Consider the following 114,653-nt stretch of genomic DNA (forward strand, 5'->3'; position numbering starts at 1 on the left):
CACACCAGCGAATGCACGCCCAGACGTGGCTTCCAGTGGAACTTGACGAGAGAAGTCTCGCCCGCGTCGTTGATGAGCCGGAAGGTGTGGACGCCGAAGCCCTCCATCATCCGGTACGAGCGCGGAATACCGCGGTCGGACATGTTCCACATCGTGTGCGCGGTGGCCTCGGTGTGGAGCGAGACGAAGTCCCAGAACGTATCGTGCGCGCTCTGTGCCTGCGGAATCTCCCTGTCGGGGTGCGGCTTTCCGGCGTGGATGACATCCGGGAACTTGATGGCGTCCTGGATGAAGAACACGGGAATGTTGTTACCGACCAGGTCGAAAGTGCCCTCGTCGGTGTAGAACTTGGTCGCGAATCCACGCGTGTCGCGAACGGCGTCCGCCGAACCTCTCGAACCGAGGACGGTCGAGAACCGCACGAAGACAGGAGTTTCCGCGCCCTTCTTCAGGAAGCCGGCCTTGGTGACGGTGGTCGCTGCACCGTTGGCGCGGAACACTCCATGGGCGGCGGCGCCGCGTGCATGGACTACCCGCTCGGGAATGCGTTCGTGGTCGAAATGGGTGATCTTTTCGCGGAAGTGATGGTCCTGCAGAAGAACAGGTCCACGTGCCCCTGCCTTGAGGGAATGATCGGTATCGGTGAGACGCGCGCCCTGCGCGGTGGTGAGGAACGCGCCGCTCTGGGCGCGGGCACCGTCGATGTCGACCTTGTTGCCCGTTGCGGTCACGCCCGCCGGCTGCTGCTGGTCGGGCTTCGCCTCGGGAGTGTCAACCGGTGTCGTGGGTTCTGTGAGCTGTGGCTCGATGGACGCGGGTGCGCCCGGAACCTTAGGGGGTTGCCCTGCCATATCGAAAACTCCGATCGGTAAGTGCGCCTTGGACTCTACGAGTACCCGAACAACCCCGTGACAAACCGATTCGGCGCGGTCTCAATCCTGGGGGGTCCCCTGGGTCTCACCGAGCATCTTCTGTATCTCCGCTTCCGTGCGTGTCTTGCCTAGTCCGGCCGCCGACAGCACGCCGGAACCGTTCTCCACTTCGAGCACGGCGAGAAGGATGTGCTCGCTCCCCACGTAGTTGTGCCCGAGGCGCAGAGCCTCCCGGAACGTCAGCTCGAGTATCTTCCGGACCTGTGCGTCGTACGGGATCAGTTCGGGCAGCGGCTCACTCGACGGGGCAGGCAGGGCGCTTGCGATCGAAGTGCGCAGCGCCTCGAGATCGGCCCCCTGGGCAACGAGCGCCTGCGCAGCGAACGAGTCTGTGTCGGTGAGGAGACCGAGAGCGAGGTGCGCCGGGGCGATCTCGGGGTTGCCCGCGGCCCGGGCTGCGTTCATCGACGCCATGACGACGTTCTTGGCACGGGGCGTGAATCGGGAGAACCCCTGCTCGGGATCCAGGTCGTTCTCTCGCTTCGGAACGAATCGCTTCTGGGCGGCCTGTTTGGACACGCCCATGCTGGCGCCGATCTCGGACCACGACGCACCCGAACGTCGCGCCTGGTCGACGAAGTGGCCGATGAGGTGATCCGCGATGTCGCCCAGGTGATCTGCGGCGATCACGGCGTCGGAGAGTTGGTCGAGGACGTCGGGATGGACTTGCTTGATTCCTTCGATGAGGTCGTCGAGCCGAATGGGATGGGTCGGTCGTAGGAGTTCCATGCGTCAACGCTAGGTTGACGATCCGGGCTCGTCAACCCCTGGTTGACGACCGTTCCGGCTCAGGTAGCGGGGCTCAGGCGCCGCCCTCCGGTTATCGTCGAGTGCATGACGCGACGAGTGAGTGTGTGGGGCGGCGGGTTCTGGCTGAGCGGAAAGACCCGGGAGGCTGCGCTCGACGCGGCCCGTGAACTCGACGATCTGGGCTACGAGCGACTGTGGACGTCGGGTGGATTCGGCGAGGGCGTTCCGCCCGTGTACGGCGAAGTCCTGAATGCGACGACGCGCCTCGGCGTCGCGAGCGGCATCGTCAGCATCTGGCATGCGGAACCGGCCGACGTTGCCGCGACCGTCGCGCGCTTCGAGGAGGAACACCCGGGCCGGTTCCTGCTCGGCGTGGGCACCAGCCATGCTCCCGTCGTCGACGCGAAGGCTGCGCACACCTACACCAAGCCGTACAGCCACATGGTCGAGTACCTCGACGCGCTCGACGCCGCCCAGCCGCCGGTTCCCGCCGAGCGCCGTGTCCTCGCGGCCCTCGGCCCGCGCATGCTCGCCCTGTCGGCGGCACGAGCGGCCGGCGCTCATCCGTACTTCGTTCCTGCCGAACACACCGCACAGGCACGCGAAATCCTCGGAGCCGGTCCGTTGCTCGCCCCGGAGGTCGCCGTCGTGCTCGAGAGCGACGAGGACACCGCTCGTGGCATCGCGCGCGAATACATGCGCGGCTACCTGTCACTGCCGAACTATTCGAACAACCTGCTGCGTCTGGGGTACACCGAGGACGACGTGGCCGGCGGAGGCAGCCACCGGCTGATGGACGCGCTGATTCCGTGGGGCGATCTCGACCGCGTCGTCGCCGGCATCGACAAGCATTACCGCGCGGGCGCCGACGAAGTGGCCATCCAGGTGCTGACCGCCGATCCCAACGCGTTCCCGGCCGCCGACTACCGCGAACTGGCAGCGGCACTCATCAGCTGAACGCCGTCCCGCGGAGCGTCAGTCCGTGCGCTCGAATCGGTCCGGGAGCCGGAGGTAGAGACGGTCGACGAGCGGAAGCAGCGCAACGGTGATGCCCGTGACGACGAGCACACCCAGCGCGAAACCCGAGAGCACGTCGTGCACGTAGTGCACGCCGCCGGCGACCCGGGAGAATCCCAGCAGCACCGCCACGGGCGCAACGAACCAGATGATGCGCGGGACGGCCAGAACGCAGGCGGTCGCCAGCGACGCGGCGATCACCGAGTGGTTCGACGGCCACGACCAGTCGCCCACTTCGGGGCACTCCAGGACGGTCGTCACGTCGAATGCCCGGCACGGCCGGGGCTCGGTGATGACGAGTTTGACGAGCTCACTCGTCAGGTACGCCACCACGGCTCCTGCGCCACCGGCCACCATGATCCGGAGCGCGCGGCGGTCGCGCAGCCAGGACCGCACCGCCAGCACCGCAAACGTCGCGACCAGTACCAGCGGCCCCTTCTCCGCGACCACACCCGCCAACTCCGCCAGCGGCGACGCCCCGATGGTGCGGGCGATTGCGGTGTACAACTCCTCGTGCAGAGGGACAGCCGCCAGTGCGAGGACAGCCAGGACGACGGCGGTGAGCATCGCACGCCGGAGCGTCGCCCGGGACAAGCGCGTACGAACGGCGGGTGAAGCCTCGGCGAAACTCATGGGCACGACGCTATCGCGGCCCTGCACCGAGGCGTAGACCGGCAGGCGACCGCGATGCCGTGGCCCGACCGATCGCTACTCGGCCGTTTCCAGGGAGTCCTCCTCCGCGTAGTGCGCGAGAAGTTCTTTTTCGCCGTCGCGCTTCGGGTACACGAAGAACACCAGCAGAGCTCCGAGGACCACGATCACGATCGCTGCGGCGTACGCACGATCGTCACCGTCGAGAAAGGCGGTGCGGGCCGCGGACATGATCTGCTCCGCATATTGCGGGTTGCTCTCCGCGACATGCACAGCACCGGCAAACGACTTCTCGAGGGCTGCCTGCGTTTGCTCGCTGACGGACTGAGCGTCCGGTGCGCTTGCGATCGTCGCCGCCCACGAAGCGGTGTAGCCGGCGGTCAGGAGTCCACCGAGAGTCGACTGCATGATGGCACCACCCAGGTCCCGCTGCAGATCCGAGGTACCCGACGCCATTCCGGCCCGTGAGACCGGAACCGAACTCGTGAGCGAGTGGGAGGCGGGTGTCCCTGCGAGGCCGATGCCCGCACCGATCAACATGAATACGAGGGCGATCGACCAGTAGCGGGCGTTCTCGTCCCACAGCACCAGCGCCAGGACCAACGCGAGCGCAATCGGCACGTATCCCGACAACAACGTGAACCGCGAACCGTACGCCTCCACGAGTTTCGCGGACTGCGGCGCCACCAGCACCATCACCGCTGCGGCCGGCAAGGCAGCCGATCCCGCCGCCAGCGTCGAATAGCCGAGAACGTTCTGCAGATACTGCTGGCTGACGTACATCGATCCCATCAGCGATCCGAACACGATGATGCCCGCCACCGCCGCGACCCAGAAGATTCGGCGGCGCGCGACCCGCAGGTCGAACAGCGGGTTCGGCGCCCGAAGCTGGCGGATGACGAACACGGCCCCGGCTGCCAGTGCGATCACACCCGCGGAGACGGCGGTGGTCTGCATACCGCTCACCGGCGCGAAGGTGATGCCGAGAACGAGCGACCCCACCATCACGACAGACACGACCCCGCCGAGGTGGTCGACCGGAGCGGTGGACTCGTTGACGTGCCTCGGGACGAACACGATTGTCAGGAGGAGGGCCGCCACCGCCAGCGGAATCGTCACCAGGAATACCGATCCCCAGTAGAACCACTCGAGCAGTGCTCCTGCCACGAGCGGACCGAGCGACGTGAGACCACCGCCGATGGCGGACCACAATGCGATCGCCCGGGTCCGCGCCGCACCCGACCACAACGCGGTGATCAAGGCCAGCGTCGTCGGGAAGGCCAGCCCGGCGGATACGCCACCGAGCACCCGCGCCAGAAACAACACCTCGGTGTTCGGTGCCAGACCGGCGAGCAGCGAGATCGGCACCGACAACGTCATACCCAGCACCAGCATCGTTTTTCGGCCGTAGCGGTCGCCGACCGCACCGAGATAGAGCACCGACCCCGCCAAACCCAGCGAGTATCCGACCGCGATGAGGTTCAGGTCGGTCTGGCTGGTGTCGAATGCTTTCCCGATGTCGGGCAGGGCCACATTGGCGACGGCGAGATTGAGATTCGCGACCGCCGCGACGAGGATGAGCGTTCCCAGCACCAGTGGCGCTCGGGCGGGCTTATCCGTCGTGGATGGGAGCACGAGAAACAGTGTGCGTCCTGCGACTCCGCATGCGCGCTTTGTTCGGCGAAGTGGCCCGTCCACGCCGAAAACTGCCCCGGAGAGTCACCGGGAACGAACGATTTTGTGCGCCAACGGTTTGATCCTGACAAAACGGGTATAACCACCTCGGCAAAGAAGCAGTATGGGCTAGTCAATCTCTCTACCGAAGTCTCAAGGAAGGACCCGCGCGATGCTCGGACTCGGAATCCTCGGCTGGATCATCATCGGTGGTTTGGCCGGTTGGATCGGCAGTAAGTTCATGGGCACTGACGCCCAGCAGGGCATTCTCCTCAACGTTGTTGTCGGTGTGATCGGCGGCCTGATCGGCGGCTTCCTCCTGAAGCTGTTCGGTGTCGATGTCGAAGGCGGTGGGCTGATCTTCAGCTTCCTGACCTGCCTCCTCGGCGCAGTGATCCTGCTGTTCCTCGTCAAGGCTGTTACCGGTCGTCGCGGCGGCGTCCGCCGCTAAGACTCCGGGCTGTCCCGCGAGGCGACGGCGACGACGCCGTACCCCGAGCGACACACAGCTCAGGCCTACGAAGATGCCGGACCCCACGGGTCCGGCATTTTCGTTCGTTCTGCCACACCCCGACGTCGTTTCGTGGCCTGCCGGCTCGGGTATTTCCGAAGACATGAGTATCGAAGACGGACCCGGCGACACCCTCAGCCCGAGCGAGGGTCTCGACGCGGACGAAGTACGCAACGACGACGGCGACGAAGTTGTCGATCCGCCCGAAGGATGGAGCGAAGCCGACAAATTCGGCACCACACAGCGCGAAGAGCAGGAAGGCGAATCGCTCGACCAGCGGCTTGCCGAAGAAGAACCCGACATCGAGCCCGAAACACCGCCGGAGGTACCGGTCGCGGTGATGCCGGACGACGAACTCACCGAGGACCTCGTGGACGAGGTCATCGATGAAGATGCGGATGAGGACGACGGCACCGTCAAACATGCGGAAGTAGTCGACGGGGTCATAGTCGAGGATTCCCGCGTGGACCGCGGCCAGATCGACGGTAGCCCCGAAGACGGCGAGTCGATCTTCCCCATCGTCGAGTAACAAAGGCGCAGATGCTCCGCGTCCCCGGCGGGCGCGGGGCATAGCCCTGCAGCCTCGCGGGGCCTTACGTGCAGGACCGTGACCGAGCGGTCGGACACCGAGCGGTCGGACTCAGCCGGACGATTCCGCTTATTCTGCGTCGACAGCCTTCTCGAGGGGAATCGGATGATCGTCGATGCGGCCGCAGCAGGGGGTATCGCCCTCATCGAGCTCGGCATGGTGCTCACCCCCGGGCCGAACATGGTCTACCTGACGTCCCGCGCGATCGGACAGGGCCGACGCGCCGGCCTGGTGTCGTTGGCGGGCACGGGGGTGGGATTCCTCTGCTATCTGCTGATGGCAGTTGCCGGTCTGTCTGTCGTGTTCGGCGCGGTCCCTGCGGCGTTCACCGTGCTGAAACTGGCCGGCGCTGCGTATCTCGTATACCTGGCCTGGGGAATGATCCGCCTCGGCGGACGTGGCCTGTTCTCCCCTCGCGAACTGGATCCGGTAAGCGATCGCCGGCTCTTCGGGATGGGCCTTCTGACCAACCTGCTCAACCCGAAGATCGCATTGATGTACGCCGCGCTGCTCCCCCAGTTCGTGTCTCCGGAATCGGGCCCGGTGTGGCTGCAACTCCTCCAACTCGGCGCGGTCCAGATCGTGATCGCAGTCGCTGTCAACGGGATGATCGTGCTCGGAGCGGCGAAGATCGCGGGTTTCCTGTTCGCCCGGCCGCGCGTGATGCTCGCCCAGCGATGGGCTGCCGGGACACTTTTGGCGGGTTTCGCAGTGAAGACTGCGCTCGGCAAAGGACCTGCGCCCGCCTGAGACTGCGCCGCCGCAGCCGGTAACGGGGGAGAACCGTCGATACTCACGAATTCGAACCCATCGCAGCCTCGCTCACATACTATCGGTTTGAATACGACGATATATCAATCCTACGGTTTGTTTTCGTTTCCGCGGAGTAGGCCTGCGGATACGTGCCTCGGCTCACTACCTTGAAGAAACCGGATCCACATCGGCCGGAAGGAAACGCTGATGTCCGATACTCCGAATCCAGGCAACACCGGATCACCCGGCCCCGGCTATTACCGCGACCCATCGGGAGTGATGCGCTGGTGGGACGGAGCCCGGTGGACCGATAGCGTCCAGAACAGCGGTCCGTCCCCGTCTGCGCCCCAGCCACCACCCTCTCGGCCGCCGGAGAAGTCGCACACGCTGCGCAATGTCCTGCTCGCGCTGATCGCGGTGTTCGTGCTGGCAATCGGCGGGTGCGTCGCTCTCCTGGCGTTTGCGGGAAACGAGGTCAACGAGGCGATCGAGTCAGCAGAGGTGGACGACGCTGCTCCGGGCGGCCCCGACAACCCGCTGACGATTGCCGAGGGGCAACCGTTCGAGGTCTCCGGATTTCAATATGCGCCCGGATGGTCCGTTACCCAGGACACGCTCGGTAACGCACAGGTGGAGGGTCTTCGAGTCACGAACGCGCGGGACGAGACGGACAGCGCGATCGTAGAAATCAAGTTCATGAACGGAAGCGAAGTGGTGGCGCTGGTCAACTGCACGACGGAACAGATTCAGGTGGGGCAAACCACGTCCCTGAACTGCTTTGGTGCCGACGACTTTCCGGCGACGTACGACCGGATCACCATCAACGACGCCTTCTGATCGGGTTCCTGCGGTCGGCGAGCTCAGGACACACCTCGTCGGCATCGACCAGCCACTGGATGGTGTGTGCCTCGAGGACCGACTCGGGATGTGCGCGAGGGAGATCCACCTGTGGCGAGCGGAAGACCGGCTACGCCGAACTCGGCGATGAACGGATCGCCTGGATGCCAGACGATCCCGTGCCGATCACGGACCCTGCGATGAACTCACGCTATGGCGGGGTGACCCGCGTGGTCAGCGCACAGGAGCGCTGCTGCGTCCGTGCTTTCGTCCGCTCAACTCGGCATCGAGCGTCGCTTGCGCCGCGCGCATCTGCTCGGCGTACACCGGGTCTTGCATTCGCTGCCACATCACGTCCTCGGGTACGTCCTCGACGTGGCATGTCACCCACCAGATGTTTCCGAACGGATCCTTGATGCGTCCCCCTCGCTGACCGAACGCGCTGTCGCTCAGCTCTGTGACCACCTCGGCCCCGGCGGCGACCGACTTGGCGAACGTCTCGTCCGCATCCGGAACGAACACACGCAGCAGACTCGGCATGGTCGGCCACTCCGGGCGGCGGTCGAAGGCCAGGACCACTGTGTCACCGACCCGGATCTCTCCGTGCCCGATCGACCCGTCCTCGGTCTCGACCCGGGCGAGTTCCTCGCCGTCGAAGGCCCGCGCGACGAAGTCCAGGAAAGCGCGGGTGTCGTCGGTGACCACCCAAGGGGCGACGCTCGTGTAGCCGGCCGGGGCGGAGTTGCGTTGTTCGGACATGGGCGGTTCCCCCTCGACGCTGTTTCCCTGCGGTCGTGGGCAACGCTATGTACGAAAGAGGTCGGATTCGGTCCTCGATGCTGCGGTTTCGGAATCTGCGATCCGAAAGACTGCGCGAGGACCAGGAACGTCAGGACATCGCAGCGTGGGTCGGCAGTCGTCGAGAGACCGGGGTCACCGGGGGCGCAGCCCGCGAGATGCCGATACACGCACTCCGCGGCCCTTTCCGAACGAAAAACGAGGCCCCGATCTCTTTCGAGTTCGTGACCTCGTTCGTGTGCAGTTCGTTGGAACTGCTCCTGGTGGGCGAAGGGGGACTTGAACCCCCACGTCCCGAAGGACACTGGCACCTGAAGCCAGCGCGTCTGCCATTCCGCCACTCGCCCGAGCAACGCAGAAAACAGTAACACAGCTCCTAATCAAACAACGATTCGCCTGGTCAGGGCGAAAACGGAGCCTCACGGGACCCCGGCGCACTACCGATCGGAACACGCAGGGGGTGCCACCCGGTCCAAACGTGGAAAAAGTGGATACCATGCAGTTGCACGATCTGCATCACGACACGCGGAGACCTGAAAGGGGGTCGCAATGGGCATCGCCCAACGATTCGAACGCAAGCTTCAGTCCGCTATCGGCGACGCTTTCGCCCGCGTGTTCGGCGGCGGCGTGGTTCCTCAGGAAGTCGAAGCTGCGCTGCAGCAAGAGGCGACCGACGGCGTCCAGCAGCTCGATCGAGGCCATACCCTGGCCCCGAACAAATACGTGATCACCATCAGCGAATCCGATCATGAGGCCCTCGCTGCCGACCGGGACTTGACTGTCAAGGCCTTCGCGCGTCACCTTGATGACTTCATCCGTGAACAGGGATGGCAGACGTACGGTGACATCCAGGTCGTCTTCGAGTCGTCGTCGGCACTGCACACAGGGCAGTTCCGGACTCGCGGCTCGGTTGATCCAGATGTGGGGCGCTCAGCGGCGCGCGCCCCGGCTCCGCGGAACCCGCAGATCCGCCCAACAGTGACACCCGAACCAGGAGTTGGCCCCATGACGCAGAACCCCGGCTACGAACCGAGCCGTGACCCCGCCGAGGCGGAACCGCAGTACGCACGCAACGGTCACGCGCACGTCGGCCAGGATCAGCGTTACGCACAGGGCTACAACAACGGCGCGGGCTACGCAGGTAGCCAGGCCTACAGCGACCCGCAGCAGGGCGGTTACGACAACCAGCCCCAGGGTGGCTACGGCGACCCGGCCCAGGGCGGATACGACCAGCAGGCCTACAGCGATCAGAACTACGATCCGCAGGGCTACCAGCAAGGCTATTCCCAGCAAGGCGGCTACGACCAGCCTGCCGGTTACGACCAGCAGGGCGGGTACGACCAGCCTGCCGGTTACGACCAGCAGGCCTACGGCGCGCAGCCCCAGGCATACAGCCAGGACTACGGCCGCGACGGCGCTCAGCAGTACGGGCAGCCCGGCTACGACGATCGTTACCAGGCTCCGCAGCCGCAGGGCGGCGGATACGACCAGGGCTACGCCGACCAGGGTTACCAGGCTCAGCCGTACGGCCAGCAGGGCTACGCCGAGCCGGCATACGACCAGGGCTACGCGGCAGCAGAGCCGGCGTACGACCAGGGTTACGCGGGAGGTGGCTACCAGTCCCCCGCCGCCGGTCGTGTGCTGACGGCCACCCTGCAGCTCGAAGACGGCAGCGGCCGGTACTACCAGCTCCGTGAGGGCAGCAACATCATCGGTCGCGGGCAGGACGCACAGTTCCGTCTCCCCGACACGGGTGTCTCGCGTCGTCACATCGACATCCGCTGGGACGGCCAGGTCGCGATGCTTTCCGATCTCGGATCCACGAACGGCACCACCGTCAACGGCGCGTCCATCCAGGACTGGCAGCTGGCCGACGGCGATATCGTCCGGGCGGGCCACTCGGAAATCCTTGTGCGCATTCTCTGAGCTGCGGATATCCAGGGCCTACGGGGTCCGTCGACACCGTCCGACGCGTGTACTGCGCGTCGGACGCTGTATCGAGTCGGCCGTGTCCGTATTGTGAGTGACCGCAGCGCACCGGACGGCATATGCCGGTCGACCGAGCCGAAGGAGGATGAGCCGTGCAGGGGTTGATTCTGCAACTGACCCGGGCGGGTTTCCTCCTCCTGTTGTGGTTGTTCGTGTGGTCCGTGCTGCGCAGTCTGCGGTCGGACATCTACGCGGGAACTGCTCGACCGTTGCCTCGGTATTCGCCGAAGCAGTCGATGCTCCCGTCGCTGGGCCGCAACAAGACCGCCAAATATCTCGTGGTGACCCACGGTGCGCTCGCAGGCACCCGGATCACCCTGGGCACCCAGCCCGTCCTCATCGGCCGCGCCGACGACTCGACGCTGGTGCTGACCGACGACTACGCCTCGACCCGGCACGCCCGGTTGTCGCCGCGGGGATCCGACTGGTACGTCGAAGACCTCGGGTCGACCAACGGCACGTATCTGGATCGTGCGAAAGTCACCACCGCTGTCCGCGTCCCTCTCGGTACGCCTGTCCGAGTGGGTAAAACCGTGATCGAGCTCCGCCCGTGACCCTTGTATTGCGTTATGCCGCCCGCAGCGACCGCGGCCTCGTCCGATCGAACAACGAGGACTCCGTCTACGCCGGCGCACGTCTGCTCGCGCTTGCCGACGGTATGGGCGGGCATGCGGCCGGTGAGGTCGCCTCCCAGCTGATGATCGCCGCGCTCGCGCATCTCGACGACGACGAGCCCGGTGGTGACCTCCTCGGAAAGCTCGATTCCGCGGTCCGTGAAGGCAACGCCTCTATCGCCGATCAGGTGGACGAGGAACCCGAACTCGACGGGATGGGCACCACCCTCACGGCCATCCTGTTCGCCGGAAGCAAGCTCGGACTCGCGCACATCGGCGACTCCCGCGCCTATCTGCTGCGCGACGACCAGCTCACCCAGATCACCCGTGACGACACGTTCGTGCAGTCGCTGGTGGACGAGGGTCGTATCACTGCCGAGCAGGCCCACACCCATCCCCAGCGTTCGCTCATCATGCGCGCCCTGACCGGCGCCGAGGTCGAGCCGACGCTGACCGTCCGCGAAGCGCGGGCCGGCGACCGCTACCTGATCTGCTCGGACGGCCTGTCGGATGTCGTGAGCGACGAGACGATCGCCAACACGATGCGCGAGGGCACCCACGACGAGTGCGCCGACCGGCTCATCGAACTGGCGTTGCGCAGCGGTGGCCCCGACAACGTCACCGTGGTCGTCGCCGACGTGATCGACCTCGACTACGGGCAGAGCAAGCCGATTGTCGCCGGCGCCGCGTCGGGCGACAACGACGAGGACACTCCCCCTCCGAACACCGCTGCCGGACGCGCCGCCGCGATGCGCCCGCCGCGCGCCGCTCCGAAGCGTGTGATCGTCCAGGCGCCCGAGACGCCCCCGAAGAAGCGCAGCCGGCTGTGGTGGCCCGTCGTCATCCTCGCGCTGGTCGCGCTCCTCGCGGTCGGCTTGGTCGTCGGCCGCCAACTCGTCCGCAACAACTACTACGTGGGCGACAACAGCGGAGCGGTGACCGTCCTGCGCGGCCTGCCCGGAAACGTCTTCGGGTATTCGCTGCAGGAAGCCGCCCTCGTCGGATGCCTCACCGACGACGGCACGCTGACCCTCACCGCACCCGGTGATGCGCGGTGCCGGGTCATGCTCGTCGACGATCTGTGGCCTGCCGCGCGTGAACAGGTTCGCGCGGGCTTGCCGTCGGGCTCGCTCGAGGACACGAGCGCTCAGATGGAACGTCTCGCCGAGATGGATCTGCTGCCCGTGTGCTCCGTCGAGGAAACACCCCCGACCGAACCCACTCCGGCACCGCCGGCGACTCCGGCACCCGGAACGGACGGCACTGCCGCACCCGGCGTTCCTCCCGCCGAAGCTTCTGCGCCGGCACCACCGGCACCCGGGGTCGACGGTCAGCCGCTCCCCGCGCCCGAGACGACCGCGCCCGAGGTACCGGCGGCACCTCCTGCGCCGCCCCAGATACCCGGCCAGAACTGCAGGGTGGGCGCCTGATGTCGGTGACCCATGGCGCGGGGGCCTTCCCAAGTCCCCCGGGTGGCTTCGCTCCGGCACCGGTTCAGTCGACAGGTCGTAATACCGAACTTCTCCTGATCCTGGGTGCCATCGGCATCACCACGGTGTCGCTGATACTCGTCGAGGCGAGCCTCGAGCAGACGATCACCCCGGATCTCCTGAAGTACGGCGTGACGTACGCGGCGCTGTTCCTCGTCGCGCATCTCGCCGTGCGCCGGTTCGCCAAGTACGCCGATCCGTTCCTGCTGCCGATCGTGGCGTTGCTCAACGGACTGGGCCTGGTGCTCATCCACCGGCTCGACCTCGCCGACCAGGAGAACGCCCGCTACATGGGGGTGGAAGCGCCGTCACCCGATGCCACCCAGCAGGTGCTGTGGACCGCGCTCGGAATCGTGCTGTTCATCGCGGTCCTCGTGTTCCTGCACGACTACCGTCTGCTCGCGCGGTACAGCTACACCCTCGGCCTGATCGGACTGGTCGCGCTCGCGATTCCGGCGCTGCTGCCGTCCCGGTTCTCCGAGGTCAACGGCGCGAAGATCTGGATCAAGCTGCCCGGATTCAGCATTCAGCCGGGTGAGTTCGCCAAGATCCTGCTGATCATCTTCTTCGCGTCGGTGCTCGTCGCGAAACGCGATCTGTTCACCACCGCCGGCAAGCATTTCCTCGGCATGGACTTCCCCCGGGCTCGTGATCTCGGCCCGATCCTCGCGGCCTGGGTTCTCTCCATCGGTGTGATGGTGTTCGAGAAGGACCTCGGTACGTCGCTGCTGCTGTTCACCACCGTTCTCGTGATGCTGTACATCGCGACCGAACGCGTCGGCTGGCTGGTGATCGGCTTCTCGCTGCTCGCGGTCGGGTTCTATTTCGCGTACCAGATGTTCGGCCACGTCCGGGTGCGTGTCGAGACGTGGCTCGACCCGTTCGCCGATTACAACAACACCGGCTACCAGATCTCCCAGTCGCTGTTCGGTCTCGCGACCGGCGGTGTCGCGGGTACCGGTCTCGGAAGCGGACGGCCGATCCAGGTGCCGTTCGCGAAAACGGACTTCATCGTCGCCACCATCGGTGAGGAACTCGGTCTCATCGGGCTCGCCGCCATCCTGCTGTTGTTCCTGATTCTGGTCATCCGGGGCCTTCGCACCGCCCTGGCGATCCGCGACAGCTTCGGCAAGCTCCTCGCCGCCGGCCTGTCGTTCACCCTGGCGGTCCAGCTCTTCGTGGTGGTCGGAGGCGTGACGAAGTTGATCCCCCTGACGGGCCTGACCACACCGTTCGTGTCGTACGGCGGTTCGTCTCTGCTCGCCAACTATCTACTCCTGGCACTGCTGATGAAGATCTCCCATGCTGCCCGCGAGCCTGTGGTTCCGCGGAAGAAGGCCACGCCGATCGCGGACGCGCCGACGGAAATGTTGGGGCGCGAATGAACGGTCCGCTTCGTAAGGTCGCGATGGCGGTGATGTTCATGGTCGTCGCTCTTCTCGCCAACGCCACGTATGTGCAGGTCATCAAGGCCGATGACCTGCGCACCGATCCGCGCAACTCCCGCGTGCTGATCGACGAGTACTCCCGTCAGCGCGGTCAGATCGCCGCGGCCGGGCAGGCGCTTGCCGTCTCGATCCCGACCGACAGCCGCTACAAGTACCTGCGTGAATATCCGGCGCCGCCGAATCAGCCCATGAGCCCGCTCGCCTACGCGCCTGTCACCGGCTTCTACTCGATGCAGTACGGCAGCACCGGACTCGAGCGCTCCGAGGATGCGCTGCTCAACGGGTCCGACAACCTGCTGTTCGGTCAGCGATTGTTCGATCTGGTCTCCGGGCGCAATCCCCGTGGCGGCAACGTCGTCACGACGATCGACCCCGTCATGCAGCAGGTCGCGTACGACGAACTGACGAGCAGGGGCTACACCGGTTCGGTCGTCGCGATCGAACCCAGCACGGGCCGGATCCTGACCATGGTGAGCACGCCCAGTTACAACCCCAACCGGCTCTCCGGACACGACGGGGCGGCGACGTCGGCGGCGTGGGACGAACTCAACGCCGATCCCGACAAGCCGATGCTCAACCGCGCGATCTCGCAGACCTATCCGCCGGGTTCGACCTTCAAGGTCGTCGTCACGGCCGCGGCCCTCGAGTCCGGCGTCACCCCGGACACCCAGCTCACCGCTGCCCCGAACATCACCCTGCCCGACACGGCGACCACCCTCGAGAACTACGGTGGTGCCGCGTGCGGTGGCGCACCTACGGTGACGCTGCGTGAGGCGTTCGCACGCTCGTGCAATACCGCCTTCGTCGAAATGGGCATCGCCACCGGGCGGGAAGCCCTCGTCGACCAGGCCGAAGCGCTGGGAATCGACGAAAACATGGAAGTGCCACTGCCGGTCGCGCCCAGCACCATCGGGCCCATCCCGGACGGGGCCGCTCTGGGCCAGACGAGCATCGGGCAGCGCGACGTTGCGCTCACCCCGCTCGAGAACGCGTCGATCGCCGCGACCATCGCCAACGGTGGTGTCCGGATGGAGCCGTATCTGGTCGAGCGTCTGCAGGGTCCCGATCTCGCGGTACTCGAGGAGACCACACCGGAGTCCCTGGGCCAGGCCATTGCGCCGGAGGTCGCCGCGACCCTCACCGACCTGATGGTGGGTGCCGAGGACTTCGCCGGAGGCCAGGGCATCCCCGGTGTGAAGATCGCGTCGAAGACCGGGACCGCGGAGCACGGCAGCGATCCTCGCAACACCCCGCCGCACACGTGGTACATCGCGTTTGCGCCGGCGCAGCAACCCACTATCGCCATCGCGGTGATCGTGGAGGACGGTGGCGACCGTGCACTCGCCGCGACCGGCGGCTCAGTGGCCGCGCCCATCGGACGAGCCGTGATCTCGGCCGGGTTACAGGGAGGCTGACATGGCTTTGAGCAACGGCGCCATGATCGCCGACAGATATCGACTCCAGCGCCTCATCGCGACCGGCGGCATGGGACAGGTGTGGGAGGGACTCGACACCCGGCTCGACCGGCGCGTCGCGGTCAAGGTGCTCAAGGCCGAACTCTCGGGCGACGAGGACTTCCTCGCGCGCTTCCGGTTCGAGGCGCGCACCACCGCACAGCTGAACCACCCGGGCATCGCCGGGGTGTTCGACTACGGCGAGACCACCGACACCGAAGGCCAGTCCATCGCCTACCTGGTGATGGAACTGGTCCACGGCGAACCGCTCAACGCGGTGCTTTCGCGGGTGGGCCGGCTTTCGCTTCCCCACGCCCTGGACATGCTCGAGCAGACCGGGCGTGCGCTGCAGGCCGCGCACAATGCCGGTGTCGTGCACCGCGACGTCAAGCCCGGGAACATCCTCATCACGCCCACGGGGCAGGTGAAGATCACGGACTTCGGCATCGCGAAGGCCGTCGACGCGTCTCCGGTCACCCGCACCGGCATGGTGATGGGAACCGCCCAGTACATCGCCCCGGAGCAGGCTCTCGGGCAGGAGGCGACCTCCGCGAGTGACGTGTACTCGCTGGGCATCGTCGGCTACGAGGTGCTGTCGGGTCGCCGCCCGTTCCTCGGCGACAGCGTGGTGACGGTCGCGATGAAGCACGTCCAGGAGACACCGGCTCCGCTGCCGAACGATCTCCCGGCCGAGGTGCGCGAACTCATCAGCATTGCGATCTCGAAGGACCCGCTCCAGCGCTATTCCAACGGCGGCGAGTTCGCGAACGCGGTGGCCGCGGTGCGCTCGGGCCGGGCTGCGCCTCCGCCCGGCAACGTGCCGCCGGTGACCAGCGCGAATCGCGTCCTGCCGCCCGGGGTTCCGGGCACCTCGGCGCCGACTGCCGCCACGCGCGCGCTCGATCCGAATCAGTACTACTCCCCGACCGCCTACACCCAGCCGCAGACCGGTGCGCTGCCCCCGACAGCGGGACAGCCGCCCGTCTCGGGACCGCCGACGACGGGTGGGCCGGCCGGCGACGGTGACGGCGGCAAACGCGGGCCGAGCCCGACTGCGTTGGCGTGGGCCGCGGGTGCGGCGATCCTGCTCGCCCTGGTGACGCTGGGGATCGTCTTGTTCGGCGGGGACGACGAGGGAACGCGAACACCCGGACCGTCGCCGACGACCCAGATCACGACGACCCGTCCCTCGACGACCACGACGACGCGGCCCCCTCGGACCACCACGATCACCCAGGAAACCGTGCCTGCCCCGGCCCCGGTCGAGACACCGACTTTCGACGCACCCACCACGACCGTCCCGCCGACCACCACGGTGCCGCCGACGACGGATGCTCCCACCACGACCGTCCCCACAACCACGAACGCGACAACCACACCCACCACGACCACGGTGACGGCGCCGGACGCCGGCGAGACCGACGGTGAGGCGGACGGAGACGCAGACGGCGGGGACCCAGATCCCGAAGCCAGCAACGGTACGAACAACGCACCGCCGGACACCCAAGGAACGTCATGACCACACCGCGCAAGCTCTCCTCTCGGTACGAGCTGGGTGAGATCCTCGGCTTCGGCGGCATGTCCGAGGTACACCTCGCGCGGGACACACGGCTCGGCCGGGACGTGGCGATCAAGGTTCTGCGTGCGGATCTCGCGCGCGATCCCACGTTCTATCTGCGTTTCCGTCGCGAAGCACAGAACGCCGCGGCGCTCAATCATCCCGCGATTGTCGCGGTCTACGACACCGGCGAGGCCGAGACCGATGCCGGGCCGCTGCCCTACATCGTCATGGAGTACGTCGAGGGCGACACCCTGCGCGACATCGTTCGCCGCGACGGCCCGATGGCACCCAAGCGCGCGATGGAGGTCATCGCCGACGTCTGCGCAGCGCTGGACTTCAGCCACCGCAACATGATCGTGCACCGGGACGTCAAGCCCGCGAACGTCATGATCAACAAGGCCGGGGCCGTGAAGGTCATGGACTTCGGCATCGCCCGTGCGTTGTCGGACGCCGCCAGCCCCATGACGCAGACCGCCGCCGTGATCGGTACGGCCCAGTACCTGTCGCCCGAGCAGGCGCGCGGCGAGCAGGTCGACGCGCGGTCGGACGTGTATTCCGTCGGCTGCGTGCTGTTCGAAATCCTCACCGGCGAACCGCCGTTCAAGGGCGACTCTCCCGTGGCGGTCGCATACCAGCACGTCCGGGAGGATCCGCCGCTGCCGTCGTCGGTGAATCCGTCGATTCCGCACGAGCTCGACTCGGTGATCCTGAAGGCGATGGCGAAGAATCCCGCCAACCGCTACCAGTCCGCAGCCGAGATGCGCAGCGACCTGATCCGGGTACTCAACGGTCAGCGACCCAGCGCTCCGATGGTGATGACCGACGAGGACCGCACCACCCTGCTCGACTCCGCGGATACGAATCCGGGACGGCACGCGCGAGTGGCGCCGGCCGCCCCGGCGGGTGCTGCGGGGAGCAGTGATTCCGGTGGAGGCGGCGGGTCGGTCACCAAGCGCGTGCTCCTCGGTCTCGTCGCGCTGGTGGTCGTGGGCATCGTGGGTGTGTTCCTGTGGTCGCTCGGTCCCGGTTCGACCGCCGCACAGGTGGCGGTCCCCGATGTCCGGAACCTGACCTCGGATGTGGCGGAGAACCAGCTGCAGGACGCCGGTTTCCGGGTGTCGATCCAGCAGAAGAACGATCCGGTGGTGGCACGTGGCAACGTCATCAACACCCGGCCCGTCTCGGGTACGCAGGTCGAAGAGGGATCGACCGTGACACTCGAGGTGTCGAGCGGGCCGGAGCAGGTGCAGATCCCCCGCCTCACCGGAATGTCACAGCAGCGGGCCGCGCAGGAGCTCGCCGCCGTGGGTCTGCGTCTCGGCTCGGACGTGCAGCGAGCGCCGTCGGACGCCGACGATGTGGATCTCGTGGTCGGACAGAGCCCGGCCGCGGGCGCGAGCATCGAGCGTGACGGCGAAGTCACCATCACGCTGGGAAGCGGACCGGAACAGGTTCGGGTGCCCAACGTGGTCGGTCAGGCCACCGCCGTGGCCACCGGCAACATCGAAGGTGCCGGCTTCGAGGTCGTCGTCGAGCAGGTCGACTCGAGCGAGCCGGACGGCACTGTGGTGTCGACGAGCCCCGCGGGCGGCGCGTCCGCAGCACAAGGGTCGACGGTGACGATCAAGGTCTCCAACGGTGACCGCGTCGAGATGCCGGTGGTCACCAACCGCTCGGTGTCGGAGGCGCTGTCGGCGCTGCGGAGCGCCGGGTGGACCGGCTCCGCGTCGGATCTCGTGCAGACTCGTGAAGCCACGCTGTCCCCGGACCTGGTGGGCACCGTGATCACCCAGGCGCAACCTCCGGGCTCGGAGATTTCCAAGACCCAGACGATCACGATCGGTGTGGGAGTTCTCGGTATCCGCTGATCGCTCCCGCCTGACGACGAAGGTCCCGGACATCATGTCCGGGACCTTCGTCGTAGTGCGTGCGGGTCAGGCAGCGCCACCGTCGAGCGCGCGTGCCATTTCGGCCTCCAGCTGCGCGACGAGAGTCTCCTCCGGCGCCTCGCCGCACATCCCGAGCCAGTTCGCGAGCATCCGGTGACCACCTTGGGTGAGCACGGACTCGGGGTGGAACTGCACGCCGTGGATCGGCAACTCGGAGTGGCGCAACGCCATGATGACGCCGCTCTCGGTGTGACCGGTCGCCTCGAGCTCGGCTGGCATGGTTTCGGGAAGGACGGTCAGCGAGTGGTAGCGCGTGGCGGTGAAGGGACTGGGCAGGCCCGCGAGAACACCGGTGTCGTTGTGCCGCACGACGCTGGTCTTGCCGTGCAGCAGTTCAGGGGCCCGGTCGACCGTCGCGCCGAAGGCGACCCCGATCGACTGGTGTCCCAGACATACGCCGAGCAGCGGAGTGCTCGTGTCGGCGCACGCCTTGACGAGGTCGATGCTCACGCCCGCACGCTCGGGGGTGCCCGGTCCCGGGCTCAGCAGCACACCGTCGAAGTCCTGGGCGACACGGGCCAGGGCGCCGGGCGCGGTGAGCCGGTCGTCGTCGTTGCGCCACACGTCGGCCGTCGTGCCGAGCTGCCCGAGATACTGGACCAGATTGAAGACGAAGCTGTCGTAGTTGTCGACGACCAGGATGCGCATGCCACGAGAGTACCCACAGGTCAGCGGGCGGGCGCGCCCCCGGTATAGGCGGGAACGGACTTGTCGTCACCCGCGGTCTGCGTGTAGCCCAGCCCGTAGCGGGTCGCGTACTGCTTGTACAGCCGGATACCCGGTTCGGCCCCGAGGGCAGCCTCGAGACGCGACCGGTCGCCGAGGGCGGTGATGACGTAGGGCGGGGAATACGTGCGGCCGTGGAGCAGCAGAGTGTTGCCGATACAGCGCGGCGCCGACGTCGCGACGATCCGCTGGTCCTGCATCGAGATGGCCTCGGCGCCGCCGGCCCACATCGCATTGAGCACGCTCTGGACGTCCTGCTGGTGCACCACGAGGTCGTCCGGCGACGCACCGGACGGATACTTACCGTCGGCGTCGCGCGACGCATCGGTGAGGGTCACCGTGATCCCCGGTCCGCGCAGAGCCGTCTGCCCCGCCGGATCCGCGACGGCGGAAAGTTCGTCGAGCACGGACGCGACGTCGCCGTCGGTCGCGGCGACGCGGGCCTGCACCTGCGCGACCTGCTGGGCGAGGTCGTCACGGGTGGTCGCGAGGTCGTCGGTTCCGGATTGTGCGGCCCGGACCAGATCGGACAGGCGCGGCGAGTCACCGACGCGGAGTTCGTTGCCGTCGGAGACGCCGCGGGTGGTACCGATCAACAGACCGCCCACGAGGCACACGGCCAGGGTCGCGGAACCCCAGGCCACTCGACGCGGCCGCCACTCGGACACCTCACCCCTCCGTTCCGGCCTTACGTTAGCGTGAACAGGACAGCGTTAGCGTATACAGCACAGGTAGCTGCCCAACTTACTCCGCTCGTCCGGCACGGGCGGAGTCGCAAGAACGAGGACACGATGCCCAAGTCGAAGGTACGTAAGAAGGACGACAGCGCGGCCCCCAGGACGGTGAGCCGCACACCGGTGAAGGTGAAAGCTGCGCCGTCGAGCACCCTCTACGTGTCGGTGATGCTCGGCCTCATGATCATCGGTTTGCTGTGGCTGGTGGTGTATTACCTGGCCGCAGAACAGATTTCGTGGATGAATTCGCTGGGTGCCTACAACTTCCTCATCGGATTCGGGTTCATGGTGGCCGGGCTCGTCATGACGATGAGATGGCGCTGAAATCGCGCCTCGTTCTGTGGATTACATCTTTGTTATTCATCCCCACCTGGGGATAACCCTGTGTACAAAGCGATGTGAGGGCTGACGTGAGCGCCGAGAACACACCACGGTGGTCCACTCCGCCCGGCGCCGTCGTGGCCCTTGCTGCCGGAGGCGTCGCGCTCGCGGTGGCGGCTGCGACGGCGGTCGATGCGGCCGGACGTGTCCTCGTGGGGGTCGCGGCCGCACTGGTGCTCGCATTCGCTGCCTCCGCCTGGCGCCAGCGTCCCCGCCTCGAGGTTCTACCCGAATCCTCGGGACTCGCCGTGACCCGGCTGACGGGACGACGCGAGTACCCGGCCGCGGCGCTGCACCGCGTGCGACTCGTGGAGTATCCCCGCATGGGCAGGCGGGTGCCCATGCTGGAAATCGACACTATTGATCCTCGCGACGGCTCCGAGAGCCTGATGATCTTCGGTCGCTGGGATCTGGGAGCCGACCCCCGCGAGGTGCACGAAGCACTCGGCGCGCGGGGGCTGGCACCCGATCACAAGCCCAGCTGAGCCCGTAAGCGAAGAACCGCGACCACGACCACCGCCACGACGAGGATGGCGACCGCACCGAGTGCGACCCATCCCGTGCGAGTCGCCCGCGCGCGATCGTTGCCCGCACGGAGCGATTGCGGCCCGTACAGCAGTGCCGCGGTGGCGGCCGCACCTGCCACCAGCCCGCCGAGATGTCCCCACAGGGAGATCCCCGGGATCGTGATGCTGATGACCACATTCAGCGCGACGACCGCCAGCACCGGAGCGGGACTGCGGCGGAGCCTCATGAGGATCACCGCTTGGGCGCCGAGCAATCCGAAGACCGCACCGGACGCGCCGGCCGTGACGGCCCCCGTCTGCAGGAGCATCACCGCGGCGGAACCGCCGAGGATCGAGATCACGTACACCGACAGGTAACGGGCGCGGCCGAGAACCAACTCGGTGTCGCGGCCGATGATCCAGAGCGCGAACATGTTGATCGCGAGATGCATCAGGCCGAAGTGCAGGAATCCGCTGCCGATAATCCGGATGTAGTCACCGTTGGCGGCGATCGCCGGCGGCCACAGAGCCCAGTCGAGAAACAGCGGTGACGACCGCTCGTTGTTCATCACGCTGCCGGACTGTGCGGCCGTGACGAGGAAGACCAGGACGTTCAGCGCGATGAGCGTGTACGTCACGATCGGGGTCGTCTTCGCCGAACGTGCGGGCGCACCCGCGATGGTCCGGGCCTGCGGGGTGGACCGGGCGGCCTCGGCGACACAGTCCACGCAGTGCTGGCCGACCGCGGCCGGACGCAGGCACTCGGGACAGTACGGACGCCCGCATCGAGTGCAGGTGAGCAGAGTGGGGCGATCGGGGTGGCGGACGCACCTCGGCTGGGGCTGCCGGCCACCACCCTCGGCCGCAGGACCCCAGCCGGGGTTCGTCATGGCACTTCTCTCAGGAGATGGTGATGCTGTTGATGACGACCTCGTCGACCGGACGGTCGGCGCGATCGGTGCTGGTCGTGGCGATCTCGTCGACGACCTTCTTCGAGTCGGCGTCCACGACCTCACCGAAGATCGTGTGGCGACGGTTGAGGTGCGGCGTCGGGCCGACGGTGATGAAGAACTGCGAGCCGTTGGTGCCCGGGCCCGCGTTTGCCATGGCGAGCAGGTAGCCGCGGTCGAACTGCAGTTCGGGGTGGAACTCGTCACCGAACTGGTAGCCCGGGCCGCCGCGACCGGTGCCGGTGGGGTCGCCGCCCTGGATCATGAAGCCGTCGATCACGCGGTGGAACACCGAACCGTCGTAGAACGGTCCGCTGGACTCGCCCTTCGCGTTCGCGGACTTGTATTCCTTGGTGCCGGTGGCGAGTCCGACGAAGTTTTCCACGGTCTTCGGGGCATGGTTGCCGAAGAGCGCGATCACGATGTCTCCGCGGTTGGTGTGGAGGGTGGCGGTTGCTGTCTGATTCGGTGACGTCATTCCCCTATGGTGCCATTCCTGGCTTCGGGGCCTACGCGGTCCTTCCCCTGTCGGCACCGCACGACAGACGGGAACACGTGCTGCGGTATGGAAGAGTGGGACGTATGACGAAGGTGAGCGACTCCAGCACCCGCAGCGGTTCCCTCCCCGACCTCGTATATCCCCTGGCACAGACGGGAAGCCTGAGCGACGCCCTGCATGTCGCCGGCGAGGGCGCGGTCACCCTGGCGCAGGGATCCGCGGCGGCAGGCCTCGTGCTCTCCCGCCAAGGGCTGGAACTGACGAAAAATGCCGTCGAGCGGGTCCAGGACGCCCGCCGGGAGAAGGCCGCGCTCGCCGCCGCACCTCGTCGGCGCACAGCGCCCCGCCCGGGACGCAAGGCACTCGTCACGACGGGCGCGCTCGCCGCGGTCGTGCTCGGCGCACTCGCGTTGTACCGGAGTCGGCGGCCGGCGCACCCGCCGATCGCGCCGGAACCCCCGCGCGTACGTCCGGCGGCAGGTGACACGACTCCCGCCACCGACTGATCCTGCCGCGAGCGCATCTCGAACGAGTGAGCGCTCGGAGACCCGCACTCGTGCGGGGCCCGGCTCACCGGTGGGCGGGCATCCCCGGGACAGGGGGCATCCCCGGGACAATGGGATCCGGCACGGCGGGCGAGTCGGCCGGCATGCCACCGTATTCGCGTTCGGCGCTGCGTATCTCGTGATCGACGATGCGGCACGAGACGAAGTACAGAAGCACGACGAGTGCGAGAAGAACGGGTACGGACGCAAGTAGGGCCATGGTCGCCTCCAGTTCGATCCGAAGATCGACGAGGGTTGACGGGCGGACGCGTCGGCGGTGACTACTCGAGAGTAGGCCTGTATCGCGCACCCGGCATCTCGAGACACCGCAGCCCCGGGTGATCTGTTTCACACCTCCGGTGCACGTCCTGCGATTACTCACCGGTATCGGTCCGTCCAATCCTGTGACGTGCGACACAGAAGGGTGAATACTCGCCGGTAGGCAAGCCCTTCTGGAGGCAGACATGGCAGAAACGCGCGTCACCGAACAGCAAGCCCGTGAGGTCGCCGAAGAAGCACGAGAAGCGGACTGGACGAAACCGTCGTTCGCCAAACACCTCTTCCTCGGCAGGTTCACCCTCGATCTCGTCCATCCCTTCCCCCGTCCCACACCCGACGAAGACGCCCGCACCGAAAAATTCCTCACCTCGCTGCGGAACTTGTGCCGGGACATGAGCGGCCCGACCATCGAGCGCGAGGCACGCATTCCCGACGACTACATCCGCGGGTTGGCGGAACTCGGGTGCTTCGGCATGAAGATCCCCGAGGAGTACGGCGGCCTGGGCCTGTCGCAGGTCGCCTACAACCGGGCTCTGATGCTCGTCGCGTGCGTACACCCCAGCCTGGGAGCGTTGCTCTCGGCCCACCAGTCGATCGGTGTACCCGAACCGCTGAAACTGGCGGGCACCCCGGAGCAGAAGAAGCGGTTCCTGCCGCGCTGCGCGCGCGGCGCGATCTCGGCGTTCCTGCTGACCGAACCGGATGTCGGTTCCGACCCCGCACGACTCGCCACGAGTGCGGTTCCGGTCGAGGACGGCCGGGCGTACGAACTCGACGGCGTGAAACTGTGGACGACCAACGGTGTGGTCGCCGAGTTGCTCGTGGTCATGGCGCGGGTCCCCAAGAGCGACGGGCATCGCGGCGGTATCTCCGCGTTCGTCGTCGAAGCCGATTCGCCCGGCATCACCGTCGAACGCCGCAACTCCTTCATGGGCCTGCGAGGCATCGAGAACGGCCTGACCCGCATGAACAAGGTGCGCGTTCCCGCCGAGAACCTCGTCGGACGCGAAGGCGACGGCCTCAAGATCGCCCTCACGACACTCAACGCCGGACGGCTTGCCATCCCGGCGATGTGCGCCGGAGCCGGCAAGTGGGCGCTCAAGATCGCCCGCGAGTGGTCGGAAGCCCGGGTGCAGTGGGGCAAAGCACTCGGCGAACACGAGGCGGTGGCCGCCAAGATCTCGTTCATCGCGGCGACCTCCTACGCACTCGAGTCCGTGGTCGAACTGTCCGGCCAGATGAACGACGAGGAGCGCAACGACATTCGCATCGAGGCCGCGCTCGCGAAGTTGTGGGCCAGCGAGATGGGCTGCGCCATCGCCGACGAGTTGATCCAGATCCGCGGGGGCCGCGGCTACGAGACAGCCGAGTCGCTCGCCGCACGCGGTGAGAGAGCCGTGCCCGCAGAACAACTCGTCCGGGACCTGCGCATCAACCGCATCTTCGAGGGCTCGAGCGAGATCATGCGGCTACTGGTGGCCCGAGAGGCAGTCGACGCACATCTCCGTGCCGCCGGCGACCTGATCGACCCGAAGGCGTCTCTCGAGACCAAGGCGCGCGCCGCGGCGAAGGCGAGCGGCTTCTACGCCAAGTGGCTGCCCTCGCTGGTGGCAGGAAAGGGCCGCCTTCCCGGAGCTTTCACCGAATTCGGCATCCTCGCACCACATCTCCGGTTCGTCGAACGTAGCTCGCGCAAACTCGCCAGGTCGACGTTCTACGGCATGGCCCGGTGGCAGGGCGGTCTCGAGAAGCGTCAGAACTTCCTCGGCCGCATCGTCGACATCGGTGCCGAACTGTTCGCCATGTCGGCCAGTTGTGTGCGCGCCGAACGTCAACGCGCCGACGGCCATCCGGGTGCCGATGCCGCATACGAACTCGCCGACGCCTTCTGCCGGCAGTCCCGGCTACGGGTAGAGGCGCTGTTCGACGGATTGTGGAGCAACACCGACGATTCCGACCGGAAGCTCACCCGCGGTGTCCTCGACGGTCGCTACAGCTGGCTCGAGAACGGCATCCTGGATGCGAGTGAAGGAACAGGCCCGTGGATCGCGGAATGGACACCGGGCCCGTCCACGGAAGAGAACGTGGCTCGCCGGATCATCGACACCAGAAACGTCGTGTAGGCGCAGAACCACAACGGCCCGCCCTCGTGACGAGGGCGGGCCGTTGCGTTCGGGGTCGCGTCAGAAGGCGCCGCAGTTGGACGGCGCGGGTGCGTCACGCAGACGCGCGTCGAGGTACTGGACCGCGTTGGGCAGTCCCGTGAGCAGCGGTACAGCGTGGTTGATCACGAAGCCCGGCAGGATCGGCGGCGTGAGGTTCGCGTCGAACTGGACGGTGGCGCCGTTGTCGCACCAGTCCAGCGCGAGCTGGCGACCCTGCCCGTAGGGAACCGTGTCGTCCTGCGTGCCGTGCTGGAGAAGCACCGGGATCTGCGGGGTCAGGCGGCCGATGCGCTGCTCGTCGATCGCTTTCTGGACCTGGGGAAGCCGGCCGACCACCACGTCGAGAGGTTCACCGGTGCGCGTGAAGTCTTCGGTCCGCTGGAACGCAACAGTGGCAACGGTTTCCGGAACACACTGGTTCGCCACCGCGGCGAGCATGGCGCGGCCGCGGTCGTTGATCTCGGCCTCGACCTCGGAGCGAATCTCCGGGTATGCCTCGATCAGCCCGTTGATCGTGTAGCCCACGGCGCCGGTGAGGAGCGTGCCGTCGATCTGCTTCAGCGTGGCCAAGAGATCGGCGGGAGGCGCACCGACGTAGGCGCCCTTGAGGTTCAGTTCCGGGGCGTACGTGGGAGCGAGTTCGGCTGCGGCCCCGCTCGCACCGCCACCCTGGGAGTATCCGTACAGCCCGACGGGACTGTCGGGGGTAAGGCTCGTTCCGGGAAGATTCAGCGCCGCCCGGACCGAATCCAGCACCGCGTAGGCCTCGGCAGCCCTGTTCACGTATGTGTGGTGCCCGGGAGTCCCGAGTCCGTCGTAGTCCGTCACCACCACCGCGATGCCCTGGAGCAGCAACGCATTGATCGACAGCAATTCGTACTCGGTGAACAGATCGAGCGGCGGGTTGTACTGCACCAGCGCACCGAGATTGCGCGACGGAGCGCACTGGTCGCCCTGTCCGTGCGTGCCGACCGCCACCGCGACGAGAGGGCGAGGTCCCTCACCGTTCCACACGGTCGACGGCTCGAGGTACGTGCCGCTCACCGCATTGGGTGCGCCCTTCGCATTGTTCGAGCGGTACAGCAACCGCGTCCCCTGCGCGGGGAACACACCGTCCCCGGTCGGAACCCGGATGGCAAGATCGGACGGTTCGCTCCGGAGGATGTCTCCCGGGCTTCCCCCCTGCTCCAGCGCGGGCGGCGTGTAGAAGTCGCCCTCGGCGTGTGCCGTCGCCGGCGCCGCCAGAAGTCCCCCCACGAGCGCTGCGGATGTCAACGCCGCTGCCGCCCACTTCCGGGTCCTGCTCGTTCCCATATTTCCTCCACCACATCCCGGACCTAGGCGTGCCTTCGGTCACATGGTACGGACTGTAACACGTACATTACCGACCGGTAAGGCGATGCTCGGGCGCAGGACACGAGGTGAGACGGCCCCGGAAACCCGGTCGCGGAAGCTCGGTGCGTGCTCGGTTTGCACCCGCAGGAAGGGATGACAGTTGCGCGACGACCGGTATGTGGTATGTCCTGATCATGACGATCGGGGTCGCGGCGCGGCACAACCACACGGAGTGGTGCCGGTAGCAAGATGGACCCGGATCGACAGACGAGGGGAGAGTCATGGCAATCGGGGTGGGGCTCCGAATCGGAAGGGTCGTGTCCACAGCGGTGGTCGCGTCCAACGAACCCGGCACTCCCGACCCGGTGGTCATCGCCCGCGACACCGTTCTCCATATCGGCCGGGACGACTCGACCTTTCTCGGTGGCTCCGCGCGGGCCGACGACGAGGTCCGGACGCTCAGCGGTTTCCTCTCCCGCGTAGGTGACCCCGCAGGACTCTCGGCGAGCGACGGGCGCGTCTACCGCGCGGAGGACGCCATGGCGACGGCCATCCACTGCCTGCTCACCGAGTGCCATCCCCTGCCGACGTTCGGCGGTATGGACAGGGACAGCGACCCCGGATACACCGCCACCTACCCCTCCCACTGGGACCCCGCGACCGTCGCAACCCTCCGATCCGCGCTCGACTTCGCCGATCTCCGGCACGTCGATCTGGTGTCGGACGCGCAGGCTGCGGCCACCTGGTATGCCTCCGAGATCTCGGAAACGCCCGGTCAGCTCGTCGGGGTTTATCACGTCGACGACGTGGGTTCGACTGTGACGCTGGTGCGCTCGGGTGTCCCCGTCGGCAAGGCATTCCGGGTTCCCGTCAAGAACGCACCGTCACCCGCAGCCCAACTCGCGTCGGCACTCGGTTCGTTCGGATGGTTGTCGGACAATCTCGACGCCGTGGTCGTCATGGGTGACGGACTCGTCGCGCGTGATCGCTCGCATATCCAGGAGATCGCCAACAGCCTCGCGACCAAGCTGATGGTGCGTAGTCTCGTCGGACCGGGGCCCGAGCAGACCGCGGCGCTCGGCGCGGCGATTCTCGCCGCTGGTTTCACTCCGGCGCGCGAGACGAAGAAGACCCGGATCGGTCTGCCGCCCTCCTACGATGAAACGGACGTGCTCACCGGTGGCCTCGCACGTCTGAAAGCCATCGAGGATCTGTACGAGACGGAGAACTCCGCCGCTGCGGTCGCGGTGACGGTAGAACCGGACACCGCAACCCGCCAACCTCCCCAGCCGGTGCGAAGCCAGGCCGACACCGTGCGGATAGCCGCTGCCGTGCTGCTGGCGGTGCTGGTCGTGGTCGTCGCCGCCGCGGTCCTGATCTGAACCCGCGCGGAATCCCGATCACGGTCGGGATCTAGCGAGGACTTCCGTCTCCCCCGTCGGCGATCGACGCCAGTTCGGCCGCGTCCTCCGCACCGAACTTCTCCTCGAGCGATTCCGGTGAGTAATCGAGATCGATCTCCTCCACCGGGCGACCGCGAGCAGATTCGATGGCGCCTAGACGCCGCTCGGCCCGGTCGGCGGCGTAGGAGACGAATTCGTCGGGATCCAGCCCGTACGGCTGCTCGTCGAACTGATCGTTGACCCACCCGATCATGCCGAGTGCCATCGGAAGCAACTCGTTCATACGCTGTTGCACCACAGCCCAATTCGAGTCGTCTGCCGCGACGTGCCGCCGGCAGGTGAAGGTGCCCCACGCCATGTGCCGGCGCTCGTCGTCACCGATACGCCGGACCAGTTCCTGCATTCCGGGAAGGATGCCGCGCGTCGTGCAGACCTTCTGCCACGCGTAGTAACCGGTGAGCGCGAGGCTCCCCTCGATCACATGGTTGTAGGTGACGCTCGCGCGTACCTGGTTGGCCGGCGACGGATCGGACTCGAGCAGTCGCAGCGAGTTCGGCAACTCGTCGTAGAACAGCTGCCGGTAGAACGGATTGTCAGCGACATAGGGATGTAGATCGGAGGTGAGCCCCACCGAGTCCATCCACAGCCGGAACACCTGCAGGTGCTTGGCCTCCTCGAAGCAGAACTGCGTCAGATACATCTCGTCGCCGATCCGCCCCTCGGCCTCCATCGCACGCACGAACGGCTGGATGTCCTGGGTGACGGCTTCTTCTCCCGCGGCGAACTGCGCGACGAGGAATGTGGAACTGCGGCGCTGCTCGGAGGTGAGCGCCTGCCAGTCGGCAGCGTCGCGCGAAAAATCGAGATCCGCAGGATCCCAGAATTTCGCGTTGCCCTTCGCGAAGAGTCGGAGCGGGAAGGCGTCCCAGTTGAGGCCGCCTTCCCGCAGCGACGCGAACCCGAGACGTGTCTGTGTGCTTCCGGTCACACCCCGAGGGTAACCCCGCCCCGGGCGTCCCGGAAGCATTCGCCACCGGCACGTCCGGCGCGAGTTCACCCGGCCAGGAGCGTGTCTCCCGGATAGCCCTCCGGACCGAAGCCCGGTGGAACGACGAACACCGCGGATCCGACGGGGGTGATCCACGGATTGAGCGCATCATGCTCGGCGAGGCGCTGCTGTACGGGGACGAACTGACGGTCCACATCGACCTGGTACGCCGCGAACAACAGCCCTGCGCCGTCGTCGTCGTAGTTGTATCCCCGACGCAGGAATTGCTCGTCGGCGGTCCGTGGCCGCGCCCTCGCCACGTGCGACTCCGGTGGGATCACCGGAATCCCGTACCGGTCCGTGGCCTCGAAATCGGCGTCGTCATGCTCCTCGGTGCCGGTGAGCGGAGCACCGTTCGACAGGGTCCGGCCCACCGCGAGCTCTCGTGCGGGCCGGTCGAGTTCGTCCCACGTGTCGAGTTCCATCCGGATCCGGCGAAACACGAGCGAGGTTCCGTCGCGCAGCCACTCCGGTTCACCGGGGTTCCAGACCTGCCGCCCGAAGTCCGGGCTGCCCGGCGCCGGATTGACGGTGCCGTCCACCTGGCCCATCAGATTCCTCATCGTCATCCCGTCGGGCCTGGCGCCTACGGCATGCCGGAATCCCCGCTGTACCCAGCGCACGGTGGCCAGCGATCGCACGTTCTTGGTCAAGGTGCGCGTGGCGTGGGAAACCACCACGGGATCGTCGGCACACACCTGCAGCACCAGGTCCCCACCCGACCACCGGTCTTCGAGGCGATCCACCGCGAACTCGGGAAGGGGACGTAACCACGCCGGACGCCGGTCGGCCAGTCCCGCGGCGTCGAACACCACCGGTCCGAATCCCACGGTGATCGTGAGCCGAGCCGGATCCACCGCGAGTTCCGGTTCGGTGTCCCCCAGCGCGGGCCGTCCGGCAGTGAGGCGCCGTATGTCCTCCGCCCACACCTTCATGATTCCGGCCAGGCCCGCGCGGTCGACACCGCTCGCGAGATCGAGTGCGGCGAACGAGGCGAACGCCTGCGGCGGGGTATCGATCCCGGCTTGGTGACGGCCGTGGGGGTCGATTGTGGCCGCGCCCATGCGCTCGGGCGTCCGGGATGCCACGGCTGCGCCACCACCGACCGCCGCGAGACCGGCCGCCCCTACGGCTGCCAGTCCTCCACCGAGTAGATGACGGCGGCTGAGCTCAGCCACCGTGACCCGCCCCGGTTGTCGCCGGCTCGTACTCCTCCTGTGCCCCTGCGAAGTCGCGGACCTGCGCGGTGAAGTCCTTCACGGATCCGTCCTCGAATTCCAGGGAGAAGGTGACGTCACTGCCGGGCCTGATCGGTTCGACGATGTCCATGAGCATCAGGTGGTCGCCGCCGGGAGCGAGGCTGTGGGTGCTTCCGGCTCCGATCACGAGGCCGTCGGCCATTTCGCGCATCACCATCGCGCTTCCCCCGTCCGGGGCCATCTCGTGCAATTCGGTACGGCTCGCGCTCGGGCTCGATACTGCGACCACATGCAGGTCCGTATCGGCCGTGTTGGACAACTCGGCAAAGGCGCCGGTCATGCCCGAGTCGGCGGCCTTGACCCAGGCATCCGACACCGTCAGCGCCTCGGCGGCAGTGGGCGGCGCATCGGTCGATCCGCAGGCGGTGAGCACGGCCAGAGCAGCGGCAACTCCCGCAACGGCCACGGTACGAACAGTTTTTCTCGTCATCGGTAACTCCAGGAAAGTGGGTTGGCGCGCGAGGGCGCCGACCGCCGTAGGAACGGTGGTCAGGGAGGGAAAAGGAGGTCAGACCGTGACGAGCGGTGGTCCACGGGTCGAGACTCCCGTGGCGAAGACCTGCATCCGGCGCACCGCGGGGCGGTACCCCACGGGGAGTGCGGCCCGAACGGGCAGAGAGGAGGAGGGTCCGTGGATCGCGGCGATGCGGCGCACCGCGTTCAGTGCGAGAGCGCTACCCCGTTCTGCGCCGCGTATCAGGGCGGACGCAACGAGGACCGCTGCCAGGTGAGCAGCAAGCATGCCCGGTCCGGGGAGATGAAAGTGGCCGCTGCCCAGCGACAGTGCGATATGACCGAAGACCTGCCCGGCGAGGAGTAGCGGTACGACCGCCACCCGGGTGCCCGCCGCAACGGCGCCCGCGATCACGGCGACGGAGAGAAGAACCGTGAGGGCGGTAGTGCCCGGATATGCGCCCTCCGCAACGGCGTGCGCGACGATCGCGACCACCCCACAGGTGCCACCCACGAAGCCACCGCGCATGCGCGCGAGAAGCTGAGGGTCGGCGGCCATGCCCCCGATGATACGTCTCGTACTACAGAGCGTCGTATGTGATGCAGCACTGTCGCGCCGGGTTTCACGTGAAACGCACGCAACCCGCAAGTACGACGAAACCCACCCCCTGAACGGAGGTGGGTTTCGTGTTGCTGTGGAGCCTAGGAGATTCGAACTCCTGACATCTGCCTTGCAAAGGCAGCGCTCTACCAACTGAGCTAAGGCCCCGTACGCCGACTAGCGACTGGGTACCTCGTGCCACTCGTCCTCACTACGCAGCATGCGAGCAAGTCCGACGACCGCCAGAAAACCAGCTCCCACAGCGATCAGGAACTTCATTTCTGGCTGCCTTTCGGGCACGGGGAGTGGGCCTAGGAGGACTTGAACCTCCGACCTCTTCGTTATCAGCGAAGCGCTCTAACCGCCTGAGCTATAGGCCCTCGAACCGGATGGAACACTACCCCACCGACGCCGGATGATTCAAATCGCCTCGACGGGGCAGCATTCCTGCAGGTCAGTCCGGGTCTGCGAGCGTTACCTGAACGCCACCGACGAGGTCGGTGCACAGGTTGTAGATGAACGCTCCGAGGGTCGCGAGAGCGGTCATGAGAACCATGTTGGCCAGGCCGATCACGGTCGCGTACCCGAACACCTGGCCCACCGTGACGAGTCCCTCACTGCCCGCATCGCTCACGATGTCGGTGAACGCGCTGTTGAGCCTGTCCCACACGCCCATCCCGGCGAGCACGGCGTAGAGCAGACCGACCGCGATCATCCACACGAAAAACAGCGAGACGGAAATCACGGACGAGATCTTCAGCATCGACCACGGGTCGATCCGCCGCACCTGCACCGTGGCGCGTAGTGCATCACCGGTGTCGACACCCGCGGGGGCCGGGGCAATCGCCGTCGGACCCACCTTCGGGGTCTCCCCCGTTGCCGGCGCGACAGGCGTCGGATGCTTGACGGCGGAGAGATCGGGCAGATCCTTCGCAAGATCCTTGCGCTCGATATGCCGCGTGGGCCCGTCGATGACCGCGGCTTTCGCCTTCGCCGCAGCACGGTCGTTGCTCGCGCGCTCGTTGGTGGTGCGCGTAGCCGACGCCGAGGAACCGGAGTTACCGGAGTTCATCGCGGCCGCTGCCGTACCCGTCACGACCGGACGGGTCGACGGTGCCGGATTCTGAGCTGCGGCAGGCTTGCCGGCGGGAGGCTGGCCACCCGTCGACGGCCGCGAAGCGGAGGATCCGCCGCCTGCCGCCGGCCCGGACTTGCCGAGACCGGGGCCGACTCCGGGCAGGTTGGTCTGCGGCGTCTTCTGCGGCGAAGAACCGCCCTGCGCGGTCCCTTGCTGGCCGCGCTGCCACGGCGGGGTCTGGCCACCCGGACGCGCCGTCTGGTTGGCGGGCCTCGCCGAGCGGGACTGATCGCCGCCCTGCGACGACTGTGCTGTCGCAGCTCCGGACGGTGCCCCGCCCTGGTTCCCGGTGCCCGGATTTCCCGCGCTCTGGTTCCCGGCGCCCTGGTTCGCCTTGGGAGCCTCCGGTTGCGGCGCTGCCGCAGCCTGACGAGGCTCCTCGCTGCGTACCTGCGACTCGCTGCGCACGGACTCCTCGCGCTGTGCGGGCTTCGCCGTACCGGCCGCCGGACCCTTACCTTCGGACTTCGGCGTCTCGCGGGCCTTCTCAGGGGCCTTCCCGGAAACCTCCGCCGGCTTCGACGGAGCGGATTGCCCAACCGGGCCACCGCTCTGCGGAGATCCGGCAGGCTTGTCCGCCGCCGTGTTCTGGGGCGACCGTTCCTGCTGCGGAGCCCGGTCCTGCGGTGCCCGGTCCTGCGAGGATGCCCCCTGCGGAGCCGGCCCCTGTGAAGGCGCCGCACCGGATGAAGCGGACGACACCTCCTGCCCATTGCGATCCTCGGGTTTCCGGCCGGGTTGCCCCTGGCCGTTTCCGTTGGGTCCCTGGGGAGTGCTCACTTACGACTCCTTAGCTCCGGATACGTCTGCGTCGTCCAGCTCGTCGGCATTGCGGGCGATCGCCAACAGCGTGTCGCCCTCGGCGAGGTTCATCAGGCGCACACCCTTGGTCTGCCGACCAGCCTTGCGCACCTGCTTGGCGACAGTACGGATGACACCACCGTTCGAGGTGATCGCGTACAGCTCGTCATCGTCCTCGACGATCCGAGCACCGACCAGGGTGCCACGCCGGCGGTCGTACTGGATGGTCAAGACACCCTTGCCGCCGCGGCCCTGAACCGGGTAATCCTCCATCGGAGTCCGCTTCGCGTATCCACCGGAGGTCGCGACCAGCAGGTAGGTGCCTTCCTTGACGACGTTGAGCGACAGCAGGCTGTCCTCACCGTTGAACCGCATGCCCTGGACGCCGGAGGTTGCGCGTCCCATCGGCCGCAGCGCTTCGTCGGTCGCGGAGAACCGGATGGACTGTCCCAGCTTCGAGACGAGCAGCAGGTCGTCGTCGGCGGAGCACAGAACCGCGCCCACCATTTCGTCGTCCCCGCGCAGGTTGATCGCCACGATGCCGCCGCTGCGGTTGGAGTCGAAGTCCGACAGCCGCGACTTCTTCACCAGGCCGTTGCGCGTCGCGAGCACCAGGTACGGCGCGTCCTCGTAGCTCTGCAGGCGGATGACGCCCTGGATCCGCTCGTCGGGCTGGAAGGCCAGCAGGTTCGCGACGTGCTGACCGCGTGCGGTGCGGTTCGCCTCCGGCAGTTCGTATGCCTTCGCCCGGTAGACGCGGCCCTTCGTCGTGAAGAACAGCAGCCAGTCGTGCGTGGAGGTCACGAAGAAGTGCTTGACGATGTCGTCCTGCTTGAGCTCAGCGCCCTTGACACCCTTGCCGCCGCGCTTCTGCGACCGGTACAGATCGGTGCGGGTGCGCTTGGCGTAGCCCGTCTCGGTGATCGTGACGACCACGTCTTCGCGAGCGATGAGGTCCTCGTCGGTGACGTCACCGTCGGCGGCGACGATGCGTGTCCGGCGATCGTCGCCGTACTTCTCGGCGATCTCCTTCAGCTCGTCGCGGACGATGGCGCGCTGCCGCTCGGGCTTCTCGAGAATGTCCTTGTAATCGTCGATCTCCCGCTCGATCTCTGCGAGGTCGTCGATGATCTTCTGACGTTCCAGAGCGGCGAGGCGTCGCAACTGCATCGCGAGGATCGCATCGGCCTGGATCTCGTCGACCTGGAGCAGGTCGATGAGGCCGCCACGCGCGATATCGACGGTCTGAGACCTGCGGATGAGTGCGATGACGTCGTCGAGCGCGTCGAGTGCCTTGACGAGGCCGCGCAGGATGTGGGCCCGTTCCTCGGCCTTGCGCAGCAGGTACCGCGTACGCCGGACGATGACCTCGACCTGGTGCACGACGTACAGCCGGATCATCTGGTCCAGGCGCAGTGTGCGCGGCACACCGTCGACGATCGACAGCATGTTGCAGCCGAAGCTCGTCTGGAGCTGGGTGTGCTTGTACAGGTTGTTGAGAACGACCTTGGCGACCGCGTCACGACGGACGGTCACGACGATGCGCATGCCCACACGATCCGACGACTCGTCGTGGATGTCGGAGATGCCCGCGATCTTGCCGTCGCGAACCTGTTCGGCGATCGAGGTGATGAGGTTGTCCGGGTTGACCATGTACGGCAACTCGGTGATCACGATGGTGGTGCGGCCCTTGGCGTCGTCTTCGATCTCCACGACACCGCGCATCTTCACCGAGCCGCGGCCCGTGGTGTACGCGTCGTGGATGCCCTGGGATCCGGTGATCAAGGCTGCGGTCGGGAAGTCGGGTCCCTTGATCCGCTCCATGACTGCGGCGAGGGTCGTTTCCTCGTCGGCTTCGTAGTTCTCGAGTGCCCAGTAGATCGCCTCGGCGACCTCTCGGAGATTGTGCGGGGGGATGTTGGTCGCCATGCCCACCGCGATGCCACCCGAACCGTTGATCAACAGGTTGGGGATACGGCTGGGGAGAACTGTCGGTTCCTGGGTCCGGCCGTCGTAGTTCGGCTGGAAATCGACCGTGTCGTGGTCGATGTCGCGCAGCATCTCCATCGCGAGCGGGGTGAGCCGGCACTCGGTGTACCGCATGGCGGCCGCACCGTCGTTGCCGCGGGAACCGAAGTTGCCCTGTCCGTCGACGAGCGGGTACCGCAAAGCCCACGGCTGCGCCAGGCGCACCAGGGTGTCGTAGATCGAAGAGTCGCCGTGCGGGTGGTAGTTGCCCATCGTCTCGGCAACGGCACGCGCCGACTTCACATAGCCGCGGTCCGGCCTGAACCCGTTGTCGAACATCGCGTACAGCACGCGACGGTGGACGGGCTTGAGTCCGTCACGCACGTCGGGCAGAGCACGCCCCACGATCACGCTCATCGCGTAATCGATGTAGCTGTTCTGCATCTCCAGCTGGATGTCGACGGGCTCGATGCGGTCGTGCCCCGGCCCCTCCGGAGGCAACGTGGTGTCGGTCATGAGCTCCTTCTTCTACTCGGCTCGAACGTCCGCCCGCGGTCTTCCGCCCGGCAGACGTCTCGCAACCACACGAGTCTATAGGTGCAGGTCACCCCACGCCGCGAAGGACAGGCACTTTCCGCTCACGTCTCCGCAAGGGAGAGGTAGATCACACACGAAAGCGCCGTCCTGCACCACGTCATGTCCCACTTCCCGCGTCGGTCCGGAGATCGATCAGGTCCTCGTGCCGGTCCTTCTCGTCCTCCGGTGCGAGCACCAGTGCGGTGATCGGCACAGCCAGCACGATGATGCCGAGAATGAACGCGGGGAACAGAAACGACAGGACGCTCATGCCGCTCGGTTCCGGGGCTCCGGGGTCGACGACCACGTGCACCCCCGCCATTCCGGTGTAGTGCAGCGCGACCACGGCCGAGGCCATGACGAACGCGGCCATCAGACGGATGTGGACCCTTTCGGCGCTCCGCGCGAGAGCAAGCGCAAGCGTCGACGCGACCACACCGATGCCCACCGACAGGAGAACGAACCTCGCATCGTGGTCGATGGTGCCCTGGACCCTCATCGCGGTCATCCCGATGTAATGCATGAGGGTCACCGCGAGACCCATCACCAGGCCGCCGATTCCCGGACGGACCCCGCGCGGAAGCCGCTCGAGCACCGCGGAGCGGACAGTCACGATCCAGATCCCGAGCATGGTGGTCGCCACCGCCGCCAGCACCGAGAGCACCGTGGGTCCGAGGTGGTAGCGAATCACGGTTCCCGGCACGGAGAACCCCATCATGCCGATGAAGTGCATGAGCCAGATCCCCACGCCGCCGATGGCGAGGGACGCCATGGGCAACCACCAGTTGCCCCCGTTGCGTCCCGAGTCCTCGTGCGACCTGCGAATGCAGGACAGCCCGGTGTAGGACCCGGCTACAGCGGTCGCGTAGGCCAGCACGAATACCCACGGCCCCATCGAGAAATGGTGCACGCCGGACTGTTACCGCGTGGGGGTCCGGAACGTCTCCGCGTTCCACTCGTCGGCTTCACGCTCGAGTTGCGCCGCGACGCGGTCCGGGGCGAGCAGCACCGCGACAATCGGAACGACCAGCATGAGCAGTCCGGCGACGAACAACGGGAACAGAATCGCGAACACCTCGATGCCGGCGGGTGCCGGCACCGTCGCGTCGGGAGTCACCCGGATGGACGCTGCAGCGAGAAAGTGCACGACGACCACTGCGGCGCCGCCGAGAACCCCACCGACCAGCCGCTTGGGCCATGTGTCCGCGTGCTGCACCAGCCACATCAGACCCGCGGCCGTCACGAACGCGACGAGCACGCCGGCGCCGACGAAGATGAGGTTGAAAGAGACCTCGCCTTGGGTCCGGACCGACCACATGATCACGTAGGGCACAGCGGCGAGTCCGGCGCCGAGTACGAGAGCAGCCGGCTCCGTCCTCGACGAGGAACCATCCGACGGCGACGCGATCAGCAGAGCCATGAACACCGTCACCAGCGCGAGCAACATCGAGAACACGATGGTGACCAGGTCGTACCGGACAACGCTGTTCTCCACCGCGAACCCGGCCATCGGCAGGAACTGTGCGAGCCACACACCGACTCCACCGAGGACGAGGCATGCGACCACCAGCCAGAATCGGCGAACGCGGTCGCTGCCCGCGGTACGAACCTTCCGGACGCTGGTGACCCCGACGAACACCCCGATCGCCGAGGTGAGGTACGCCAGCAAGATCACCCATGGACCCATGGTGAAAAGCTGGAGTCCCTCAACCACTAGGGGGCCACCGGCTGGTGGAGCTTCCGCAGCGCGTATTCGGTGACGGTCACCAATGCCTGCTTCGCCGATTCACGGGAACGAGCGTCGATCGACACGATCGGGACATCGGGTGAGATCGCCATGGCCTGGCGGATGTCCTCGAGCGGGTAGCGCGGCGCGTCGTCGAACTCGTTGATCGCGACGATGAACGGAAGGTTCCGCGCCTCGAAGAAGTCCACGGCCGCGAAACTCTCGTCGAGCCGACGCGTGTCGATCAGCACGATCGCACCGATCGCGCCTCGGATGAGGTCGTCCCACATGAACCAGAATCGGTGCTGGCCCGGAGTACCGAACAGGTACAGCACGAGGTCCTCGGCCAGACTGATACGGCCGAAGTCCATCGCCACCGTCGTCGTCGCCTTCTGTGGCGTCGCGGTGAGATTGTCGACCCCGTCGCTGGCGTTCGTCACGAGCGCTTCGGTGCGGAGGGGGACGATTTCGGACACCGCCCCGACCAGCGTGGTCTTTCCGACACCGAAGCCACCCGCGATCACGATCTTGGTCGAGGTCACGCGCTTGGTGGCGCTAGAGTTCGCGAAGTCCACTGAGGACCCTTTCAATCAGCTCACGACGCTCCGCGTCGCTCGAATCGTCTTTCAGCGTGGCCAGGATCTGTACGTGTCCGGCTTCGACAAGATCGGCAACGAGGACGCGTGCCACTCCCAGCGGCACGCCCACCCTCGCCGCGATCTCGGCAACCGAGGGCGACTCCTTGCACAACTCCAAGATCGTGGCGTTGATGTTGTCCAAGTCACGGGCCCGAGGGTCCGTGCCCGGGATCGCCTGGATCAGTGCTTCCAACGCCAGTTCGACCGCAGGACTCGTACGTCCCGAAGTCAGCGAGTAGGGCCGTACCAGGCTGGGCTGATCCGGCACCGACTCAGGCTTGCGCGATTCCATGGCCACCTCGACGTCAGGACCCCTGGCCGACCCGCGGGGTTGCCTCGACCGAGGCACCCACCCGGTCCACCAAGAGCGCCATCTCGTAGCCGACCTGTCCGATATCGCACTCCGACGCGGTCAAAGCCGCGAGGTGCGAACCGTCACCGACACTCATGAGCAGCAGGTAACCGTGCTGCATCTCGACGACCGACTGGAGAACTCCGCCGCCGTCGAACAACTGCGAGACACCGTTGGACAGGCTCGCGAGGCCGGAGGTGACGGCAGCGAGCTGCTCGGCACGGTCGACCGGAAGGTGGGCGCTGGCAGCCATCAGCAGGCCGTCGGCGGACACGAGTACGGCATGCGAGACACCTGGAACTTCGCGCGCAAAGTTGGAAACCAACCAGTCCAGTGGACGGGCCACGTCGGATCCATGATCAATGTTCATCGAACTCCCTGTTCATTGTTCTCGCGATTGCTGGTATTCGCCGAGGTGCGACCGTTACGGACGCCCTGCTGGTGGCGACTCAGGTTCGCCCGAATGGCTTCCGGGTCCCGGCGTCGGATCGTCTTGGGCAGCTCCCCGGTGGCGGGAGCCCTCACCGCACCCGGAACGAGGCGGTGACCCGGCTCGCGCCTCGGAAGGCCGGCCGTCGTGTGTTCTTCCACCGATACTTCTGCTGCTCGCTGTGCTGCTTCCCATCCTGCGTCGGCAGCCGAACGCCATTCCTTCCTCCGGCGGTCCTCCGGAAGACTGGTCGGATCGACAAGCCAATCCGACATCATGTTGGAGAAGATCGGCGTGTGCGGTGCGGGCTGCGGTCGGAGCCCGACCGAATCCGGCCTGGGCTGGAAGAACGACGCCGTCTTCGCGGAGTTCGTCCGGTAGCGATGGCGAGCGGCGTTCTGCGCGTCGCTCTGCGGCGCCACCGATCCGCCGTCGGCAATACTCGCCGACGGGATTGGCGTCGGACCCGCCAGTGCGGCAGCCGAGGGTTCCTGCGCGGTGGCAGGACGCGGCGGAAGACCGGGGGTCGCCCCGGGCCGGCGACGCGGAAGTCCTCCGGCCGGTGCGCTGTCCGGGCGAGGTTGCGGCCCACCGGCAATGCCGGGCGTAGCACCCGGACGACGCTGCGGCAGCCCGTTCGGAGCCTCGTGTTGCGGCTGCTGCTGCGACGGCCGGAGATTCTGCGAATGCTGCACCTGCGAATGCTGTGCCTGCGAATGCTGGGGAGCACGCTCAGGAGTCGTCTGCTGCTGCGGCGACGGGGCTGCGCCGCGTCCCTGCAGTCCGGGTGTAGCACCGGGCTGACGCTGCGGGAGCCCCGACGGACGGGTTCCCTGCTGCGCATCCGGACGCTGCTCCTGCGGGGCAGGTCCCGAACGGACCGGAAGGCCGGGAGTATTACCCGGTTGACGCTGCGGGAGGCTCGAAGCTTCTTGTTCCCGAACAGGTTCCGGCTGCTGCCGATGTGTGGACGGCTCGGCCGCCGCGTGGCTGCCGGTCCGTTCGGCCGGACGCTCGTCCCGTGCCATCCGACGATCGCGCTCGTCCTGCTGAGGACGATCCTGACGAGATTCCTGTCCGGCCTGCGCCTCCCGCTCCTGACGACGAGCGTGTTCGTCCTGCCACACGCGGTCCTGAGCGGGACGGTTCTGACCGTGCTGGCCGCGGGGAGGAAGCGCCGAGACGAATGCTGCCGCGGCGTCGGGCTGGATCCTGCGCGGAGCCTGCTGCGGCTGCGGCAGACCGGAGGTCGCGCCGGGCTGACGCGTCGGCAGACCGGGAGTCGCGCCGGGCTGACGCGTCGGCAACCCGGGAGTGGCACCCGGCTGACGCGTCGGCAACCCGGGAGTCGTACCCGGCTGACGGGACGGAAGACCCGGTGCCGCTGCGCCGGGGTTGCGGGTAGGCAGACCCGATGCCGCTGCGCCGGGGTTCCGGGTGGGCAGACCCGAGTTCGAACCCGGCTGGTTCGAACCCGGCTGGCGCGGAGGAAGCCCCGGTGCTGCGCCCGGCTGACGCGTCGGCAGACCGGAGCGGTCGCCCTTGCCTTGCTGAGGCCGGCCCGGAACACCTGATTCGCGGAGTGCGGACAATTCGTGCGCACCCGTCGACTCGCGCGGAGCCGCGGCACGAGATGCCGGCGCGAAGCCCGCACGCTCGTCGTCGCGGGAACGCTCGTCACGACCCGGTGCGGAATCACGGCGGGCACCCTGACCCGGATCTCTTCTCTCCGAAGACCGCTCGTCCTGCGCGTAGTACGACCGGTCGGGCGCCTCGATGCGGATCGGCTGCGACGGCGGGTTGGACTCCGCGTCGGAACGGTCGTACGCATCGACACGGAGCGGCTGCGACTGCTGATCGGACTGCGGCTGCGGCCGGGGCTGCGGTTGCTGATCCGACTGCGGCCGCGGCTGCGGCTGCTGCGGCCGGGGCTGGGGCTGCGAGGGCGGCTGAGACTGCGACCGCGCCGGTTCGTATTCCTTCTCGCGGGAAGGCGGCGGCAGCTGGGGAGTCTCCTGCGACGACGGCGAGGACAGTGCCTCGGGTGCAGACTCGGGCTCCGCGTCGATGATTCGCGGTTGCGGACCCGTCTGGGACAAGGCGAGCGGCGAGACGAGCAGCACATCCGGGATGTGAACGCTCGCGGTGATGCCGGGGTTGCGTGCGGTGTCGAAGGTCGGGCGCAACCGCACGGTGAGGCCGTGACGCTCGGCGAGCCGCGACACCACGAACAGACCCATGTGGCGGGCGGTGTCGGGACCGACCGCGCCACCGCTCGTCAGGCGCTCGTTGATGATCTCGAGTTCTTCCGGCGGTATACCGATGCCGCGGTCGGCGATCTCGACGAGCAGTCCACCGTCGACGGCGCGCGCGAAGCTGAACGTGACGGTGCTGTCGGGCGGGGAGGCCCGCAACGAGTTGTCGACCAATTCTGCGAGGAGATGCACGATGTCGGTTGCTACCGCACCGCTGAGCGCACCGTCCGGTGTCGAACCGATCTGGACCCGCTGGTAGTCCTCGACTTCGGACATCGCGGCACGCAGGATGTCGCCGAGCTGTACAGGCGCCGAGTGACCGCGGCGGATGCGCGTGCCGGAGAGGATCAGCAGGTTGTCGCCGTTACGGCGCATACGAGCCGCAAGGTGATCGAGCCGGAAGAGGCTCTCGAGACGGCTGGGGTCCTTCTCCTCGTACTCGAGACGTTCGATGAGTCCGAGCTGCTGCTCGACGAGGGACTTGCTTCGCCGGGCCAGCGTCTCGAACATGTCGTTGATCTGGAGACGGAGGTGGGCCTGCTCTCCCGCGAGACGCAGTGCCTGGCCGTGCATGTCGTCCACCGCGCGCGCCAGCTGACCGATCTCCTCGGTCGTGTGGACGGGAACGCGGGTGAACTCGATGTCCTCGATGCTGTCGCCGACCTTGATGCGGTCGATGGCCTCGGGCAGCTCCTGACGGGCAACCTTGAGGGTCCCGTACCGCAGCCGGCGGATGGGGCCGACGAGAGACCGGGACACGAGCAGCGCGAGGACGAGAGCGGCGAGCAGAGCGGCGAGCACGATCGCGGTGTCGCGCAAGGCCGCTGCACGGGTCTCCGCGGCACGATCCTGAATGGTCGTCGTGATCTGCTGCGCTGCAGCGTCGATGATGCCGCCGTACACGTCGACGCTGTGCAGCAGCGACGCTCGGACGTTGAGGATCGGGAGCGGGCCTTCGCCGGCAGCCGCGACCATGTCGGTGCGTTCCTTGACGCCGGACCGCAGGTCGGCAATCTGCGCGTCGGCCATCGGGTACGACCGGGAAAGAAGTTCGAGCATCGCAAGCTCGCCGCCGGACGCGGACACGAGCGCGGTATCGGGCTGTTCCGGGTTCTCGAGGATCGCGAGCACACCGAGCACCTGTCCGAACAGGTATCGCTGCGAGTACCAGGCGTTGACGAGTTGGTTGCCGTAGTCGAGGATCTCGCGGTCGTCGACACCGTCGAGGACCGCTTCGACGATCCTGTTGAGGTTGTCGCGCACCTCGCTGGTGACGGCGGCGATCTCAGCGATCGCGACGGGCCCGGCCTGCATCTTGGTGTAAAGCGTTTCGGCGCTGGCGATCGTGCGGTCGAGGTCCGAGACGAGCGCCTCGTCGAACTCGGGGCTTGCCGCGATCGTCTTCATCGTGACGAACGTTTCCCCGAGTGTGTCCATCTCCTCGGGCGTGATCGTTCCCGCTGCCGCGCTACCGGTCGCCGTCGCAAACGCCGTCGAGAAGTCGACGATGTCGGGCACGACCGCGACCTGATCGGCCGCGGAGGAGAAGTGCACCGCATTGGACAGTTCGTTCTCGACGCGAAGACCACCCAGGACCATCGCCACTGTCACGGGGACAGCGAGGACGGCGGTGACCTTCGTGCGAAGACCCCACCCCTCGATGTTCCACCACCGCTGCCGGGGCGGCGATTTGTCACTCATGGATTACAGCTCTCCTTCCACCCCGTTCGCGCCAGGCGACGAGCGCCAACCGGCGCACCGCTCGAAACTGAGTGCGTTTTCGATCGATGCAGTCGAACGAGACGTTCCTGGGTGAGGGCACCATAGCGGTACATACAGGGAATACGGAAGGCGCACGCTCGTACGCTCCTGCGAAATGCACCCGACCCCCTGTACGGCTGCCACACATGGCGGTGGCCCAATGGACTGTACTAGCGGGTAGCCAGCCAGCGCGACCAGCGTGTCACTGTCACATGTCACATCATCGGGACCCCTAATGTGATGTCTCTCACAAAAGGGATCCCGATGTGGTCAGATTTCGCTCAGCGCCCGCCGAGCGGCCCCGCGTCAGACGTCGAGGAACCGTACGTCTTTGGCGTTGCGCGTGATGAAGCTTCTGCGTGCCTCCACGTCCTCACCCATGAGGACGCTGAACAGTTCGTCCGCGGCGGCGGCATCGTCGAGCGTCACCTGACGGAGAACGCGAACGGCCGGATCCATGGTGGTCTCCCACAGTTCCTTCGCGTTCATCTCGCCGAGGCCCTTGTAGCGCTGGATACCGTCGTCCTTGTTGATCTTCTTACCGGACTCGAGACCCACCTTGAGCAACGCGTCCCGCTCCCGGTCGGAATACGCGAACTCGGGCTCGCTCCGCTGCCACTTGAGCTTGTACAGCGGCGGTTGCGCCAGATAGACGTGACCGTCTTCGACGAGCGGCCGCATGAACCGGAACAACAGGGTGAGAAGCAATGTCGCGATGTGCTGGCCGTCGACGTCGGCGTCGGCCATCAGCACGATCTTGTGGTACCGCAGCTTCGCGATGTCGAACTCTTCGTGAATGCCCGTGCCGAAAGCCGTGATGATGGACTGGACTTCGGCGTTCTTGAGCACCCGGTCGATGCGGGCCTTCTCGACGTTGATGATCTTTCCGCGCAACGGGAGGATCGCCTGGTACATCGAGTCGCGGCCCGACTTCGCGGAACCGCCGGCCGAGTCGCCCTCCACGATGTAGATCTCGCACTTGCTCGGATCCTTGGAGCGGCAGTCGGCGAGCTTGCCCGGCAGACCACCGATATCTGTAGCGCTCTTGCGCCGCACCAGTTCTCGCGCCTTCCGGGCTGCGAGACGGGCGTGAGCGGACGACACTGCCTTCGTCACGATCGTCTTCGCGTCGGCCGGATTCGCCTCGAACCAGTGCGAGATGTGCTCGTTGCACGCCTTCTGTACGAACGACTTGACCTCGGTGTTGCCGAGCTTCGTCTTGGTCTGTCCTTCGAACTGCGGCTCGGCGACCTTGACGGAGACGATCGCCGCGAGACCCTCACGGATGTCGTCACCCGTCAGGTTGGGATCCTTCTCCTTGAGAAGTTTCTTGTCCTTCGCGTACTTGTTCACCACGGTGGTCAGGGCCGCACGGAAGCCTTCCTCGTGCGTACCACCCTCGTGGGTGTTGATGGTGTTGGCGAAGGTGTGGACGGACTCGGAGTAACCCGAGTTCCACTGCATCGCGACCTCGAGTTCGTGGCCCGTGCCCTTGGCCGTGAAACCCACCACCGAGTTGTGGATCGGCGACTTCGTGCGGTTCAGGTGGCGCACATAGTCTTCGAGACCACCGGGGTAGTGGTAGACGCGAGTCTTGACCTTCTGGACCTCGGGCTTCTTGGCCTCGAGTTCCTGATCCTCGGCGGTCTTCGGCGCGTCCGCGGTCTCGAGGACGACCTCGTCGGTTACTTCCTCGGGAAGCACGCGCTCGTCGGAGAGCGTGATGGTCAGTCCCTTGTTGAGGAACGCCATTTCCTGCAGGCGGCGCGCGACCGTCTCGAAGTTGAAGGTGGTCGTCTCGAAGATGTCCGGGTCCGGCCAGAACCGGACAGTGGTGCCGGTCCGTGTCGACGGCTCACCCTTGACCAGCTCACCGGGCTTGGAATAGGTGTACGTCTGTTCCCAGTGGTACCCGTCGCGATCGATCTCGACCTCGAGTGTGGTCGACAGCGCGTTGACCACGGAGATGCCGACACCGTGCAGACCACCGGACACGGCGTACGCATCCGAGTCGAACTTGCCGCCGGCGTGCAGCTGGGTGAGGACGACCTCGATCGTGGGAACGCCCGACGAGTGCATCCCGACCGGGATACCGCGGCCGTCGTCGACGACCTGCACGCCACCGTTCTCGAGAAGGGTGACCTCGACCTTCGTCGCGTACCCGGCCATCGCCTCGTCGACCGAGTTGTCGACGACTTCCCAGATCAGGTGGTGCAGACCACGCTCTCCGGTGGAACCGATGTACATACCAGGGCGCTTGCGTACCGCCTCGAGTCCTTCGAGGACGGTGATGGACGACGCACCGTAGTCTTTGTTGCTCTTGTTCGACTTCTGGGCAGCCACGGGTGGGTAGCTCTCCTTCTCCGCCTCGGCCCCGCACAACGCGCGCGGCATTCTTCATCCATCCTACGTGCCCGACCCTCGTATGCCGGGGGCGACACAGAATGCGGTTGCTTACCCCGCTGATATCCCCGCAGCGGGCCTCGCGCGCATCAACACACGTAATTTCCTACGTCGGGTTCATTCCGCGCTCGTGATGCTCGCGGGCGACCTGGATCACCCATACGTATCGCGAGGACCACGTCCACGGACATGCCGCTCGCCCTTGCGCCAACTCGGCGCCGTGGGTCCGCTGATGCGCAGTTCCTTCACCACGCCGTGGCCCACGGCCGCGGCGATCTTCGCCAGGATCTGCGATTGCATCATCCGCAACTGGGTTGCCCAGGCCGTCGACTCGGCCGAGATATGCAAGATGCCGTCGCGCAGTGTCGTCGGCTGGGCGTGGCCGGCGATGTCCTCGCCCACCACACGAGCCCAACTGCCGAGGACGGTGCCCTCGGATACGTGCGTCGACCAGCCTCGTTGCTTGGCTACCGCGCCGGTGAGAGCGCCCAGAGGCTGCGGATCCCGGTCGTCTGGTCCGGGGCCGGACCAGCCGCGGCGACGCCGGCGAGGACGCAGGTTCCCGCGCGACGCGCGACCCTGTCCCACTGCCTTGCCGCTGGCCTTGGCCGCTGCTCGAGCTTCCTCGAGCGCGCGCCGTGCGAGGTCGACACCCTTCAGTTCCGGTTCGCCGGACGGCGAACCGTCCTGTGGCCGTGACTCGTCACTCATCGGACCTCCCGACCGATTGTGCGTCTGCCCATTGCACCGATCCCAGCACAGAGATCCGACCGTGGTCGGTGTCTTCCACCTCCACGGGGAACCGCGCGCCGCTCAACTCGTCCGGCACGTCCTCGGGAACAGCCGCGGTGATCAGTACCTGCTCCGCGGTCGCAGCGACCTCCGCGAGCGCAGCGCGGCGACGGCGATCGAGTTCGGCGAAGACGTCGTCGAGCAACAGCACGGGGTCGGTACCGTCCGTACGGAGCAGAGCGAAGGCGCCGAGCCGGAGCGCGAGCGCGAACGACCACGATTCGCCGTGACTCGCGTATCCCTTCGCACCGTGCTCGCCGAGGATCAACTCGAGATCGTCGCGGTGCGGGCCCACCAGGCACACACCGCGTTCGATCTCCTTGTTCCGCGCTTCTGCCAGACGGTGCAGGAACACGGTCTCGAGGAATTCACGGTCGTCCGGTGCGGGAACGCGGGCCGGATCGGAGAACTCGTCGGGCAGTGCATCACCGAGGCTGCTGCGATATCGCAGGCGGGCGGGACGGGATTCGGGCGCGATCGAGCGGTATGCCTCCGACACGTGCGGGGCCAGAGCGTGCAACAACTCGAGCCGGGCCGCAAGCAACTCCGATCCGTGTGCGGCGAGGTGCCCGTCCCAGACATCGAGGGTCGCCAGCGCACTCGTACCGTCGGTCGAGCGCGTGCCCCGGCGCAGCGCGCCTCCGGCTGTCTTGAGCAGCGCCGAACGCTGCCGCAGCACCTTGTCGTAGTCGGCCCGGACGCCGCTCATCCGGGGATAACGGGTGGTGAGAAGTTCGTCGAGGTACCGGCGCCGGTCACCGGGGTCACCGCGGACGAGCGACAGGTCTTCGGGCGCGAACAACACGGTCCTCAGAATCCCCAGAATCTCCCTGGGGCGACGAGCCGGCGACTGGTTGATGCGGGCGCGATTCGGCTTGCCCTCGTTGATCTCGATGTCGATGCCCAGCTCACGACCCGCATTGACGACCTGCGCACCTGTGAATGCACGTGTCGTACCGGCGCGCAGCAGCGGTGTGTCGGACGCGACCCGGTGCGACGACAGGCTCGACAGGTATCCGAGAGCCTCGAGCAAGTTCGTCTTGCCGTGTCCGTTGCGGCCGACGAAGACCGTCGCTCCTGGCGACAGCTCCACGGAGACGGCTTCCCAGGAGCGGAAGTCGCGCAACGAGAAGGTGCGAACGTACACGGACCGTCCAAATCTGGCGCGCCGGTCAGCCCGGCAGGCGCACCGGCATCAGCAGATAGGTGTAATCGCTCTCGGGAGCAGCGAAGGTACCCGAAGCGTCGGGCGACGGTTCTTGCTCGAGTGCGGGCCGGAGCACGGCGGGCCGGCTCGCGGTGGTGAACCCGAACGAGACCTTGTCGGTGTGCAGCGACGTCAAGCCGTCGAGCAGATAACCGGGGTTGAACGCGATGACCAGCGGTTCACCGTAGAACTCGGCGGGATGTGATTCTTCGGCGCGACCCGCATCGTCGCCACCGGCGGACAGGAGCACGCCGCCGTCGGTGAACTCGAGTCGGACCTGAGCGCCACGTTCGGCAACGAGCGCGACACGCTTGATCGCCTCGACGAGCGGAGCGATCTCGACGGTGGCCATCGCTGTGTGCTCGTTCGGCAGCAGCTGGCGGAACTTGGGGAATTCGGCATCGAGGAGCCGCGTGGTGGTGCGGCGGCCGTCGGCGACGATGCCGAGCAGACCTTCGGCGCCCACCGACGAACCGCTACCCAGTGCGAGCTGCACGGGCGAATTCGACGACCCGCCAACGGTTTTCGCAGCCTCCGACAGAGTCTTCGCCGGTACGAGCACTGCGGCCGTGGTGGTGTCCGTGGTCGGCATCCACTCGAGTTTGCGCACCGCGAGGCGGAACCGGTCGGTGGCGGCGAGCACCACGTCGGTGCCGTCGATCTCGACCCGGATGCCGGTGAGCATCGGCAAGGTGTCGTCCCTGCCCGCTGCCACCGCGACCTGGCTGATGGCCTCGGCGAACAGGTCGCCGGCGAGCGAGCCGGTCTGCTGGGGCAGCTCGGGGAGCTGGGGATAATCCTCGACGGGCATCGTCGGGAGCGAGAACTTTGCGCTGCCGCACGTGATGAGTACACGCGTGCCGTCGAGAACCACGTCGACCGGCTTGTTGGGCAGCGAACGGGTGATGTCGGCGAGCAACTTGCCCGACACGAGGGCCTGGCCGGTGGTGATGACTTCGGCCGCCACGTGGACCTGCGCCGAGACCTCGTAGTCGAATCCCGACACGGTCAGGCCCTGCTCTTCGGCTCCGAGGAGGACACCGCCGAGGACGGGCACCGGAGGTCGTGACGGCAGACTCCGGGCAACCCACGCGACAGAGTCGGCGAAGTCCTCGCGAGCAACACGAAACTTCATGCTTCCAAGCTCCATCGCCCGGTGGATCCCTTCGATCGTGGTCTCGACAAGTCGTACGAAGTCTGACACAAGGCCCCGACTCCGCGGGGCGGCGTCGGGGGATGCGGCTCCACGGTATGCCTTCCCTGGCTGGTTGGAAAGCTGGGGCCGGGAGAGGGCACCTCACTCGAGACGCCTGTGGAACAGCTCATCCACACACCTGTTTTTAAATAGTATTTCTCAGAAGAACTCACAGAAGTAGTAATAGGTCCTGTGCAATCTGTGGACCGATCGACGTCTAGGCTGGTGGGGTGCCCTTCTCGAGGCGCCGCACTCGAGGATGAACTCGAGGACTACTCGAGGATGGAATGTGGACTCCTCGAGAGTGTTAGTCCTCTGTCCACCGTCCGTCCACAAAGATCCCATGTTGTACACACCCTTGTCCACAAGTGTGAGTACCCGGACTTTCTCGAGATGCGGGACGGAAACAGGACAGGGAGCGCCCGTGTGGGCACTCCCTGTGGACAGCTTTCTGCGGCGAGGACTACCGCTTGGACCTCTGCTTGATCCGCGCGGTGAGTTCCTGGACCTGGTCGTACACCTTCCGGCGTTCCGTCATCTCTTTGCGAATCTTCTTGTCCGCGTACATAACTGTGGTGTGATCGCGTCCGAACGTCTGCCCGATCTTCGGCAGTGACAGATCCGTCAGTTCTCGGCAGAGATACATGGAGATCTGCCTGGCCTGCGCGAGTGGACGCGCCTTGCCCGGACCGCACAGGTCGTCGATGGACGTACCGAAGTACTCCGCGGTCACCGCCATGATGGTCGCTGCGTTGATCTCGAGAGCCGTCGAATCGGGCATCAGATCACGCAGCACGACCTCCGCCAGCGTCAGATCGAGCGGCTGGCGGTTGAGGGACGCGAAGGCGGTGACGCGGATCAGCGCACCCTCGAGTTCGCGGATGTTGCGTTCGATCCGGCTGGCGATCAGCTCGAGGACGTCATGGGGAACGTTGAGCCCGTCCATGCGCGCCTTCTTGCTGAGGATCGCGATGCGCGTCTCGAGTTCGGGCGGCTGGACATCGGTGATCAGGCCCCACTCGAACCGGGTGCGCAGGCGTTCCTCGAGGGTTGCCAGCTGCTTGGGAGGACGGTCCGACGAGACGACGATCTGCTTGTTCGCGTTGTGGAGCGTGTTGAAGGTGTGGAAGAACTCTTCCTGGATACCTTCCTTGCCCTCGATGAACTGGATGTCGTCGACCAGGAGGATGTCCGTCTCCCGGTACCGCCGCTTGAACGCGACCTTGCGGTCGTCGCGGAGGCTGTTGATGAAATCGTTCGTGAATTCCTCGGTGGAGACGTACTTGACCCGCATACCGGGGAACAACCGCTGGGCGTAGTGACCGGCGGCGTGCAGCAGATGGGTCTTGCCGAGACCGGACGCACCCCAGATGAACAGCGGGTTGTATGCCCGGGCCGGGGCTTCGGCGATCGCGACGGCCGCGGCGTGGGCGAAGCGGTTCGACGCGCCGATCACAAAGGTGTCGAAGGTGTATTTCGCGTTGAGGCTGCTGCTGCCCATGGAGGGCGTCTCGGGAGGTGGCGGCTGCGTGAAGTAGGACGGCCACGATTCGCGGACGGCGGTCAGTGCCTCCCGGTCGTCGTCCACTTCCTCGTGGTCGCCGGGCTCGCCGTCGAGCATGTCGTGGTCGCGGGCTGTGGTGTACCTCCGCCGGAGGTGCCCGATGCCTTCGCCGGGAGCCATGCCGTCGCGGGAGGAGCGACCGTCTCGAGGCGAACCACCGTCTCGAGATCCCGCCGGCTCGCGCCGGGCATCGCGGGCGCGGCTCTCTCCGCTGCGGGTATCCCCGGCGCCCCGGTCCTCGGGAAGGCCCTCGAGGGGCAGAGTGTCGCGGGGTTCCGCGTACGGATCCTCCGCGGGGTCGTCGATGCGTTCGCGCGGCTCGACCCGAACGCCCAGTCCTTCCACGCGATGACCCAGGTAGCGGGTGAGCACCCGGAGAATAGGTTCGCGCAGGTCACGCTCGATGGATTGCTGGGCCAACGTGGACGGGACCGACAGCAGCGCGAAACCCTGGGCCAGCGTGATCGGCTTGACCAGCGCAAGCCACGCCTTCTGGCTCTTGGTCAGCACTCCGTCGTCCGCTGTCAGCTCGGCGACGACGTCCGCCCACACATCGGCAAGCGCGTTCGGCTCGTCGTTCACGTAGCTTCCTCCCACAGGTCGACATGATTTCCACACGATTATCCACAGGTGTGGACAACCGGGGGGGACGACCCGGTGGATGTCTGCAGAAGTGGTGCAACTGTGTGCACAGGTGAAGTGGAAGACCTGATTCGAGGGGCCCGTCGGTGTGCCGACGCTTCGTGATCAGTCTGGCACACGAGATCGGCTCCGCGCGGTGGCGCTGTGCGGCGCGTCAGGAGCGACGGCACGCGACCGGCGGCCGCGCGCATCGTCTATGGACGTGCGGCGAATGGGCAAGACGGCCTATGCGCTGCGGGTTCGCTGACGAAGCCATGCGAGAGAGCGTAACCCACCGTGACGTGGGACACAGGGGTGTTCGGGCCCCGACTTTCGACGGATGTGCACCGCACCCGGGACCGCGCGGGCACAGAGACCGCAGTTTGATTTCGCGTCGGAATCCGCGTAGCCTCGAACAGTCACTCATGCAGAAGTGATAGATCCGTGCTGCACTCATTGCGCACGGGTCGTGCGAAAATCCGTACACGTTAGACCGATGGCGCCTGCCGGCGTCACATATATCTCGAGGAGTGTTGACCGTGGCTAAGGGCAAGCGGACGTTCCAGCCGAACAACCGACGCCGCGCGCGCGTCCACGGCTTCCGTCTCCGGATGCGGACCCGTGCGGGTCGCGCGATCGTGACGGCGCGTCGCCGTAAGGGCCGCGCCGAACTCACCGCCTGATCCCGTAACGGGAGCTCGGGGTGTTACCTGAGCCGTATCGACTGCGGCGCCGCACGGACTTTTCCGATACCGTCCGTCGCGGTCGCCGTCAGGGGCGGCGGGACCTGGTGATTCACGCTCTCGAGCGTGATAGGTCCGAGTTCTTGGTGAGTGTCGACGGTCCCCGTTTCGGGCTCGTCGTGAATAAGGCTGTCGGGCCGGCGGTGATTCGACATCGAGTCGCACGCCGGCTTCGTCATATCTGTGCCGGCCTCGTCGAGCGAGTACCCGAGAACACCGACCTCGTGCTGCGTGCTCTTCCGGGCTCGGCGACCGCGGATTCGCGGGAACTCGACAAGCAGCTCCGGTCGGGTCTGACCAGGCTCGGACTTCTTCTCGACGCATCTCCCACCGGCGAGGAGCAGTCCTGCAGCGTCCCTGCCGAGAGTGCAGGCGTCCACGCCGATGCCGGGAAGCCCGCATGACCGCCCCGAATGCGAGCGGAAACACCATCCGTTCGGCGCCGGCAAGGGCATTGATCTTCTGTATCGAGCTCTACCGCACGTACGTGTCGCCTACCCGGATGCCGACGTGCCGATTCGTTCCCACCTGCAGCGAATACGCGGTCGAAGCGTTGCGCGTGCGAGGGTTCGTGGTCGGCACGGCGCTCACGTTGGTGCGGCTGCTCAAATGTGCTCCCTGGCATCCTGGAGGATGGGATCCGGTACCCGAGCGGAGTCATCGGTCGTCCCACGTGGGTACCTGACCGGAGCGAAGACCTGAGACCGACGCCTCTCCGTGGCGACATGGACGACCCGAGGAGTACATAGAGCCGTGCTCGACTTCATCTACTATCCCGTGTCCTGGATCCTCTGGGTCTGGCACAAAGCCTTCTCGTTCGTCCTTGCTCCCGACAGCGGCTGGACGTGGGCGTTGTCGGTGGTGTTCCTCGTGTTCACCCTCCGCGCCATCCTGTACAAGCCGTTCGTCAAGCAGGTCCGCACGACCCGGCAGATGCAGGAACTTCAGCCGCAGATCAAGGCGCTGCAGAAGAAATACTCCAACGACCGGCAACGCCAGGCACTGGAGATGCAGAAGCTCCAGAAGGAACACGGCTTCAACCCCCTGATGGGTTGCCTGCCGGTCCTGCTGCAGGTGCCGGTCTTCATCGGTCTGTTCCACGTGCTGCGGTCCTTCAACCGCACCGGTACCGGCTTCGGCCAGCTCGGCCTGACGCCGGAAGAGAACGCACGTGTCGGCAACTACGCCTTCAGCCCGGAAGATGTCGAATCCTTCCTGAGCGCGCGTCTGTTCGGTGCCCCGATCTCGTCGTGGATCACTCAGCCGATCGCCTCGCTCGAGGCCTTCGCGCCGTTCGGTGACATCCCTTCGCGGTGGCAGATCGCGGCGGTCGCCGTTCCCCTCATGATCGTGGCCGGTATCGCCACGCACTTCAACGCCCGCGCTTCCGTCGCCCGCCAGAGCACTCAGGCTGCCGCGAACCCGCAAGCCGCGATCATGAACAAGCTCGCGCTCTACGTGTTCCCGCTCGGTGTGCTCGTCGGTGGTCCGTTCCTCCCGATCGCCATCATCCTGTACTGGGTGAGCAACAACGTGTGGACGTACGGCCAGCAGCATCTCGTCTTCCGGAAGATCGATCAGGAAGAAGAAGAGAAGCGGGCAGCGGCGCTCGCACGCCGCAACGAGAACGCCCCGAAGCCGGGTGCCCGTCCGAACAAGGCGAAGAAGAAGAAGGGCGCCGTCGCTGCGGCGGAGAGTGCTCCTGCCGACGGTGCGGCCACCGACGTGACGCCCGAGGTCTCGCTGACCAAGGACGTAGACGCTCAGGCGAACGGCAACTCGACGCCCACGTCCGGTCCCGGATCATCGGCCCCGAAGCCGGGTAGCCGTCCCAAGAACTCCAAGCGCAAGCGGCGCTGACCGAAGTAGAAGAGAGCTGATCATGGCCAGTGACCTGGACAAGGCACAGGAGGACATCGAGGTGACCGGCGAGGCGCGCGAGCCTGAACTCGACACCGACGTGGTCGACGACGAGGACTTGATCGAAGAGGGGGAAATCGCCGGCGACTATCTCGAACAGTTGCTCGACGTGCTCGACTTCGACGGCGACATCGACCTCGACGTCGAGGGTGACCGGGCCGTCGTGAGCATCGACGGCGGCAAGGATCTGAGCAAGCTCGTCGGAACCAACGGTGACGTTCTCGACGCCCTCCAGGAGCTCACACGTCTCGCCGTGCAGCAGGCCACCGGGGAACGCAGCAAGCTCATGCTCGACATCGCAGGCTGGCGTGCGGGCAAGCGTGCCGAGCTGACCGAGCTGGGTACCTCCGCCGCGAAGCGGGTCCTGGCCGGCGGCGGTCGTGAGGAACTTGCCCCGATGACTCCCTTCGAACGCAAGATCGTGCACGATGCGGTCGCGAAGGTCGACGGGGTCTCCAGCGAGAGCGAAGGCGCCGAACCGCATCGGCGCGTTGTGATCGTGCAGGATTGAGCCGTCCGCTTTCGGCTCGAAGAGGGACCCTGAACACTCGGGGTCCCTCTTTTTATTCGATGGAGGCCAGCGGGACCGGCACCGCCGGCACGCCGTCGGCACGAGAGGATGTTTCACGTGGAACAAGACGAGGCAGGATTGCTGGCCACCGCCCAGCAGATCTTCGGCGAGAGATTCGAGCTTGCCGAGCGTTACCATCGCTCACTGTCGGTCGACGGAGTCGAGCGCGGACTGATCGGTCCGCGTGAAGTGTCCCGACTGTGGGAGCGTCACATCTTGAATTGCGCGGTGTTGGGCGAACTCATCCAGGAGGACGAGGCCGTCGTCGATGTCGGCAGCGGAGCGGGCTTGCCGGGTATTCCGCTGGCGATCGCTCGACCCGATCTGAGAATCACACTCGTCGAGCCGCTCTTGCGACGCACGGTCTATCTGGCGGAATTTGTGGAAGCCAACGGTCTCGACAATGTCTTGGTGGTGCGAGGCCGCGCGGAACAGCCGAGTGTGCTTCAGGAAGCCGGCGGAGCCGACGTGGTCACGTCGCGGGCGGTCGCGCCGCTCGCGAAACTCGCCAAGTGGTCCCTCCCCCTGATCCACGAAGGCGGCCGCATGCTCGCGTTGAAAGGTTCCTCGGCGCACGAGGAGATCGAGCGAGACCGAGCCGAGCTTGCCCGCCTCGGTGCCGGCAATCTCGAGGTGCTCGAGTGCGGCCGCGATGCGCTTCCGGTTCCGACACTCGTTGTGAAAGCGGAGCGCATGCCACGTCCTTCGCGGCGGAGAAAGAACAAGTAACTGTTCCACGTGAAACGAGCCCCTCACTCCCCTCGCGGAGTCGAGGGGCTTGTTTTGTTCGAGCCGGCGCCGGACATCTCGAGTACCGATCGACCGGGATGCCTCTCGAGCTCGAGGCAGTCCCTCGAGTACTGAGTGGCATCCGGAAGTGTTCGGACGGCGTCAAGGGTCGATTTTGTTCCCGTGTGGGCGGGTACCGGGACCCCTTCTCTTTTCGTCACTGTGACGCCAGAAGTGGGACCGTGCCGTGTAAAAGTTCTCCGGATGAGGGAAACGCTGTGGCACAACGTCTTACGGTGACAGAATTTCAAACACGTTGCGCAACAAGTTATTCGGCTAATCGAAAGTGAGCAATACCCGTATCTCAGCGACCCAAGCGACACGTGTCGTAGTTTCACGTGAAACATTCCCCACTCCCCCGGCCCGCAATGTTCCACGTGAAACAAAGAAGCGTTGTTTCACGTGGAACGTCCTGCGGTGTGATCGCGTGGCAGCCACATAGAATGCGGGTGGAATACTGAACCGACCGAGGAAGTGGACGTGAGTCGACGCGTCGAAGCCACGACCAATTCTTCGGACATGCCTCGCCTCCTCGTTGCTCGAACAGGCCGCGTCCCGTGCGCCGTGTCCCCGGAGCGAAGAGGATGTAGCGTGCGGACCGTGCGGATCAAACGTTTAAGGAGCGTTCTATGACGGGTGGATCTGAATCCGCTGTTTCACGTGAAACCGAGGCGATGAACGACGAGTTCTCACCCGTCCCCTTCGATGGGTTTTCCGCGATGGATACGCCGATCGGCGCTGCGGCACATCGCGCGAGTCAGGTGCTCCACCCGAGCGATGCAATTGCTCTCCCGAAGCCGCACGAGCGCCGCGTGTTCACGATCGCGAATCAGAAGGGTGGGGTCGGCAAAACCACGACCGCGGTCAACCTCGCCGCCGCGCTGGCGGTCCAGGGTCTGACGGTGCTCGTCGTCGACCTCGACCCTCAAGGCAACGCGAGTACCGCGCTGGGAGTACCTCATCACTCCGGCGTTCCGTCGAGTTACGAAATCCTCCTGGGCGAGGTCCGCGCCGTCGACGCCGTCCAGCAGAGTCCCCACAGCGAGCGCCTCTTCTGCATCCCGGCGACCATCGACTTGGCAGGCGCCGAGATCGAACTCGTGTCGATGGTGGCTCGCGAAAACCGTCTCCGGAACGCACTCACGAAGGACGCGCTCGGGCCGCGCGAGTACGACTACGTCATCATTGACTGCCCGCCGTCACTGGGCCTGCTGACGGTGAACGCTCTTGTCGCAGCCAAGGAAGTGCTCATCCCGATTCAGTGTGAGTACTACGCCCTCGAAGGTGTCGGGCAGTTGCTGCGCAATATCGAACTCGTGCAGTCGCACCTCAACCCCGACCTTCATGTCTCGACGGTGTTGCTCACGATGTACGACGGCCGCACGAAGCTTGCCGATCAGGTCGCCTCCGAGGTGCGCGCACACTTCGGGTCCGCGGTGCTGCGGTCCGTCATCCCCCGGAGCGTGAAGGTTTCCGAAGCTCCCGGCTACGGGATGACAGTTCTCGACTACGATCCGGGATCGCGCGGCGCGATGAGTTACCTCGATGCGGGTCGCGAGCTGGCGGCACGCGGGATACAGAAGAAGCAGGGGAACGAATGAGTGCGACACGCAAGGGCGGGCTCGGACGAGGCTTGGCTGCTCTCATCCCGACCGGTCCACCGGTAACTGCGCCGGCCACGACAGCGCCCACCTCGACGACCACCACCTCCACGACCACCGAATCGACGACCAGCGCATCGGCACCGGCCGCTCCCGCGCCGCCCGTGAAGCCTGCCCCCAGTCGACGTGCCGGTGCGTCACCGGGAATGTCCTCGTCGCCGTCCGGACTCGGATCCGCCGCAGCGGACCTCATCATTGGCGACGGGAAGCCTGCCTCTCCCGAATCCACGGCGCCGGACACGGAAGGCGACGAGGGTGCGTCCGCCGAGGTCGATCAGGGTCAACTCCCCTCTCCCGCCGGGGCGGTGTACCTCGAGATCCCGATCGACCGAATCGACCGGAACCCGAAGCAGCCCCGTCAGGTCTTCGACGAAGAGGCACTGACCGAACTCGTCCACTCGATCCGAGAGTTCGGCCTGATGCAGCCGATCGTGGTGCGGCGAGCCGACGATGACCGCTTCCAGATCATCATGGGCGAGCGCCGGTGGCGGGCCTCCCAGGAAGCGGGACTCGACACGATCGCCGCGATCGTCCGGGACACCGACGATCACGCGATGCTGCGCGATGCTCTGCTCGAGAACATCCACCGTGTGCAACTCAACCCCCTCGAAGAGGCGGCCGCGTATCAGCAGTTGCTCGAGGAGTTCGAGGTCACCCACGAGGAACTGGCGACACGCCTCGGACGCTCGCGCCCGGTCATCACGAACATGATCCGGTTGCTCAAGCTGCCCATCCCTGTCCAGCGGCGGGTCGCTGCGGGCGTGCTGAGCGCGGGTCACGCGCGCGCCCTGCTCGCGCTCGAAGCCGGTGCCGACGCTCAGGAAGCACTCGCGATGCGGATCGTCGCCGAAGGGATGTCGGTACGCGCGACCGAGGAAGCGGTCATGCTCGCGAACCGCAGTGGTGCTCCCACGCCGTCGCCGTCCTCGAAGCGGAAGCCCATCCAGATGCCGGGGTTGCAGGATGTCGCCGAGCGTCTGTCCAACTCCTTCGACACCCGCGTGACTGTGAGTCTGGGGAAGCGCAAAGGCAAGATCGTGGTCGAATTCGGGTCTGTGGACGATCTCGAACGTATCGTGACCATGATGCAGACCGACCGTGAGGTCGGCGCGGATCCGACCGATCGGGCCCGCCAGTCTTGACTTCCCGAGGGGGGTCGGACAAAAGTCTGTGAGAGAAAGACGTGGAGGCGAAGGTATCCCGTGTCGACGCGAGTCACGCCGCTGTCCTTGAGTGCGATCGAGCAGTTGCCTGCGCACCCGAGGCGGTGTGTGTTCTGGGAAATGGATCCGGCGCCCGCCGGTGATGCCCGCAACTTCTGCGATCCCGAATTCGAGAAAGAAGCGTGGCTGTCCATGGTCATGCTCGAGTGGGGGTCGTGCGCACAGGTCGCCACGTTCGGGGACACCGACGACAAAGTGGCAGGGGTGGCGTTCTACGCGCCACCTAACATGGTTCCCCGGGCGCGACTCTTCCCGACCTCACCCGTCAGCGCCGACGCGATTCTGCTCACCACGATGCGCATCGAGCCTCACGCGTCCGACCTGGATGTGGGTGCCGATCTCATCCGCGCCGTCGTGACCGATCTGGTCCGCCGCAACGTCCGGGCGCTCGAAGCGTTCGGGGTGCGTCCGCAGGAGGACGACAGGCCGTCGGCGGGAGACGTGCCCAGCACCACCTCCGCGCGGGAATGCTCCCCTGCCGAATGCATGATCGGTGCCGACTTTCTCGAGGACATGGGCTTCGAGGTGGTCGCCCCGCATCCTCGCTTCCCCCGATTGCGGCTCGAACTCGACCGCGACCACGGATGGAAGGAAGAGGTGGAAGCGGCTCTCGAGCGCCTGATCGAAGCGGCCTCACTGACCGTGGAGGATGTCACCGGGCGCACCGCGGTGGGTGTGCCGTAAAGGTGCCGGCGACCGCGGTGCCGAGTCCCCGGCAGCGAGTCAGCGAGTTTCGGTGATGGAGAGTTCCTCGGCCAGCAGTTCGGCGAACGTGTAGGTACCGGTGGGCTGATCGTCCTGCCCGAGCAGATACAGGCGCTTCACTGCGACCAGGATTGCCTCGGCAATGACGTCACGGGTGCGCGGGTCGGCGAGCAGTGATGCGTCGTGCTCGTTGGTGAGGTAACCGAGATCGATCTGCACGGTGGGCATATTCGTCAGGCGCAGCAGGTCCCAGGTGCGCCCGTGGCTGCGGCAGTCCTGCAGCGAGGTTCGTGCGACGATCTCGCGCTGGATGAACCCGGTCAGTACCTGACCGATCATGGATTCGGAACCGTGCGAGTTGCCGTAGTGGAAGCTGGCGATGCCACTCGCGTGCGGGTTCGAACTCGAATCGCAGCGCAGCGAGATCATGAGATCGGCACCGAACGCGTTGGAGGTGCCGGCGCGTTCGACGTCGGTCGGATCCGCGTGGTACGGGCGCGAGAGGAACGTCTCCATGCCGGTCGCGGCCATGCGGCCCTCGAGGCGGCGCGCAAGATCCCACAGGATGTCGGCTTCCGAGATGGGCCCGTGCGCGCTCGGCACGATGATGCCGTGGTGGGTGCCGCCCAGACCGGGATCGATGACGATGCGCTTACCGCTCAGCTGGGGGCCCGACCGTCGTACGATCTCCTCCTCGCTGATGGCGTGAGGCGATCCGCCCGACACCCGGGTACCGAGCAACTCGAGTGCCCGCAACGTTTCGGGTCCACAGATTCCGTCCGCGGCGAGACCGATCTCGCGCTGGAACGAGCTGAGTCCTTCGTGGGTCTTCTGGCCGAAGTAGCCGTCGACGCGGTCCACGTAGAACCCCAGGTCCTGCAGCCGGGTCTGCAGCGCCGCCACGTCGTCGCCGTACAACGGCGCCGACAGCTGGTACATCAAGGTTCGGGCGCCGAGCCGATACGACGCCTCCTTGAGGGAGCGGTACGTGGCCGCGCCGACGATCCCGTCGACGAGCAGACCGCGCTGCTGCTGGAAGGCGCGCACGGCGCCGTCGAGTTCGCGGTCGAAAACGACGTCGGACCCCATCCAGCTGTCGGAGGAGTCGGGACGGGCGTGCAGGAAACCCAGACCGGCCAGAGTGCTCCGAATCTCGGCGACTGCCGGGCCGTGGTCGCCGTGACGAAGAGGGCGCATGCGTTGGGCCTTTCCGTGCTGACCGGATTGCGCCCGGCACGGGGCAGGGCAGCATCGAACGGAATTATCTCAGATGCGCCGGGAGCCGGGGCCCGGGGCGGCGCATCCGAGAATCGATCCTCGGGACCGTACTACAGGACGTCCGCGAGGTCCCGAAGCAACGCCGCCTTACCCTTCGCCCCCACGATCGTCTTCACGGGCTTGCCGCCGGAGAACAGGATCATGGTGGGGATGGACATGACCTGGTAGTCGCGGGCCGCCGACGGGTTCGCGTCGATGTCGAGCTTGGCGATCGTCAGCTTGTCGCCGTGCTCACCCGCGATCTCCTCGAGAACCGGAGCAACCATCTTGCACGGACCGCACCACGTGGCCCAGAAGTCGACGAGCACGGGCTTGTCGGCCTGCAGCACATCCTCGACGAACGAGGAATCGGTGATGGTGACGGTGTTGGTGTCCTTGACGGCCACGGCTATCTCCTGGTGTCGCGTGTTATCGGGGGGTGGGTGGGACGGTCAGACCTGGGCGGGCACGATCGAGGGCGGTACCTCGTGGCGTGCGACGAGCCAGCGCTCGGCGTCGATCGCCGCGGAACAACCGCTGCCGGCCGCGGTGATGGCCTGACGATAGGTGTGGTCGACGAGGTCTCCGGCCGCGAAGACACCCGGCAGGGACGTCGCAGTGGTGCGGCCGACGACCTTCACGTAACCCTCGTCGTCCAGTTCGACCTGTCCCGCGACGAGTGCGCTGCGCGGATCGTGTCCCACGGCGACGAAGAGTCCGGTGACGGCGAGATCGCTGCGCTCGCCGGTGACAGTGTTCTCGACGGTCAGCGACGAGACGCTGTTCTCTCCCAGGACCTCGAGGACCCTCGTGTTGGTGAGGAAACGAATCTTCTCATTCGCCTCGGCGCGCTCGAGCATGATCTTCGAGGCACGGAACTCTTCGCGGCGGTGGATGATGGTCACGCTGCGCGCGAACCGCGTCAGGAACGTGGCTTCCTCCATCGCCGAGTCGCCGCCGCCGACCACTGCGATGTCCTGATCCCGGAAGAAGAACCCGTCACACGTGGCGCAGGCGGAGACGCCGCGGCCGAGGAGCCGCTCCTCCCCCGGCACACCGAGGTAACGGGGTTCGGCGCCCATGGCGAGCACGACCGCGTGACTGCTGTAGGTTTCGCCGTTCGCGACCACGGTCTTGACCGGGCCGGCGAGATCGACGGCCTCGACGTCTTCGGTACGGATGTCGGCACCGAAGCGGAGCGCCTGCTCGCGCATCTGGTCCATCAACTCCGGACCCATGATGCCGTCCTTGAAGCCCGGGAAGTTCTCGACCTCGGTTGTCGTCATCAGCTCGCCGCCGAACTGCGTTCCCTCGAAGACGATGGGCGAGAGTTCTGCGCGGGCGGCGTAGATCGCGGCGGTGTATCCCGCCGGGCCCGAACCGATGATGATGAGGTCGTGAATGGTGGGCGAGGTCGTCATTCGGCGGAGGCCTTCCGGTCGGCGGTCGGGGCTGTCGTAGATGCCACGTGCCGAGAGACCGGCGCGGCAGCATACACAGATGTCAACACCAGGGTAAACGGTGTTGTTCCCCTCGCAGCGTGCGTCATGCCACAGCGGGTGCGCGCCCGCCGCCCGGAGGTGTCAGACCGCGCCCGGGACGTCCCGGAGGGTTTCCCGGATCACACATTTGGTTCCGGTGTAGATGGTCGGCATGCACTTGTTGCAGTGAATGCACAACCCTTCGTCCGCGGTGTGGTTGCGGAACTTGTCGACCAGATACGGGTCACGGAGCAGCGCCCGGCCCATGGCCACGAACTCGAAGCCTTCGTGCAGGGCGTTGTCGATGGTGTCGATGCGGTTGATGCCACCGAGCAGGATCAGCGGCATCGACAGTTCGGACCGGAACTGCCGGGCCATCGGGAGGAAGAACGCTTCCTCGAACGGAAGTTTCGGGAAGAGCTTGGGTCCGTACACCTTCAGGCCCCAGCCGATGACCTTCGGCTGTGACTGCACGAACTCCTTCATCGGAACGTCGCCGCGGAAGAAGTACATCCCGTTGAGCAGCGAGCTGCCACCGGTCAGCTGCATCGCGTCGATGGTGCCGTCGGACTCGATCAGCTTGGCCATGGGCAGCGACTCGTCGAGCCACAGTCCCTTCGGGACGCCGTCGGTCATGTTGAACTTGGCGATGACAGCGACCGAATCCCCCGCCGCAGCGCGCACGGCGGCGAGGACACGCCGGGGAAAAGCGGTGCGGTTGGCGATGCTTCCGCCGTAGCGGTCGGTCCGCTTGTTGAGGTTGGGGCTCATGAATGAGCTCAGAAGGTAGTTGTGCCCCAGGTGTACTTCCAGCGCATCGAATCCGGATTCGACGGCATATCGCGCGGCCGACGCGTAGTCCTCCACGATCGCGTCGAGTTGCTCGAGTGTCGCGCCGCGGACGAGACCCATCGCGGGGGCGCTGATCCGGGTGGAGGGGGCGGTGGTGCTCATCCCGTTCGACAGCTGGTTGGCGACGAGCCCGGCATGCCCGATCTGCGCGGACGCGAGTGCGCCCTCCCGGTGGACGGCCTCGGTGAGCCGGGTCAGCCCGGGCACGGCGTCGCGGTCGAGGACGAGGGTGTCGCGGTGGACGCGACCCGCGGGCGAGACGGAGCAGTACGCCACAGTCGTCAACGCGGTACCGCCGCGTGCGACTTCGGCGTGGAAGTCGACGAGTTTGTCGGTGACCGCACCCTTGGGCATGACACCCTCGAACGTCGCGGCTTTGATGATGCGGTTGCGGAGCGTGAGAGGCCCGAGGCGGGCGGGTTCGAAGACGGTGGATCGCGGCGAAGTCATGACCCTACTTTCGATGCCAGTGGTATCGTAATAGGCCGACTATAACCCCGATCACACACCAGGCACTGTCTGGTCCCACTCACACGAGAGCCCATGCCAGCTGCACCTGCGGGACGTCCGAGAGATCCTCGAATCGACAGTGACGTCCTCGCCGTCACCCGCGAGATGCTCGTCCGGGACGGGTGGGACGGCCTCAGCATGCGGGCGATCGCGGCGCGCGCAGGAGTCGGGCGAGCCGCACTGCCGCGCAGGTGGCCGAGCAAGGCGCACCTGGTGCTCGATGCGCTGCTCGGCTCGGCACCCGATCTGGCGCCGTACGACGGAATCGACCGCAAGGGCTGGATCGAATGGGTCGTCGCGGGGAGCAACGAACTCTTCTCGAGACCCGAGGTTCGCGCCGCCCTACCCGGACTCCTCGCGGCGCTGCGTGACCACGAGGACCTTCGCAGCACACTGTGGCGAACCTTCAGCGGTCCGAGTACTGCGCTGTTCACCGAGAACGGTGACGGGGACGCGGAACTCGATGCCCGGGCGGCGCTCGTGATGGCGGCGGGGACCGCACTGTTCACCGGGCTGATCGCCGCGGAGGACGACACCCCGGCGCTGCGCGCACGGATACTTCATCTGCTGCTGACCATCGCCGAGTGACGACACACGCCGAGCGCCTATCCGATGGTATGAACCGCCAGGGTAGCGGGAGTGTTTGCGTCACAATCGGTTCCGACCATCACCGCGGTCAGTTGCGGAGGGTGCGGTCCACCGAGGAGCAGCAGGACCGCGTCACGTTCGCGGAATTCCGTCTGCCGCGATCCCAGCAGAGGGGAATCCGAATCGAAACCGTTGGCTTCCAAGCAGTCCCGGAGCCGAACCGTATCCGAGAGAGGGCCGAGCGAGGTCGTGCCGACAATCGAGCGTAGCTCGGCGGGCTCGAACACGGAGTCGCTCTCGTGGGCGGCGTAGGCGTCGCTACCCGCGTCGTCGTCTCCCCCGGGCGCCGAGTGGAGCAGGACGAGTGCGAACACGCCGGCGAATACCGCTGCCGCCGCAACCCCGGCTCCCGCCAGCCATGTTCGGGCAGGTCGTCGCTGAGCAGTAGCCAGAGCAGCGTCGATCCGGGCGGCCACCGCAGGAGGAATCGGTTCCGCCGGATCACTGTCGCGGAGCGCGCCGAGACGCGACTCCACCGCGTCGAGTCGTGCGAGTACGGCCGCGGCCTCCGGGTCTGCGCGTACGAGAGGCCAGAGCTTGTCGGCCGAGGCGTCGTCGAGCACGCCCGCGTGCAAGTCGGCGAGCAGGTCGTGCGAGTACGGCGGACGTGGTATCTCGTCCTCGTTCATGCGCGTTCTCCTCGCGGGTGGGTTGTCCTCACCAGAGTAAGACGATCCGGACTCGTGTTCGGTTCCCTCACTCCCGTAGGTCGCCGAGAACGACGGCGAGTTTGCGACGTGCCCGCGCACACCGGCTCTTGACCGTCCCCTCAGGTACTCCCAGCCGGCGGGCCGCTTCTCGCACCGAATATCCCTCGACGTCGATCGCCACGATCGCGGCACGCTGATCCGGCGGAAGTGTGAACAGTGCTGTCTTCACATCGAGGGCAAGCTCCGTGTCGTGGATGGAATCCCGCCCCGTACGAGGAGTTTCGGAATCGTCGGGAAAGAGTGGAACCGTGGGCCGAACCTTGTTGCGCCGGATGCGATCCAGGCACGCGTTCACGACGATGGTGTGCATCCAGCTACGGACCGCGGCATCCTCACGGAAGTTCGCGGCCATACGATGCGCGGACAGGAGAGCTTCCTGAAGCGAGTCCGCCGCGTCCTCCGGCGAGTAGCTCGTACGCCGCGCCACCTGCCACAGATGGTCGTAATGGCGCGACAGCAGTGTCGCGAACGCCTCCCGATCGCCGGCCGCGTGTGCCGACAACAAGGCTGCGTCGGACACGAACGTGCCCGGCACCTCTGTGAGCACAGAGTCGTCGGGCACGGCGATTTTTGCGATCCCCCCGAAAATTCGCACGCGCGGATGGTAGCCGATCGCACGGCGATTGCCCCGGCTTGCGCTCGGGGCGATCCGGTTATTCCGAGCCGATGAACTCGATCTCGGAGATCGAACTCTTGTTGCTGCCACCGTCGGAGCTGAGCCCGGTGATCCACAGCAGTACGTGCGTGGTGCGGCCGTCGGCGTCGAGCGGAATCTCGGTCTCACCGGATCCGAGTGTCGCCTGGCCGATCACCTGCGTCTGGTCCAGGGACGTCGAATCCGAGGGCGCGCTGCGGATTTCGAGCACGGTCCCGGGCGACTCGGACGTGACCTTCGCCGACGAGAGGGTCGCTGCGTCCTCGAGCGTCACCAGCAGGCCCACCCCGCTCTTCAGCGACGGGAAGGGATCGAAGTACGCGTCGGTGCTCCACGCCGTGGCAGGGTCGCCGTCGATCGCAAGCGACGCGGACGCCGGAGAATCGGGGGTGCCCTGCGGCGAGAACACCGTCACCGCGGATGCCGGCACCGGTCCCCCGGCTGCGGCGGGAGCCGCCTCCTCCGACGCGGACTCGGGTGCGGCAGGTGCTTCGGCGGTCGGTGTGAGACCGAATTCCTGGCTGGTGAGCGGCGCATCGCTTGCGTCGCCGGCGAGCAGATTCGTGATCCACCAACCGATCAGCGAGAGCAGCACGACCGTCGTGATACCGAGGCCGATCAGCGCGACGAGCATGCGCTGGGAATGCTTCTTCTTCTGTTCGAGCGCCTCGGGGTCCGCCAGGGCATGGCTTTCGGTCATGTTCGCGCGCTGGCCGATACGGAGCGCGGGAATCATGTCGGTCTTCTGATCGACCACCGACGCCTGGTCGAGGATGTGCTGCACCGTTGCCGCGGTGCGGATCCCGCCGTCGGTGTTCAGAGCGCGCACGGCGACCGCCGAGATCTCGAACGGAACGTCGGGGCGGAGCACCTTGGGTTCGACGGGTTTGCCGTCGGCGCCGCGGTCGGCTTCCGGCATGCCACCGATGGTCGCGCCGCTGTGGTGCGGTGCCGGGGGCCGTCCCGGAGCGGGCGGTTCAGCGAGCGGCCAGCGGCCGGTGATCAGCCCGTACAGGCTGGCTCCGAGACCGTGCACATCGGAGACGGCATCCGCGTCGGAGAAGGTTGCCGGGAACGCCATGACCGCGTCGCCGGAGACACTGATCCGGATGCGGTCGGGGTGGTCGATCGACAACGCGCTGCCCGCACGGTGCGAGGCCTCTGCCGCTGCCGCGAGGGCGCGGACGGCTCGTGCAGCGCCCAACGGGGACGGCTGCGTGGTGGACATCTCGCGCAGCGAACGACCGGGCGTCCACTCGGCGACGACGATGCCGCCCGAACTACCCCGGACCACGTCCAGGACACGTGCCAGTCCGGGCGAATTGATCCGGCCGAGCCGCAGCGTCCGGGACAGGATTGCCTGTGGAGAGTCCGGCCCGGTGCCGTCGGCAGCGCTCTGGTCGGCGTCGACGAACGTCAGTGCGACCTCGCGGTCGAGTTTGACGTCGAGTGCCTGCCAGAACCGGAGCCCGCGTGCGCCACCGTGGGGCGAGAGCAGTCGGTACCGGCCACCTGCCACGGACGCGCCGGCGATGAGTTCCGGTCCGCGCATGGTGCGGCGGGGCGCCGACCCAGGAACCCGGACGGGCGGAAGCTGAGGAGAGCCGATCGGTATGACCCCGGTGTCGTGGTGGGTGTCGCGCGGCGGACTCGGCGGCGTGGGCCGCTGATCGTTTCCGGCCGGCGTCGATCCTGCCTGCTGTGACGCGTCGATCGTGGACCTGCCGGCAGCGTGGTCGTCGCTCACCCTCACTCCTTCGTTGTCGACTCGTCCACTTCCGGTGCGGAGACGAGGATCGCCCGTGGGGGCCGCGAAGTAGCGCGGACCACGGCGCCCGTGTCGAATCTGCTGTTGACCAGGGTACGGGAGTTGTTGCTGCGCCTCGACGGGACGGGGCACGTCTCTGATCGCGGGCATGACTTCGGTGATCGCGTCGTACGGTCCGACTCCGTAGTCGCCGTAGTCGATGCGCGGCAGTACGACGGTCTTCTCGAAGTCGGACTCCGGGTAGGCGTCGTAGCCGAAGCGGCGGCGGGTCGGGAAGGCACCGGTATCGGCCGGCGAAGTGGCCGTGGACTCCCCGAGTTCGGCTTCGGGCTCTTCCGTGCCGCCACCGCGCACCGCGGCGATCTTGCGGCGTACGGCGGCCTCGATGGCCATGATCTCGGGAACCTTGAGCAGATACATGCCGACGAGCGCGACGAGCAGCATGAGGATGCCGCTGATCGCGACACGCACCATCGAGCCGAGGCCGCCGAAGCGGTCCGCGAGGGCGTCCAACTGCAGGAGTCTGTCGGCGACGAGCACGACGACCGCCCCGCCGGCCGACGCCAGCACCACGTGCCAAATCGTGCGGCCCACGTTGGCCATCCGCAGGTCGCCCAGGGTGCGGTGCAGCAGGAACCCGCCGATGAACGCACCGCAGGTGAACGCGAGACCGGTCGCGACACCGAGCAGGACGACGACCTGCTGGTCGTTGCTTGCCACGACCGGAGCGAGCGCCGACAAGCCGATCTTGACGGCGGTGATGCCGAGAATGATCCACGTGGGGGTCCAGGCCTGTTCCCGCGCGTAGAAGACCCGCAGGTGGATGAGCACGAGCGAGTAGGGAATCAGGGTGAAGGCGGACCAGCTCACGGCCTGGCCGAGCAGGGACGCGTTGCCCGCGCCGAAATTGCCGTAGCCGTACAGGGCGGTCCCGACGTGCGTGCCCGCGATCGTGAGGAACGTGACGATCGGGATCAGCGCGATCATGGTCATTCGGGTCGCGACCGACAGGTCGTCGACGACCGCGGGAGTGTCGCCCTCGGCGGCGTTGCGGCTCAGTCTCGGCATGATCGCGGTGAGCACGGTGACGCCGAGCACGCCGTACGGCAACTGCAGCAGCAGCCAGGCGTTGTTGTAGATCGCGGGGCCTGCGGCATCGGCGCCCGACGAGATGTTGGTTGCGAAGATCATGCCGATCTGGCTGATCAGCACGTACAGCACGATTGCCGCAGCCATCCCGCCGAACTGGCGCAGGCGGTCGTCGAGGCCCCACAGCGGCTTCAGATTGATGCCTTCGCGGCGGAGCGCGGGGATCAGGCACATCGCCTGGGTGATGACGCCGAGAAGCACACCGAGGCCGAGTACCAGCAGCTTCGGGTCGCTCATGCGCACCGGATCGAGGGTGATCTCCCCCGGCATCAGGTAATAGACGACCAGCACGACGAGCACGACGACGTTGTTCGCCACGGGTGCCCATGCGCCGGGCTTGAAGACCTGCCGCGTATTGAGAATGCCCGTGAACAGGCCCGACAGCCCGTAGAACACGATGGCCGGCAGCAGCAGGTACGACAGGGCAGTCGTCAGTGTCGTCGACACCTTGCCGGAGTCGTCGAGGAACACGTGCGTCGTGAGCAGCGGCGCGGCGGCGACCGCGAGGATCGTCGCGCCGCCGAGCAGCACGACGGCCGCGGTGAACAGGCGACGGACGAATGCCTCGCCGCCGTCCGGGTCCTCTCGTTCCGCCCGCACGAGCACCGGCACCACGATCGAGGTGAGGACCGCGCCGAGGACCAGCTCGGAGATCATGTTCGGGATCTGGTGGGCCACGGTGAACGACGACGCGACGCTCGCACCCAGCAGCGTGAGGATCAGCAGTTGCTTGAGGAACCCGGTGATCCGGCTGACCAGGGTGGCGACGGCAATGGAGCCGGTGGCCGCGAGCAGGCTCGGAACCTTCCGGCCGGTGGGACCGGCACCGGTGACGTCCGGTGAAGTCGTCGGTGACTTCACGTCGTCGCGGGTCGCGTTCCCCGTCATTCTCGTTCGTACCCTTCGTCGGCTGGATCCGGTTCCCCGCGGAACCGGTGCAGAAGCCGCCTGCCCGCCAGGAACAGCAGGAGCGCTCCCGCACAGCCCGTGACGATGGCGAGAATCCGGCCATACGCATTGGAACGTACCGTCACGTTCGTCGGACTGCCGAGAGACAGGCCGGATTCCGTGGTGAGCGAGAACTCCAGTTCGAGCTTCCGCGAGTCGCTGATCTGAGCGGGCACCGTCAGGGTGCGGCTACCGCGCGGAGGCAGCTGGGTCGGCCCGATATCGGTGATCTCCATCGCCGAGGGCGCGTCCACGTGCAACCGCACTGTGATGCCCACGGGCAGATCGTTGCGCGCCACCAACAGTAGGGGACTCTGTTCGGAGGTCAGTGTGTACACACCACCCGGTGAGAGCACTGTCACTCCCGCGAACATCCCGTCCACGGCTTCTTCGACTTCCACCGCGCGCAGAGTCGCGGCGTCAACCGCCTGCTCGGGGTCTTCACCCCGCCGCCCCGCCGACGCCATCGCGCGCAGCAGATCCTCCCGCAGCGGTGTGAGGAACTCCTGCGGCGTGAGCTGGGCCTGGGGATCCTCGATCAACGCTGCCTGCAAAGCATCGAGCCGGGGCGTCTGCTCGGCGGCAATCCGGACCACCTCTGCCGGCACACCGTCGGTGACGGCTTGCTCCGGATAGTCGAGCACGGAGGTATTCGGGTCGTCTGCGGTGGCTGCTGCCGCGGCGACGAACTCGGTGAAGGGACGAGCCGTCGCCGTTCCCGAACGGATGAGTGACGAGATCATGGACAGCGTGGCCGACGCCTCGTCCGGGGACGGCGACCAGACCTGCGGCGGAGCGAACAGCACCGAGCGGCCGGGTGCGGGCAGCGGCACTCCCGACGCCGCGTCCACCGACGGGGCCAGCGCCGGAAACGCCAGCGCACCGAGCGCGTCCTGGAGCCGCGCGGTCGCGGAGTCGTCGGCGAGGTCGTAGCGCGCGGCCTTGGTCACGAACGAGGGGGTCGACGGCGCGTCGCCCATGCCCGCGAGTGCCGCCGAGGCCGCGGCGTCGAACAGGCCGGCCGTCAGCCCGTCGACTCCCGACACCCGGACACTGTTGCGCGGGGATGCGCCGCTCATGGCGGCGCGTCCGTCGTCCACCGCGGTGTCGGCGAGTACCGCCGTGACCGGACCGTCCGCGGCGACGAGAAGCCCGGCGTTCTCGGTGAGGACACCGGAATCGGGCCACACGACATCCGGAAGCGACGTGGTTCCGAGGATCGTGTCGACAAGCGTGCTCGGGGACCGCAAGGCGGGCACGGTCAGCGAGGGATCGTCCAGTTCCGCGAGCGCCGTCAGGTCCGCCTGGGCGAACGGCACCGCCACCGTGCACATGGAGGTCGCGAGTGCCCGGATGCGGCCGAGCCACGCGATAGCCGCCTCGGTGCCCGTTCCGGGGCTCGCGGCCCCCATCGGATCGGCCGGGTCGTCCACCACGAGATAGTCCCGGGTCATGTTCGCGACCGTGACCAGCAGGTCGGGGTCGATCGCCAGGCACATGCCTTCGGTGACCCGCGGATCGGTCTCCAGCGATTGTTCGGCAGCGCGCAGCAACCCGTCGAGCCGTCCTCCTTCGGCCAGCGACGTGGCGAGCACGTCATCGACGAGCCGGGCGGGTTCCGTCGCGGATCCGGGAACACCCGAGGCCAGCCGCGGCGTGTCGGCCAAGGGCCACAGCATCGAGACGGCGACGGGGCGCGACACCTCGGGTGGAACGGCGGGAAAGCTCTCGGTCTCGCTGCTGGGCGCCGTTCCGGTGGTTCCGCCCGATGGCGTGGACGCCGACGTTCGCGGGGAGCTGTCCTCGCCTGCGGGCACTCCCAGCACGGGCAGCAGGAAACGGGCATCGTCCAGACGGGCCTGGCCGCCGTATTCGGGCGAGCCGTTCACGTTGACGAGCAGCGGGTAGACACCGGGGGTGTCGATGCCGAGCGACGGTTCGAGTTCGGAACGCAGGGGCAGCTCGATCGTGAACTCGGCGCGGTCGCCGCGGTCGAGCCGGTCCGTGACCTGCTCGAATTCGCCCACGGTGTCGAAACCCCCCTGATCGAGGGAGAGCGAGGTGCGCAGGGCGGCGGGGTCGGAGATGACGGGTGCGCGCTGAAGCCGCACCCAGACGTCCTCGACATCGCGGTCGCCGACATTGGTGACGGTGCCCGTGACCTCGACTACCGATTCACTTGTGAGCGACACCACCGACGGGGTGACCTCGTCGATGCTCAGAGCGAGGAACTCGGTGTCTTCGGAGTCCGGCTGCGCCGCCGCGGGTGCGGGGATCGCCACACCGATCGTTGTGAGAACGAGCGTGAGCACGGCCAGAACCGCGGCACCCGTTCGGGAAACCACCGCCGTCATCCGAGATGGGCCCCCGGTTCGTCGGTGCGGGGACGCGATTCGGGATGCATCTCCGCAATGAGCTGGTCTGCGACGTCGGCGAGCTTACGTTCGTCGGCGTAGGCGAGCCGGGACCGGAGTTCACGGAGCGGAACCCACGCGACTTCGGTGACCTCGACATCCGCGTCGGACAGTTCACCGCCGAGGTAACGCAGAAGGTAGTGGTGCACCGTTTTGTGGACGCGACGGCCTTCGGTGACGAACCAGTAGTCGATGCTGCCGAGTTCGGCGAGCACCGTGCTGCGGACCCCGGTCTCTTCGTGCACCTCGCGCATCGCGGTCATTTCGGCGGTCTCGCCGCGCTCGATGTGCCCCTTCGGCAGCGACCACAGCAGGCGGCCGCGACGGTCGGTACGCCCGATCAGCGCGGCACACAGCTTGTCGGGTGGACCACCGAGTCCGTCGACGACCAGCCCGCCGGCCGAGGTCTCGCGGACGGTGCGCAGTCGAGGGCCGGGTGCGCCGGGTGCTCCGCCCTGAGCAGCCTTTTTCGCGCTCGTGCCACGACGCCGCGAGCTGCGGCGGTTGCGATTGGCACGTTCGGCGGGCGACACCTAATAGATAGTAGATGTACCGCCGTCGGTCCCGGCTCAACCACACGAACGCCCTGCTCGGTAAGGTGCAAAGACGTGAACTCACCCACCGCAGACCTCGACCGCCGAACCCGGTTGCTCGCCGGAGCCGACGTCACTCTGCGCTCGTTGTCCGATGTCCTGGCCCCACTCGGTGCGCGGTTCACCGAGGCGGGCCATGAGCTGTATCTCGTCGGAGGGAGCGTCCGCGACGCGCTTCTCGGCCGGCTGGGCACCGACCTCGACTTCACGACGGACGCGCGCCCCGAGAAGGTCCAGGAACTGCTGCGCGGGTTGGTGGACCATCAGTGGGACACCGGCATCGACTTCGGCACGGTCAGCGCGGCAAAGGGATCCGAACAACTCGAGATCACCACGTTCCGCAGCGACGCCTACGACCGTGTCACCCGCCATCCCGTCGTCGAGTACGGAACGAGCCTCGAGGACGATCTCGTACGCCGTGACTTCACCGTCAATGCGATGGCCGTTCGGATCGGTCCGGACGGTGCCGGTGAGTTCGTCGACCCGCTCGGTGGGCTCGACGCGTTGCTCGCAGGTGTTCTCGACACTCCGGCTCGGCCCGAGGACTCGTTCGAGGACGACCCGCTGCGCATGTTGCGGGCGGCCCGATTCGTCTCCCAACTGGGCTTTTCGCTCACCGAGCGGGTCCAGACGGCGATCCGCGAGATGGCGGACGAGATCCTGCGCATCAGCGCCGAGCGGGTGCGGGCCGAACTCGACAAGCTGATCCTGGGTGACCATCCGGTCGACGGCATCGAGTGCATGGTGGAGACCGGACTGGCGGAGCGCGTGATCCCCGAGATCCCCGCGATGAAACTCGAGATCGACGAGCATCACCAGCACAAGGACGTGTACTGGCATTCGCTCACCGTGCTCACTCAGGCGATCGATCTCGAGGACGGCGACCCGGACCTGGTGCTGCGCTGGGCGGCGCTGCTCCACGACATCGGCAAGCCCGGCACCAAGCGCAACGAGGCCGGCGGCGGCGTCAGCTTCCATCACCACGAGGTGGTCGGGGCGAAGCTGGTGCGCAAGCGGATGCGGGCCCTGAAGTACCCGAAGCAGATGATCGAGGACGTCGGCCAGCTGGTGTTCCTGCACTTGCGCTTCCACGGGTACGGCAAGGGGCAATGGACCGACTCGGCGGTGCGGCGGTACGTGCACGACGCCGGGGACCTCCTCCCCCGGCTCCACAAGCTGGTTCGGGCCGATTGCACCACCCGCAACAAACGGCGCGCCGCGGCACTGCAGGCCACCTACGACGATCTCGAGGTGCGCATCGCGCGACTGGCGGAGGAAGAGGGCGTCGCGAAGGTCCGCCCGGATCTCGACGGCAACGCGATCATGGAAGTTCTCGGCATTCCGCCGGGCCCCGAGGTGGGCAGGGCGTGGAAGTTCCTCAAGGAGTTGCGCCTCGATCGCGGTCCACTCGATCGCGACGAAGCCGAGGCCGAGCTCCTGAAATGGTGGGAGCAGCAACCGAAGTCCTGAGCGTGTTGCCGGCACCTCACACCTCCTCCCGACACCCGTGAGCCAGATGTCACAGCGTGCTCATCCCATGTGACGCGTCCGAAACACCGAGTCCGCAGCATGGAAGTCGTCGTATCGGTGACGGCAACGGCGTGCCCCTCGGTTCACTTCCGGCGGACGCGGTGCCGGGTAGGAGATTCGGATGCGGGATGACATCACGACGGTGAAGACCGCGTGCTCCTACTGCGGTGTCGGGTGCGGCATGGTGCTCGACGTCGCCACCGATCCCGATACCGGTGCCCGCAGGGTGGTCAAGGCGTACGGCGACAAGGAGCACCCCACCAATCGGGGGCGCCTGTGCACCAAGGGTGCGACAAGCGCGGAGATGCTGGCTGCGGCGGGCCGTCTCGAGACCGCGTACGTGCGTGACCGCCGCGGCGGCGCTCCTTCGCCGGTGCCGGTGGACGCGGCCGTCGCCGACACCGCACGCCGTCTCACGGAGATCATCGGAACCCACGGACCCGATGCGGTGGCGTTCTACGTCTCCGGACAGATGTCGCTCGAGGCGCAATACCTCGCGAACAAGCTCGCCAAGGGATTCGTGCGCACGAGCCGGATCGAATCGAACTCGCGGCTGTGCATGGCCTCTGCGGGCACCGGCTACAAGCAGTCGCTCGGTTCGGACGGGCCACCCGGCTCGTACGAGGACTTCGAGCACGCCGATCTGTTCTTCGTCTCGGGTTCGAACATGGCCGACTGTCACCCCATCCTCTTCCTGCGGATGATGGAACGTGTCCGAGCCGGGGCCAAGCTCGTCGTCGTCGATCCTCGGCGCACCGCCACCGCGGACAAAGCGGACCTGTTCCTGCAGATCGCGCCGGGTACCGACCTCGCACTGCTCAACGGCCTGCTCCACCTGATCGTCGAGAACGGGCACGTCGATCGTGACTTCGTCGAGGAGTACACCGAGGGCTGGGAAGCGATGGAGGAGTTCCTCGCCGAGTACCCGCCCGCTCTCGTCGCCGGCATCACCGGCCTCGAGGAAGCCGACATCCGCACGGCTGCACGATGGATCGGCGAGGCCGGCGAGTGGATGAGTTGCTGGACGATGGGGCTCAACCAGAGCACCCACGGCACCTGGAACACCAACGCGATCTGCAATCTCCATCTCGCCACGGGAGCGATCTGCCGCACCGGAAGCGGCCCGTTCTCGCTGACCGGTCAGCCCAACGCGATGGGTGGTCGCGAGATGGGGTACATGGGTCCCGGCCTGCCGGGCCAGCGCAGCGTGTTGTCCGGCGACGACCGGGTGTTCGTCGAGGAGCAGTGGGCGCTACCTCCCGGCACGCTGCGCGCCGAAGCAGGCACCGGCACCGTCGACATGTTCCGGGAAATGGCACAAGGAACGATCAAGGCGTGCTGGATCATCTGCACCAACCCGGTGGCCTCGGTCGCGAACCGGGCGACCGTTCTCGAGGGTCTCGAGAACGCGGAACTCGTCATCGCCCAGGACGTGTTCCTCGAGACCGAAACGAATGCGTACGCCGACATCCTCCTTCCGGGTGCCCTGTGGGCGGAGTCCGACTACGTGACAGTCGGATCCGACCGCACTCTGAACCTGTTGCAACAGGCCGTCGAACCGGTCGGAGAGGCACTGCCCGACTGGCAGATCATCGCGCGTGTCGCCTGTGAGATGGGGTTCGGTGACGGCTTCACCTACTCGTGCGCCGAGGAGATATTCGACGAGATCACGCAGTTCTGGAATCCGCAGACGGGGTACGACCTGCGCGGCGTGACATACGACAGGCTGCGGCACGGCCCGGTGCAATGGCCGTGTGGCCCCGGCCGCACCGACGATCGCAGTCCGGTCCGGTATCTCAACGACGGAGACAGCCGGACGCTGGTGGTCCGCGACGACGGATCCGTACCGGAACTGGCCTTCGCGACACCGGACGGACGAGCCCGGTTCTTCCCCCGTCCGCATCTGCCCACAGCCGAACTGCCCGACGACGACTACCCGTTCGTTTTCAATACCGGTCGCGTACAACACCAATGGCACACGCTCACCAAGACGGGCAAGATCGCCAAGCTCGGAAAACTCGACCCCGGACCGTTCGTGGAGATCAGTCCCGAGGATGCCGCGCGGTTGTCGATCGTCGACGGTGACGCGGTGGACATCGCATCGCGGCGGGGGCGCGCCGTCCTTCCGGCGGTGGTGACCGATCGGGTGATGCCGGGAAACTGTTTCGCCCCGTTCCACTGGAACGACCTGTTCGGGAACGATCGCGCGATCAACGTCGTGACCAACGACGCCGTCGATTCCGCGTCGCTCCAGCCAGAATTCAAGTTCTGCGCGGTCGCCGTGACGAAAGTCGCGGCAGCACCTGTATCCCCTTCCCTGCCCGCCGACGATTCGGTCGTCGGACGGCTCGCGGAGACGCTCGGAGTCGGCGGTATCCCCGCTCCCCTGTTCGGCGACGACGAGAAACGCTATCTCGCAGGTCTTCTCGCCGGTCTGCGGTCGTCCGATGTCACCGCCGCGCCGTCGCTGCCGGCTTCGGCGCCGTTTCCCCCCGCGACCCGGGCGTGGCTCGACGGACTGTTCGCGGGGATGTACTCGCAGAGCGCTGCGATCGACGCCGGCTCCGATGCCGCGGCCGGGGACCGGAACCCGGAACCGCCGGTCGTGGTGGCGTGGGCGTCGCAGACGGGGAATGCCGAAGGATTCGCGCACACCTGCGCCGAGCGTCTTCGTGCCGCGGGACGTGAGGCCACCGCGGTCGGGATGGGGACGCTGACCGTCGCGGATCTCGTGCAGATACCGGAATTGCTGGTGGTGACAAGTACGTTCGGTGACGGCGACGCGCCGGACAACGCTTCGGCGTTCTGGAAGAGCTTGAACGGTGCAGACGCACCGTCGCTCGCCGGTACCCGCTATGCGGTACTGGCTTTCGGCGACTCCAGTTACGACGACTTCTGCGGGTACGGACGCAAGGTGGACGACCGGCTGGCCGATCTCGGAGCGACCCGGATGGTTCCACGCGTGGACTGTGAACCGGATTTCGAGGACCGCGCGAACGAATGGGTGTGCTCGGTCCAGAATCTGGTGGCCGGTGACGCGCCCGCGCAACCTGTCCCGCCGCGGGCATCCGTGTACAGCCGCAAGTCCCCGCTCGTCACCCGCCTGACACGCAACATCGCACTCAGTGGAGCCGGATCGTCGAAGGATGTGCGGCAGTTCGGATTCGAGCTGTTCGACCCGGAATTCGAATATTGTGCGGGAGATGCCCTCGGGGTGATGCCGACCAACTGCCCCGAGGCCGTCGAAGAATGGATGCAGGTCACCGCGCTCGACGCGGAGGCGCCCGTCGAAAGCGTCGATCGTCCCACCGTCCCTCTCCGGGAGGCCGCGGCTCGGTACCTCGACATCACCAGGACCACTCCCGAATTGCTGCGCTTCGTGCAACGCCAGAGCGGGAGTCCGGAACTCGCCAAGCTGCTGCGACCCGGAAACAAGATGGAATTGCAGCGGTGGCTGTGGGGGCGGCAGGCGATGGATGTCATCGCCGAATACCCGTTCAAGGCACCGCTCGACGAGTGGCTCGGTGTGCTCACGCGGCTTCAGCCACGCAGCTACTCGATCTCGTCGAGTCCGAAGTCCAACCCGCGGGAGGTGCAGCTCACCGTGTCGGTGGTGCGATACGGCTTCGAGGGCCGCGACCGGGCCGGCGTGTGCTCGGGCTTCCTCGCCGACCACAGCAAGGGCGTCGACATCCCCATCTTCGTGCAGCGGAATCCGCACTTCCGGCCACCACCCGGCGATACTCCGATGATCATGGTCGGGCCGGGAACGGGGATCGCGCCGTTTCGGGCCTTCCTCCACGACCGCCGCGAATCCGGGCACACCGGTCGCAGTTGGCTCTTCTTCGGCGACCAGCGGTCGGACACCGACTACCTGTACCGCGACGAGATCGAGAAGATGCACGCCGACGGGTTCCTCACCAAGCTGGACCTCGCGTTCTCGCGTGACCAGCGACAGAAGGTGTACGTGCAGGACCGCATGCGTGAGCAGGGCGCCCAGCTCTGGAGATGGCTGGAGGACGGCGCTCATTTCGCCGTCTGCGGGGACGCCGGGCGCATGGCGAAAGATGTCGACGCGATGCTCCGCGAGGTGGTGCAGACCCACGGCCGGCTCGACCAGGAGGCGGCAGCGGCATACGTCGATCGTTTGAGTGCTGAGAAGCGGTACGTGCGCGACGTCTACTGAGAAGGTTGATACAACCGCATCTGCGGACGTATCGTCCAATTCGTGACTTGTGTGCGGAACATATCGTGACGACTTTCCGTATCCGCGACGCCGCACGCCTGCTCGGTGTCAGCGACGACACCGTGCGGCGCTGGATCGACCAGGGCGCCCTTCGTGCGAGCAAGGACGACACCGGCCGCAAAGTGGTCGACGGCAGCGAACTCGCGGCGTTCTCGCGGGCCCAAGCCGACGCGGCACCGGATCTGCTCGGCGTCGGGAGTTCCGCCCGCAACAAATTCGTCGGTCTCGTCACCCGGGTCGTCTCGGACCCGGTGATGTCGCAGGTCGAGATGCAGTGCGGGCAGCATCGGGTCGTATCTCTCATGAGCACCGAAGCGGTGCGGGAACTCGGCCTCGAACCGGGCAGCGTCGCGGTCGCGGTCGTCAAAGCGACAACCGTCATCATCGAAACACCCGGAGGGTCCTCGTGAGGCGCGTGCGCGCAGGATGGATCCTGGTGGCGTCCGTGGCACTGGCTTCGGTCGCCTGCGGTTCGGAACAGAGTGATCGGAATCCGTCGGGTGACGGTGTGACGGGCACTGTCACGGTGTTCGCGGCAGCGTCGCTCAGGGACACGTTCACCGAGATCGGCACCGCGTTCGAGCAAGTGCACGACGACGCCGCCGTGGTGTTCAACTTCGCAGGGTCGTCGGACCTCGCCGGCCAACTGGCGCAGGGCGCACCCGCCGACGTGTTCGCGTCCGCCGATACCGTCACGATGTCCCGCGTCGTGGACGAGGGTCTCGTCGCCGGTGATCCGGTGCTCTTCGCGGCCAACACGCTCACGATTGTCACCGAGCCGGGGAATCCGAAGGGCATCACCTCGTTCGACGACCTCGGCCGCGACGGCGTGTCGGCGGTCGTCTGCGCACCCCAGGTGCCGTGCGGCGCCGCCACCGTGCGCGCCGAGGAGGCGACCGGAACCGAACTGTCGCCGGTCAGCGAGGAATCCTCCGTCGCCGACGTGCTCGCCAAGGTCACCTCGGGACAGGCCGACGCCGGACTGGTCTACGTCACCGATGCGCGCGCCGCGGGCGACGCCGTCACCGTCGTGGCGTTTCCCGAGTCCGGGGACTCCGTCAACTCCTATCCGATCGCCGTACTCGAAGATTCCCGGAATCCGGACGCCGCCCGCGCGTTCGTCGATTTCGTCGCCGGACCCGAAGGACTGGAGATTCTCGGGGAAGCCGGGTTCGCCGGTCCATGACGGCGGCCCGCACCCCGACCGGTCTGCCGGCGTGGATCTATCTTCCGGCGATCGCCGGCGGCCTGTTCGTGGTGCTGCCGTTGGTCTCGATCGTGCTCTCCGTCGACTGGTACCGCTTCCCGGAACTGGTCACGTCCGAGGCATCGATGCAGGCGCTCGCGCTCAGTGTGCGGACCGCGTTCACCAGCACCGTGCTGTGCATCGTATGCGGTGTGCCCATGGCTGCCGTGCTCGCACGCAGCACGTCCCGCGTGATGCCGGTGCTCCGTTCACTGGTCCTGCTGCCGCTCGTGCTGCCACCCGTGGTGGGTGGGATCGCGCTGCTGTACACCTTCGGCAGACGCGGCCTCATCGGTGAGCACCTCGAGGCGTTCGGGATCCGGATCGCGTTCTCCACCACCGCTGTCGTGCTGGCACAGACCTTCGTGGCGTTGCCGTTCCTGGTGATGAGTCTCGAGGGAGCGTTGCGTACCGCGGGCCGACGGTACGAGGCGGTGGCGTCGACGCTGGGCGCCCGGCCCACTACGGTCTTCCGCAGGGTCACCCTGCCGTTGGTGCTGCCGGGACTCGTCTCCGGTGCGATCCTGGCGTTCGCGCGGGCGCTCGGGGAATTCGGCGCGACTCTCACTTTCGCGGGCAGCCTCCAGGGCGTCACCCGCACCCTCCCTCTCGAGATCTATCTGCAGCGGGAAACCGATCCCGATGCCGCCGTGGCGTTGTCGCTGCTCCTGGTCGTCGTGGCAGTGCTCATCGTGGTGGCCGCACGCGGACGCCGGGCAGGTGGCGACTGGTGAGCGAACTGCACGTGCACGCACGGGTGGACGCACGGTCCGTCGACTTCGACCTGGACGTGGCATCGGGCAGCGTGGTCGCGATCCTCGGTCCCAACGGTGCCGGGAAATCGACGCTGCTGAACCTGATTGCAGGACTGGTTCTTCCGGACGAAGGCCGGATCGAGCTCGGTGGCCGGATCCTCACCGACACGTCGGCGGGTGTCGCGGTGCCGCCCCATCGCCGGTCGGTTGCCCTGCTGGCACAACAGGCTTTGCTGTTCCCGCACCTGACCGCTGCGGGCAACGTGGCCTTCGCACCGCGCAGTGCCGGAATGAGCCGCCGCGCCGCGCATACCGAGGCGTTGCGCTGGCTCGACGCCGTCGACGCTGTGGCGTTCGCCGACCGCAAACCGCACCGTTTGTCGGGCGGGCAGGCTCAGCGGGTCGCGATCGCCCGCGCTCTCGCTGCCGACCCGCAGTTGCTCCTGCTGGACGAACCCATGGCCGCGCTGGATGTCGCTGCGGCGCCGGCGATCAGGTCACTGCTGCGCCGGATACTGCGTGAGGACCGGCGCACGGCGCTCGTGGTCACACACGACCCCCTCGACGCCCTGGCCCTCGCCGACCGCGTCGTGGTGGTCGAATCGGGACGTGTCGTGGAACACGGCGCGGTGCGGGACGTCCTCACCCGGCCACGGAGCGCTTTCGCCGCACAGATCGCCGGGATGAACCTGATCGCCGGCACGGTGACAGCGGATGGCGTGGAGACGGAGGTCGGTGCCGTGCACGGCGTCGTCGACGAGGAGTGCGTACCGGGAGATGTGGCCGCGGCCGTCTTCTCCCCCGCCGCGGTCGCGGTGTACGTGGACGAGCCACACGGGAGTCCCCGCAATGCGTTCGAGGTGACCGTCACCGAAGTCGAGGCCCGGGGCTCGACGGTGCTGGTGCGCACCGGAGTCGCCGGTCTGGCGGCCGAAGTGACGCCCGCCGCGGTTGCGGATCTCGGTCTCGAGCCGGGCTCGGCCGTGTGGTTCGTCGTCAAGGCCATGGAGATTCGCGTTCATCGCGCCGCGCTTCCGGCCCTGCGGGGGTCGTGACTAGGTCCGCGACCGCCCGAGTGCGAGAACGCCGGCCAGGGCGAGCACGTAGATCAGCCCGCCGGCCAGGGCAAGTCCCGGGCTGCGCCCGTCCGGCGCGATCAGGAAGGCCGACGCGGCGATCGCGGCAAGGAACGCCAGGTTGAACACGGTGTCCTGCAACGCGAATACCTGCCCGCGACGTGCGTCGTCGATCTCGATCTGCATGGCGGCGTCGCCCGTCAGCTTGATGGTCTGTCCCGCGACCCCGAGGAGGAAAGCGGCGATCAGCAACGATCCCGTCGTCAAGGAGGTGACGAACGCGAACTGCACGACCGCGGCGGCGAGCAATCCGGCGGTGACCGCACGAGGTCGCCCGAGCCGTGGGAGGAGGAACGGTGTGAGGGCGGCGGCGAGGAGCATTCCCGCCGCCGTGCAGGCCACCGCGGCACCGAATCCGGCGAGCCCACCGGGTAGGTCCGACGGGTTGTCGGCGTTTCGCAGGACGAGAAGCGTGATGAGTGTGTTCAGGCCGAACACGATGCGGTGGGCCCCGATACCGAGCATCGCGGCGGCGACGCCGGGATGCTCGGCCACGGCGCCGGCGCCGGTACGCAAACCCGCGAGCACCGCGCGTACCGGGGACCGGGGACGTGCGCCGTCGGGCCCGAGCGTGTGGCGGGCGAACCCTCCGGCGGCGACCGCGCCGACGATCGAACCACTGACGCCGAGCGCCACCGCGACACCCGACCCGGTGTCGCCCGCACCGACGGCACCTATCGTCGCGACCGCGACCGCGGCGCCCGCAGCTGCGACCACCGAACCGGCTGTCGCCAGAACGGAATTGACCGGTACAAGCCATGATCGGGCCGCGACGTGAGGTAGTGACGCCGACACCCCGGCGAGAACGAACCGGCTCACCCCCACGGCGGCCAGTGCGAGCAGCATGAGCGGCAGTTGGGGTCCTCCGGCGAGCAGCACCACCGCGGCGGACGCGACGAGCACACCTCGCGCCACGTTGGCCCACAACAGGACGAGCCGGCGATCCCAACGGTCGAGCAGTGCTCCGGCGAAGGGCCCGATCACCGAGTAGGGCAGCAGGAGAACCGCGAACCCTACGGCGATGTCCACCGGGTTCGTGTGCCGTTCCGGGTTGAAGAGGATCGCTCCACCGAGGGCGGCCTGGAACAGACCGTCCCCGAACTGCCCGGCGAACCGGACGGCTGTCAGTCGCGCGAGTCCCGGGGAATGCCGTAGCGCCGTCGCGGTCGATCGCCACGCCTGTTTCTGGGAGTCCCGCACACACGCGACCCTATCGATCGCGACTTTGCGCGGATGTCCCGCCCGGCGCGGCAGGGAGCAGCGCTCACATTTGTTTGCGGTGCTTCCGGTAGGGCAGGCTGGGCGGCGTGACAACACCCCGCGCCCGGGCTCGTGCCCGCACGATGGCGGACATCGTGGCCATCGGCCGTGAGCATCTCGCCGCCGGTGGCGCCGAGGCCCTGTCGTTGCGGGCGGTCGCCCGCGATCTCGGGGTGGTCTCCTCGGCCGTCTACCGGTACGTCGCAAGCCGCGACGAACTTCTGACCCTGCTGGTGATCGATGCCTACGACGAACTCGGTGATGCCGTCGCCGCCGCCGTCGATGCCGTAGACCCCGCCGACCACCGGGCACGCTTCTTCGCGTTGGGCCGGGCGGTGCGAGCCTGGGCGCGTGCCGAGCCCGCCCGGTACGGCCTGATCTTCGGTACCCCGGTGCCCGGCTATCACGCACCCGCCGAGCGGACCACCCGACCGGGGACCCGCGTCGTGCTGAGTCTGGTGCGCATCCTGGTCGAGGCCCACCGGGCCGGGGCGCTGGACGAGGCGCTGGACGCGGCGACGGAAGTCCGCACGACCGCCGGGCTCGTCGGAGATCTCGATCGCATCCGTACCGAGATCTCCGCAGACCTGCCCGACGACGTTCTGGCGCGCGGTCTGTTCGTGTGGCCGGCGCTGTTCGGTGCGGTGAGTTTCGAAGTGTTCGGCCAGTACGGCACGGACACCTTCACGGACCCGGAGTCGCTGTTCGACCACCACCTCGCGCTGCTCGCCCGGACAGCCGGGTTCCGCCCGACATCGCGGTGACGCCGGTGACAGAATGTCTCTCGTGGCGCAGCACCAGGAGGAACCCGAGGACCGCACCGCACCTGTGACTCCGAAGGTGCGGCCCGGAAGTCTCCTCGTCTCCGCCACAGACCTCACCGAGCCGACGTTCCGCCGCAGCGTCGTCTACGTCGTGGAGCACACCGCCTCGGGAAGTTTCGGCGTCGTCCTCAATCGCATCAGCAATACCTCGGTCGACGCGATGCTGCCACGGTGGGCGCGGCTCGCGGCGGCGCCGAAGGCGTTGTTCGTCGGCGGCCCGGTTCACCGGAGTTCGGCATTGTGTCTGGGCACGGTCCCGGTCGGAATGTCCGTCGACGGTGTGCCCGGTATCCGACGGGTCGACGGGCGCGTCGTGATGATCGATCTCGATTCGGATCCGGCCGTCATCGCCCGGCACGTCGAAGCCGTGCGGATCTTTGCCGGGTACGCGGGATGGAGCGGGGGTCAACTCGACGGGGAGCTGCGCAACGACGACTGGATGGTGGTCTCCGCGCTCCCCTACGACATCTTCACTCCCGCGCACGTCGACCTCTGGGCGCGGGTCCTGCGCCGTCAGCCGCTCCCGCTCGCGCTGCTCGCGACGCATCCGATCGAGATCGAGCGGAACTGACCGACCGTCAGGTGGACGGTTCCGTCAACCCGGTGGGGTCGGTGGATACTGCGGCGCCGCGTCGATCCGCGAGGGTGTTGAGTGCCCCGGCCAGCTCATCGGCGCGTGCCGAGGTGACCGTGAAGACGTGGCCCGACGCCGTTGACACCGCCACAGCCGGTCCGGTGGTGGTGACGAGGCCGTATCTGCCGCGCCCCTTCACCCGCAAACCCCAGCCGCCCCAGTCCTGGAAGGGCCGGGTCTCGGTGACCTCGGCCCCGACGATCTCGTCGAGGTCGTAGACCACCGCATCCGTCGCGAGGTTGCGCACCCGGATGCCCTTCTCGTCCACGATCACGGTGAAGCGCAGCAGGCTCACGGCGAGGACGGCGACCGGAACGACGACCGCCGTCGGCCACCAGCTGTCCGTGGCTGCGCACACGAGGACGGTGGGCACGAGGATCGAGCCCAGCAGGACGACGGTGGCACCGGCGCCGATACCGACTCGGTCCACCAGGGGTGATTCGACCGGTCCGCGGGGCAGATCGGGTGCGGGCGGCCGTGATGCGGGTGTGCGTTCGCGTCCGTCGCGGAGCAGGGCCGCACCGAGCCATCCGACGGCGACACCCGCGACCGTGCCGACCGCGATCGACCAGGTGGGAAATGCTGTCTGTGTCGCGTCCGCGACGTCGAGCTGGGCGCCGAGCACGGCGACGAATGTCGCGACCATCACCCCGGTGACCCCGAGACCGATGACGAGCATGTAGCGCCGCATCAGCAGCAACGACCGGGCGAGCGCCGCGATCGCACAGCAACCGCCCCCGACCATCACGACGAGCAGCGCCATCGTCCACGCCGACGAGCCGACCGGTCCGAAGCCGTCCGGGCGCGATCCGGTCCAGTGCGTTGCCACCTCGGCCGGTAGCCGTGGCTCCCAGAGACGGGCGAGAACGATGATCGAGGCGGCGGCGAGTACCGGAACCACGATGCCGAAGACAACACCGACAGGATCGATCACGCGGGTCTGCGACACGGCCTCACTCTGCGACACGGCCTCACAGTAGAGGCTCGGAGCCGTTCTGCGTTGCCGGCGACGCCGGCGCCGGGATCTGTCAGGCGCTCGGCTCGCACGCCCCGCGCAGGCTGCACGCACCGCAGGACGAGCCGCATCCCTCGGATTCCGTGGGCTTCGTCGCCGCCGCGACCCGCGCACCGACCGCACCACCGGCACCGGCGGTGACGAGCGCCGCCCCGACGGTGACGACGATCGCGATGATCGCCGCGACGGTCGGCAGGGTCAGGCAGGCGATACCGCCCACGGCGAGTAGGACGGCAGCCCCGAGCATGCTGGGGGCCGCAACCTTGTTGGCCAGCGCGAACGTGGTGTCGTCGCGAAGAGAGTCGGGGGTGCGTACTCCGGCCCAGCGGTTACGCGGCAACTTCCCGGCCAGCGCTGCGACACCGACCGCTCCGACGACGAGAGCGAGCAGGAAGAGCAGAAGGGCGACGATCAGCACTCGGTCAGGATACGCGTCGGCGGAAGGCGCCGGTGAGGTCGGGTTCGGGCACGTTCTACCCTGGTAGGAGCCCACAAACGCCGGCCGAGTAGATAGCGATCACCGTGACCCGTCCCGATCAGACCTCCGCACAGCCGCACGCTGCCGCACAGCAGCAGTCGTCCGACGCCACCCCGAAGCATCGGTATACCGCCGAACTCGCGGGGCAGATCGAGCAGCGCTGGCAGGAGCTGTGGCGCGAGCGCGGCACCTTCCACGCCGCCAATCCCGTCGGCGCGCTCGCCGGCGATGTGCCGGCCGACAAGCTGTTCGTGCAGGACATGTTCCCCTATCCGTCGGGTGCGGGCCTGCACGTCGGCCACCCGCTCGGCTACATCGCGACGGACGTCTACGCGCGTTATCACCGCATGCAGGGCCGCAACGTGCTGCACACACTCGGCTACGACGCCTTCGGGCTGCCGGCGGAGCAGTACGCCGTCCAGACGGGGACCCATCCCCGCACGACCACCCAGGCGAACATCGCCAACATGCAGCGCCAGCTCGGGCGCCTCGGACTCGGGCACGACGAGCGTCGCTCCATCGCGACCACGGACGTGGAGTTCTACCACTGGACGCAGTGGATCTTCCTCACCATCTACAACGCGTGGTACGACCGGTCGGCAGGGAAGGCCCGCCGGATCTCCGAACTCGAGGCGGAACTGGACGCGGGTGTCCGCTCCCTCGAGGACGGCCGTGACTGGTCGACCCTGTCGGATGCCGAGAAGCAGTCCGCTCTCGACGGCTACCGCCTCGTGTACCGCTCGGATTCGCTGGTCAACTGGTGCCCCGGCCTGGGCACGGTGCTCGCCAACGAGGAGGTCACCGCGGACGGCCGTTCCGAACGCGGGAACTTCCCGGTGTTCCGGAAGAACCTCCAGCAGTGGATGATGCGCATCACGGCGTACTCCGACCGGCTCATCGACGATCTCGAATACCTGGACTGGCCCGAGAAGGTCAAGTCGATGCAGCGCAACTGGATCGGGCGCAGCCACGGCGCACAGGTGAAGTTCGGTGTGGCCGGGCATGATTCGGATATCGAGGTCTTCACGACCCGGCCCGACACGCTGTTCGGTGCCACCTACGTCACTCTCGCACCCGAGCATCCGCTGGTCGACGAGATCGTCGCCGCATCCTGGCCGGAGGGTGTCGATGCCCGCTGGACCGGTGGCGCCGCGTCCCCAGGTGACGCCGTCGCCGCGTACCGCGCGTCGATCGCGGCCAAGTCCGATCTCGAGCGGCAGGAGAGCAAGGAGAAGACCGGCGTCTTCGTCGGCGCCTACGCGGTCAACCCCGTCAACGGGGAGAAGCTGCCGGTCTTCATCGCGGACTACGTCCTGACCGGGTACGGCACCGGAGCGATCATGGCGGTGCCGGGCCACGACCAGCGTGACTGGGAATTCGCGACCGCCTTCGGGCTGCCGATCCGCGAGGTCATCACCGGTGGCGACATCGCGGAGGCGGCATATACCGGCGACGGTGTGCTCGTGAACTCCGACTACCTCGACGGTCTGGCGGTGCCGGACGCGAAGAAGACGATCATCGCGAAGCTCGAGGAGTCCGGGGCGGGAGTCGGAACCGTCCAGTACAAGCTGCGCGACTGGCTCTTCGCGCGCCAGCGCTACTGGGGCGAACCGTTCCCCATCGTCTACGACGCACAGGGCGAGGCTCACGCGATCCCCGAATCCATGCTGCCCGTGGAGCTTCCGGAGGTCGAGGATTACGCTCCCGTCTCGTTCGATCCCGACGACGCCGACTCGGCCCCCTCGCCTCCGCTCGCGAAGGCCACGGACTGGGTGAACGTCGAACTCGACCTCGGCGACGGTCTGCAGCGCTACACCCGCGACACCAATGTGATGCCGCAGTGGGCAGGCAGCTCGTGGTACCAGCTGCGCTACATCGACCCGCTCAACAACGAGGAGTTCTGCGCCAAGGAGAACGAGCAGTACTGGACCGGGCCGCGCCCGGATCTGTACGGGCCGAACGATCCCGGCGGCGTCGATCTGTACGTGGGCGGCGTCGAGCACGCGGTGCTGCACCTGCTGTACGCGCGTTTCTGGCACAAGGTGCTGTTCGACCTCGGATACGTGACCTCGTCCGAGCCGTACCGGCGCTTGTTCAACCAGGGATACATCCAGGCGTACGCCTACACCGACGCGCGCGGTGTCTACGTCCCGGCCGAGGACGTCGTCGAACGCGACGGGAAGTTCTTCTGGACGGGTCCCGACGGCGAGCAGGAAGTCGCCCGCGAGTACGGAAAGATGGGCAAGTCGCTCAAGAACTCCGTTGCGCCCGACCAGATCTGCCACGACTACGGTGCCGACACGCTCCGCGTCTACGAGATGTCGATGGGCCCTCTGGACCAGTCGCGTCCGTGGGCGACCAAGGACGTCGTGGGTGCGTCCCGCTTCCTGCAGCGTGCCTGGCGACTGGTGGTCGACGAGGAGACCGGCGACGTTCGGGTCACGGACGAGACGCCCGGCGACGAGACGCTGCGTGCGCTCAACAAGGCCGTTGCCGGGGTGTCGGACGACTACGCGCACCTGCGTGACAACACTGCGATCGCCAAGCTGATCGAGTACACCAACCACCTGACCAAGCAGTACCCGACGGGTGCGCCGCGCAGCGCGGTCGAACCCCTCGTGCTCATGCTCGCTCCGGTGGCGCCGCACCTCGCCGAGGAGCTGTGGTCACGGCTCGGACACACGGAATCGCTTGCGCACGGGCCCTTCCCGACCGCAGACGAGAAGTGGCTCGTCGAGGACTCCGTCGAGTACCCGATCCAGGTCAACGGGAAGGTGCGCAGTCGCATCACTGTGCCCGTCGATGCGAAGCCGGATGCGATCGAAGCCGCCGCGCTGGCGGACGAGAAGATCGTCGAGATGCTCGGCGGCGCCGCACCCCGGAAGGTGATTGTCGTACCGGGCAAGATGGTCAACGTCGTGAAGTAGACGTGTTCACGTAGGCGACGAACATGTGCCCGGCAGCTCGCACGAGCTGCCGGGCACTGTCGGTTTCTGCTACTTGGACTGCCTCGAAGCCGAACGCCGCGAGGACTTCTCCGCGTCGGCGAGGTTCCCCACCTTCTTGGCGTCCTGCTCGGCCTTCTTCGACTCGAGTTTCTTGGCGACGGCATCCTCGAGCGCGATCTTGGCCGGTTCGGATGCCTGCTTCTCGGCCTCTCGAACGGCCGCCTGCTGCTTCCGCTTCGCCGCTTCGGCGGTCTGCTGCTGCTTCTCGGCCTGCCTCGTGGCCTGCGCGGTCTGCGCTGCCTTCTTCTGCGCGGCCTCCTGTGCGGCCTGCTTCTCGCGCTCGTCGCGCTGGGCTCGCGCGTGCTCCACGTCGCGTTCGCGTTTCCGTCGCGCCTCCTCGCGCTCGTCCGCCGCGCGTTCGTGCGCGCGCCGCAATTCCTCGTCCGCAGCCCGCCTTTCGTCGGCCGCCTGCCGGTCGAGTTCTTCGGCGCGGATCACGGCCTGCGCGCGTTCGTTGGCGAGCGCCCCGCGTGTGGCGATGTCCTCATCTCCCACCACACTGCCGACAATGCCGTCGAGCATGCCGAGGCCGCGCTCGTACATCAGGCGCGGTGCCGCGTCGGACGGGAGGAACTGCAACTGTTGTTCGATCACGCCCAGGGGGAATCGGGCGATGCGATATTGCAGTCGCAGAACGCTTTTGGGTAAGGCGGTCAGATTCATGGGCACATCTCCAGTCTCCGGTTCTGTGGGCCGTACGAAGTCGGGGTCTCGTCGAACACGATTCGCAGGGTCGCCGTTCCGCGTCAGCGGTCGTGCTCGTCCAGCGCGTGTTCGAGAGCCTCGGCCCGGCGGCGTTCCTGTTCCGCCTCGAGGCGTGCGCGCTCGGCATCGGTGACGGCTTCTGCGTGTTCCGCATGGGCGTCGCCCACGTCTGCGGCAACGTCGGCCGCTTCCGCGTTCTCTCGCGCCCGGGCACGCTGTTCGGCGAGGGCCGCGTCGCGTGTCGCCTGCGCGTGCTCGCGCGCCACCTGCTCTTGCCGCTCGCGTTCGGCCTCGTACTTGCGCATCTCGGCTTCCTGTTGCGCACGGGTCTCCGTGGCGTCCGCTCGGCGTTCCGCCGCCGCACGTTCCTGGCGGCCGGCCTCGTGCACAGCGTCGAGATGGTCGGTGGCCTGCTTCGCTTCGGCGTCCGCCAGCTGTGCGGACGTGTCCGCCTCCTTGCGCTTGCGAGCCTCCTCCTGCTCGAGGCGGCCTTCGGCGGTCAGGGAGTCGTTGCGGGTGAGTGCACCGGCTACTTCCTTGAACTTGCCGACCACGGATTTCCTCAACCCTTCACGGGCTTTGTGCGATGCATCCTCTTCGGCCACGGGAACTCCTTCCGATGGGTCCACGAGAAAGTGGCTTTCGGCGGGATAACCGCGAATGACACGCTTCAATCCTGAACCGACCGGACAATTCCCTGTGTCGTTACCCGCCCGTGCGGCCTTCCCGCAGGTGGCTGTGTACGAAATCGAGCACGTCGCCGAGAACTTCGTCCCGGTTGGTCTCGTTGAAGATCTCGTGTCGCGCGCCGGGGTATACCTTCGACGACGAAGCGCTGCCGGCGAAGGTGGACCACCCGCTCGCGGTTCCGTCGAACGGCACGAGGCGGTCGTCTTCTCCGTGCAGCCACAGCACGGGCACGGTCTCGACCGGGCCGGCCGCTGTGACGAGGTCCAGGCACGCCTTCAGGGCTTGCACGGTGACCCGCTTGAACGGTCCGTGCCACACGAGAGGATCGTCGATGTACGCGCGTCCCACCTCCGGATCGCGAGAGAGTGTCGCGGGATCGATAGGGGTGTCAGGGATTTCGTCGGCTTCCAGCAGTGCGTCGACGACCGGCCACGTACCGAGGACCGGGCCGGAGAGAACGACGGCGGCGAGTTCGTCTCCGAATCGCTGCGCGTACCGCGCGGCGATCATGCCGCCCATCGAGTGTCCGATCAGGGCGACGGGAAGCCCCGGGTGGTCGCGCCGGGCGGTGAGATCGAGGCGGCGGAAATCGTCCACCACGAGTTCGAAATCGGGCAGAAAGACGCGCTCGCCGTCGCTGAGTCCGTGACCGGCATGGTCGACGGCGTACACTGCGGCGCCGTCGTCGACGAGTCGCGCAGCCACATGGTCGTAGCGGCCGGCGTGTTCTCCGTAGCCGTGGCACAACAGCGCGATGTATCGGGGCGTCGCCGTCTCCCATTGCCTGGCCGCGAGCGTGCCGGCGTGTCCGTCGAGGGTAAAGGCGAGGGTCTCGGGCATCGTGCTCCTGGCGTCGCGGGTCGAACCGTCGGTGGTGGGGTAAGCATGGCACGACTGTGGCCCAGGACTGCGTGATCACAGCCTGGTCGGAACGCGCGTCGTGCTCTAGCCTCCAACGTGGAACACGTTCCAGAAATCGAGAGGGCTCACCTATGGCACCCACCCGTGACGCGATCCGCGCCACCGTCGAGAACTATGTCCGGTCGGTCGCGAAGGGAACGGTCGACGACGTGCTCGCGCTCTACGCACCCGGCGCCACGGTCGAAGACCCGGTGGGTACGCCGGTGCGCACCACCGAGGCCGAAATCCGCGAGTTCTACGGTGTGATCGAGCCGATGACGCAGACGGGCGAAGTACTCGAACTCAAGATCGCCGAGAACAACGCGGCGTTCCTCTTCCGGCTCGTCACCCACCTCGGCGAGCAGGATCTGGTCATGGAGGTCGTCGACGTGATGACGTTCGACGACGAGGCGCGAATCTCGAGCATGAAGGCGTACTGGAGCCAGGAGGATATGAAGACCGTTCCGGCGTCCTGATGGCTTCCCTCACCGTCGACGTCGACGGTTTCACGTGGAACATCGACGACAGCGGCGCCGGCCCCGCCGTCGTCCTGTGTCACGGCTTCCCGGGTCTGGGCTACAGCTTCCGGCATCAGAGTGCCGCGCTTGCAGGAGCCGGATATCGGGCTATAGCGCCCGACATGCCGGGGTACGGCGGCACCGATCGTCCGGCCGGCGTCGAGCAGTACACAGCCGTCGCGACCGCCGACCGACTCGTCGGACTGCTCGACGCTCTCGGGATCGCCCGCGCGGTATTCGTCGGCCACGACTTCGGTGCGCCCGCCGCGTGGACCACGGCGCTGCGTCATCCCTCCCGCGTCGCCGGTCTGGTCCTGCTGGCCGTGCCGTACGCGCCGGACAGGCTCCGTGCCCGCCCGACGGAGTTGTACCGGAAGATGGCGCGACAGCATTTTCTGCACCTGCACTATTTCCAGGAACCCGGCGTCGCGGAAGCGGAACTCGATCCGCGGGCGCGCGAATTCCTGCAGCGGCTGTTCTTCGCTCTCTCCGGTGAGTACCGGTACCTCGACGTGTGGAATCACCCGTCCGAGGGGAACGGCTATCTCGACGTGCTCCCGCAGGCACCTGCCCTTCCGTGGGCGTGGCTCTCGGAGGAGGAACTCGACACGTATGCCGCGGTATTCGACCGCACCGGCTTCGGTGGCGGGCTGTGCTGGTACCGGGCGTACGACGCGAACTGGCTCGCCTCGGCTCCTTACGAGGGCGCCGACATCACGGTGCCGACGCTCTTCGTCGCGGGCGACCGGGATCCGGTCATCACGATGTCCGGTCCCGGAGCGCTCGAGCGGATGAGCGCCGCGGTGCCCGACTTGCGGGGCATCCATCTTCTCCCCGCAGCCGGACATTTCGTGCAGATGGAACGGAGTGCGGAGGTAGACGCTCTGCTCGTCCGTTTCGTGTCCGACGTCGTCTCGCCCGCGGGAAGTGCCGAATAGCCATATCTCCGTATGCCATCGCCCTAACATGGCGACGTGGCCACCGACACAGTGCGTGGATTCGGGCTGGTGCTCGCGCTCACCGCGACACTCGTGGCGGGCGCGTGCACATCGCGCGGCCCGGAGGAACCTCCGACCGTGCGACTCCAGGTGGCGACGTCGCAAGGTGAATATCCGTGGACCGGCCTGCTGCTCCCGGCGCAGGCGCCCGTGGCCGTACCCCCGCCCGCACGCGATGTCGTCGAGACGGCCGGCGACCCGGTGGCGGCGGAGGGCGCGGCGCCCGCGGTGTCGGGCGACCGGGCCGCTCTCTATGGCGGGAGCCTCGAACGAGATCTGTGTGACCGGAATGCACTGGTAGACACGCTCGAAGGTGACCGCTCCAAGGCAGACGCGTGGCGGGAGGTCCTCGAAGTCCCCGACATCCGGGGGTATATCGCCAAGCTCACCCCGGTGCTGCTCCGCGCCGATACGCGTGTCACCCTCCACGAGTACGAAGACGGCGTGGCACGACCCGTCCAGTCCGTACTCGAGACGGGGACGATCGTGCTCGTCGACAACCGCGGAGTCCCGAAGGTCCGATGTGCCCGCGGAAATCCCTTGTTGTCGCCGGTGCTGACAGAAGGTGCCGAGCTCGAGGGCCGAAGCTGGTCCGGACTGAATCCCGAACGGTTGTTCGTCGTTCAACCTGCGGCCCAGCCCATCGAGGAGTTCCGGGTCGTCGACATCATGACCGGTGGCCTCCTGCCGATCAGGATCGGAGAAGGCAAGCAGGCGCCCGCACCCCCTCCGCCACCGGAGGTCTCGCCGACGGAAGCCGAACCGTCTCCGTCGCCGGAGCAGCGTGCACAGGAGCAGCGACCGCAGCCCGCTCCGGCACCCGAACCTGCAGCGCCCCCGGCGGCACCGCCACCCGCCGAGCCCCCGGTGTTCGTGCCGGCTCCTCCGCCGCCGGCGCCTGCCCCACCAGCGGCACCCGAGCCGGCTCCGCCGCCGGCGCCTGCTCCGGCTCCGCCTCGTGCGCCCGCCCCGCCACCTCCGCCGCCGCCCCCTCAGATCCAGATCCCGATACCCGGCGCACCGCCGGTCATCATTCCCCTACCGTTCTGAGGCATTCCGGCTCACCACGGGCGGAGCACGATCTCCGTGGGCTGCGCGTCGCGCGGGGTCTCGATCGCCTGCCGCACGGCCCTGGCCACCGTGCTCGGCTTCAAGAACTGCTCCGGGTCGTACTCGCGACCTTCGGTGGCGACGATCGCCCTTTGCATGTCGGTGTCGATCCGGCCGGGGTGGACCGAGGTGACGCGCAGTAACGGCTCCTCGAGCCGCAGCGCGTCACCGAACGCGCGGAGCGCGAATTTACTCGCCGCATACGCACCCCAGCCCGCATTCGCGCGGAGACCCGCTCCCGAATTGATGAGCACCACATGCCCGTTCGCTGCACGCAACGCAGGGAGCAGCAACCGGGTGAGTTCGACGACGGCGACGACGTTGCTTTCGAACGTCTCGCGCCATTGGCCGGCGTTCCCGTCGGCGATCGTTCCGAGTTCCGCGATTCCGGCGTTGTGTACAAGAACGTCGAGCCGCTCGATGCTCGCCGTGGTCCGGGCAACGGCATCGTGGTCGAGGAGATCGACCGGCCACGCGGTGGCGGCCGGAAGTTCGGTGAGCACGGCGTCGAGGGAACCGCGACTGCGCCCACCGACCAGGAGATCGTGTGTGGGGGCGAGTTCACGGGCGATCGCGGCACCGAGGCCGCGGCCTCCGCCGGTGATGAGAGCTGTTGGACGCATGGGTCCACACTATGAGCCGCGCGGGGGCATGGCGATCGCGGCAGGACACGGCCTGCTCAGCGCACCGCCAGGATTTCGGCGAGCCGGCCGTCGCGCGGCGTCGACACCACGGGGTCACGGGGGAACCGCAACTCCAGGAATGCTTTCGGTCGTGAGAGCAGATGTTCGCGGAGAAGATTCCGGACGCGGGTACGGGTGTGCACGTCCCCACTCGCCCGGACGCCCGTGATGTCGATGCCCGCCCGGCGGCACAGCGCGACGGCGCGGGGCAGATGGAACGACTGCGTCACGATCAGCGCGTGCCGGACCCCGTAGGTCTCCACCGCCCGGCGAGCGGTGTCGTAGGTGTCGAGACCGTACGGATCGGTGACGATCTGCTCGCGATCGACGCCGTGCGCAACGAGGTACCCCACCATTGCCGCGATCTCGTCGCCGGACGTACCCGCCGCGTCGCCCGACACCACCACGGCCCGCACCCGACCGCTGTGGACCAACTCGGCGGCCGCGTCGAGCCGTCCTCGCAGGTACGTCATCGGCGCCCCCGCACGCACCCGGGCGCCGGGCACGATCACCACGGGTGCAGGGGGCGCATCGGCGATGTCCACCATCAAGCCCTGCGCCTGCGCGCTCACCTGGGACGACACCCAGGCGAGCGCGGACAGACCGCCCGCAACGGCGACGGCAAGAGCAAGCGGACATTTCGGCATGGCCTCCACCGTACGGACCCGCGTTGCCACAATGGAGAGATGGATCCGGTCACAGCCCTTCGTGAGGTCGCGTTCTATCTCGAACGCGAGCACGCCGCTACCTACCGCGTCCAGGCCTTCCGGCACGCGGCCGACATCGTCGCCGGACTCGACGACGTGGCGCGGTCCTCGAGGCGACGCCGGGACAACTGGACGGAACTGCCCGGCATCGGTCCGAAGACCGCAGCGGTGATACGCGAGTCCTTCGACGGCGTTCCCGAGTATCTCGCCCGGCTGCGCGAGGAAGCCGAACCCATCGGGAGAGGCGGGCAAGAATTGCTCGCGGCGCTGCGCGGTGATCTGCACACCCACACGGACTGGTCGGACGGCGGCAGCTCGATCGACGAGATGCACCGCGCCGCGTCGTCGATGATCGGGCACGAGTACTACGCGCTCACCGACCACTCCCCCCGGCTCACGGTCGCGAACGGGCTCAGCGCCGAACGCCTTCTCACTCAGCTCGAGGTGGTCGCGGAGATCAACGAGAAGGGCGAGGGCGCACGGATACTCACGGGAATCGAGGTCGACATCCTCGACGACGGAACGCCCGACCAGGACGAGGGCCTGCTCGCGGAACTCGACGTGGTGGTGGCCAGCGTGCACTCCCACCTCCGTGCCGACCGTGACGTGATGACGAAGCGGATGCTCCGTGCTGTCGAAAACCCTCACGTCGATGTGCTGGGGCACTGCACGGGCAGGCTCGTCACGGGAGGTCGCGGGCAGCGTCCCGAATCGAAGTTCGACGCCGAGAAGGTGTTTGCGGCGTGCCGCGACCACCGCACCGCGGTGGAGATCAACTCCCGGCCGGAGCGCCGCGATCCCCCGTCACGCCTGATCGATCTCGCGCTGGCGACGGAGTGCCTGTTCTCCATCGACACCGACGCCCACGCACCCGGGCAACTCGCGTGGCTGGGCTACGGTTGTGAGCGCGCTGCCGAGCGGGGCGTCGAACCGGATCGGGTGATCAACACGTGGTCCGTCGACGACCTTCTCGCCTGGACCGAAGGGTAGGAACCCGGTGGAACACGTCGATGTGCTGGTCGTCGGTGCCGGTCTTTCCGGAATCGGTGCCGGATACCGCCTGCAGACGCGGTGCCCGGACCTCCGGTACGCAATTCTCGAGAGCCGCGACTCCCTCGGCGGAACCTGGGACCTGTTCCGGTACCCCGGAATCCGATCCGACAGCGATATGTACACACTGGGTTACCCGTTCCGGCCGTGGCGAGGGGAGAAGTCGATCGCCGACGGTGCGGACATTCTGCAGTATGTACGCGACACTGCCGACGAAAACGGAATCGATACTCGAATACGGTTCGGGCACAAGGTGACCGAGGCATCCTGGTCGTCGGAGCATGCGCGGTGGACGGTGCGTGCCCGGGTCGGAGACCGGACCGTCGAGATGTCGTGCTCGTTCCTGTACCTGTGCAGCGGCTATTACAGCTACGAGTCCGGGTACCTACCCGAGATTCCCGGGCTGGACGACTTCGTGGGGACGGTCGTCCATCCCCAGTTCTGGCCGGAGGATCTCGACTGGCACGGCAAGCGGATCGTGGTGATCGGTAGTGGCGCGACAGCGATGACCCTGGTGCCCGCGCTCGCGGAACGGGCCGAACACGTGACGATGTTGCAGCGCTCGCCGTCGTACGTCATGTCTCTTCCGGCGCAGGACGGGTGGGCCCGCCTCCTGCACCGTTACCTGCCCGGCGCCGTCGCCCACCGCGCGGTGCGGGCGAAGAACGTGGTGACCAATCTCGGTTTCTACCAGTTCTGCCGGCGGGCACCGTTTCTCGCGAAGCGCGTGCTGCGCACGCTGACCGCGCGCCGGCTCCGTGACAAGGCGCAGGTCGATCCTCACTTCACGCCGTCGTACGATCCGTGGGACCAGCGCCTGTGCGTGGTGCCGGACTCCGATCTGTTCGAGGCGCTGGGAACCGGCGCGGCAGAGGTCGTCACCGACCACATCGACACGGTCACCGAGAAGGGTGTCCGATTGCGTTCGGGAACCGAACTCGACGCCGACATCCTGATCCCGGCCACCGGCCTTCGTCTGGTACCGGCCGGCGGGATCGCGATAGCCGTCGACGGCGAACCGGTCGATCTTTCCTCCACGGTCATCTATCGCGGCACCATGCTCGACGGCATCCCGAACGCGGCGTTGTGCATCGGTTACACGAATGCGTCCTGGACGCTCCGTGCCGACCTCGCATCCTTGTACGTCTGCCGGGTGCTCGGATACATGCGCCGCAAGGGATACCGGATCGCCGTACCCTCGTACACCGGTGACGGGCAACGCAAACCGCTGCTCGGATTGAACTCGGGGTATATCCACCGCGCGGAAAACACGCTGCCCGACCAGGGTTCCCGCAGCCCATGGCTCATGCGCCAGAACTACCTGCTCGATCTGCCCACCATGAGATGGGGCCGGGTCGACAGGTCCATGCAGTTCAGGTGATCCGGATTCTGCCCGGTCAGGGCGTCTCGACCCTGCCATCGGGGTAGCGCGCGAAGCGACCGGATTCCGCGGGATGCACCGGGCCGTCGGACTCCCACGGCCAGCCACCGAACCCGGTGCGCCGGTAGTCCTCGAAAGCCTTCCGGACGCCGTCTTCGTCGTTGAGCACGAACGGCCCGTACGACACTACGGGCTCACCGATCGGGCGACCCTGCATCATCAGGATCTGCGTCCCGTCGCGTCCGCCCCGGAGTACCACCGGTGCCGACGCGTCGACCAGCGCACCGTGACCGGATTCCACTGCGGTACCACCGATGTCGACCGGGGAACCGCTGTAGACGTACAGGACCCTGCGGGTGTCGGTGCCCGCGGCGGGCGGAAGGGTCCACTCCGATCCGGCAGAGAGGTCGATGTTCCAGATCGCGACGTCGGATTCCGGCCGGGACGCCCACGACGCCGGCGGTGGCGGTGGCGGCGTCGCGTCACCGAGCGCGCCCGCGAGGACGCGGACGTGCGTGGATCGACCCGATGCGTCGGTCGCGACGACGGTGGGCGTCACCTCGTTCCAGAGCATCGCGAAGTGAGGTTCCGCGGTTTTCGACTCGCGGGGAAGGTTGAGCCAGATCTGGAACAACTCGAGGGGGTTGGGACGGTCGCGGTGCAGTAGGGGGAACATCTCGCTGTGCACCACGCCGTTGCCTGCCGTGAGCCACTGCGTATCGCCCTCGCCGAAGCGCGCGGTGGCGCCCACGGAGTCGGAATGATCGATGACGCCGGTCCGGACGAACGTCACGGTCTCGAAACCGCGATGCGGGTGCTGCGGGAACCCCGGGACGGTTGTGCCGTGGTACATGTTCCAGCCCTCGGGATTGCCGAAGTCCTGACCGAGCGGACGGCTGGTGAGCGGAGCGTCGGGACCGAGGTCCGAGTTGCCCGCCGGGTAGGCGTCGACGTGGTGGGCGACGAACAGGAACGGATCAATCGTCTGCCAAGGGGAGCCCAGAGGGAAAACCTGCAATACAGGCGAGTCCACGGAAGTCATGATTCGTGCAACCCCTGCGTCTTCCCGTTTGTTCCTGCGTCCACCGGTGTGCCGGACTTCCGGACCGGGGCCTCACTGTCGTCGATCACTCGCGAACCGGCCGCGAACCGCCGTACCTGGGTGTCGTCCCACAAGTGGGCAGGGACCGCACCGCCGAGCAATTCCCTTGCCAGCGAAGGGGTATCGGACAGGGGCGTATCACTTCCCGCGATGATGATGTTGCCGTACCGCCGGCCCTTGAGCATCGCGGGATCGGCGATCACAGCCAGGTGTTCGAACACGGACCCGATCGTGGCGGCCTCTCGCCGCGCCGTGGTCAGGTCGCGGGTGTCCCCGCAGTTGACGACGTAGATGCCGCCGGGCGAGAGCACCCGCCGCGCGTGACGCGTGAATTCGACCGTCGTCAGAGCAACAGGCGTCCGGTCGAAGGCGAACACGTCCCGCACCACGAGGTCCCTGCTGTCGTCCGAGAGGCCGGTCAGGACCGCGCGGGCCTCCCCCACCCGGATCCGGAGCAGCGGTGCGCGCGGAAGATCGAACCACTCGCGTACCAGTTCGGCGAGCCGGCCGTCGATCTCCACGACCACCTGGCGTGCGTCGGGATACACGGCTGCGAAATACCTCGCCATCGTGCACGCGCCGCCACCGAGATGCAGCGCGCGCAGCCGGGTGCCGGTGGCGAATCTGCTCTCCACGAGCAGCGCGATCCAGCGCATGTACTCGAACTCGAGCAGGGTGGGATCGCTCAGGTCGATATGAGAACTCGGAACCCCGTTGACCTCGAGCACCCAGCCGTCGGGCAGATACCGGTCCTTGACCAGCTCACATGTACCGGTGTCGATGTCGTACAGACCCTCCACGGGTCCCTTCGCGGCATCTGTCGTTTTCACCCGGCGCGGCGTCGATGCAGCCCGGCCACCTCGCTGCCTGCCCATACTTCGAGCCTAGTCCCGCATGTATCGCGCGTGTTACACAGGCGTGCCCGGCGTGCGGATCGGCGGGGAAGCCGGAGAATGAGACGATGCCGGACCGAGGATTCACCCCGACTCAGCTCGCCGCGCGCGCCGCCTACCTGCTGCGCGGCAACGACCTGGGATCCATGACCAGTGCCGCACCCAGGCTGTATCCGCACATGTGGAGCTGGGACGCCGCGTTCGTCGCGGTCGGGCTCGCGCCGCTCAGCGTCGAACGCGCCGTCGTGGAACTCGACACCCTGCTGTCGGCGCAGTGGAAGAACGGCATGATCCCGCACATCGTGTTCGCGAACGGTGTCGACGGATATTTCCCCGGGCCGGCGCGATGGGCCGTGTCCGAACTCGCGGACAACGCCCCGGTGGGAGTGGAGACGTCGGGCATCACACAACCCCCTGTGCACGCGATCGCCGTGCAGCGCATCCTCGAGAACTCGCGGCGGCACGGCCGCAGCACACGAGCGGTCGCGGAGGAGTTCCTGGACCGCCGGTGGGCCGATCTGATGCGGTGGCACCGGTGGCTCGCCCATGCCCGCGACCTGGACGGTAACGGCCGCATCGCGCTCTACCACGGGTGGGAATCGGGCATGGACAATTCGCCGCGGTGGGATCTCGCCTACTCGAACGTCACCGCCGGTAACGTTCCGCTCTTCCGCCGTGAGGACCTCAATCACGTCGCCGATCCCGCCGAGCGTCCCAGTGACGGCGAGTACGCCCGCTATCTGTGGCTGCTCGAGGAGATGAAGGCGGCGCGCTACGAGGACGACGTGCTCGCCAAGACGATGAGCTTCGCGGTGGAGGATGTGTTCGTCAGCGCGATCTTCTCCCTGGCGTGTGAAGTTCTGGCCAATATCGGCGAGGAACACTCCCGGCCCAACGCCGATGTCCGCGACCTGTACGGCTGGGCCGAACGGTTCCGGCACGGCGTCGTCGCGACGACCGATCCCCGCAGCGGCGCAGCGAAGGACTTCGACCTTCGTAGTGGAAAATGGGTAGCCACAGACACTCTCGCGATGTTTGCTCCGCTTCTGTGCGGCGGTCTCGACCGGCAGGCGGAGCGGGCGCTGCTCCGGACCTTCGAAGGCCCGAAATTCTGTGGCCACCCCGATCTCCGTTACGCGGTGCCACCGTCGGCCTCGCCCGTCTCGGGAGCGTTCCGGCCCCGCGAGTACTGGCGAGGCCCCGTGTGGCCCGTGATGACGTGGTTGTTCTCGTGGGCGTTCGCCCGGCGCGGTTGGGCAGAACGTTCGAACATGTTGCGGGCGGAGGGGTTACGCCAGGTCAGTGACGGTTCGTTCGCGGAGTACTACGAACCGTTCACCGGTGAACCGCTGGGCAGCATGCAGCAGTCCTGGACCGCTGCCGCCGTCCTGGATTGGCTGGGGTAGCGCGCCGCAGGCCCGTCAGGTGCCGATCCGTCCCCCGTCGGACTTCCATGCTGCGACGACAGCCGGCCGGGGTGCGGTGTTGCCGCCCTCGGGCCAGTGCGATGCGGGACTGTCCCACGATGCTTCGTCGGTCTCCCCCGGATGCTGAACACACACGACCACCCGGTCCGCGTCCACGATCGGGCCGCAGGTCTCGGCGCCGATCGGCACGGTGAGGAATTGTTTCGTTTCGCCGCGGCGCGGCCCGTCGAGTACAACGGCGAACAGGCCGTCGTTGGAACCGAGAGCGTTACCGTCCGTGGAGATCCACAGGTTGCCGTGGGGGTCGAAGGCGAGATTGTCGGGGCACGAGATGGGACTGACCTGCGCCGGGTCGAATCCGCCGAAGTAGGTGTCCGCCTCGTTCGGGTCACCGCACACGAGCAGCAGATTCCACGTGAACGATGTGCCCGCGTGGTCGTCGTCGATCTCGAGAACCTGGCCGTTCTTGTTGTTGACGCGCGGGTTGGCTTCGTCGGCGGGGGCCGTACTGTCTGCGCCGCGCTTGGTGTTGTTGGTCAGTGCCACGTACACCTTGCCGGTCACCGGGTTGGGCTCGAAGTCCTCCGGCCGGTCCATCTTGGTCGCACCGACCTTGTCGCCGGCGAACCGGGTGAAGACGGCCACCTCGTCGGCGCTCATGCCGTCCACCAGCGAGACTCCCCGACCGTCTTCCTCGGCGCGCAGCAAGGGAATCCACCGGCCTGTGCCCGAAAATCGGCCGCCCTCCGGGGGTGTGCCCGACCCGTCGATCGCGCCGGGGTGATCGCCGGTGAGTTCGGCGACGTACAGCGTCCCGGCGTCGAGCAGAGTCATGTTGTGCCGTACTGCGGCCCGGGAGTTCCCGGGTTGCATCTTCCGCGACGAGACGAATTTGTACATGTAGTCGAAACGCTCGTCGTCGCCGCTGTAGGCGACCACTGTGCCGTCGCCCGTGACGTACACGGTTGCGGCTTCGTGCTTGAAACGCCCGAGCGCGGTGTGCTTGACCGGGACGGAGTGCGGATCCCACGGGTCGATCTCGACGATCCATCCGAATCTGTTCACCTCCTGGGGCTCGGATGCTATGTCGAATCGCGTGTCGAAGCGTTCCCACTTCCGTTCGGTCTCACCGCCTTCCAGTCCGTACCGCGCCAGTCGTTCGGCGACGACAGGGTCGGTGATGCGTTCTGCGTTCGCAAAGTACTGGTTGAAGTTCTCCTCGCCGGACAACACTGTGCCCCATGGTGTCAGGCCACCTGCACAGTTGTTGAGGGTGCCCGCGACGCGCGTGCCTGTCGGGTCCGCAGTGGTTTTCAGCAACTCGCTTCCGGCGGCGGGTCCGGTGAGGACGAATTCGGTGGTTCCGGTGATGCGCCGGTTGTACGGTCCGAATGTTGGTGTGAGACGCCCGGTCCCGGGCTCACCCTGGACCTGGACGACGGACAGTCCGTGGTTGGCCCAGCCGATCCGCACCTGTTCCTCGGTGGGGTTCTCGGCGTCGTAACCGGCGAACATGAAGGGCTCGGTGGTGTACTCGTGGTTGACGACGAGCAGATACGTGTTCGGTACCCCGTCCACCGGGAGCAACCCGGCGAAGTCGTTGTTGAACCCGAACTGCTTTTCCTGTGCTGCCGCCGTCTGGCGATCGATGTCGAACGCGGGAGCGCCGGGCAGAACGGCATCGCCCCAACGGATGACCACCGCGGATTCGTACCCGGCCGGTACCGTCACGGCGTCGTCGGTGTTGGGTGCCACCGCGGCGAAGTCCGTTCCGGTGGCCGCGGGTCCGAGATCTACCGCACGGGGGCCGGCGGTGGGTTCTGCACCGCTGCTCGCGGCCGCGGAGTCGTCCGCACAACCGGCGAGGGCACCTCCGGCCCCCACTGCGAGAACGGCCATTGCGCCGCCGCGCAACACCCCGCGGCGTGTGAGCGAGGTACGCACGACATCGCCGAAATAGGTACCGCCGGAGGTGTTCGGCACGCTCTGCGAGCATGCGTCGCCACATTTGTACAGGCAGGTGATGTTCGCGCGGGACGAACTGCCGTCGTGCGTCGGGAACAGGGGCAGGTGCGTGCGGGCCACGGGCGTATCTCCTCGGTTCGGGGGGCTCCGAGCACCGTAGGAGTCGTACACGATCGGCAGGGAACGAGAAGATGAACGGGTAATGAGCGTTGTGCGCCTTCAGGATCCGTCCGGAGCGATGCCGTCCGCCGCGTCGTCGTTCGTGTCGACCGCACCGGGCCGCGTGTCCAGAAACGGTGCTACCCGCCGGGTGATCGCCTCGTTGTACGCCGCCGGCGCCTGGATCGGGTTGGCGTGCCCGATGTGTCCGAGCTTCGACACGAGGAGCGTTCCGCCGGGTCCGCCTGCCTGGTCGAGGAGAATCCGCTGCGTGTAGTCGACGTCCACGACCGGGTCGTCCTGCGCGAGCCGGGGCCGCAGGAAGACGACGGCGGGACGGACCTTGTCGTCGCGGGGTTCGGCGAGTGCCTGCAGATTGTCGGTGGCGCCCGACGCGACGATCGCGCGGAATTGTGCCTCGATCAGTCCGTTGCTCGCGGCATCGTCCGACAAGATCTTGTCGCGCAGCACTTCGTCGACCACGTTCCGCAGTTCGGTGGTGTCGATCCGCCGATACCAGCGGTCCGAGGGGACGACGAAACGATCCTGCCGTGCGGCGACCTCGACCGTCATCCGCATCAACCGGCTTTCGCGTGCGCCGGGCAGCCAGCCGATCCAGCGGAGCAGGTCTTCCCCCGCATTGCGGCTTTCGGCCCGCACCGCGTGGAGGTCCACCGGAGTGCAATCCAGGATCACGCCCCTCACCTCGAGCGGTGATTCCTCGTACAGGTGCTGCGCGACTTCCAGCGCGATGATGCCGCCCATGCTGTGCCCGACGAGGACGACGTTCTCCACGCCCGACCACCCGGCACGCTCGAGGATCAGATCGCTGACGACAGCGGTGTCGAGACCGCTGTTGTCGTATTGGACCGACCACACCTGACCGATTTCGCTCAACGCCGGTAACGCCTCGGCGGTCGGGGTCGCATCGAGGTTGCCCAGGCCCACCAGATCGACCACGGCGGTATCGAGATCGTCTCGCTCCGCCGCGTCGTAGACCTGATGGATCTGCGGTTGTGTCAGGGCAAGCTTTTCCCGAACGGGTGCGACGTCCCACGTCCAATACAGGGTGGCCAGCACGATCAGTGGTACGAGCACGTACACGAGCCGGGCCAGAATGATGCGCGCGCGGCCGAAGCGGGTCCCGCTGTGGCCGAGCCGAGTATCGCGCATGCGCCGGCGCCGGCGGTCGTCGTCCCAGTCGTCGGAGGTGCACGGTGGAAGATTCGGTAGATACGGCATGCACCATCCATGGTAGGTGCTGAGGCGTGTGCGCCACGTAACAGCACCTACCCGTGGGTTTTTCAGGCCGTGGGTTTTTCAGGCGAGACCGGCGCTCGCGTCGCGCCAGGCGATCGCCTCGACCAGGGGCGCGAGGTCGTAGTCCGGCCCTCCGATGCCGACGGTGAACTGGGTGATGCCCTGCTCGACGTAGAGTGCGGCCTTGTCGACGCCGGGCCAGTCCGTGGACCGCTCGATCTCGTCGGGGCTACGGCCCAGATCAGCACATCGTTGTGCGAGGATGTCGGACTTTTCGACGTGGGTGTCGAACTCGCCGAAGCTGTGCCAGATGTCTGCATACTTCGCGACGAGCGGAAGGGTCTTCTTCGGTCCGCCACCACCGATGAGGATCGGGATGTGCCGCGTGGGCGGTGGGTTCAGCTTCTCGAACCGGGACGTGATGCGGGGCAGGTATTCGGCCAGGAGGTCCAGGCGGGAGCCTTTCGTGCCGAAGTCGTAGCCGTACTCGTCGTAGTCCTTTTCGAACCAGCCGGAGCCGATACCGAGGATGAGACGGCCGCCGCTGATGTGGTCGACCGTACGGGCCATGTCGGCGAGCAGGTCGGGATTGCGGTAGCCGCCTCCGGTGACCAGTGCGCCGATCTCGACGCGTTCGGTCTGCTCGGCCCAGGCACCGAGCATCGTCCAGCATTCGAAGTGGGCGCCGTCGGGATCGCCGTAGAGCGGAAAGAAGTGGTCCCAGTTGAAGACGATGTCCACGCCGGCGTCCTCGGCGCGGAGCACGGTGTCGCGAATGACCCTGTAGTCGGGTTGTTGCTGGGGCTGCAGTTGAAGTCCGATACGAATGGTGCGCGTCATCGTTCCACCGTAGGACGGCATCGCCGACTCCGCACTGTCAACTGGGTGCTCAACCGTGCGCCGGGATCTTCGGCATCCCGGGGTATTCGTCCTCGAGTCCGCGGAGAAACGATTCCAGGAGGAGTTCGAAGCTGTCCACATCGATCTCGGCCGCGTACTCGCGCAGCCGATGCGCCTGAGAGAGATGCGGATATCGGGTGCTGTAGGTCTCGGCGTGCGGGTCGAAGCTGCCCGCGAACGACGTGATCGCCGAGCCGATGACGATGTACTTGATCGACGCTCCGATGAGCGTCGCGGTGCGCGGGGGCCAGCCCGCGCGGGTCAGGCCTCCGTGGACGGCGTCCGCATGATGCAGGGCGGTGGGACGTTGGCGTGGACTCGACGCAAGGAAGGGGACGAGGTTGGGATGGACGGCGAGCGCCGCCCGATACGAGCGCGCCCAGATCCGCAGTCCTTCCTGCCAGTCCTCACCCTCGAATCCGCTCACATCCACCGTCTCGGCGATGCCGTCGGCGATGTCGTCGAACAGCTCGTCCTTGTTCGCGTAGTGGCTGTAGAGCGAGGGTGCGCGCACGCCGAGTTCGGCAGCGATTCTGCGCATGGACACGGCAGCGAGGCCGTACTCGTCCACCAGCGCGAGCGTGGTGTCGCGAATGAGTGATCGGTTGAGCAGGGGCGTGCGGGGTCGTGCCATGGAAGGTCCTTTTCGACGCCGATCTGGACGAACTAACGATGTAAGGTTAGTTTTGCATTGTGTTGGGCGCCACAATCCGCAAAACGTGGATCCGGGCGTTCATGAGCCATTGCCACCACCCGTGACGGAAGGCCCCCATGAACCTGAAGCTCACCGAGGAGGAGCGCGCATTCCGTGACGAGCTGCGCACCTTCTTCACCACCGAGATCCCCGCCGATGTCCGCTCGAAGGTCGCCGCCGGCAAACCTCTCGGCAAGGACGACTTCATCGCGACTCAGCGCATCCTCCACGCTCGGGGCCTGGCCGTCCCGAACTGGCCTGTCGAATGGGGTGGTCAGGATTGGACCCCCATGCAGCGCAATATCTGGCTCAGCGAGATGCAACTCGCGTCGGTGCCTGAACCGCTGCCGTTCAATGCGTCGATGATCGGTCCTGTCATCGCGCAGTTCGGTTCGCAGGCCATGAAAGAACGCTTCCTCCCCGCCACCGCCAACCTGGATATCTGGTGGTGTCAGGGATTCTCCGAGCCCGAAGCAGGGTCGGATCTCGCTTCGCTCAAGACCCGCGCGGTGCGCGACGGTGACGACTACATCGTCAACGGACAGAAGACCTGGACCACACTCGCCCAGCACGCCGACTGGATCTTCTGCCTCGTCCGCACCAATCCGGACGTGAAGAAGCAGGCCGGTATCTCGATGCTGCTCATCGACATGAATACACCCGGGGTCACCCGGCGGCCGATCAAGCTGATCGACGGCAGCCACGAAGTCAACGAAGTGTTCTTCGAGGACGTGCGTGTTCCCGCAGAAAACCTTGTCGGCGAAGAGAACACGGGCTGGACACAGGCCAAGTTCCTGCTCGGCAACGAGCGCACCGGGATCGCCCGTGTCGGCGCGACCAAGGTCAAGCTCGCTCGCGCCAAGAGCCTCGCGGCGGACATCGCGGTCGGAGACGGCACTCTGCTCTCGGATCCGCTCTTCGCCTCGCGTCTCGCCGAACTCGAGAACGAACTGCTCGCTCTCGAACTCACACAGCTGCGGGTGGTCGCCGGATCTGCGGACGGTAAGCCCAATCCGGCATCGTCCCTGCTGAAGATCCGGGGCTCCGAATTGCAGCAGGCTGCGACCGAGCTTCTCGTCGACGTCGCGGGACCCGACTCGCTGCCGTCCGGCGCCTCGGACATCGATTCGCCGGAGTGGGCGCAACTCACCACCCCCGCCTACCTCAATACCCGCAAGGTGACCATCTACGGCGGTTCGAGCGAGGTACAGCGTTCGATCATCGCTTCTTCGATTCTCGGACTGTGAGGCCCAGGACATGAACTTCGAACTCGACACCGAGCAGGACCTGCTCCGTAAGACCGTCCGCGACATGCTCACTGCGGCATACGACGTGGAAGCCCGCAACCGGGTCTCCGGCAGCGACCTGGGGTGGAGCCCCGAGGTGTGGAAGCAGCTCGCCGAACTGGGAGTGCTCGGGCTGCCTTTCGCGGAGGAATACGGAGGCATGGGCGCCGGCCCGGTGGAGGTCATGGCGGTCATGACCGAATTCGGGCGCACGCTCGCACCCGAACCGGTACTCGCCGCGGTGTACCTGCCGGGTGGTCTCGTCGCCGAACTCGGCAGTGACGCACAGCGTTCCGAACTTGTACCGCGGTTGTCCGAAGGCGATCTCCGGCTGGCTTTCGCGCACGACGAGCCCGGTAGCCGGTGGCCCACGGTCGATGTCGCCACCACCGCGGCCCGCGACGGCGACCGGTGGTTGCTCTCCGGTCGTAAGAACCCTGTGCTGCACGGAGATTGTGCCGATATCGTCATCGTGTCCGCGAAGCTTCCCGACGGTGGCGTGGGCCTGTTCCTGGTCGACGCCGGAGCGGACGGCCTCTCGCGCACCGTCTACCGCACGAACGACGAACGCCGCGGTGCGCAGATCGTGCTGGACGGCGTGGCGGCGCAACCCCTCGGTGACGCCGTCGACGCGTCCGCCGCGATCACCGCCGCCGTCGTCCGCGCGCAAGCCGCGCTGTGCGCCGAAGCGGTCGGGGCAATCGACGCGTCGGTGCAGCTGACGACGGGATATCTGAAGCAGCGCAAGCAGTTCGGTGTTCCGCTGTCGATGTTCCAGGCGCTGACACACCGCGCCGCCGACATGTACGTCCTGTACGAGCTGGCGGCCAGCATGAGCCTGTACGCAACGATGGCGCTGGCGGACGGTATCGTCGATCCGATCATTGCGTCGAGGGCGAAGTTGCAGGTGGGCCGGACCGCACGCAAGGTCGGGCAGGAGGCGGTGCAGATGCACGGAGGCATCGGTGTCACCGCGGAACACTCCATCGGCCACTACCTGAGCCGACTCACCGCGATCGAGCACACGCTCGGCACCATGGACGATCACCTTCGGGTGCTTGCCGGCGGCGTGACGTCCTACGACCGGGTCGAGATCGCCGGAATGTGACCGCTGCGTCCGGGCGGACAGCGCACGAGACGGATCTCGTCCTGTCAGGTGCGCTGTTCGCCTCCGGTGATCCCCGTGGCACGCAACACGAATACTGCTTCCGCGCCGATGATCTCACCGACCAGCGTGAGGAAGCGATCGACGAAACCGGCGCCGTGAGCTGCTTCAGTGGGATCGTCGGGATCCTGGGGATCGAGGTGGTGAGCGAGTTCGTGCAGAACCACGAGTTCACGGAACGCCCAGGCGCGATTCGCGCGATGCTCGGGCAGGGCGATCGTGGCGCAATCATTTTCGTAATGCGCAGCGGTATTCCCGGCGCGTACACGGATCCGGACGGGCACCGCGGCGCGAGGCCAGCGGGCACGCACCCAGTCGAGCGCGAGTACGGCATCGACGTACCGCTGCACCGAATCGAGGGACGCGAACCGCCGCTCGACGGGCAGCGTCACACTCGATCCGGCCACCTCGACCGTGCGCAGACCGCGCTCGTCGGCGAGATCGAACATCCGGCGCACCATCGACTCCGCGTCGTACACCGCCGACTTGCGGATGTCACGAACCCGGGTCATTTCTCCAGCCTCCTCGGCGACGACGGGAGTTCGGGTGCCGTACCCAAGCGAGCCGCGCGACCCGCCCTGTCGCCGGCACGCTGTGCATCGGTCGAGCGTGCCGACGGAGCACGGTTACCCCGCCAGCTTCCCCGGGCCTGCGACGTGCTGCGGTAGAAGTCGCGCAATTCCACGGCTTTGCCGCGCAGCACGAGCGCGGTCCCGGGAGACGACGACTCGGCGTCCTTCTCGATTTCCTGTTTGGTTTCGGCCAGTCGTGCACCGATGCGGGCCGCGAACGCCGACTGGAAGTTGAGCCTCGCGGTGACGGGAGCGATCGGCTTGCGTACCCGCGTTCTGACTTCGCGCCCGCCGCGCCGTTCGATCACGGTACGGACCGTCGACTCGCTGCGGTAGGTGCCGGACCGCAGATACGCGTCGGACGCACGGACCATCTGCACGAGAAGCGACGAGTACAGCGCCTCGCACACGTCGATGTCGTCGGCGAAGCCGTAGGCGAAGATCACCGTCGACGTGGTCGTGATGTCGCACTGCACGTCGTTGGCCGCGGCGATGGCCAGAAACAATTGCGCGTAGGTGCGCAGACCCTTCTTCCCGACCTCGCCGATGGTCACCAGTCGCTGCACCGGGGTGGCGCGACGCTCCTTGGCGCCCGCGTGCGCGCGTGCCACCGCGAGGTCGACGGAGGCGGCGGTCGCGAGTCGCTGCGCGGCCGCCAGGAAGGCGTCGGCTTCGTGCGCGTTGTCCGTCGACTCGGCCTGTCTCAGCAGGCCACCGATCCGGGTCAACATCTTGTCCGAGCTCACCAGAGAAGGGTAGGCCGTCGCACCGACGCGGGGTGCTGACCTCAAAGCGCTGCGGGATCTCCGTGAACAGCCCAAGATCGGCAGGATGGACGTCGCAGTCGATTTTGTCACCGCGGTCAACGACCGGTTCTGGTATGCCGTGATCGCCTTGCTCATCGGATCCGGTCTGTATTACACGATCCGGTCGCGGTTCATCCAGATCAGGCTGATTCCGGACATGCTGCGCTCGATCGTGGAGAAGCCCGAGCGACTCCCCGACGGGGAAGAAGGCATCTCCGCATTCCGGGCCTTTTCGATCTCGGCGGCGTCCCGCGTCGGTACCGGCAACGTGGCGGGGGTCGCCATCGCGATCAGCCTCGGCGGCCCGGGTGCGGTGTTCTGGATGTGGGCCATGGCGCTCATCGGAGCGTCGACGGCGTTCCTGGAATCGACCCTCGCGCAGTTGTACAAAGTGCGTGACAAAGGCGCATACCGCGGCGGACCCGCGTACTACATGCAGTACGGGCTCGGTAAGCGCTGGATGGGAATGATCTTCGCGGTGATCATCACGATCACCTATGGGTTCGTGTTCAACGCGGTGCAGACCAACTCGATCGTCGATGCGGTCGCCGGTTCGGTCGGTGACAAGACCTTCGGTCTGCAGGTCGTCGTGGGAATAGGGGTCGCGTTGTGCGTGGCCGCCGTGATCTTCGGCGGGGTCCGGCGGATCTCGGCGGTGTCGCAGATCGTGGTTCCGGTCATGGCGACCGCATATCTGGTGATCGGTGTGGTGGTCGTGATTCTCAACGTGGGCGAGGTGCCGGGGATGTTCCGGCTGATCTTCGAGAACGCGTTCGGAATCCGGGAGATCGTCGGCGGCGGATTCGGTGCCGCATTCATGAACGGCATCCGCCGGGGCCTGTTCTCGAACGAAGCCGGCATGGGGTCGGCACCCAACGCCGGCGCCACGGCGTCCGTCTCGCACCCCGTCAAGCAGGGACTGGTGCAGAGCCTGGGCGTGTACTTCGACACCTGGCTCGTCTGCTCGATCACCGCGTTCATCATCCTGCTGTCCGAGCCCGAGTTCGGCGGCGGTCTCGAGGGTGCCGCGATGACCCAGAACGCACTGTCGCTGCAACTGGGCGACTGGACGGTGCATTTCCTCACCGTCATGATCTTCTTTCTCGCCTTCACCTCCGTTATCGGCAACTACTACTACAGCGAATCGAACATCGAATTTCTCACCGGGACGCGCAGGGCACTGCCGTACCTGCGCAGCGCAGTGGTGCTCTGCGTGTTTCTCGGTGCGATCGGATCGGTGCCCCTCGTGTGGGCACTCGCCGACCTCTCGATGGGCGTGATGGCGATCGTCAACCTGATAGCGCTGATCCCGCTGTCCGGCATCGCCTACGCGCTGTTCCACAACTACACCGCACAGCGCAAGCAAGGACGCGATCCGGTGTTCCATCGCGGGGACGTTCCCGGCCTCCGCGGGATCCAGGTCTGGGGCGAGGACGACGAGTTCACACCGAGTAGCGGAAATACGCCACGAACACGGTAGATTCCCCTACCGCACAGACTGTGTTCCGCTTCGGAAAGGATCTGCGATGGCCTCGGTGACCTTCGACAAGGCGGTCTGCCTGTTCCCGGGCTCGACGACCCCCGCGGTCGATTCGCTGGATCTCGAGATCGAGGACGGGGAATTCCTCGTCCTGGTCGGCCCCTCGGGCTGCGGCAAATCCACGTCGCTGCGCCTGCTCGCCGGTCTCGAGGAAGTGCACAGCGGCCGCATCCTCATCGGCGACCGCGACGTCACCGCGCAGGATCCGAAGGAACGCGACATCGCGATGGTCTTCCAGAACTACGCGCTGTATCCGCACATGTCGGTCGCCGAGAACATGGGATTCGCCCTCAAGCTCGCGAAGCACCCCAAGAGCGACATCCGGGAGCGGGTCGTCGAAGTCGCCAAGATGCTCGACCTCGAACCGTTCCTCGACCGCAAGCCCAAGGCGCTGTCGGGTGGTCAGCGGCAGCGCGTCGCGATGGGCCGCGCGATCGTCCGCCAGCCGCAGGTGTTCCTGATGGACGAACCGCTCTCCAACCTCGACGCCAAACTCCGCGTCCAGACCCGGACGCAGATCGCACAGTTGCAGCGCCGGCTCAACACCACCACCGTCTACGTCACTCACGATCAGGTGGAGGCGATGACGATGGGTGACCGCGTCGCGGTCCTCGACAAGGGTGTCCTGCAGCAGTGCGCGTCGCCGCGCGTGCTCTACAACAAGCCCGCCAACGTCTTCGTCGCCGGATTCATGGGGTCGCCCGCGATGAACCTGTTCCGGCTCCCGGTGATCGACCGGGGCGTCCGGCTGGACGAGAGCTATGTGCCGGTACCGCGCGATGTGGTCGGCCAGGTCACCGAGTCGGAGGTCACCCTCGGCATCCGTCCCGAGCATCTCGAGATCTCGAACGACGGCCTGCCCATGGATGTCGACGTCGTCGAAGAACTCGGTTCCGAGGCGTACGTCTACGGGCGCGCGGTGGTCGGCGGCCGAGACCAGCAGATCGTCGCGCGCAGCGACTGGCGGAGTCCGCCCCAGAAGGGCGAACGCGTGCACCTGCGGTTCGACCCCGAGCAGGTTCACATCTTCAGGACGTCGGACGGGACGCGCATCGGCTGACCTCCGGAGGTGAGCACCGGCGAACCCCGACACTCGGCCGTCCAGGATGGGCGGAATGCCGACTTTTCCGGGTGGCGCGTGCCACAGTAGTGGCCGGTGTCGGTTACCTCCGCGTTACCGGCGATATTTTCCGACCTCGAATGGGGAGATAGTTGATGAATCTCAACACGAAGGCGATGCGTAGAGCCGCGATCGCCGCGACGGCGGCCACTGCGCTCGTCCTCGCAGGTTGCTCGTCCGACGACAACGCCGGCAGCGACGACAACAGCAGTGCTGCGCCGGCAGGCGGCCGCGGCCCGATCACGATCGTCGAGGGTCAGGATCCCCTGAACACGGCGCTCGAAAGCATCATCGCCGACTGGAACGCCGATCATCCGGACGAGCAGGTGACGTTCAAGCCGCTCGCGACCGAGGCCAACGACCAGTACGACGACATCGCGCAGCGCATGCAGGCGCGCAGCGACGAGTACGACCTCATCGCCGTCGACGTCACCAACACCGCGGAATTCGCGGCCAACGGATGGCTGCGGCCCCTCGAGGGCGACTTCGCGATCGACACCGAGGGCCTGCTGCCCGCGACGGTCGAATCGGGCACCTACAACGGCACCCTGTACGCCGCTCCCAAGAACACGAACGGTGCGTTCCTCTACTACCGCACCGATCTCGTCGACCAGGCGCCCGCCACGTGGGACGACCTGAAGGCCGAGTGCCCGAAGGCCGAAGAAGCCGGCATCGCGTGCTACATCGGCCAGTTCAAGAACTACGAGGGCCTGACGGTCAACGTCACCGAGATCGTCAACGGCTTCGGCGGCTCCTTCGTGGGAGAAGACGGTCTCGCACCGGCAATCGACGAGCAGACCGCCGAAGGCCTGCAGTTCATCGTCGACGCGTTCGAGGACAACATCATCCCGGCTGCGGCGCAGACCTACACCGAGGGCGAGTCGCAGACCGCGTTCGGCAACGGTGAGGCGATGTTCCTGCGCACGTGGCCCGGCTTCTACACCGACGGTGAGAGCTCCTCGATCGCCGGCAAGTACGGCATCGCCGTCCTCCCGGGTGTCGACGGACCGGGTGCGTCCACGCTCGGTGGCTACAACGTCGGCATCAGCGCGTTCAGCGATGCGCCGGAGACCGCGCGTGACTTCCTCGAGTTCATGCAGACGCGCCAGTCGCAGCTGTACTACGCCGAAGCGGGCGGCGCTCCCGTCCTCGCCGAGGTCTACGACGATGCGGCGATCATCGAGCAGTACCCGTACTTCACCACGCTGAAGGAAGTTCTCGAGGCTGCCAAGCCGCGTCCGGCGTCGCCGTACTACTCGGCCGTGTCGAAGGCGATCTCGGACAACTCCTACGCCGCGATCCGCGGTGAGAAGACCGTTCAGCAGGCGCTGGACGACACCCAGGCCGGCATCGCAACCGCCGGCAACTGATGCTCTAGGAGCAGTACATGGCAGAACCGCAGGTCGGTATTCCCGCGGATCCGCCACACGACACCGCGGTCGGGACCACGTCAGGTCCCGACCGCGGGCATGTCGGTGGGCGGCATCGTGGGCCCAACGCGCCCGTACCCGTGGTGAAGAAGCGACGCACGATCCCGATCTGGATGTTCGTCGCTCCGTCGATGATCGTCCTGGCCGTCATCATCCTGTATCCGCTCGGACGAGCGGTGTGGATGTCGGTACACGGTGACGCGAAGACCCTCGATCCCGAGACCGGTCGATTCGTCACCGGCGGCTTCGTGGGGATCGACAACTACACGCGCTGGATCACCCAGACCTGTGGGACTGCCACCGGCACGATCCCGTGTCCCCCGGGGACGCTCGGCTCCCAGTTCTGGCAGTCGATCTTCAATACGTTCTTCTTCACGGTCGTCACCGTCTCGCTCGAGACCGTCGTCGGTTTCGCGATGGCGCTGGTCATGGCCAAGTCGTTCCGCGGCCGCGGCCTGCTGCGCGCTTCGGTCCTGGTGCCGTGGGCGATTCCCACGGCCGTCACCGCCAAGCTGTGGTTCTTCATCTTCGCCAACGACGGTATCGCCAACAAACTGCTCGGCACCGACTTCATGTGGACCGCCGATCCCTGGCCCGCCCGTTTCGCCATCATCGTCGCCGACGTCTGGAAGACCGCGCCGTTCATGGCGCTGCTCATCCTCGCCGGTCTGCAGATGATCCCGTCGGACGTGTACGAGGCAGCGAAGGTTGACGGAGCCAACGCGTGGCAACGCTTCACGCAGATCACGTTGCCGCTGGTCAAGCCCGCGTTGATGGTCGCGATCCTGTTCCGCACCATGGACGCGCTGCGTATGTACGACCTGCCCGCGATCATGATGGGCTCCAATCCCGCGACGTCGACGATCTCGGTGCTCGTCGTGGACCAGATGCGGCAGGGTGCGAACTCGGCGTCGGCGCTGTCGACGATCACGTTCCTCATCATCTTCGCGTGCGCATTCGTCCTTGTCCGGTTCCTGGGGGCCAACGCCGTCGATACCCAGGAGAAACAGCGGAAGGGAGAGGTCGCATGACCGCCGCGCGCACGTCCAAGCCCCGGTTGCGCTCGTTCGGCACCTACGTCGGGGTCGCGATCATCGTGGTGTGGGGCCTCGCTCCGTGCTACTGGATGATCGTCACGGCATTGAGGGATCCGCGGGAGACGTTCAGCACCTCCCTGTGGCCGTCGAACCCGACGTTGCAGAACTTCGCGGACGCACTCGATCCCGCCGCCAAGGTCAACTTCTCGCGCGCACTGCTCAACAGCGTGATCATCGCGGGTGCGACCACCGCGATCGCCCTGCTCATCGGCGTGTTCACCGCCTACGCACTGTCACGGTTCGACTTCCGTGGCAAGTACTTCGTCACGGGCATCATCCTGGGTGCGTCGATGTTCCCGGTCGTCGCACTCGTCACGCCGCTGTTCCAGTTGTTCACCGACATCGGCTGGATCGGCAGCTATCAGGCCCTGATCATCCCGAACATCTCCTTCGTGCTGCCGCTGACCGTGTACACCCTCACGTCGTTCTTCTCCGAGC

General features: G+C 66.8%; 102 protein-coding genes and 3 tRNA genes (2 of these 105 running past the window's edge). 49 read left to right on the forward strand and 56 right to left on the reverse strand.

The genetic code is table 11. The features are described from left to right. Both ACLQ3J_RS11470 and ACLQ3J_RS11475 read right to left on the reverse strand, forming a co-directional pair. Positions 1–851, reverse strand: partial view of a catalase gene (locus tag ACLQ3J_RS11470; RefSeq protein ID WP_425903284.1) — the 5' portion only. Its footprint begins 1,267 nt before the window's first position; only the first 851 of its 2,118 coding nucleotides appear in the window; the start codon lies at positions 849–851; the stop codon falls past the left edge of the window. An 81-nt stretch (positions 852–932) separates the two neighbouring features. Then, positions 933–1,661 (reverse strand): Clp protease N-terminal domain-containing protein, encoded by a 729-nt coding sequence (locus tag ACLQ3J_RS11475; RefSeq protein ID WP_425903285.1) that lies wholly within the window; start codon positions 1,659–1,661, stop codon positions 933–935. Between the two features lie 117 nt (positions 1,662–1,778). Between ACLQ3J_RS11475 and ACLQ3J_RS11480 the strand changes: the two genes are divergently transcribed. Then, positions 1,779–2,639 (forward strand): TIGR03620 family F420-dependent LLM class oxidoreductase, encoded by an 861-nt coding sequence (locus ACLQ3J_RS11480; RefSeq protein WP_422423277.1) that lies wholly within the window; start codon positions 1,779–1,781, stop codon positions 2,637–2,639. A gap of 18 nt (positions 2,640–2,657) precedes the next feature. On the opposite strand, the gene ACLQ3J_RS11485 is transcribed toward ACLQ3J_RS11480, so the two are convergent. Together ACLQ3J_RS11485 and ACLQ3J_RS11490 are read right to left on the reverse strand one after the other, a co-directional pair. Next, positions 2,658–3,332 carry a phosphatase PAP2 family protein gene (locus ACLQ3J_RS11485; RefSeq protein ID WP_425903286.1) on the reverse strand — a complete coding sequence of 225 codons (675 nt, stop codon included), beginning with the start codon at positions 3,330–3,332 and terminating at the stop codon, positions 2,658–2,660. Positions 3,333–3,407: 75 nt separating this feature from the next. Continuing rightward, positions 3,408–4,985 carry an MFS transporter gene (locus ACLQ3J_RS11490; protein WP_296550678.1) on the reverse strand — a complete coding sequence of 526 codons (1,578 nt, stop codon included), beginning with the start codon at positions 4,983–4,985 and terminating at the stop codon, positions 3,408–3,410. 211 nt (positions 4,986–5,196) lie between these two features. Here ACLQ3J_RS11490 and ACLQ3J_RS11495 point away from each other — a divergent pair, with 211 nt between their 5' ends. The 4 genes from ACLQ3J_RS11495 (at position 5,197) to ACLQ3J_RS11510 (ending at position 7,714) form a co-directional block, all read left to right on the forward strand. Next, positions 5,197–5,475, forward strand: a complete 279-nt coding sequence (locus ACLQ3J_RS11495) for a GlsB/YeaQ/YmgE family stress response membrane protein (protein ID WP_296550679.1) — start codon at positions 5,197–5,199, stop codon at positions 5,473–5,475. A gap of 163 nt (positions 5,476–5,638) precedes the next feature. Beyond that, positions 5,639–6,064, forward strand: coding sequence for a hypothetical protein (locus ACLQ3J_RS11500; RefSeq protein WP_169652291.1), 426 nt, complete (start codon positions 5,639–5,641; stop codon positions 6,062–6,064). Positions 6,065–6,232: 168 nt separating this feature from the next. Continuing rightward, entirely contained in the window at positions 6,233–6,874 is a 642-nt protein-coding gene (locus tag ACLQ3J_RS11505; protein ID WP_422423278.1) for a LysE family translocator, read from the forward strand. 210 nt (positions 6,875–7,084) lie between these two features. Then, complete coding sequence (locus ACLQ3J_RS11510) at positions 7,085–7,714, forward strand: DUF2510 domain-containing protein (RefSeq protein WP_425903287.1); 630 nt, start codon at positions 7,085–7,087, stop codon at positions 7,712–7,714. Positions 7,715–7,948: 234 nt separating this feature from the next. Here ACLQ3J_RS11510 and ACLQ3J_RS11515 read toward each other — a convergent pair whose 3' ends face one another. Continuing rightward, entirely contained in the window at positions 7,949–8,473 is a 525-nt protein-coding gene (locus ACLQ3J_RS11515; protein WP_169620868.1) for a VOC family protein, read from the reverse strand. Between the two features lie 300 nt (positions 8,474–8,773). After that, a tRNA-Leu gene (locus ACLQ3J_RS11520) sits at positions 8,774–8,859 on the reverse strand. Positions 8,860–9,061: 202 nt separating this feature from the next. Between ACLQ3J_RS11520 and ACLQ3J_RS11525 the strand changes: the two genes are divergently transcribed. The 7 genes from ACLQ3J_RS11525 (at position 9,062) to pknB (ending at position 18,936) form a co-directional block, all read left to right on the forward strand. Then, positions 9,062–10,438, forward strand: coding sequence for an FhaA domain-containing protein (locus ACLQ3J_RS11525; protein ID WP_422423265.1), 1,377 nt, complete (start codon positions 9,062–9,064; stop codon positions 10,436–10,438). Between the two features lie 155 nt (positions 10,439–10,593). Next, entirely contained in the window at positions 10,594–11,055 is a 462-nt protein-coding gene (locus ACLQ3J_RS11530) for an FHA domain-containing protein FhaB/FipA (protein ID WP_169620870.1), read from the forward strand. Next, complete coding sequence (locus tag ACLQ3J_RS11535) at positions 11,052–12,545, forward strand: PP2C family protein-serine/threonine phosphatase (RefSeq protein ID WP_378527209.1); 1,494 nt, start codon at positions 11,052–11,054, stop codon at positions 12,543–12,545. The genes ACLQ3J_RS11530 and ACLQ3J_RS11535 overlap by 4 nt, the downstream gene beginning before the upstream one ends. After that, positions 12,545–13,990 (forward strand): FtsW/RodA/SpoVE family cell cycle protein, encoded by a 1,446-nt coding sequence (locus ACLQ3J_RS11540; RefSeq protein WP_169652295.1) that lies wholly within the window; start codon positions 12,545–12,547, stop codon positions 13,988–13,990. The genes ACLQ3J_RS11535 and ACLQ3J_RS11540 overlap by 1 nt, the downstream gene beginning before the upstream one ends. After that, positions 13,987–15,468, forward strand: coding sequence for a peptidoglycan D,D-transpeptidase FtsI family protein (locus ACLQ3J_RS11545; protein WP_296551347.1), 1,482 nt, complete (start codon positions 13,987–13,989; stop codon positions 15,466–15,468). Before ACLQ3J_RS11540 ends, ACLQ3J_RS11545 begins: the two co-directional genes overlap by 4 nt. A 1-nt stretch (position 15,469) precedes the next feature. Beyond that, positions 15,470–17,026, forward strand: coding sequence for a serine/threonine-protein kinase (locus ACLQ3J_RS11550; RefSeq protein WP_169620874.1), 1,557 nt, complete (start codon positions 15,470–15,472; stop codon positions 17,024–17,026). Next, positions 17,023–18,936, forward strand: coding sequence for a Stk1 family PASTA domain-containing Ser/Thr kinase (gene pknB, locus ACLQ3J_RS11555; RefSeq protein ID WP_169620875.1), 1,914 nt, complete (start codon positions 17,023–17,025; stop codon positions 18,934–18,936). The genes ACLQ3J_RS11550 and pknB overlap by 4 nt, the downstream gene beginning before the upstream one ends. A 66-nt stretch (positions 18,937–19,002) precedes the next feature. Here pknB and ACLQ3J_RS11560 read toward each other — a convergent pair whose 3' ends face one another. Next, positions 19,003–19,665 (reverse strand): aminodeoxychorismate/anthranilate synthase component II, encoded by a 663-nt coding sequence (locus ACLQ3J_RS11560; protein ID WP_169620876.1) that lies wholly within the window; start codon positions 19,663–19,665, stop codon positions 19,003–19,005. Positions 19,666–19,685: 20 nt separating this feature from the next. Next, positions 19,686–20,411, reverse strand: a complete 726-nt coding sequence (locus ACLQ3J_RS11565; protein ID WP_169620877.1) for a DUF881 domain-containing protein — start codon at positions 20,409–20,411, stop codon at positions 19,686–19,688. 123 nt (positions 20,412–20,534) lie between these two features. Between ACLQ3J_RS11565 and crgA the strand changes: the two genes are divergently transcribed. Together crgA and ACLQ3J_RS11575 are read left to right on the forward strand one after the other, a co-directional pair. After that, a complete protein-coding gene (gene crgA / locus ACLQ3J_RS11570) occupies positions 20,535–20,801 on the forward strand; it encodes a cell division protein CrgA (protein WP_169620878.1) in 267 nt (88 codons plus the stop codon). Positions 20,802–20,887: 86 nt separating this feature from the next. Further along, positions 20,888–21,343 carry a PH domain-containing protein gene (locus ACLQ3J_RS11575; RefSeq protein ID WP_169620879.1) on the forward strand — a complete coding sequence of 152 codons (456 nt, stop codon included), beginning with the start codon at positions 20,888–20,890 and terminating at the stop codon, positions 21,341–21,343. On the opposite strand, the gene ACLQ3J_RS11580 is transcribed toward ACLQ3J_RS11575, so the two are convergent. Continuing rightward, entirely contained in the window at positions 21,328–22,254 is a 927-nt protein-coding gene (locus ACLQ3J_RS11580) for a rhomboid family intramembrane serine protease (protein ID WP_169620880.1), read from the reverse strand. The two genes, ACLQ3J_RS11575 and ACLQ3J_RS11580, sit on opposite strands and share 16 nt — an antisense overlap. Before the next feature lie 10 nt (positions 22,255–22,264). Continuing rightward, positions 22,265–22,792, reverse strand: coding sequence for a peptidylprolyl isomerase (locus ACLQ3J_RS11585; RefSeq protein WP_169620881.1), 528 nt, complete (start codon positions 22,790–22,792; stop codon positions 22,265–22,267). A 104-nt stretch (positions 22,793–22,896) separates the two neighbouring features. Here ACLQ3J_RS11585 and ACLQ3J_RS11590 point away from each other — a divergent pair, with 104 nt between their 5' ends. After that, positions 22,897–23,319, forward strand: coding sequence for a hypothetical protein (locus tag ACLQ3J_RS11590; protein WP_169652298.1), 423 nt, complete (start codon positions 22,897–22,899; stop codon positions 23,317–23,319). 64 nt (positions 23,320–23,383) lie between these two features. Here ACLQ3J_RS11590 and ACLQ3J_RS11595 read toward each other — a convergent pair whose 3' ends face one another. Continuing rightward, the gene (locus ACLQ3J_RS11595) at positions 23,384–23,578 is read right to left on the reverse strand and encodes a hypothetical protein (RefSeq protein WP_422423267.1); all 195 of its coding nucleotides are present in this window, start codon (positions 23,576–23,578) and stop codon (positions 23,384–23,386) included. A 244-nt stretch (positions 23,579–23,822) separates the two neighbouring features. Between ACLQ3J_RS11595 and ACLQ3J_RS11600 the strand changes: the two genes are divergently transcribed. Next, on the forward strand, positions 23,823–25,760 hold the full coding sequence (locus ACLQ3J_RS11600) for an acyl-CoA dehydrogenase family protein (RefSeq protein ID WP_169620884.1): 1,938 nt from the start codon (positions 23,823–23,825) through the stop codon (positions 25,758–25,760). A gap of 60 nt (positions 25,761–25,820) precedes the next feature. On the opposite strand, the gene ACLQ3J_RS11605 is transcribed toward ACLQ3J_RS11600, so the two are convergent. Continuing rightward, the gene (locus tag ACLQ3J_RS11605; protein WP_296551342.1) at positions 25,821–27,116 is read right to left on the reverse strand and encodes a lipase family protein; all 1,296 of its coding nucleotides are present in this window, start codon (positions 27,114–27,116) and stop codon (positions 25,821–25,823) included. A gap of 302 nt (positions 27,117–27,418) precedes the next feature. Between ACLQ3J_RS11605 and ACLQ3J_RS11610 the strand changes: the two genes are divergently transcribed. Further along, positions 27,419–28,519 carry a hypothetical protein gene (locus ACLQ3J_RS11610; protein WP_378527203.1) on the forward strand — a complete coding sequence of 367 codons (1,101 nt, stop codon included), beginning with the start codon at positions 27,419–27,421 and terminating at the stop codon, positions 28,517–28,519. 31 nt (positions 28,520–28,550) lie between these two features. Here ACLQ3J_RS11610 and ACLQ3J_RS11615 read toward each other — a convergent pair whose 3' ends face one another. The 19 genes from ACLQ3J_RS11615 to dnaA all read right to left on the reverse strand — a co-directional run bounded on the left by ACLQ3J_RS11615 (position 28,551) and on the right by dnaA (position 51,289). Then, a complete protein-coding gene (locus ACLQ3J_RS11615) occupies positions 28,551–29,567 on the reverse strand; it encodes a R2-like ligand-binding oxidase (protein WP_425903291.1) in 1,017 nt (338 codons plus the stop codon). A gap of 26 nt (positions 29,568–29,593) precedes the next feature. Then, complete coding sequence (locus tag ACLQ3J_RS11620) at positions 29,594–30,766, reverse strand: Dyp-type peroxidase (protein WP_169652302.1); 1,173 nt, start codon at positions 30,764–30,766, stop codon at positions 29,594–29,596. After that, positions 30,759–31,277: a copper chaperone PCu(A)C gene (locus ACLQ3J_RS11625; RefSeq protein WP_169652303.1), complete on the reverse strand. Its 519-nt coding sequence runs from the start codon at positions 31,275–31,277 to the stop codon at positions 30,759–30,761. Before ACLQ3J_RS11625 ends, ACLQ3J_RS11620 begins: the two co-directional genes overlap by 8 nt. Positions 31,278–31,355: 78 nt before the next feature. Further along, positions 31,356–31,859 (reverse strand): hypothetical protein, encoded by a 504-nt coding sequence (locus ACLQ3J_RS11630; RefSeq protein WP_425903292.1) that lies wholly within the window; start codon positions 31,857–31,859, stop codon positions 31,356–31,358. Positions 31,860–31,996: 137 nt separating this feature from the next. Beyond that, positions 31,997–32,069: transfer RNA gene (locus ACLQ3J_RS11635), tRNA-Ala, on the reverse strand. A gap of 138 nt (positions 32,070–32,207) precedes the next feature. Next, a tRNA-Ile gene (locus ACLQ3J_RS11640) sits at positions 32,208–32,281 on the reverse strand. A gap of 74 nt (positions 32,282–32,355) precedes the next feature. Continuing rightward, a complete protein-coding gene (locus ACLQ3J_RS11645; RefSeq protein ID WP_378527198.1) occupies positions 32,356–33,447 on the reverse strand; it encodes a DUF3566 domain-containing protein in 1,092 nt (363 codons plus the stop codon). A gap of 372 nt (positions 33,448–33,819) precedes the next feature. Continuing rightward, the gene (gene gyrA, locus ACLQ3J_RS11650) at positions 33,820–36,324 is read right to left on the reverse strand and encodes a DNA gyrase subunit A (RefSeq protein WP_169620892.1); all 2,505 of its coding nucleotides are present in this window, start codon (positions 36,322–36,324) and stop codon (positions 33,820–33,822) included. A gap of 178 nt (positions 36,325–36,502) precedes the next feature. Continuing rightward, on the reverse strand, positions 36,503–37,279 hold the full coding sequence (locus ACLQ3J_RS11655; protein ID WP_296551331.1) for an MHYT domain-containing protein: 777 nt from the start codon (positions 37,277–37,279) through the stop codon (positions 36,503–36,505). Between the two features lie 24 nt (positions 37,280–37,303). Continuing rightward, entirely contained in the window at positions 37,304–38,071 is a 768-nt protein-coding gene (locus ACLQ3J_RS11660) for an MHYT domain-containing protein (protein ID WP_425903293.1), read from the reverse strand. Positions 38,072–38,097: 26 nt separating this feature from the next. Continuing rightward, positions 38,098–38,652: a GTP-binding protein gene (locus ACLQ3J_RS11665; protein WP_169621077.1), complete on the reverse strand. Its 555-nt coding sequence runs from the start codon at positions 38,650–38,652 to the stop codon at positions 38,098–38,100. Between the two features lie 13 nt (positions 38,653–38,665). After that, entirely contained in the window at positions 38,666–39,040 is a 375-nt protein-coding gene (locus tag ACLQ3J_RS11670) for a DUF742 domain-containing protein (protein ID WP_072701132.1), read from the reverse strand. Between the two features lie 13 nt (positions 39,041–39,053). Then, the gene (locus ACLQ3J_RS11675) at positions 39,054–39,470 is read right to left on the reverse strand and encodes a roadblock/LC7 domain-containing protein (protein ID WP_072701130.1); all 417 of its coding nucleotides are present in this window, start codon (positions 39,468–39,470) and stop codon (positions 39,054–39,056) included. After that, positions 39,467–43,486 carry an ATP-binding protein gene (locus tag ACLQ3J_RS11680; RefSeq protein WP_425903294.1) on the reverse strand — a complete coding sequence of 1,340 codons (4,020 nt, stop codon included), beginning with the start codon at positions 43,484–43,486 and terminating at the stop codon, positions 39,467–39,469. The genes ACLQ3J_RS11675 and ACLQ3J_RS11680 overlap by 4 nt, the downstream gene beginning before the upstream one ends. Before the next feature lie 366 nt (positions 43,487–43,852). Next, complete coding sequence (gene gyrB / locus ACLQ3J_RS11685) at positions 43,853–45,889, reverse strand: DNA topoisomerase (ATP-hydrolyzing) subunit B (protein ID WP_169621078.1); 2,037 nt, start codon at positions 45,887–45,889, stop codon at positions 43,853–43,855. A gap of 213 nt (positions 45,890–46,102) precedes the next feature. Next, a complete protein-coding gene (locus ACLQ3J_RS11690) occupies positions 46,103–46,660 on the reverse strand; it encodes a DUF721 family protein (protein ID WP_169620896.1) in 558 nt (185 codons plus the stop codon). Next, positions 46,653–47,888, reverse strand: a complete 1,236-nt coding sequence (recF, locus tag ACLQ3J_RS11695; RefSeq protein ID WP_425903297.1) for a DNA replication/repair protein RecF — start codon at positions 47,886–47,888, stop codon at positions 46,653–46,655. The genes ACLQ3J_RS11690 and recF overlap by 8 nt, the downstream gene beginning before the upstream one ends. A gap of 25 nt (positions 47,889–47,913) precedes the next feature. Continuing rightward, a complete protein-coding gene (gene dnaN, locus ACLQ3J_RS11700; protein WP_425903298.1) occupies positions 47,914–49,098 on the reverse strand; it encodes a DNA polymerase III subunit beta in 1,185 nt (394 codons plus the stop codon). A 508-nt stretch (positions 49,099–49,606) separates the two neighbouring features. Continuing rightward, positions 49,607–51,289 carry a chromosomal replication initiator protein DnaA gene (dnaA, locus tag ACLQ3J_RS11705; protein ID WP_169652310.1) on the reverse strand — a complete coding sequence of 561 codons (1,683 nt, stop codon included), beginning with the start codon at positions 51,287–51,289 and terminating at the stop codon, positions 49,607–49,609. 578 nt (positions 51,290–51,867) lie between these two features. On the opposite strand from dnaA, the gene rpmH reads away from it, so the two are divergent. The 9 genes from rpmH to ACLQ3J_RS11750 all read left to right on the forward strand — a co-directional run bounded on the left by rpmH (position 51,868) and on the right by ACLQ3J_RS11750 (position 58,919). Beyond that, entirely contained in the window at positions 51,868–52,011 is a 144-nt protein-coding gene (gene rpmH / locus ACLQ3J_RS11710; protein ID WP_169620900.1) for a 50S ribosomal protein L34, read from the forward strand. Between the two features lie 20 nt (positions 52,012–52,031). Beyond that, entirely contained in the window at positions 52,032–52,475 is a 444-nt protein-coding gene (gene rnpA / locus ACLQ3J_RS11715) for a ribonuclease P protein component (RefSeq protein ID WP_425903300.1), read from the forward strand. Continuing rightward, positions 52,472–52,756, forward strand: a complete 285-nt coding sequence (gene yidD / locus ACLQ3J_RS11720; protein ID WP_425903301.1) for a membrane protein insertion efficiency factor YidD — start codon at positions 52,472–52,474, stop codon at positions 52,754–52,756. Before rnpA ends, yidD begins: the two co-directional genes overlap by 4 nt. A gap of 68 nt (positions 52,757–52,824) precedes the next feature. Beyond that, the gene (yidC, locus tag ACLQ3J_RS11725; protein WP_169620903.1) at positions 52,825–53,931 is read left to right on the forward strand and encodes a membrane protein insertase YidC; all 1,107 of its coding nucleotides are present in this window, start codon (positions 52,825–52,827) and stop codon (positions 53,929–53,931) included. Between the two features lie 22 nt (positions 53,932–53,953). Next, positions 53,954–54,502, forward strand: coding sequence for a protein jag (locus tag ACLQ3J_RS11730; protein ID WP_169620904.1), 549 nt, complete (start codon positions 53,954–53,956; stop codon positions 54,500–54,502). A 108-nt stretch (positions 54,503–54,610) separates the two neighbouring features. Beyond that, positions 54,611–55,291 carry a 16S rRNA (guanine(527)-N(7))-methyltransferase RsmG gene (rsmG, locus tag ACLQ3J_RS11735; RefSeq protein ID WP_169652311.1) on the forward strand — a complete coding sequence of 227 codons (681 nt, stop codon included), beginning with the start codon at positions 54,611–54,613 and terminating at the stop codon, positions 55,289–55,291. Positions 55,292–55,980: 689 nt separating this feature from the next. After that, complete coding sequence (locus ACLQ3J_RS11740) at positions 55,981–56,952, forward strand: ParA family protein (protein ID WP_169652312.1); 972 nt, start codon at positions 55,981–55,983, stop codon at positions 56,950–56,952. Next, positions 56,949–58,154, forward strand: a complete 1,206-nt coding sequence (locus ACLQ3J_RS11745) for a ParB/RepB/Spo0J family partition protein (RefSeq protein WP_422423274.1) — start codon at positions 56,949–56,951, stop codon at positions 58,152–58,154. Before ACLQ3J_RS11740 ends, ACLQ3J_RS11745 begins: the two co-directional genes overlap by 4 nt. Before the next feature lie 60 nt (positions 58,155–58,214). Further along, a complete protein-coding gene (locus ACLQ3J_RS11750) occupies positions 58,215–58,919 on the forward strand; it encodes a GNAT family N-acetyltransferase (protein WP_422423275.1) in 705 nt (234 codons plus the stop codon). A gap of 39 nt (positions 58,920–58,958) precedes the next feature. Here the strand turns inward: ACLQ3J_RS11750 and ACLQ3J_RS11755 are convergent, their stop codons facing one another. The 4 genes from ACLQ3J_RS11755 to ACLQ3J_RS11770 form a co-directional block, all read right to left on the reverse strand. Beyond that, positions 58,959–60,137, reverse strand: coding sequence for an N-acetylmuramoyl-L-alanine amidase (locus ACLQ3J_RS11755; RefSeq protein WP_425903303.1), 1,179 nt, complete (start codon positions 60,135–60,137; stop codon positions 58,959–58,961). A 131-nt stretch (positions 60,138–60,268) separates the two neighbouring features. After that, positions 60,269–60,604, reverse strand: a complete 336-nt coding sequence (gene trxA, locus ACLQ3J_RS11760) for a thioredoxin (protein ID WP_169620910.1) — start codon at positions 60,602–60,604, stop codon at positions 60,269–60,271. A gap of 45 nt (positions 60,605–60,649) precedes the next feature. After that, positions 60,650–61,618 carry a thioredoxin-disulfide reductase gene (gene trxB, locus ACLQ3J_RS11765; protein ID WP_169620911.1) on the reverse strand — a complete coding sequence of 323 codons (969 nt, stop codon included), beginning with the start codon at positions 61,616–61,618 and terminating at the stop codon, positions 60,650–60,652. Between the two features lie 162 nt (positions 61,619–61,780). Continuing rightward, positions 61,781–62,980 (reverse strand): NADH:flavin oxidoreductase, encoded by a 1,200-nt coding sequence (locus ACLQ3J_RS11770; RefSeq protein WP_425903305.1) that lies wholly within the window; start codon positions 62,978–62,980, stop codon positions 61,781–61,783. Positions 62,981–63,073: 93 nt separating this feature from the next. On the opposite strand from ACLQ3J_RS11770, the gene ACLQ3J_RS11775 reads away from it, so the two are divergent. Beyond that, on the forward strand, positions 63,074–63,628 hold the full coding sequence (locus tag ACLQ3J_RS11775) for a TetR family transcriptional regulator (protein WP_425903306.1): 555 nt from the start codon (positions 63,074–63,076) through the stop codon (positions 63,626–63,628). A 17-nt stretch (positions 63,629–63,645) separates the two neighbouring features. Here the strand turns inward: ACLQ3J_RS11775 and ACLQ3J_RS11780 are convergent, their stop codons facing one another. From ACLQ3J_RS11780 to ACLQ3J_RS11800, 5 genes are all read right to left on the reverse strand, one after another. Further along, entirely contained in the window at positions 63,646–64,317 is a 672-nt protein-coding gene (locus ACLQ3J_RS11780) for a hypothetical protein (RefSeq protein ID WP_425903307.1), read from the reverse strand. A 67-nt stretch (positions 64,318–64,384) separates the two neighbouring features. Further along, positions 64,385–64,918 (reverse strand): RNA polymerase sigma factor SigM, encoded by a 534-nt coding sequence (gene sigM / locus ACLQ3J_RS11785; protein ID WP_296551360.1) that lies wholly within the window; start codon positions 64,916–64,918, stop codon positions 64,385–64,387. A 133-nt stretch (positions 64,919–65,051) separates the two neighbouring features. Continuing rightward, on the reverse strand, positions 65,052–68,858 hold the full coding sequence (murJ, locus tag ACLQ3J_RS11790) for a murein biosynthesis integral membrane protein MurJ (protein WP_296551305.1): 3,807 nt from the start codon (positions 68,856–68,858) through the stop codon (positions 65,052–65,054). After that, a complete protein-coding gene (locus ACLQ3J_RS11795) occupies positions 68,855–71,272 on the reverse strand; it encodes a glycoprotein (RefSeq protein ID WP_422424322.1) in 2,418 nt (805 codons plus the stop codon). Before ACLQ3J_RS11795 ends, murJ begins: the two co-directional genes overlap by 4 nt. Then, the gene (locus ACLQ3J_RS11800; protein WP_169620917.1) at positions 71,269–71,865 is read right to left on the reverse strand and encodes an NUDIX hydrolase; all 597 of its coding nucleotides are present in this window, start codon (positions 71,863–71,865) and stop codon (positions 71,269–71,271) included. The genes ACLQ3J_RS11795 and ACLQ3J_RS11800 overlap by 4 nt, the downstream gene beginning before the upstream one ends. A 75-nt stretch (positions 71,866–71,940) precedes the next feature. Here ACLQ3J_RS11800 and ACLQ3J_RS11805 point away from each other — a divergent pair, with 75 nt between their 5' ends. The 6 genes from ACLQ3J_RS11805 to ACLQ3J_RS11830 all read left to right on the forward strand — a co-directional run bounded on the left by ACLQ3J_RS11805 (position 71,941) and on the right by ACLQ3J_RS11830 (position 80,757). Then, positions 71,941–73,395 (forward strand): CCA tRNA nucleotidyltransferase, encoded by a 1,455-nt coding sequence (locus ACLQ3J_RS11805; protein ID WP_296551302.1) that lies wholly within the window; start codon positions 71,941–71,943, stop codon positions 73,393–73,395. 181 nt (positions 73,396–73,576) lie between these two features. After that, the gene (locus ACLQ3J_RS11810; protein ID WP_425903309.1) at positions 73,577–77,641 is read left to right on the forward strand and encodes a molybdopterin-dependent oxidoreductase; all 4,065 of its coding nucleotides are present in this window, start codon (positions 73,577–73,579) and stop codon (positions 77,639–77,641) included. A gap of 65 nt (positions 77,642–77,706) precedes the next feature. Next, entirely contained in the window at positions 77,707–78,111 is a 405-nt protein-coding gene (locus tag ACLQ3J_RS11815; RefSeq protein ID WP_169620920.1) for a TOBE domain-containing protein, read from the forward strand. Beyond that, positions 78,108–78,887 carry a molybdate ABC transporter substrate-binding protein gene (gene modA, locus ACLQ3J_RS11820; protein ID WP_169652319.1) on the forward strand — a complete coding sequence of 260 codons (780 nt, stop codon included), beginning with the start codon at positions 78,108–78,110 and terminating at the stop codon, positions 78,885–78,887. The genes ACLQ3J_RS11815 and modA overlap by 4 nt, the downstream gene beginning before the upstream one ends. Further along, positions 78,884–79,681: an ABC transporter permease gene (locus ACLQ3J_RS11825; protein ID WP_425903310.1), complete on the forward strand. Its 798-nt coding sequence runs from the start codon at positions 78,884–78,886 to the stop codon at positions 79,679–79,681. The genes modA and ACLQ3J_RS11825 overlap by 4 nt, the downstream gene beginning before the upstream one ends. Continuing rightward, positions 79,678–80,757 (forward strand): ATP-binding cassette domain-containing protein, encoded by a 1,080-nt coding sequence (locus tag ACLQ3J_RS11830; protein ID WP_169620923.1) that lies wholly within the window; start codon positions 79,678–79,680, stop codon positions 80,755–80,757. Before ACLQ3J_RS11825 ends, ACLQ3J_RS11830 begins: the two co-directional genes overlap by 4 nt. Here ACLQ3J_RS11830 and ACLQ3J_RS11835 read toward each other — a convergent pair whose 3' ends face one another. Beyond that, complete coding sequence (locus tag ACLQ3J_RS11835) at positions 80,758–82,038, reverse strand: MFS transporter (protein WP_425903312.1); 1,281 nt, start codon at positions 82,036–82,038, stop codon at positions 80,758–80,760. Between the two features lie 143 nt (positions 82,039–82,181). Here ACLQ3J_RS11835 and ACLQ3J_RS11840 point away from each other — a divergent pair, with 143 nt between their 5' ends. Next, positions 82,182–82,862, forward strand: coding sequence for a WHG domain-containing protein (locus tag ACLQ3J_RS11840; RefSeq protein WP_425903531.1), 681 nt, complete (start codon positions 82,182–82,184; stop codon positions 82,860–82,862). Between the two features lie 13 nt (positions 82,863–82,875). Continuing rightward, entirely contained in the window at positions 82,876–83,493 is a 618-nt protein-coding gene (locus ACLQ3J_RS11845) for a YqgE/AlgH family protein (protein ID WP_425903313.1), read from the forward strand. A 7-nt stretch (positions 83,494–83,500) separates the two neighbouring features. On the opposite strand, the gene ACLQ3J_RS11850 is transcribed toward ACLQ3J_RS11845, so the two are convergent. Together ACLQ3J_RS11850 and ACLQ3J_RS11855 are read right to left on the reverse strand one after the other, a co-directional pair. Beyond that, positions 83,501–84,505, reverse strand: coding sequence for a DUF1648 domain-containing protein (locus ACLQ3J_RS11850; protein ID WP_425903532.1), 1,005 nt, complete (start codon positions 84,503–84,505; stop codon positions 83,501–83,503). Positions 84,506–84,584: 79 nt separating this feature from the next. After that, positions 84,585–84,989 carry an SdpI family protein gene (locus ACLQ3J_RS11855; protein WP_169620926.1) on the reverse strand — a complete coding sequence of 135 codons (405 nt, stop codon included), beginning with the start codon at positions 84,987–84,989 and terminating at the stop codon, positions 84,585–84,587. 104 nt (positions 84,990–85,093) lie between these two features. On the opposite strand from ACLQ3J_RS11855, the gene leuS reads away from it, so the two are divergent. Continuing rightward, positions 85,094–87,976 carry a leucine--tRNA ligase gene (gene leuS, locus ACLQ3J_RS11860; RefSeq protein ID WP_425903315.1) on the forward strand — a complete coding sequence of 961 codons (2,883 nt, stop codon included), beginning with the start codon at positions 85,094–85,096 and terminating at the stop codon, positions 87,974–87,976. Between the two features lie 69 nt (positions 87,977–88,045). Here leuS and ACLQ3J_RS11865 read toward each other — a convergent pair whose 3' ends face one another. From ACLQ3J_RS11865 to ACLQ3J_RS11875, 3 genes are all read right to left on the reverse strand, one after another. Then, on the reverse strand, positions 88,046–88,720 hold the full coding sequence (locus tag ACLQ3J_RS11865; RefSeq protein ID WP_425903317.1) for an IF2 family translation initiation factor: 675 nt from the start codon (positions 88,718–88,720) through the stop codon (positions 88,046–88,048). Between the two features lie 83 nt (positions 88,721–88,803). After that, entirely contained in the window at positions 88,804–89,367 is a 564-nt protein-coding gene (locus tag ACLQ3J_RS11870) for a CsbD family protein (RefSeq protein ID WP_425903318.1), read from the reverse strand. 100 nt (positions 89,368–89,467) lie between these two features. Next, a complete protein-coding gene (locus ACLQ3J_RS11875; RefSeq protein ID WP_425903319.1) occupies positions 89,468–90,292 on the reverse strand; it encodes a lysophospholipase in 825 nt (274 codons plus the stop codon). A 152-nt stretch (positions 90,293–90,444) separates the two neighbouring features. Between ACLQ3J_RS11875 and ACLQ3J_RS11880 the strand changes: the two genes are divergently transcribed. From ACLQ3J_RS11880 to ACLQ3J_RS11890, 3 genes are read left to right on the forward strand one after another with little or no spacing between them, the layout of a single operon-like run. Continuing rightward, positions 90,445–90,828, forward strand: coding sequence for a nuclear transport factor 2 family protein (locus tag ACLQ3J_RS11880; protein WP_425903321.1), 384 nt, complete (start codon positions 90,445–90,447; stop codon positions 90,826–90,828). Then, on the forward strand, positions 90,828–91,808 hold the full coding sequence (locus ACLQ3J_RS11885) for an alpha/beta fold hydrolase (RefSeq protein ID WP_425903323.1): 981 nt from the start codon (positions 90,828–90,830) through the stop codon (positions 91,806–91,808). The genes ACLQ3J_RS11880 and ACLQ3J_RS11885 overlap by 1 nt, the downstream gene beginning before the upstream one ends. A gap of 36 nt (positions 91,809–91,844) precedes the next feature. Beyond that, positions 91,845–92,918, forward strand: a complete 1,074-nt coding sequence (locus tag ACLQ3J_RS11890) for a DUF6777 domain-containing protein (RefSeq protein WP_425903325.1) — start codon at positions 91,845–91,847, stop codon at positions 92,916–92,918. Positions 92,919–92,929: 11 nt separating this feature from the next. Here the strand turns inward: ACLQ3J_RS11890 and ACLQ3J_RS11895 are convergent, their stop codons facing one another. After that, the gene (locus tag ACLQ3J_RS11895; RefSeq protein ID WP_425903326.1) at positions 92,930–93,601 is read right to left on the reverse strand and encodes an SDR family oxidoreductase; all 672 of its coding nucleotides are present in this window, start codon (positions 93,599–93,601) and stop codon (positions 92,930–92,932) included. 56 nt (positions 93,602–93,657) lie between these two features. After that, positions 93,658–94,308 carry a SanA/YdcF family protein gene (locus ACLQ3J_RS11900; protein ID WP_425903328.1) on the reverse strand — a complete coding sequence of 217 codons (651 nt, stop codon included), beginning with the start codon at positions 94,306–94,308 and terminating at the stop codon, positions 93,658–93,660. Positions 94,309–94,347: 39 nt separating this feature from the next. Here ACLQ3J_RS11900 and ACLQ3J_RS11905 point away from each other — a divergent pair, with 39 nt between their 5' ends. Next, positions 94,348–95,358 carry a PHP domain-containing protein gene (locus ACLQ3J_RS11905; RefSeq protein ID WP_425903329.1) on the forward strand — a complete coding sequence of 337 codons (1,011 nt, stop codon included), beginning with the start codon at positions 94,348–94,350 and terminating at the stop codon, positions 95,356–95,358. 7 nt (positions 95,359–95,365) lie between these two features. Continuing rightward, complete coding sequence (locus tag ACLQ3J_RS11910; RefSeq protein WP_425903331.1) at positions 95,366–96,799, forward strand: flavin-containing monooxygenase; 1,434 nt, start codon at positions 95,366–95,368, stop codon at positions 96,797–96,799. A gap of 16 nt (positions 96,800–96,815) precedes the next feature. Here the strand turns inward: ACLQ3J_RS11910 and ACLQ3J_RS11915 are convergent, their stop codons facing one another. Continuing rightward, the gene (locus tag ACLQ3J_RS11915; protein WP_425903332.1) at positions 96,816–97,841 is read right to left on the reverse strand and encodes a pirin family protein; all 1,026 of its coding nucleotides are present in this window, start codon (positions 97,839–97,841) and stop codon (positions 96,816–96,818) included. Continuing rightward, the gene (locus ACLQ3J_RS11920; RefSeq protein WP_425903334.1) at positions 97,838–98,776 is read right to left on the reverse strand and encodes a spermidine synthase; all 939 of its coding nucleotides are present in this window, start codon (positions 98,774–98,776) and stop codon (positions 97,838–97,840) included. Before ACLQ3J_RS11920 ends, ACLQ3J_RS11915 begins: the two co-directional genes overlap by 4 nt. Before the next feature lie 86 nt (positions 98,777–98,862). Between ACLQ3J_RS11920 and ggh the strand changes: the two genes are divergently transcribed. Further along, entirely contained in the window at positions 98,863–100,200 is a 1,338-nt protein-coding gene (ggh, locus tag ACLQ3J_RS11925; protein WP_169652328.1) for a glucosylglycerate hydrolase, read from the forward strand. Between the two features lie 15 nt (positions 100,201–100,215). Here ggh and ACLQ3J_RS11930 read toward each other — a convergent pair whose 3' ends face one another. From ACLQ3J_RS11930 to ACLQ3J_RS11945, 4 genes are all read right to left on the reverse strand, one after another. Next, positions 100,216–102,306 (reverse strand): PhoX family protein, encoded by a 2,091-nt coding sequence (locus tag ACLQ3J_RS11930; RefSeq protein ID WP_425903336.1) that lies wholly within the window; start codon positions 102,304–102,306, stop codon positions 100,216–100,218. 99 nt (positions 102,307–102,405) lie between these two features. Next, entirely contained in the window at positions 102,406–103,587 is a 1,182-nt protein-coding gene (locus ACLQ3J_RS11935) for an alpha/beta fold hydrolase (protein ID WP_425903337.1), read from the reverse strand. Positions 103,588–103,665: 78 nt separating this feature from the next. Next, entirely contained in the window at positions 103,666–104,445 is a 780-nt protein-coding gene (locus ACLQ3J_RS11940; RefSeq protein WP_169620943.1) for an LLM class F420-dependent oxidoreductase, read from the reverse strand. Positions 104,446–104,494: 49 nt separating this feature from the next. Beyond that, on the reverse strand, positions 104,495–105,139 hold the full coding sequence (locus ACLQ3J_RS11945) for a TetR/AcrR family transcriptional regulator (RefSeq protein ID WP_425903339.1): 645 nt from the start codon (positions 105,137–105,139) through the stop codon (positions 104,495–104,497). Positions 105,140–105,276: 137 nt separating this feature from the next. Here ACLQ3J_RS11945 and ACLQ3J_RS11950 point away from each other — a divergent pair, with 137 nt between their 5' ends. Continuing rightward, on the forward strand, positions 105,277–106,446 hold the full coding sequence (locus tag ACLQ3J_RS11950) for an acyl-CoA dehydrogenase family protein (protein ID WP_425903341.1): 1,170 nt from the start codon (positions 105,277–105,279) through the stop codon (positions 106,444–106,446). A gap of 10 nt (positions 106,447–106,456) precedes the next feature. Continuing rightward, a complete protein-coding gene (locus tag ACLQ3J_RS11955; RefSeq protein WP_169620946.1) occupies positions 106,457–107,593 on the forward strand; it encodes an acyl-CoA dehydrogenase family protein in 1,137 nt (378 codons plus the stop codon). Positions 107,594–107,637: 44 nt separating this feature from the next. Here ACLQ3J_RS11955 and ACLQ3J_RS11960 read toward each other — a convergent pair whose 3' ends face one another. Both ACLQ3J_RS11960 and ACLQ3J_RS11965 read right to left on the reverse strand, forming a co-directional pair. Next, positions 107,638–108,162, reverse strand: coding sequence for a TIGR04338 family metallohydrolase (locus ACLQ3J_RS11960; protein WP_169620947.1), 525 nt, complete (start codon positions 108,160–108,162; stop codon positions 107,638–107,640). Continuing rightward, positions 108,159–108,968: a DUF2786 domain-containing protein gene (locus ACLQ3J_RS11965; protein ID WP_425903342.1), complete on the reverse strand. Its 810-nt coding sequence runs from the start codon at positions 108,966–108,968 to the stop codon at positions 108,159–108,161. Before ACLQ3J_RS11965 ends, ACLQ3J_RS11960 begins: the two co-directional genes overlap by 4 nt. Before the next feature lie 85 nt (positions 108,969–109,053). Here ACLQ3J_RS11965 and ACLQ3J_RS11970 point away from each other — a divergent pair, with 85 nt between their 5' ends. From ACLQ3J_RS11970 to ACLQ3J_RS11990, 5 genes are all read left to right on the forward strand, one after another. Further along, positions 109,054–110,508, forward strand: coding sequence for an alanine/glycine:cation symporter family protein (locus ACLQ3J_RS11970; protein WP_169620949.1), 1,455 nt, complete (start codon positions 109,054–109,056; stop codon positions 110,506–110,508). Positions 110,509–110,554: 46 nt separating this feature from the next. Then, positions 110,555–111,628, forward strand: coding sequence for an ABC transporter ATP-binding protein (locus ACLQ3J_RS11975; protein ID WP_169620950.1), 1,074 nt, complete (start codon positions 110,555–110,557; stop codon positions 111,626–111,628). A 155-nt stretch (positions 111,629–111,783) separates the two neighbouring features. After that, positions 111,784–113,058 carry an ABC transporter substrate-binding protein gene (locus tag ACLQ3J_RS11980; protein ID WP_169620951.1) on the forward strand — a complete coding sequence of 425 codons (1,275 nt, stop codon included), beginning with the start codon at positions 111,784–111,786 and terminating at the stop codon, positions 113,056–113,058. Between the two features lie 17 nt (positions 113,059–113,075). Beyond that, complete coding sequence (locus ACLQ3J_RS11985; protein WP_169620952.1) at positions 113,076–114,149, forward strand: carbohydrate ABC transporter permease; 1,074 nt, start codon at positions 113,076–113,078, stop codon at positions 114,147–114,149. Then, positions 114,146–114,653, forward strand: partial view of a carbohydrate ABC transporter permease gene (locus ACLQ3J_RS11990; RefSeq protein WP_169620953.1) — the 5' portion only. 344 nt of this gene lie beyond the right edge of the window; 508 of the gene's 852 nt are visible here — the first part of the coding sequence; it begins with the start codon at positions 114,146–114,148; its stop codon lies beyond the right edge, outside the window. Before ACLQ3J_RS11985 ends, ACLQ3J_RS11990 begins: the two co-directional genes overlap by 4 nt.

It is taken from the genome of Rhodococcus sp. DT1, assembly GCF_049844875.1.
Lineage (GTDB): Bacteria > Actinomycetota > Actinomycetes > Mycobacteriales > Mycobacteriaceae > Rhodococcus.

Bases quoted from the DNA above. Each gene is read 5' to 3' on its own strand.
- ACLQ3J_RS11475 (WP_425903285.1), bottom strand. From the start codon at position 1,661: ATGGAACTCCTACGACCGACCCATCCCATTCGGCTCGACGACCTCATC.
- ACLQ3J_RS11485 (WP_425903286.1), bottom strand. From the start codon at position 3,332: ATGAGTTTCGCCGAGGCTTCACCCGCCGTTCGTACGCGCTTGTCCCGG.
- ACLQ3J_RS11495 (WP_296550679.1), top strand. From the start codon at position 5,197: ATGCTCGGACTCGGAATCCTCGGCTGGATCATCATCGGTGGTTTGGCC.
- ACLQ3J_RS11500 (WP_169652291.1), top strand. From the start codon at position 5,639: ATGAGTATCGAAGACGGACCCGGCGACACCCTCAGCCCGAGCGAGGGT.
- ACLQ3J_RS11510 (WP_425903287.1), top strand. From the start codon at position 7,085: ATGTCCGATACTCCGAATCCAGGCAACACCGGATCACCCGGCCCCGGC.
- ACLQ3J_RS11515 (WP_169620868.1), bottom strand. From the start codon at position 8,473: ATGTCCGAACAACGCAACTCCGCCCCGGCCGGCTACACGAGCGTCGCC.
- ACLQ3J_RS11525 (WP_422423265.1), top strand. From the start codon at position 9,062: ATGGGCATCGCCCAACGATTCGAACGCAAGCTTCAGTCCGCTATCGGC.
- ACLQ3J_RS11540 (WP_169652295.1), top strand. From the start codon at position 12,545: ATGTCGGTGACCCATGGCGCGGGGGCCTTCCCAAGTCCCCCGGGTGGC.
- ACLQ3J_RS11545 (WP_296551347.1), top strand. From the start codon at position 13,987: ATGAACGGTCCGCTTCGTAAGGTCGCGATGGCGGTGATGTTCATGGTC.
- ACLQ3J_RS11550 (WP_169620874.1), top strand. From the start codon at position 15,470: ATGGCTTTGAGCAACGGCGCCATGATCGCCGACAGATATCGACTCCAG.
- pknB (WP_169620875.1), top strand. From the start codon at position 17,023: ATGACCACACCGCGCAAGCTCTCCTCTCGGTACGAGCTGGGTGAGATC.
- ACLQ3J_RS11560 (WP_169620876.1), bottom strand. From the start codon at position 19,665: ATGCGCATCCTGGTCGTCGACAACTACGACAGCTTCGTCTTCAATCTG.
- crgA (WP_169620878.1), top strand. From the start codon at position 20,535: ATGCCCAAGTCGAAGGTACGTAAGAAGGACGACAGCGCGGCCCCCAGG.
- ACLQ3J_RS11580 (WP_169620880.1), bottom strand. From the start codon at position 22,254: ATGACGAACCCCGGCTGGGGTCCTGCGGCCGAGGGTGGTGGCCGGCAG.
- ACLQ3J_RS11585 (WP_169620881.1), bottom strand. From the start codon at position 22,792: ATGACGTCACCGAATCAGACAGCAACCGCCACCCTCCACACCAACCGC.
- ACLQ3J_RS11590 (WP_169652298.1), top strand. From the start codon at position 22,897: ATGACGAAGGTGAGCGACTCCAGCACCCGCAGCGGTTCCCTCCCCGAC.
- ACLQ3J_RS11595 (WP_422423267.1), bottom strand. From the start codon at position 23,578: ATGGCCCTACTTGCGTCCGTACCCGTTCTTCTCGCACTCGTCGTGCTT.
- ACLQ3J_RS11600 (WP_169620884.1), top strand. From the start codon at position 23,823: ATGGCAGAAACGCGCGTCACCGAACAGCAAGCCCGTGAGGTCGCCGAA.
- ACLQ3J_RS11605 (WP_296551342.1), bottom strand. From the start codon at position 27,116: ATGGGAACGAGCAGGACCCGGAAGTGGGCGGCAGCGGCGTTGACATCC.
- ACLQ3J_RS11610 (WP_378527203.1), top strand. From the start codon at position 27,419: ATGGCAATCGGGGTGGGGCTCCGAATCGGAAGGGTCGTGTCCACAGCG.
- ACLQ3J_RS11615 (WP_425903291.1), bottom strand. From the start codon at position 29,567: ATGCTTCCGGGACGCCCGGGGCGGGGTTACCCTCGGGGTGTGACCGGA.
- ACLQ3J_RS11625 (WP_169652303.1), bottom strand. From the start codon at position 31,277: ATGACGAGAAAAACTGTTCGTACCGTGGCCGTTGCGGGAGTTGCCGCT.
- ACLQ3J_RS11630 (WP_425903292.1), bottom strand. From the start codon at position 31,859: ATGGCCGCCGACCCTCAGCTTCTCGCGCGCATGCGCGGTGGCTTCGTG.
- gyrA (WP_169620892.1), bottom strand. From the start codon at position 36,324: ATGACCGACACCACGTTGCCTCCGGAGGGGCCGGGGCACGACCGCATC.
- ACLQ3J_RS11655 (WP_296551331.1), bottom strand. From the start codon at position 37,279: ATGGGGCCGTGGGTATTCGTGCTGGCCTACGCGACCGCTGTAGCCGGG.
- ACLQ3J_RS11660 (WP_425903293.1), bottom strand. From the start codon at position 38,071: ATGGGTCCATGGGTGATCTTGCTGGCGTACCTCACCTCGGCGATCGGG.
- ACLQ3J_RS11670 (WP_072701132.1), bottom strand. From the start codon at position 39,040: ATGGAATCGCGCAAGCCTGAGTCGGTGCCGGATCAGCCCAGCCTGGTA.
- ACLQ3J_RS11675 (WP_072701130.1), bottom strand. From the start codon at position 39,470: ATGAACATTGATCATGGATCCGACGTGGCCCGTCCACTGGACTGGTTG.
- ACLQ3J_RS11680 (WP_425903294.1), bottom strand. From the start codon at position 43,486: ATGAGTGACAAATCGCCGCCCCGGCAGCGGTGGTGGAACATCGAGGGG.
- ACLQ3J_RS11690 (WP_169620896.1), bottom strand. From the start codon at position 46,660: ATGAGTGACGAGTCACGGCCACAGGACGGTTCGCCGTCCGGCGAACCG.
- dnaN (WP_425903298.1), bottom strand. From the start codon at position 49,098: ATGGAGCTTGGAAGCATGAAGTTTCGTGTTGCTCGCGAGGACTTCGCC.
- yidD (WP_425903301.1), top strand. From the start codon at position 52,472: ATGACCGCCCCGAATGCGAGCGGAAACACCATCCGTTCGGCGCCGGCA.
- ACLQ3J_RS11730 (WP_169620904.1), top strand. From the start codon at position 53,954: ATGGCCAGTGACCTGGACAAGGCACAGGAGGACATCGAGGTGACCGGC.
- rsmG (WP_169652311.1), top strand. From the start codon at position 54,611: ATGTTTCACGTGGAACAAGACGAGGCAGGATTGCTGGCCACCGCCCAG.
- ACLQ3J_RS11740 (WP_169652312.1), top strand. From the start codon at position 55,981: ATGACGGGTGGATCTGAATCCGCTGTTTCACGTGAAACCGAGGCGATG.
- ACLQ3J_RS11745 (WP_422423274.1), top strand. From the start codon at position 56,949: ATGAGTGCGACACGCAAGGGCGGGCTCGGACGAGGCTTGGCTGCTCTC.
- ACLQ3J_RS11755 (WP_425903303.1), bottom strand. From the start codon at position 60,137: ATGCGCCCTCTTCGTCACGGCGACCACGGCCCGGCAGTCGCCGAGATT.
- trxB (WP_169620911.1), bottom strand. From the start codon at position 61,618: ATGACGACCTCGCCCACCATTCACGACCTCATCATCATCGGTTCGGGC.
- ACLQ3J_RS11770 (WP_425903305.1), bottom strand. From the start codon at position 62,980: ATGACTTCGCCGCGATCCACCGTCTTCGAACCCGCCCGCCTCGGGCCT.
- ACLQ3J_RS11775 (WP_425903306.1), top strand. From the start codon at position 63,074: ATGCCAGCTGCACCTGCGGGACGTCCGAGAGATCCTCGAATCGACAGT.
- ACLQ3J_RS11780 (WP_425903307.1), bottom strand. From the start codon at position 64,317: ATGAACGAGGACGAGATACCACGTCCGCCGTACTCGCACGACCTGCTC.
- murJ (WP_296551305.1), bottom strand. From the start codon at position 68,858: ATGACGGGGAACGCGACCCGCGACGACGTGAAGTCACCGACGACTTCA.
- ACLQ3J_RS11795 (WP_422424322.1), bottom strand. From the start codon at position 71,272: ATGACGGCGGTGGTTTCCCGAACGGGTGCCGCGGTTCTGGCCGTGCTC.
- ACLQ3J_RS11810 (WP_425903309.1), top strand. From the start codon at position 73,577: ATGCGGGATGACATCACGACGGTGAAGACCGCGTGCTCCTACTGCGGT.
- ACLQ3J_RS11825 (WP_425903310.1), top strand. From the start codon at position 78,884: ATGACGGCGGCCCGCACCCCGACCGGTCTGCCGGCGTGGATCTATCTT.
- ACLQ3J_RS11840 (WP_425903531.1), top strand. From the start codon at position 82,182: ATGGCGGACATCGTGGCCATCGGCCGTGAGCATCTCGCCGCCGGTGGC.
- ACLQ3J_RS11845 (WP_425903313.1), top strand. From the start codon at position 82,876: ATGTCTCTCGTGGCGCAGCACCAGGAGGAACCCGAGGACCGCACCGCA.
- ACLQ3J_RS11865 (WP_425903317.1), bottom strand. From the start codon at position 88,720: ATGAATCTGACCGCCTTACCCAAAAGCGTTCTGCGACTGCAATATCGC.
- ACLQ3J_RS11875 (WP_425903319.1), bottom strand. From the start codon at position 90,292: ATGCCCGAGACCCTCGCCTTTACCCTCGACGGACACGCCGGCACGCTC.
- ACLQ3J_RS11880 (WP_425903321.1), top strand. From the start codon at position 90,445: ATGGCACCCACCCGTGACGCGATCCGCGCCACCGTCGAGAACTATGTC.
- ACLQ3J_RS11885 (WP_425903323.1), top strand. From the start codon at position 90,828: ATGGCTTCCCTCACCGTCGACGTCGACGGTTTCACGTGGAACATCGAC.
- ACLQ3J_RS11895 (WP_425903326.1), bottom strand. From the start codon at position 93,601: ATGCGTCCAACAGCTCTCATCACCGGCGGAGGCCGCGGCCTCGGTGCC.
- ACLQ3J_RS11900 (WP_425903328.1), bottom strand. From the start codon at position 94,308: ATGCCGAAATGTCCGCTTGCTCTTGCCGTCGCCGTTGCGGGCGGTCTG.
- ACLQ3J_RS11905 (WP_425903329.1), top strand. From the start codon at position 94,348: ATGGATCCGGTCACAGCCCTTCGTGAGGTCGCGTTCTATCTCGAACGC.
- ACLQ3J_RS11915 (WP_425903332.1), bottom strand. From the start codon at position 97,841: ATGACTTCCGTGGACTCGCCTGTATTGCAGGTTTTCCCTCTGGGCTCC.
- ACLQ3J_RS11920 (WP_425903334.1), bottom strand. From the start codon at position 98,776: ATGGGCAGGCAGCGAGGTGGCCGGGCTGCATCGACGCCGCGCCGGGTG.
- ggh (WP_169652328.1), top strand. From the start codon at position 98,863: ATGCCGGACCGAGGATTCACCCCGACTCAGCTCGCCGCGCGCGCCGCC.
- ACLQ3J_RS11935 (WP_425903337.1), bottom strand. From the start codon at position 103,587: ATGCCGTATCTACCGAATCTTCCACCGTGCACCTCCGACGACTGGGAC.
- ACLQ3J_RS11940 (WP_169620943.1), bottom strand. From the start codon at position 104,445: ATGACGCGCACCATTCGTATCGGACTTCAACTGCAGCCCCAGCAACAA.
- ACLQ3J_RS11945 (WP_425903339.1), bottom strand. From the start codon at position 105,139: ATGGCACGACCCCGCACGCCCCTGCTCAACCGATCACTCATTCGCGAC.
- ACLQ3J_RS11950 (WP_425903341.1), top strand. From the start codon at position 105,277: ATGAACCTGAAGCTCACCGAGGAGGAGCGCGCATTCCGTGACGAGCTG.
- ACLQ3J_RS11955 (WP_169620946.1), top strand. From the start codon at position 106,457: ATGAACTTCGAACTCGACACCGAGCAGGACCTGCTCCGTAAGACCGTC.
- ACLQ3J_RS11960 (WP_169620947.1), bottom strand. From the start codon at position 108,162: ATGACCCGGGTTCGTGACATCCGCAAGTCGGCGGTGTACGACGCGGAG.
- ACLQ3J_RS11970 (WP_169620949.1), top strand. From the start codon at position 109,054: ATGGACGTCGCAGTCGATTTTGTCACCGCGGTCAACGACCGGTTCTGG.
- ACLQ3J_RS11975 (WP_169620950.1), top strand. From the start codon at position 110,555: ATGGCCTCGGTGACCTTCGACAAGGCGGTCTGCCTGTTCCCGGGCTCG.
- ACLQ3J_RS11980 (WP_169620951.1), top strand. From the start codon at position 111,784: ATGAATCTCAACACGAAGGCGATGCGTAGAGCCGCGATCGCCGCGACG.
- ACLQ3J_RS11985 (WP_169620952.1), top strand. From the start codon at position 113,076: ATGGCAGAACCGCAGGTCGGTATTCCCGCGGATCCGCCACACGACACC.